General features: G+C 42.8%; 96 protein-coding genes and 1 other RNA gene (2 of these 97 running past the window's edge). 36 read left to right on the forward strand and 61 right to left on the reverse strand.

Features of this window, described 5'->3' with window-relative positions:
• The 3 genes from ligA to smc form a co-directional block, all read right to left on the reverse strand.
• Positions 1-546 carry the 5' portion of an NAD-dependent DNA ligase LigA gene (gene ligA, locus J8L84_RS12445; protein WP_211070974.1) on the reverse strand. The gene continues 1488 nt to the left of window position 1, outside the view, so the window shows 546 of its 2034 coding nt (coding positions 1-546); it begins with the start codon at positions 544-546; its stop codon lies off the left edge, out of view.
• A gap of 191 nt (positions 547-737) precedes the next feature.
• The gene (gene zipA, locus J8L84_RS12450; protein ID WP_211070975.1) at positions 738-2357 is read right to left on the reverse strand and encodes a cell division protein ZipA; all 1620 of its coding nucleotides are present in this window, start codon (positions 2355-2357) and stop codon (positions 738-740) included.
• Between the two features lie 19 nt (positions 2358-2376).
• A complete protein-coding gene (smc, locus tag J8L84_RS12455) occupies positions 2377-5844 on the reverse strand; it encodes a chromosome segregation protein SMC (protein ID WP_211070976.1) in 3468 nt (1155 codons plus the stop codon).
• Between the two features lie 284 nt (positions 5845-6128).
• Here smc and cysZ point away from each other — a divergent pair, with 284 nt between their 5' ends.
• The gene (gene cysZ / locus J8L84_RS12460; protein WP_211071101.1) at positions 6129-6878 is read left to right on the forward strand and encodes a sulfate transporter CysZ; all 750 of its coding nucleotides are present in this window, start codon (positions 6129-6131) and stop codon (positions 6876-6878) included.
• A 4-nt stretch (positions 6879-6882) separates the two neighbouring features.
• Here the strand turns inward: cysZ and J8L84_RS12465 are convergent, their stop codons facing one another.
• Positions 6883-8631, reverse strand: coding sequence for a sel1 repeat family protein (locus J8L84_RS12465; RefSeq protein ID WP_247670752.1), 1749 nt, complete (start codon positions 8629-8631; stop codon positions 6883-6885).
• 13 nt (positions 8632-8644) lie between these two features.
• A complete protein-coding gene (gene nlpI / locus J8L84_RS12470; protein WP_211070977.1) occupies positions 8645-9538 on the reverse strand; it encodes a lipoprotein NlpI in 894 nt (297 codons plus the stop codon).
• Between the two features lie 129 nt (positions 9539-9667).
• Between nlpI and cdd the strand changes: the two genes are divergently transcribed.
• Positions 9668-10075, forward strand: a complete 408-nt coding sequence (gene cdd / locus J8L84_RS12475) for a cytidine deaminase (RefSeq protein WP_057791582.1) — start codon at positions 9668-9670, stop codon at positions 10073-10075.
• A gap of 174 nt (positions 10076-10249) precedes the next feature.
• Here the strand turns inward: cdd and J8L84_RS12480 are convergent, their stop codons facing one another.
• Genes J8L84_RS12480 through J8L84_RS12490 form a run of 3 tightly spaced genes read right to left on the reverse strand, consistent with a single transcriptional unit; the run spans position 10250 to position 12130 of the window.
• Positions 10250-10864 carry a hypothetical protein gene (locus J8L84_RS12480; protein WP_211070978.1) on the reverse strand — a complete coding sequence of 205 codons (615 nt, stop codon included), beginning with the start codon at positions 10862-10864 and terminating at the stop codon, positions 10250-10252.
• A complete protein-coding gene (locus J8L84_RS12485; RefSeq protein ID WP_247670753.1) occupies positions 10861-11427 on the reverse strand; it encodes a sigma-70 family RNA polymerase sigma factor in 567 nt (188 codons plus the stop codon). The genes J8L84_RS12480 and J8L84_RS12485 overlap by 4 nt, the downstream gene beginning before the upstream one ends.
• A gap of 55 nt (positions 11428-11482) precedes the next feature.
• Positions 11483-12130, reverse strand: a complete 648-nt coding sequence (locus J8L84_RS12490; RefSeq protein ID WP_211070979.1) for an energy transducer TonB — start codon at positions 12128-12130, stop codon at positions 11483-11485.
• A gap of 376 nt (positions 12131-12506) precedes the next feature.
• Here J8L84_RS12490 and J8L84_RS12495 point away from each other — a divergent pair, with 376 nt between their 5' ends.
• Both J8L84_RS12495 and J8L84_RS12500 read left to right on the forward strand, forming a co-directional pair.
• Positions 12507-13610 (forward strand): NADH:flavin oxidoreductase, encoded by a 1104-nt coding sequence (locus J8L84_RS12495; protein ID WP_211070980.1) that lies wholly within the window; start codon positions 12507-12509, stop codon positions 13608-13610.
• A 237-nt stretch (positions 13611-13847) separates the two neighbouring features.
• Complete coding sequence (locus J8L84_RS12500) at positions 13848-15041, forward strand: MFS transporter (protein WP_211070981.1); 1194 nt, start codon at positions 13848-13850, stop codon at positions 15039-15041.
• Positions 15042-15132: 91 nt separating this feature from the next.
• On the opposite strand, the gene J8L84_RS12505 is transcribed toward J8L84_RS12500, so the two are convergent.
• The 4 genes from J8L84_RS12505 to J8L84_RS12520 all read right to left on the reverse strand — a co-directional run bounded on the left by J8L84_RS12505 (position 15133) and on the right by J8L84_RS12520 (position 16756).
• Entirely contained in the window at positions 15133-15417 is a 285-nt protein-coding gene (locus tag J8L84_RS12505; protein WP_211070982.1) for a hypothetical protein, read from the reverse strand.
• Positions 15418-15534: 117 nt separating this feature from the next.
• Positions 15535-15831 (reverse strand): hypothetical protein, encoded by a 297-nt coding sequence (locus tag J8L84_RS12510; RefSeq protein ID WP_211070983.1) that lies wholly within the window; start codon positions 15829-15831, stop codon positions 15535-15537.
• 250 nt (positions 15832-16081) lie between these two features.
• Positions 16082-16291, reverse strand: coding sequence for a hypothetical protein (locus tag J8L84_RS12515; protein WP_211070984.1), 210 nt, complete (start codon positions 16289-16291; stop codon positions 16082-16084).
• A gap of 138 nt (positions 16292-16429) precedes the next feature.
• On the reverse strand, positions 16430-16756 hold the full coding sequence (locus J8L84_RS12520) for a YceK/YidQ family lipoprotein (RefSeq protein WP_057791568.1): 327 nt from the start codon (positions 16754-16756) through the stop codon (positions 16430-16432).
• A gap of 278 nt (positions 16757-17034) precedes the next feature.
• Between J8L84_RS12520 and atpD the strand changes: the two genes are divergently transcribed.
• The 9 genes from atpD to J8L84_RS12565 are packed head-to-tail and all read left to right on the forward strand — an operon-like array spanning position 17035 to position 23976.
• Complete coding sequence (gene atpD, locus J8L84_RS12525) at positions 17035-18492, forward strand: F0F1 ATP synthase subunit beta (protein ID WP_211070985.1); 1458 nt, start codon at positions 17035-17037, stop codon at positions 18490-18492.
• Complete coding sequence (locus J8L84_RS12530) at positions 18482-18871, forward strand: F0F1 ATP synthase subunit epsilon (RefSeq protein ID WP_211070986.1); 390 nt, start codon at positions 18482-18484, stop codon at positions 18869-18871. Before atpD ends, J8L84_RS12530 begins: the two co-directional genes overlap by 11 nt.
• A gap of 4 nt (positions 18872-18875) precedes the next feature.
• A complete protein-coding gene (locus tag J8L84_RS12535) occupies positions 18876-19307 on the forward strand; it encodes an AtpZ/AtpI family protein (protein ID WP_211070987.1) in 432 nt (143 codons plus the stop codon).
• A complete protein-coding gene (locus tag J8L84_RS12540) occupies positions 19294-19620 on the forward strand; it encodes an ATP synthase subunit I (RefSeq protein ID WP_211070988.1) in 327 nt (108 codons plus the stop codon). The genes J8L84_RS12535 and J8L84_RS12540 overlap by 14 nt, the downstream gene beginning before the upstream one ends.
• Positions 19610-20320, forward strand: coding sequence for a F0F1 ATP synthase subunit A (locus J8L84_RS12545; protein ID WP_211070989.1), 711 nt, complete (start codon positions 19610-19612; stop codon positions 20318-20320). The genes J8L84_RS12540 and J8L84_RS12545 overlap by 11 nt, the downstream gene beginning before the upstream one ends.
• Positions 20320-20598, forward strand: a complete 279-nt coding sequence (locus J8L84_RS12550; RefSeq protein WP_013783888.1) for a F0F1 ATP synthase subunit C — start codon at positions 20320-20322, stop codon at positions 20596-20598. Before J8L84_RS12545 ends, J8L84_RS12550 begins: the two co-directional genes overlap by 1 nt.
• A 3-nt stretch (positions 20599-20601) precedes the next feature.
• Complete coding sequence (locus tag J8L84_RS12555) at positions 20602-21444, forward strand: F0F1 ATP synthase subunit delta (protein ID WP_211070990.1); 843 nt, start codon at positions 20602-20604, stop codon at positions 21442-21444.
• Between the two features lie 9 nt (positions 21445-21453).
• On the forward strand, positions 21454-23022 hold the full coding sequence (locus J8L84_RS12560; protein WP_211070991.1) for an alternate F1F0 ATPase, F1 subunit alpha: 1569 nt from the start codon (positions 21454-21456) through the stop codon (positions 23020-23022).
• Between the two features lie 57 nt (positions 23023-23079).
• Complete coding sequence (locus tag J8L84_RS12565) at positions 23080-23976, forward strand: F0F1 ATP synthase subunit gamma (protein ID WP_211070992.1); 897 nt, start codon at positions 23080-23082, stop codon at positions 23974-23976.
• Between the two features lie 47 nt (positions 23977-24023).
• Here the strand turns inward: J8L84_RS12565 and J8L84_RS12570 are convergent, their stop codons facing one another.
• The 3 genes from J8L84_RS12570 to J8L84_RS12580 all read right to left on the reverse strand — a co-directional run bounded on the left by J8L84_RS12570 (position 24024) and on the right by J8L84_RS12580 (position 29373).
• Positions 24024-24566, reverse strand: coding sequence for a DinB family protein (locus tag J8L84_RS12570; RefSeq protein WP_211070993.1), 543 nt, complete (start codon positions 24564-24566; stop codon positions 24024-24026).
• Between the two features lie 8 nt (positions 24567-24574).
• The gene (locus J8L84_RS12575; protein ID WP_211070994.1) at positions 24575-26545 is read right to left on the reverse strand and encodes a tetratricopeptide repeat-containing sulfotransferase family protein; all 1971 of its coding nucleotides are present in this window, start codon (positions 26543-26545) and stop codon (positions 24575-24577) included.
• A 119-nt stretch (positions 26546-26664) separates the two neighbouring features.
• Complete coding sequence (locus J8L84_RS12580; RefSeq protein WP_211070995.1) at positions 26665-29373, reverse strand: TonB-dependent receptor; 2709 nt, start codon at positions 29371-29373, stop codon at positions 26665-26667.
• 297 nt (positions 29374-29670) lie between these two features.
• Between J8L84_RS12580 and betT the strand changes: the two genes are divergently transcribed.
• On the forward strand, positions 29671-31641 hold the full coding sequence (gene betT, locus J8L84_RS12585) for a choline BCCT transporter BetT (protein WP_211070996.1): 1971 nt from the start codon (positions 29671-29673) through the stop codon (positions 31639-31641).
• Between the two features lie 34 nt (positions 31642-31675).
• Positions 31676-32155, forward strand: coding sequence for a MarR family transcriptional regulator (locus J8L84_RS12590; protein WP_211070997.1), 480 nt, complete (start codon positions 31676-31678; stop codon positions 32153-32155).
• Positions 32156-32326: 171 nt separating this feature from the next.
• Here J8L84_RS12590 and J8L84_RS12595 read toward each other — a convergent pair whose 3' ends face one another.
• Both J8L84_RS12595 and J8L84_RS12600 read right to left on the reverse strand, forming a co-directional pair.
• A complete protein-coding gene (locus J8L84_RS12595; RefSeq protein WP_211070998.1) occupies positions 32327-32698 on the reverse strand; it encodes an RnfH family protein in 372 nt (123 codons plus the stop codon).
• Positions 32695-33126: a type II toxin-antitoxin system RatA family toxin gene (locus tag J8L84_RS12600; protein ID WP_211070999.1), complete on the reverse strand. Its 432-nt coding sequence runs from the start codon at positions 33124-33126 to the stop codon at positions 32695-32697. The genes J8L84_RS12595 and J8L84_RS12600 overlap by 4 nt, the downstream gene beginning before the upstream one ends.
• 222 nt (positions 33127-33348) lie before the next feature.
• Between J8L84_RS12600 and smpB the strand changes: the two genes are divergently transcribed.
• Positions 33349-33828: an SsrA-binding protein SmpB gene (smpB, locus tag J8L84_RS12605; RefSeq protein ID WP_013783878.1), complete on the forward strand. Its 480-nt coding sequence runs from the start codon at positions 33349-33351 to the stop codon at positions 33826-33828.
• Positions 33829-33854: 26 nt separating this feature from the next.
• On the opposite strand, the gene J8L84_RS12610 is transcribed toward smpB, so the two are convergent.
• Complete coding sequence (locus J8L84_RS12610) at positions 33855-35171, reverse strand: NADH:flavin oxidoreductase/NADH oxidase family protein (RefSeq protein ID WP_247670755.1); 1317 nt, start codon at positions 35169-35171, stop codon at positions 33855-33857.
• A gap of 130 nt (positions 35172-35301) precedes the next feature.
• On the opposite strand from J8L84_RS12610, the gene ssrA reads away from it, so the two are divergent.
• Positions 35302-35659: a transfer-messenger RNA gene (gene ssrA / locus J8L84_RS12615) on the forward strand.
• A 165-nt stretch (positions 35660-35824) separates the two neighbouring features.
• A complete protein-coding gene (locus tag J8L84_RS12620; protein WP_211071000.1) occupies positions 35825-37084 on the forward strand; it encodes an integrase domain-containing protein in 1260 nt (419 codons plus the stop codon).
• Positions 37085-37217: 133 nt separating this feature from the next.
• Here the strand turns inward: J8L84_RS12620 and J8L84_RS12625 are convergent, their stop codons facing one another.
• The 7 genes from J8L84_RS12625 to J8L84_RS12655 all read right to left on the reverse strand — a co-directional run bounded on the left by J8L84_RS12625 (position 37218) and on the right by J8L84_RS12655 (position 44650).
• On the reverse strand, positions 37218-38123 hold the full coding sequence (locus J8L84_RS12625) for a hypothetical protein (RefSeq protein WP_211071001.1): 906 nt from the start codon (positions 38121-38123) through the stop codon (positions 37218-37220).
• Positions 38124-38213: 90 nt separating this feature from the next.
• Positions 38214-39974: a UvrD-helicase domain-containing protein gene (locus tag J8L84_RS12630; protein WP_211071002.1), complete on the reverse strand. Its 1761-nt coding sequence runs from the start codon at positions 39972-39974 to the stop codon at positions 38214-38216.
• Entirely contained in the window at positions 39974-41914 is a 1941-nt protein-coding gene (locus J8L84_RS12635) for an AAA family ATPase (protein ID WP_211071003.1), read from the reverse strand. The genes J8L84_RS12630 and J8L84_RS12635 overlap by 1 nt, the downstream gene beginning before the upstream one ends.
• 233 nt (positions 41915-42147) lie before the next feature.
• Positions 42148-42714 carry a recombinase family protein gene (locus J8L84_RS12640; RefSeq protein ID WP_211071103.1) on the reverse strand — a complete coding sequence of 189 codons (567 nt, stop codon included), beginning with the start codon at positions 42712-42714 and terminating at the stop codon, positions 42148-42150.
• A 164-nt stretch (positions 42715-42878) separates the two neighbouring features.
• On the reverse strand, positions 42879-43979 hold the full coding sequence (locus tag J8L84_RS12645; RefSeq protein WP_247670756.1) for a site-specific integrase: 1101 nt from the start codon (positions 43977-43979) through the stop codon (positions 42879-42881).
• A complete protein-coding gene (locus tag J8L84_RS12650) occupies positions 43969-44457 on the reverse strand; it encodes a helix-turn-helix domain-containing protein (protein ID WP_211071005.1) in 489 nt (162 codons plus the stop codon). Before J8L84_RS12650 ends, J8L84_RS12645 begins: the two co-directional genes overlap by 11 nt.
• Positions 44450-44650 (reverse strand): AlpA family transcriptional regulator, encoded by a 201-nt coding sequence (locus J8L84_RS12655; protein WP_101564428.1) that lies wholly within the window; start codon positions 44648-44650, stop codon positions 44450-44452. The genes J8L84_RS12650 and J8L84_RS12655 overlap by 8 nt, the downstream gene beginning before the upstream one ends.
• Before the next feature lie 258 nt (positions 44651-44908).
• Here J8L84_RS12655 and J8L84_RS12660 point away from each other — a divergent pair, with 258 nt between their 5' ends.
• The gene (locus J8L84_RS12660; protein WP_211071006.1) at positions 44909-45418 is read left to right on the forward strand and encodes a hypothetical protein; all 510 of its coding nucleotides are present in this window, start codon (positions 44909-44911) and stop codon (positions 45416-45418) included.
• Between the two features lie 69 nt (positions 45419-45487).
• On the opposite strand, the gene J8L84_RS12665 is transcribed toward J8L84_RS12660, so the two are convergent.
• Positions 45488-46387 (reverse strand): hypothetical protein, encoded by a 900-nt coding sequence (locus J8L84_RS12665; protein WP_211071007.1) that lies wholly within the window; start codon positions 46385-46387, stop codon positions 45488-45490.
• A 626-nt stretch (positions 46388-47013) separates the two neighbouring features.
• Between J8L84_RS12665 and J8L84_RS12670 the strand changes: the two genes are divergently transcribed.
• Positions 47014-48207 (forward strand): MFS transporter, encoded by a 1194-nt coding sequence (locus J8L84_RS12670; RefSeq protein WP_211071008.1) that lies wholly within the window; start codon positions 47014-47016, stop codon positions 48205-48207.
• Between the two features lie 67 nt (positions 48208-48274).
• Here J8L84_RS12670 and J8L84_RS12675 read toward each other — a convergent pair whose 3' ends face one another.
• The 5 genes from J8L84_RS12675 to betB form a co-directional block, all read right to left on the reverse strand.
• Positions 48275-50590: a CehA/McbA family metallohydrolase gene (locus J8L84_RS12675; RefSeq protein ID WP_211071009.1), complete on the reverse strand. Its 2316-nt coding sequence runs from the start codon at positions 50588-50590 to the stop codon at positions 48275-48277.
• A gap of 170 nt (positions 50591-50760) precedes the next feature.
• Positions 50761-53124 (reverse strand): TonB-dependent receptor, encoded by a 2364-nt coding sequence (locus J8L84_RS12680; RefSeq protein WP_211071010.1) that lies wholly within the window; start codon positions 53122-53124, stop codon positions 50761-50763.
• 71 nt (positions 53125-53195) lie between these two features.
• A complete protein-coding gene (locus J8L84_RS12685) occupies positions 53196-54413 on the reverse strand; it encodes a BCCT family transporter (RefSeq protein ID WP_211071011.1) in 1218 nt (405 codons plus the stop codon).
• A gap of 102 nt (positions 54414-54515) precedes the next feature.
• Positions 54516-56186: a choline dehydrogenase gene (betA, locus tag J8L84_RS12690; RefSeq protein WP_211071012.1), complete on the reverse strand. Its 1671-nt coding sequence runs from the start codon at positions 56184-56186 to the stop codon at positions 54516-54518.
• A complete protein-coding gene (betB, locus tag J8L84_RS12695) occupies positions 56186-57649 on the reverse strand; it encodes a betaine-aldehyde dehydrogenase (protein ID WP_211071013.1) in 1464 nt (487 codons plus the stop codon). The genes betA and betB overlap by 1 nt, the downstream gene beginning before the upstream one ends.
• An 831-nt stretch (positions 57650-58480) precedes the next feature.
• Between betB and J8L84_RS12700 the strand changes: the two genes are divergently transcribed.
• Positions 58481-59854, forward strand: a complete 1374-nt coding sequence (locus J8L84_RS12700) for a hypothetical protein (RefSeq protein ID WP_211071014.1) — start codon at positions 58481-58483, stop codon at positions 59852-59854.
• A gap of 14 nt (positions 59855-59868) precedes the next feature.
• Here the strand turns inward: J8L84_RS12700 and J8L84_RS12705 are convergent, their stop codons facing one another.
• From J8L84_RS12705 to J8L84_RS12725, 5 genes are all read right to left on the reverse strand, one after another.
• Positions 59869-60156, reverse strand: coding sequence for a DUF3325 family protein (locus tag J8L84_RS12705; RefSeq protein WP_211071015.1), 288 nt, complete (start codon positions 60154-60156; stop codon positions 59869-59871).
• Positions 60156-61832: a PepSY-associated TM helix domain-containing protein gene (locus J8L84_RS12710; RefSeq protein ID WP_211071016.1), complete on the reverse strand. Its 1677-nt coding sequence runs from the start codon at positions 61830-61832 to the stop codon at positions 60156-60158. The genes J8L84_RS12705 and J8L84_RS12710 overlap by 1 nt, the downstream gene beginning before the upstream one ends.
• Positions 61829-62110 (reverse strand): hypothetical protein, encoded by a 282-nt coding sequence (locus tag J8L84_RS12715; protein WP_211071017.1) that lies wholly within the window; start codon positions 62108-62110, stop codon positions 61829-61831. Before J8L84_RS12715 ends, J8L84_RS12710 begins: the two co-directional genes overlap by 4 nt.
• A gap of 35 nt (positions 62111-62145) precedes the next feature.
• On the reverse strand, positions 62146-64605 hold the full coding sequence (locus tag J8L84_RS12720; protein ID WP_211071018.1) for a TonB-dependent receptor: 2460 nt from the start codon (positions 64603-64605) through the stop codon (positions 62146-62148).
• Between the two features lie 113 nt (positions 64606-64718).
• The gene (locus J8L84_RS12725; RefSeq protein ID WP_211071019.1) at positions 64719-65678 is read right to left on the reverse strand and encodes a LysR family transcriptional regulator; all 960 of its coding nucleotides are present in this window, start codon (positions 65676-65678) and stop codon (positions 64719-64721) included.
• Positions 65679-65911: 233 nt separating this feature from the next.
• Between J8L84_RS12725 and J8L84_RS12730 the strand changes: the two genes are divergently transcribed.
• The 4 genes from J8L84_RS12730 (at position 65912) to J8L84_RS12745 (ending at position 70572) form a co-directional block, all read left to right on the forward strand.
• On the forward strand, positions 65912-66757 hold the full coding sequence (locus J8L84_RS12730) for a DUF4437 domain-containing protein (protein ID WP_211071020.1): 846 nt from the start codon (positions 65912-65914) through the stop codon (positions 66755-66757).
• Positions 66758-66961: 204 nt separating this feature from the next.
• Entirely contained in the window at positions 66962-68020 is a 1059-nt protein-coding gene (locus tag J8L84_RS12735) for a hypothetical protein (RefSeq protein WP_211071021.1), read from the forward strand.
• Positions 68021-68029: 9 nt separating this feature from the next.
• Complete coding sequence (locus tag J8L84_RS12740; RefSeq protein ID WP_211071022.1) at positions 68030-68515, forward strand: YfiR family protein; 486 nt, start codon at positions 68030-68032, stop codon at positions 68513-68515.
• Positions 68512-70572: an EAL domain-containing protein gene (locus J8L84_RS12745; protein ID WP_211071023.1), complete on the forward strand. Its 2061-nt coding sequence runs from the start codon at positions 68512-68514 to the stop codon at positions 70570-70572. The genes J8L84_RS12740 and J8L84_RS12745 overlap by 4 nt, the downstream gene beginning before the upstream one ends.
• Here the strand turns inward: J8L84_RS12745 and J8L84_RS12750 are convergent.
• Both J8L84_RS12750 and J8L84_RS12755 read right to left on the reverse strand, forming a co-directional pair.
• A complete protein-coding gene (locus J8L84_RS12750; RefSeq protein WP_211071024.1) occupies positions 70569-71387 on the reverse strand; it encodes a DUF3307 domain-containing protein in 819 nt (272 codons plus the stop codon). The two genes, J8L84_RS12745 and J8L84_RS12750, sit on opposite strands and share 4 nt — an antisense overlap.
• 2 nt (positions 71388-71389) lie before the next feature.
• Positions 71390-72028: a hypothetical protein gene (locus J8L84_RS12755; RefSeq protein ID WP_211071025.1), complete on the reverse strand. Its 639-nt coding sequence runs from the start codon at positions 72026-72028 to the stop codon at positions 71390-71392.
• Between the two features lie 473 nt (positions 72029-72501).
• On the opposite strand from J8L84_RS12755, the gene J8L84_RS12760 reads away from it, so the two are divergent.
• Both J8L84_RS12760 and J8L84_RS12765 read left to right on the forward strand, forming a co-directional pair.
• Entirely contained in the window at positions 72502-73038 is a 537-nt protein-coding gene (locus tag J8L84_RS12760; protein ID WP_211071026.1) for a TetR/AcrR family transcriptional regulator, read from the forward strand.
• Between the two features lie 12 nt (positions 73039-73050).
• Positions 73051-74097 carry an alcohol dehydrogenase family protein gene (locus J8L84_RS12765; protein WP_211071027.1) on the forward strand — a complete coding sequence of 349 codons (1047 nt, stop codon included), beginning with the start codon at positions 73051-73053 and terminating at the stop codon, positions 74095-74097.
• Here the strand turns inward: J8L84_RS12765 and J8L84_RS20675 are convergent.
• Positions 74094-75584, reverse strand: coding sequence for a sensor domain-containing diguanylate cyclase (locus J8L84_RS20675; protein ID WP_211071028.1), 1491 nt, complete (start codon positions 75582-75584; stop codon positions 74094-74096). The two genes, J8L84_RS12765 and J8L84_RS20675, sit on opposite strands and share 4 nt — an antisense overlap.
• Positions 75585-75781: 197 nt before the next feature.
• Here J8L84_RS20675 and J8L84_RS12775 point away from each other — a divergent pair, with 197 nt between their 5' ends.
• Positions 75782-76360 carry an exopolysaccharide biosynthesis protein gene (locus J8L84_RS12775; protein ID WP_211071029.1) on the forward strand — a complete coding sequence of 193 codons (579 nt, stop codon included), beginning with the start codon at positions 75782-75784 and terminating at the stop codon, positions 76358-76360.
• 55 nt (positions 76361-76415) lie between these two features.
• Here the strand turns inward: J8L84_RS12775 and J8L84_RS12780 are convergent, their stop codons facing one another.
• From J8L84_RS12780 to J8L84_RS12815, 8 genes are read right to left on the reverse strand one after another with little or no spacing between them, the layout of a single operon-like run.
• Positions 76416-77204: a sterol desaturase family protein gene (locus J8L84_RS12780; RefSeq protein ID WP_211071030.1), complete on the reverse strand. Its 789-nt coding sequence runs from the start codon at positions 77202-77204 to the stop codon at positions 76416-76418.
• Entirely contained in the window at positions 77204-77863 is a 660-nt protein-coding gene (locus tag J8L84_RS12785; RefSeq protein ID WP_211071031.1) for a CDP-alcohol phosphatidyltransferase family protein, read from the reverse strand. The genes J8L84_RS12780 and J8L84_RS12785 overlap by 1 nt, the downstream gene beginning before the upstream one ends.
• A complete protein-coding gene (locus tag J8L84_RS12790; protein WP_211071032.1) occupies positions 77857-78492 on the reverse strand; it encodes an ATP-binding cassette domain-containing protein in 636 nt (211 codons plus the stop codon). Before J8L84_RS12790 ends, J8L84_RS12785 begins: the two co-directional genes overlap by 7 nt.
• On the reverse strand, positions 78489-80363 hold the full coding sequence (locus J8L84_RS12795; RefSeq protein WP_247670758.1) for an ABC transporter permease subunit: 1875 nt from the start codon (positions 80361-80363) through the stop codon (positions 78489-78491). Before J8L84_RS12795 ends, J8L84_RS12790 begins: the two co-directional genes overlap by 4 nt.
• The gene (locus J8L84_RS12800; RefSeq protein WP_247670759.1) at positions 80363-81787 is read right to left on the reverse strand and encodes an ABC transporter substrate-binding protein; all 1425 of its coding nucleotides are present in this window, start codon (positions 81785-81787) and stop codon (positions 80363-80365) included. The genes J8L84_RS12795 and J8L84_RS12800 overlap by 1 nt, the downstream gene beginning before the upstream one ends.
• Positions 81774-82703 carry a DUF547 domain-containing protein gene (locus J8L84_RS12805; protein WP_247670760.1) on the reverse strand — a complete coding sequence of 310 codons (930 nt, stop codon included), beginning with the start codon at positions 82701-82703 and terminating at the stop codon, positions 81774-81776. The genes J8L84_RS12800 and J8L84_RS12805 overlap by 14 nt, the downstream gene beginning before the upstream one ends.
• A 16-nt stretch (positions 82704-82719) precedes the next feature.
• On the reverse strand, positions 82720-84873 hold the full coding sequence (locus J8L84_RS12810; protein WP_211071033.1) for a bifunctional TVP38/TMEM64 family protein/FAD-dependent oxidoreductase: 2154 nt from the start codon (positions 84871-84873) through the stop codon (positions 82720-82722).
• Positions 84874-84893: 20 nt separating this feature from the next.
• Complete coding sequence (locus J8L84_RS12815) at positions 84894-87257, reverse strand: TonB-dependent receptor (RefSeq protein ID WP_211071034.1); 2364 nt, start codon at positions 87255-87257, stop codon at positions 84894-84896.
• A gap of 176 nt (positions 87258-87433) precedes the next feature.
• On the opposite strand from J8L84_RS12815, the gene J8L84_RS12820 reads away from it, so the two are divergent.
• A complete protein-coding gene (locus J8L84_RS12820; protein ID WP_211071035.1) occupies positions 87434-87850 on the forward strand; it encodes a DoxX family membrane protein in 417 nt (138 codons plus the stop codon).
• A 78-nt stretch (positions 87851-87928) separates the two neighbouring features.
• Here J8L84_RS12820 and J8L84_RS12825 read toward each other — a convergent pair whose 3' ends face one another.
• Positions 87929-88396, reverse strand: coding sequence for an EVE domain-containing protein (locus J8L84_RS12825; RefSeq protein WP_211071036.1), 468 nt, complete (start codon positions 88394-88396; stop codon positions 87929-87931).
• A gap of 241 nt (positions 88397-88637) precedes the next feature.
• Between J8L84_RS12825 and J8L84_RS12830 the strand changes: the two genes are divergently transcribed.
• A complete protein-coding gene (locus J8L84_RS12830; RefSeq protein ID WP_211071037.1) occupies positions 88638-90932 on the forward strand; it encodes a YgiQ family radical SAM protein in 2295 nt (764 codons plus the stop codon).
• Between the two features lie 34 nt (positions 90933-90966).
• Here the strand turns inward: J8L84_RS12830 and J8L84_RS12835 are convergent, their stop codons facing one another.
• The 7 genes from J8L84_RS12835 to ahpC form a co-directional block, all read right to left on the reverse strand.
• Entirely contained in the window at positions 90967-91470 is a 504-nt protein-coding gene (locus J8L84_RS12835) for a cupin domain-containing protein (protein ID WP_211071038.1), read from the reverse strand.
• On the reverse strand, positions 91467-92564 hold the full coding sequence (locus tag J8L84_RS12840) for an SMP-30/gluconolactonase/LRE family protein (protein ID WP_211071039.1): 1098 nt from the start codon (positions 92562-92564) through the stop codon (positions 91467-91469). Before J8L84_RS12840 ends, J8L84_RS12835 begins: the two co-directional genes overlap by 4 nt.
• A 382-nt stretch (positions 92565-92946) precedes the next feature.
• Positions 92947-94485 carry a PepSY-associated TM helix domain-containing protein gene (locus J8L84_RS12845; protein WP_247670761.1) on the reverse strand — a complete coding sequence of 513 codons (1539 nt, stop codon included), beginning with the start codon at positions 94483-94485 and terminating at the stop codon, positions 92947-92949.
• A 9-nt stretch (positions 94486-94494) separates the two neighbouring features.
• Entirely contained in the window at positions 94495-95034 is a 540-nt protein-coding gene (locus J8L84_RS12850; RefSeq protein ID WP_247670762.1) for a hypothetical protein, read from the reverse strand.
• Positions 95035-95046: 12 nt separating this feature from the next.
• Entirely contained in the window at positions 95047-97179 is a 2133-nt protein-coding gene (locus J8L84_RS12855) for a TonB-dependent siderophore receptor (RefSeq protein WP_211071040.1), read from the reverse strand.
• Positions 97180-97345: 166 nt separating this feature from the next.
• Positions 97346-98935 carry an alkyl hydroperoxide reductase subunit F gene (gene ahpF / locus J8L84_RS12860; RefSeq protein WP_211071041.1) on the reverse strand — a complete coding sequence of 530 codons (1590 nt, stop codon included), beginning with the start codon at positions 98933-98935 and terminating at the stop codon, positions 97346-97348.
• A 149-nt stretch (positions 98936-99084) separates the two neighbouring features.
• Positions 99085-99648 carry an alkyl hydroperoxide reductase subunit C gene (gene ahpC, locus J8L84_RS12865; protein ID WP_211071042.1) on the reverse strand — a complete coding sequence of 188 codons (564 nt, stop codon included), beginning with the start codon at positions 99646-99648 and terminating at the stop codon, positions 99085-99087.
• A gap of 342 nt (positions 99649-99990) precedes the next feature.
• Between ahpC and J8L84_RS12870 the strand changes: the two genes are divergently transcribed.
• Both J8L84_RS12870 and J8L84_RS12875 read left to right on the forward strand, forming a co-directional pair.
• Entirely contained in the window at positions 99991-101307 is a 1317-nt protein-coding gene (locus tag J8L84_RS12870; protein WP_211071043.1) for a DUF2252 family protein, read from the forward strand.
• Between the two features lie 284 nt (positions 101308-101591).
• A complete protein-coding gene (locus J8L84_RS12875; protein ID WP_211071044.1) occupies positions 101592-104159 on the forward strand; it encodes an ExeM/NucH family extracellular endonuclease in 2568 nt (855 codons plus the stop codon).
• A 175-nt stretch (positions 104160-104334) separates the two neighbouring features.
• On the opposite strand, the gene J8L84_RS12880 is transcribed toward J8L84_RS12875, so the two are convergent.
• Both J8L84_RS12880 and J8L84_RS12885 read right to left on the reverse strand, forming a co-directional pair.
• The gene (locus tag J8L84_RS12880; RefSeq protein WP_211071045.1) at positions 104335-106023 is read right to left on the reverse strand and encodes a response regulator; all 1689 of its coding nucleotides are present in this window, start codon (positions 106021-106023) and stop codon (positions 104335-104337) included.
• A gap of 199 nt (positions 106024-106222) precedes the next feature.
• Complete coding sequence (locus J8L84_RS12885) at positions 106223-106894, reverse strand: 2OG-Fe(II) oxygenase (RefSeq protein WP_211071046.1); 672 nt, start codon at positions 106892-106894, stop codon at positions 106223-106225.
• Between the two features lie 254 nt (positions 106895-107148).
• Between J8L84_RS12885 and J8L84_RS12890 the strand changes: the two genes are divergently transcribed.
• The 4 genes from J8L84_RS12890 to J8L84_RS12905 all read left to right on the forward strand — a co-directional run bounded on the left by J8L84_RS12890 (position 107149) and on the right by J8L84_RS12905 (position 111579).
• On the forward strand, positions 107149-108705 hold the full coding sequence (locus J8L84_RS12890; protein ID WP_057791465.1) for a bifunctional GNAT family N-acetyltransferase/carbon-nitrogen hydrolase family protein: 1557 nt from the start codon (positions 107149-107151) through the stop codon (positions 108703-108705).
• 136 nt (positions 108706-108841) lie between these two features.
• A complete protein-coding gene (locus tag J8L84_RS12895) occupies positions 108842-109666 on the forward strand; it encodes a hypothetical protein (protein WP_211071047.1) in 825 nt (274 codons plus the stop codon).
• Positions 109667-109852: 186 nt separating this feature from the next.
• Entirely contained in the window at positions 109853-110668 is an 816-nt protein-coding gene (locus J8L84_RS12900) for an alpha/beta hydrolase (RefSeq protein WP_211071048.1), read from the forward strand.
• 38 nt (positions 110669-110706) lie between these two features.
• Positions 110707-111579, forward strand: coding sequence for a GGDEF domain-containing protein (locus J8L84_RS12905; RefSeq protein ID WP_211071049.1), 873 nt, complete (start codon positions 110707-110709; stop codon positions 111577-111579).
• Between the two features lie 111 nt (positions 111580-111690).
• Here the strand turns inward: J8L84_RS12905 and J8L84_RS12910 are convergent, their stop codons facing one another.
• From J8L84_RS12910 to truB, 4 genes are all read right to left on the reverse strand, one after another.
• Entirely contained in the window at positions 111691-112797 is a 1107-nt protein-coding gene (locus tag J8L84_RS12910) for a M48 family metallopeptidase (protein ID WP_211071050.1), read from the reverse strand.
• Between the two features lie 4 nt (positions 112798-112801).
• Positions 112802-114007 carry a YjgN family protein gene (locus J8L84_RS12915; RefSeq protein WP_211071051.1) on the reverse strand — a complete coding sequence of 402 codons (1206 nt, stop codon included), beginning with the start codon at positions 114005-114007 and terminating at the stop codon, positions 112802-112804.
• A 139-nt stretch (positions 114008-114146) separates the two neighbouring features.
• Positions 114147-114416: a 30S ribosomal protein S15 gene (rpsO, locus tag J8L84_RS12920; RefSeq protein ID WP_013783816.1), complete on the reverse strand. Its 270-nt coding sequence runs from the start codon at positions 114414-114416 to the stop codon at positions 114147-114149.
• 103 nt (positions 114417-114519) lie between these two features.
• A protein-coding gene (truB, locus tag J8L84_RS12925; RefSeq protein WP_211071052.1) for a tRNA pseudouridine(55) synthase TruB crosses the window boundary here: on the reverse strand, positions 114520-115343 show its 3' portion. It continues 151 nt past the right edge of the window; only the last 824 of its 975 coding nucleotides appear in the window; its start codon lies off the right edge, out of view; its stop codon occupies positions 114520-114522.

The raw sequence follows: 115343 nt of genomic DNA on the forward strand, positions 1-115343 counted from the left end.
CTTAGGCATAAATACTTCGCCGCGAACTTCCAATCGAGACGGGTAGTTTTCGCCGCGTAATGTAAGGGGAACGTTAGCAATGGTGCGAACATTAGTCGTAATGTTCTCGCCAACTTGGCCATCCCCTCGCGTAGCTGCACGTACCATTTCGCCATTTTCATAAAGAATACTAACTGCTAACCCATCAAGCTTTGGTTCGCAGCTAAAGCTAAGCGCTTTATTATCTTTCAGGCGATCGTAAATTCGTTTTTCAAACGCCAATAGCGACACATCATCAAATGCGTTATCAAGAGACAACATAGGCACTTCATGGGTAACCTGTTCGAAGGCTGAAAGCGCAGCGCCCCCCACTTTTTGACTGGGCGAACTCACACTTTGCAATTCAGGGAATTGCTTTTCAATGCTAATGAGTTCCTGCATATCTCTATCATATTGTGCATCGGGCACCGTTGGGGCATCGAGTACATAGTATTGATAGTTGTATTCATTTATTTGCCCACGAAGTGATTCGGCGCGGGCTTTAGCTTGTTCTAACGTGTCAGACATGATGATACTTGCGTGTAATTTTTTAAAAGAAATGGCTGTTATGTTCTGCTAACTAAAACAGAAGCAGCACCCTCACTCAATGTTAATTGAGTGGATGTACTTAACTACAAATAATTGCCCTAATGGTAGCATGAGATAACAAAAAAGGGCCGCTAAAAAGTCAGGCCCTTTCTGCTATGTATAGAAAATGACTACTGACGGGTAATTATACGTTTGCGTTCAAACTCACGTATTTTTTCCATGTATTGCTGTAAACCTTGTTTGGTTAGCACGCTACGACGACCATCTAGCACTTGACCACCAAATTCATCTGCCAGCTTACGTGCGGCGTTATGCATCATGTTGAACACTTGATGCGGGTCGCCTTCAATGGGCAGGATCATAAACAAAGAAACACCCTGAGTGTTAAAGGTTTCAAGGTTATCAATATCGAAAATTCCAGGCTTAAACATATTGGCTAAGCTGAATAACACTGGGCCTTTACCATTTGAATTCACATGACGGTGGAAAATATCCTGGTCGCCAAACTTAAAGCCAAGGGTAAGTAGCATAGGCAACAGGGCAGCACCCGCTATTGGGTCGTCTTCGGGCGCTTTCACATTGAGTACAAGTACTTCTTGCTCAATTTGCTCAGAAGCGCCTTCATTTTGAGTGCGGCTGTCAGAAGCAGTCGCGTTTTGCATACTATTTTCTTGGCTGCCTGTATTCGCACTTTCTACGCCTTCTGAATTGGCTGCACTATCATCAAAATCGATACGCATTTGATCATCGCCAAATTTAGGCTCTTGGCGCTTGCGAGAAATAGGTTTGCTGCGCTTTCCTTTCATAAATCGCTTAGCTTGTTGACCTAGGCCGCTGGCACTAACGACTTCAGCACCTTCGCTTACCCGATGTTCAGCGTCTTTACGGCCTGTCTCTGCAGTATTCCCCGACACTGATTGCGTTGCCGGTGAATCTAAACTGAAATCATCGATTTCTGGTGAGTTGTGTTCAGGTGCTGATTCACTATTACCTGCATCATAAGACACTGGTGTATTATCAACAGCGCTATAACTTGCATAGGGCTGGTTGGTAGTGCTAGCGGCAGCTTCACTAGCAGATTCATCCTCACCTTCACGTAATAGAAACCCTGGAGGTTCTGGAAATGAGTCTGAACTGAAACCACCGTCCTCATTTGCAGGGGCTGAACTGCTTTGAAGATGCGGCTTTGGATTAGACACAACCGAACCATAAAGCTTAGGTTTATCGACCACCTTTTCTTTCGGTGCATTTGTGTCACAAGCGGAATCTTCAGAACTCGTTTTTGAACCATTAGCACTTGTGGCAGCACTTGAACCAGAGTTTGAAGTACTAGCTTCTTTCTGTGCAGATGTCGCTAGGTGATCACTGGTATCGTTTTCAGGCGACAGTTTATCCGATACATCACTAACATCGCTCTCATCAACATAGCTGTCATCGCTGCCATAAAAGCTTTTTGCTTTAGAGGCACTTGCCGCTGTGTGATTGGCATCGCTATGTCCATTGCTACTTGCGTCACTTGGGTTTTGCTCATCGCTTGCATCGAAATCATTTTGTGAATTTTCTTGTGCATTGCCAGAGCTCACCACGCGAACTTGGCCAATACCTAATTCATCAAAACCTTCTGATTGCGAACCTTCTTCCTCGCCCGTATCTGCCCACTGCCTAGGTTCAACCCGAGGTTTACTGTTCGGTTTTGTGTTTTTGCGAATTTTCCAAATACCGTGTGCAAGCACTGCAATTATAAAGCAGGTACCTGCAAACAATAGTGATAGACGTAATTCATCTTCCATTTAGCTTCGTCGCCCTTTGTTATGCTTCTGCGAAAGCCATTGCTTCATCAACATCAACCGCTACCATCCTAGACACACCAGGTTCTGCCATGGTAACACCGGTTAAATGACTTGCCATTTCCATCGCAATCTTATTGTGGGTGATATAAATAAACTGCACCGTTTGCGACATTTCTGAAACCAAGTTACAAAAACGCCCAACGTTAGCATCATCCAATGGTGCATCCACTTCATCCAGCAAACAAAAGGGTGCTGGATTAAGCCTAAATATCGCAAATACCAATGATAAAGCGGTTAACGCTTTTTCTCCACCGCTTAAAAGGTGAATTGTACTATTTTTCTTACCAGGAGGGCGTGCCATGATGGTCACCCCGGTTTCCAGTAAGTCATCGTCGGTTAAGGCTAAATAGGCTGAGCCTCCCCCGAACACTTTGGGAAACAGGGCTTTCAAATCTTGGTTCACTTGCTCAAATGTAGTAGAAAAACGGGTACGGGTTTCTTTATCTATTTTACGTATCGCGCTTTGTAATGTTTCTAACGCATCGGTTAAATCATTATATTGAGTATCAAGGTGTAACTTTCGTTCCGATTGGGTTTCGTATTCTTCTACCGCGGCCAGGTTCACCGCCCCTAAGCGTGACAAACTCCCTTGGGTGCTTTCAAGCTCTTTCTGCCACTTTGATTCTTCAGCCTCGTCAGGCAGTGTTTCAAGAATAGATTTAAGCGACAGCTTGCTGTCTTCTAGCTGCTCCAAAATAGCGGTAGCACGCACTTTAAACCCTTCAATCTCGATATTTAGCTTTTCGATATTGCTGGTGCGCTCTTGAATGTCTTTAGCCAACGCCTGTTGGCCTTTTTCTGACTCACGCAACAATTGTTCTATTTCATCATGCTTAGATTGGTACTCAGAACGCTTATTTTCGAGCTCACTTTTTTGGGTAAGCAATTCTTGTAGTTGAACTTTTTGAACTGCTTGTGGCGCCGACAAGTCGTTAAGCTCTTTGCTTAGCGTATCTCGTCTAGATTGATAATCGGTTAGCTGCTTTTGGTTACGCGTTACCTGTTGCGTGTATAAATTTTGATGACTTTCCAATTGCTGTACTTTCAATGCCATCTCATGAGCCTGATGTGTTAACGATTCTACCTTACTGCGAAGTTGCGCCACCTTATTATCAAATTTTTCTCGGTTGCTTTGTGCTTCGCTAACCCGCTCTTCGTATTCTGAGAGCTGTGCTTCATGTATTTCAAGCTGACTAGACAATGTTATAAGCTGCGCTTCTTCTTTATCTAACATGACGTTTTGCTTGCTTAATTCGTCTTTAAGTTTTGCATTCCGTGCCGCTAATTGTTCGTTTTGCATTACCAAAACAGACATGGCATTAGTATGTTGAAGTAGGGTATTTTTAAGGTTTTCATAAGTGAGTTTGGCATTGTCACTTTGCTCAGCATTACGGCTAACCAGCGTGTTAGCTTCATCCACTTTTGCTTGAGCTAATGTTATATCGTTTTCAATGCGGTTAAGAGTTTCACTTAATTCAGCCAGTTTTGATGCTCTATGCAACACGCTGTTCTCAACTTCACCGCCCCTCACTACCCAATCTTTGGCACACCAAAGCCCTTCTTGAGAAAGTAAGGTTTGTCCTTCTGCAAGGGTATTAACACTACCCAGTGCATCAGCATTGGTTTCACATAATAGGATATGATTGAACGCTTCTGGTACCCGTTCATTTGGCAAGGCGGCGGCCAGGGTGTTGGGTTGCTTTACATCAGTGAAAGCGGATTGCGCAAACACTCGCCCGCCCATGGGCAAAAACGTTATCTGATTAACTAATTCGTTTACTTCAAGGGAACCGGCAATATAAGGTTGATGCCAATAGCGCAATACGGTTTCCACACAGTCATTTAAATGTTCTGGCACGGTTAGCTGCTGCCACAACAACTGTAAGTCGCTATGCACATCTGTATTGCTGGTAGCAGCGTCATCTTGCAGTGCAGATAGTGCTGCAATGGTAGATTGCAATGATTGTCGTTCGCCATCTAGCTGTCTATGCATTGACTCTGCTTGTGCTAAGGCTTGCTGATTGCTAGCTAGGGCTTCCTTAGTGCCGTTGTACTGTTCCAATGCCTCGCTAACCTGAACTTCGGCTTCGTCAATTTGCGCGGCCAATATCGCAATACGTTCGCTAATATCATCGGTATCAAGCTGACTAAGCTCATCATTCAGTTCACTAATACGCTGCGTAGTACGAAGTTGCATGTTCATTGTCGACTGAATCTGACTGTGGCAGGTTTGTACTTCTTGCTTTAAGCGATGATAGATTTGTTCGTGCTCACGGCTTTGTGCACTGAAATCCCGGCGCTCTTGCTCGGCAATTTCAAACATGTCTTTGGCTTGCGCCAAGGCTTCATCATTTAATTCTTGCTGGGGCAACAAGGCACCTAAACCTGTTTTAGATGTAGCTAACGCTTGGTTAGCTTCATCTAACCCCGTAACCAACAAGTTCGTTTGTTCGTTTAACGTGGCTAGTTCGGCCTCAATTTGCTGTTTGCGCTGCTGACTATGTAATTCGTTTTGTTCAATGCGGGTAATGGCGTTACTGGTGGTAAAAAGCTGCTGCTGTACGTCGTCGGCGGCTTGTTTATTTTGCGCCAGTTGCTCTTTGTAGGTGAGCATGCCCGCTTCGTCGCCATGTTGTCGAGACACTAATGCATCAAGTGCTTGCTGATGACCTTGTAGCGCCTGCTGCAAATTTTCAGTTTGTTCGTTATTTTTCAAAAAGCGGATACCCGCTAACTGCCCTTTGAGTTCACGGACTTTTTCGCGCAATGCTCTATAGCGTGTAGCCGCCGCAGCTTGTCGCTGAAGCTTTTCAAGTTGTTGGCCAAGCTCATCTCGCACATCATTTAACCGCTCTAGGTTATCTTGCGTGTGGCGTATACGGTTTTCGGTTTCTCGCCTTCTTTCTTTGTATTTAGAAATACCGGCCGCTTCTTCAATGAAAACACGCAGCTCTTGCGGCTTAGATTCTATTAGCCGAGAAATCATGCCTTGTTCAATGATGGCATAAGAGCGAGGCCCTAATCCTGTGCCTAAAAACAGATCGGTTACATCACGGCGACGACACTTAGTGCCATTTAGAAAGTAAGTAGATTGGGCATCGCGGGTGACTAATCGTCTTACCGATAATTCGCTGTAGGTAGCATATTCACCGCCAATTCGCCCTGCACTGTTATCAAAAAACAACTCAACACTGCACTGCCCCACAGGTTTACGTGCACTAGAGCCGTTAAAAATAACGTCTGTCATGGCATCGCCACGTAAATTCTTAGCAGAACTTTCCCCTAACACCCATCGTACGGCATCGATTACATTCGACTTTCCGCACCCATTTGGGCCGACGACAGCAGTCATTTCACTAGGAAAAGGAATTGTGGTTGGGTCTACAAAGGACTTAAAGCCCGCTAACTTGATCTTTTTTAAGCGCACAACACTACCTTACGCACTATAGCTACGTAACAAGAGGCGCCCCGTTGATATGGGTTAAACGTTATAAAAGAAATATTTAGCGTATTGGCTAAGTGCATTAGGAAGCACATTTTTATGGTTTTTATTATGTTTGGACTTTACCAAATCTAACAGCTTGTAACAATTACCATTTCGTTTGCGTTAGAGTGTTACGTATAATGTGTAAGTAACTATGTTCCAGTAACTATGTGTAAGTAACATGTTTCAGTAAAACCGCCTTAGTAAAACCGAGCAATGGAGTAATGATGAGTTCGCGAAGTGGTGTACATTATTTTTTTGAAGGGTTTTCATTAATCAAGACTAAGGGCCTAAAACGTTTTGTTTTTGTTCCCTTGGCTATCAATATCCTGCTTTTTTCCGCCGCATTTTATTTTCTATTTGGCCAAATAGAATACGGCATAAGCTATGTCATCAACTTAGTGCCTGAATGGCTGGGTTGGGTTAAAACGGCAGTGAATTTCTTTTTATGGCCATTAGCAGTATTAAGTGTACTGCTTATATTTGCCCTTATATTCGGCACACTCGCAAACTGGATTGCTGCGCCTTTTAACGGTGTATTATCAGAAAAAGTCGAGCGGCACTTAACAGGGCAAGCCATGGGCGACGATGGATTGCTCGACTTGGTAAAAGACATTCCTCGCACCTTGGGCCGAGAATTCACCAAACTCTTTTGGTATATCCCTCGCGCTATAGGCTTCTTAATACTGTTTATATTTGTGCCTGTGTTCGGGCAAATTCTATGGTTCTTGTTTTCTGCCTGGATGATGGCCATTCAATACTGCGATTACCCTTACGATAATCACAAAATTGACTTTAAGCGCATGCAAAATCACCTGTCACAACATAAAGGCAAATCGATGTCCTTTGGCGTGATGGTGAATATCTTTTCACTTATTCCCGTGGTGAATTTTATTGTTATGCCAGTCGCCATTTGTGGCGCTACATCTATGTGGGTAAGTGAATTACGTGATGAGGCATTAAGAAAACGAGTGTAATGTTCTACTCTTCGGTATCGTTATTACTGCCTGTATTTGTGGTAGCAGCATCTGCTGCTGCCTCACCCGCATTCATTTCACCACTCGCCTTGTGGCTTTCGTAGGCCGCAAGCCATTGCCCTGCTTCTTCTGGCTGTCCGTTTTTATGAAATGCTTGGAACAAATTCATTGAAATGGGTCGCTGCGCTGCCGGATTCGCTAATTGCTCTTGCCACAACGACAAATACAAATCAGGTATTACACCACTATCATGGTGCTCCATAAACGTGATCACACGGCTAGGCTTGTAGCTGGTTACGTTTATCGCACCACAAGTTTTAGCCGTACCTACCCGCAAAGGTAAAAACTCTTCTTTGGCTGTTGTTTCCCAGCGATTTACCGTATTTTGAGGATGATAAGCAATGGCACCGTCCATAGTAAGATTAGGAGGAGCAAACGTGTTTAACCCTTCGCTGGAGCAGAAACGCCTCGCGGCATTACGTGACAGCGCGTATTCATCAATAAAACCTGAGAAGTGCGCCAGTTCGTGCACCATCACTGAGTAAGCATCGCTTATATCTAAGTACATCACCCCATTTTGAACATTGGCTTTGCCTTGCTCTGATACCACAATGGCGTGGGTAACATCACGCGCTTTAACAATGGGAGCGAGCGGCTTTACGTTGCAGGCAAGATTACCTTGCCCTTTAAAATTAGCGTTACAGTCGAGCACGTTATTTTCAAGCCATATAGGCGGCGCAATACATAATGGAAGTTCGCTTAGCCGCTCATCATTCTTATAGTCTTTGTATAACTTATCCGCTCGAGCAATCGTCGCTAACGACGTGGCCACAAGTTGTATTCGCTGATGGCACATTGTATTTGATTGCCATGTATATCGAGGCACATTAGAAGGTGTTGTTGGACTGTATCGCTGGATAACAGATGCCATTTGCTGCGCTAGTTTATGGCCTTCTTTGGCCGCACGCTGAATAAACCCCTTTGCATCTTCGCGATTATTTTCATCCCACAGCAACCTGCCATACTTAAATGCACTTTGCATATCTTGCATGGCCGTTTTTTGGAGCCAAGGTTTGGCTAATTCTGGTTGAGCGTGTAATAGATACCAATCGGCGAGTGCCGCTTGTGCTGGCATATAACCTTGTTCAGCCGCTCTTATTAGCCATTTTTCTCGTTTTTCAGGGTTCTCAGTGGCCATGGCGAAAGCCAGCTGAGCTTCAGCAACGTTACCCAGAGCTGCTAAACGAACGAGCCGGTCGGAAGCGGCCTCTTCACCAAGTAGCTGGTACAAAGCCCATGCAGCGTCAGCGTTATTAATTGAAGCTAGCTGCTCAAGCCAATATTGGGCGTTGTTTTTACTTGCTAGCATAATAAGAAGGCGTTGCGCTTCTTCGCTAGCATTATCGCTGCCCTGACTTGTACCAGACTGTTCATGGTTTTGCGCCGCAAGCCACAGCAGCGCGTAAACACTTTGCTTTAATGGAGGTGGGCAATTTGCAGAAGTACTAGACGTTAAATCAGTGCTTGCTGTATCAGAGGCAGCTATATCAGAGCCAGTTGAATCAGAAAAAGATTGTTCGGGGGTTAATGACTCGGGCAAATCAGGCTCATTAGAGCGAGGTTCGGCTGTAAGAAGTTGCTTATCGTAAGCCTGTATTGCCGATGTAGCATTACGCACTAACTGCTGAGTGTAACGGCCGCTGTCGCCCGCAATCAGCAAAAGCGCTATTATCGCTAGTGTTAATCCACGCATTGTTTAGGCGCTGTTACTCTTGAGCGTCTGACGAACTTTGACGAAGACGGTTAAGTTCCATACGTGCATAACGATGTTCAACATAATCGAAGACGTTAGTGCTTAGCGCCAACTTAAAGTAATTCGAAGCAATACCATTATTACCATCTTGGCTATGGTACTTGCCTAAATAAAAGTACGCTTCACACAGTCTATCGGTTAATGCTTTTTGGCTTTTTACGCCATCAAGTAGCGAATTAAGTACAGCATTTTCATCGACCACCCCTAAGAACAAATCGGTAAGTGTGGTTGCCCAATGTTCGTTGTTCAATTCTGGGCGAATAGCCGCTAAATAAGCCTGACCTTCTTCTGGCGACAAATCATAATGTGCGAAATAAGCCCACAATGCGCGAAACGGGTCAGAATTGTCTTTCTGTAGAAATAAGCCTAAATCTTCAACAGCCAGCTCAGCTCTACCGCCGTAATACAAGGCAATGCCGCGATTTAAAAAAGCGAAATCGTATTCAGGGTTAATTTCTAGCGTAGAATCGAAAGAATCGTAGGCTTGAATAAAGTCACTTTGCTGAATGTAGTGAATGCCCATTGAATTATAGGCTTCTGCAAAATCGGGCTTAAGGTTAATGGCCTGACTGTAGTCAAACTGCGCTAGCCCACCTAAGCCAACGCTGTCGTATAGCATTCCGCGCTGTAGGTGAAGCTCTGCTTTGTCTTCGTCAGACAAGGCACTGCTACCCAAAATTTGATTGTAACGGGCAATAGCCATTTCAGAGCGAGGATTAACTGGCGCAGGCTCTGCTAACAGTAAATTACCCATTTGTGGTTGGCGAGAAACTTCTGGAGTTTGTGCACAACCGCCTAAAATACCAACAGATATGAAAAAAAAGATGAGACTAACGTTTCGACGCATGGTAAAAAAGCATTCTTAAGTAAGAAAAAACATCCCGCGTTACAGATGCGTAAGCGGCTTTATATGCCGCCAACCTTCTCGCATTTAGTATAAAAAGTAAAGTTATAAGTCGGGAGAATGTAGGTAGTTATGGATAATAAAAAGATAAAAAAACTAATAGAACAAGCACAAGAAGTTCAACAACACTCGCACTCACCTTATTCTAATTTCAAAGTGGGAGCAGCTGTACTTACTGAGTCAGGTGATATTTTTGCAGGCTGCAACGTAGAAAGTGCCGCTTACCCGCTTAGTCAATGCGCTGAAGCTAGCGCCATTGGAAATATGGTTAGTCACGGCCACAAGCGCATTCATTCTATTGTGGTGGCGAGTCAGAACGACGAGTTTTGCTTTCCTTGCGGAGGCTGTCGACAAAAAATTGCAGAGTTTGCACCGGATGACACCCCTGTGGTGATGGTCACTAAATCTGGTGAAACCCACGAAACCACCATTGGTGAATTACTGCCTAATGCGTTTAGAGCGCATGATTTAGGTAAGTAATAGGTAAATAGCTACGCTCAAACATAGTGTCTTACGCGGTTATTCTTAGTTATAACACCGCGTAAGGCTTACGCTTTTCACCCGTTTTAATACTAGGTTTCTATCCCCACCGTTTTTGTGATGCCTTGCTTGTTTAACGTTTAACCCGAGCACGTTTGTAATTACTCGGTCTTATCAGCACATTTTCGGCGCCGCAGAACGAGTAATATTCAAGATCAATCCATTTTGATTAAACGCTAATGCGACTTGGTCGCCAATTTCAATACCAGTGGCAATACGCTGATGGGCTCTCATGCTCGCGACAAGATTGTCAGACAAGGTTATTTGCTTTGACGAGCAATCTACTAACGTCCATTGGTTATCGATGTTCGTCAGTGTCGCTACGCTTGTTCTTACGGCATTCAATGTGACTACCTGTTGTTCATAAGCTCTGCTGTAAGCCTTATATTTTTTGCTGTAATCGTTAATATCTATATCGGCTATTTCATCGCTAAAACCGTGTACTTCAAGTGCCACATCTATAGTGTCAATATTTGCTGTATTACTTACTTGGCTTTTAAAGTCGTAAATGCCGACCAATACCACCAATACAAATGCCGCCGCGCCAAATGCAAACCAATCTTTATGCCAACCCCTTACGCGTTGCCAAAAGCGCTCCCCTCTTACAAAACGTAAATACTCATGGTGTTTGGCATTACCTATCACATTACGTTTAATGCGACTTGGCACCTTACGTTGATGCTTACTGTGCTGATATGCCTGACGGAACTGTTCATTTTCGTCGTTCATGATTGTGACTCCAATGCTTTTCTAAGCTTTTCCCTTGCATAACGAAGACGTGTTTTAACTGTCTCATGAGGGACACAACAAATCGTGCTTATCTCGTGCACGGTGAACCCTTCTTGCTGCAAGGAAAATGCTTCTTTTTGCTCGAAAGGTAACCGCTTTAATAGTTGGTGAAAGTCTGGAATGTCATCTAACGGTGCGCTATCAGACACCAAGTTTTCAACTTGATTACAATGGCTATTTTGTTGATGTTGTTTTCTAAGTTCGTCTAGCAGGGTGTTCCGCCCAAGGGTAAAAAGCCAGCCCAAGAATTTTCCTTCTTGGCGATACAAGTGCTTTTTTTCTATTACCTTTAGCCAGGTCTTTTGGGTTATATCGGCTGCCATATCGGCATCACTCAACACCAACAGATAGTAATACAGTGCATTGCTATGTTGATCGTATAAACGAGATAAGACTTTAGGTTCCCCAGTACGCGCATATCGTTCCATTAAGCTTTCATCGCTTAAGGGAGCACTAAACCAATCTTTTACTGATATCAGCAGCCCTGCTCTGGCATAACTCATACGCGTACTCCCTTAATTACCTTTAAGAACAAACAAAACTAATTAAAACGTATTATTACCGTGCGGATTCAAAACGAAAATCTAATACAACAAACATATCATGCTGAGCCACTGGCACACCATTTTCTATTTTTGGTTTATATTTCCATTTAGACAGGGCTCGACGGGCTGCACGGTCGAACACACGCTTGGGCTCGGAACCAATGATATGAATATCTTGTACCGTCCCATTTGACGCTACAGTAAAACCTAACTTAACCCACCCTTCTGTACCATTTCGCATCGCCTCTTGGGGAAAGGTTGGATCTACCCGAAATTGCGGAGAAGCTTGCATATCCTTTTTCCCACTTTGAAAATTGGGATTTATATTCACCGTATTGGTTGTAAATTGAGGGGTAAACTTAAACGTTGTATCGGTATCATTGGGCGTAGGATCCGCTTTAGGTATTTCCATAGGCGGTTGTGCTACAGGCTTCTCCATGGGTTTTATAGGCGTACGTACAATCACTTTAGGATCGTCTAAGGTTAGTACTACTGGCCCAACCGTCTGGTATTCAGTAACTTTGCTCCCCACCTGATTATTCTCAATCAACTTAGCCATAACGGCGAACAAACCAAAGGTGATAAGTATACTCATTGCTATATAAATAAGTGGCTTAACGCTAAAAGGTCGAAATACATCATGTTGTGTAAAAGCGTTCATATTGCTCTCCTGTTTTCTTAAATAACGAAACAAGATGGCAATAGGGGTGATTTATTTTTCTACTAAATCAAAACCGCATGCAGACAACCACTGGTATGACCATTCAAATTGATAAATTGACTCCTCTTCATCTGCTAATACTATATTCAGTCTCGCAAACTGGTGAAATCTTAGATCTTTACGCTTGTATTGAAGAGCTTGTATCGAAAAGGCCGTGTAAAGAGCCCTTGTAAAGCGCCCTTTTTAAGAGATACGAAAACGATTAAGCGGCTTACTGAGGTTTCCCAGATAAATTTTGTTGCGTTGAGTGTTCGTTTAAAAACCCTATCGTGTTTTTAAGTACATTCCTGCGTACAACTATGGAATATAACTGCCCATGACCACCAAGACTCAAGCGTTATTTGCCCCTTTCAAACACAAAGGGCTATCGGTAGACAACAGAATTGTAATGGCACCGATGACACGTGAATTCTCTCCTGAAGGTGTACCAACTTCAGATGTTGCTGATTACTATCGCCGCCGCGCTGAAGGTGGAACAGGATTAATCATCACAGAAGGCACCACGGTGAACGATCCGGTAGCGAATATGAGCCATCGTATTCCTGTATTTCATGGCGACAAAGCACTAACAGGCTGGGAAGAAACAGTAAAAGCGGTACACAGTGTTGGTGGTAAAATTATGCCTCAGCTTTGGCACGTTGGAATGGCTCGAGTTGCTGAAAAAGCCCCTTTCCCTGAACTACCTAGTGCAGGCCCTTCAGGCTTGTTCAAGCCAGGTAAGCAAGGCGCAGAGCCAATGACTCAGCAACATATTGAATCGGTAATCAACGCTTTCGCAACTGCTGCGGCAGATGCTAAACGTATTGGCTTTGATGGTATCGAAATACATGGCGCACATGGCTATTTGATTGACCAGTTTTTCTGGAGTGGCACTAATGTGCGCACCGATGAATGGGGTGGCAGCATGGCAAACCGTGGTCGCTTTGCGGTAGAAATTATTAAAGCTATCCGCGCAGCTACGTCACCTGACTTCCCCATTGTGCTTCGTTATTCACAATGGAAACAACAAGATTACACAGCACGTCTGGCTGAAACACCGCAATTACTTGAAGAGTTTTTAGCGCCGCTTAGCGATGCAGGTGTAGACATTTTCCATTGTTCGCAGCGCCGATATTGGGAAAATGAATTTGAAGGGGAAGATTTAAACCTTGCTGGCTGGACTAAAAAACTTACCGGCAAGCCAACCATTACCGTAGGCTCTGTGGGTCTTAACGATGATTTCTTCGGTGCGTTTACTGGTAAAGGTTCAAACACCCGTGCTATCGATGATTTGATTGAACGTTTAGAAAAAGGTGAGTTTGATTTGGTGGCTGTAGGCCGAGCCCTACTACAAGATTCAAACTGGGCTAATAAAATTAAGCACAATCAACTTGATGAGCTAGAAGAATTTTCAGGAAAGGCCCTCGCTTCGCTTACATAAGCAGTTACGGAAGCAGTGACATAAGCGCTTACATCAGCGCTTATGTAACCTTTTGCATAAATTCTCAATAACTAGCGTGCTCGCTTACTTGGTTGCTACTATCCATGAGATTGCTTAACTGGTAATACAATGGCTAACGCCCGCAGTGGCTAATACTTACAGTGGCTAACACCTACATAAGATACATAAGAATAGTACTTTCACCATTGACCGTTCAATTAAGCAGTAATCTTCACTATGACACAACCAATGCCGTCTAATAAGTTAGCTAAAAATACACTGCTATTAGCCGCAGCTGCCATTGGATTTGCGCAAACCGTTCTGTTCGCTATTTTAGCGCCACTGGGTCGAGAAATTGGCCTAATAGAAGTGCAAATTGGCGCCATTATATCTTGTTCTTCTCTTACGTTATTTTTAATAAGCCCTTTGTGGGGGCGTGCTAGCGATCGTTGGGGTAGACGAAAAGTCCTGTTGATTGGATTGTTTGGTTATTCTGCGGGTACTTTAGTCTTCGCTGGCGTATTCCAAGCTGCACTATTAGGCTTTCTAGCCCCTTTAGCCGCGCTGGGTTTGCTTATCATCACCCGGGTGGGTAATGCCACGGTAATGGCTGCCGTATCGCCGTCGGCAAGTGCTTATATGGCTGACATCACCACAGTAGAAGAGCGTGTAAAAGGTATGGGCGCTTTAGGCGCTGCCACCAATATTGGCTCAATTTTGGGGCCTGCCATTGGTGGGATGTTGGCCAGTATAAGTTTACTTACGCCTCTTTATTTTTCTGTGGGGGTGACCGTTGCTGTTGCGGTATTAGCCATGTTTTCTTTGCCGGTATTGCCTAGGCCTACACATACTTCAACACCCAAAAAGTTGAAGTACACCGACCCTAGAATATTTCCTTTAATAGTTGCAGGCGTATTGTTGTTTATGGGCTTTGCCATCGTTCAGCAAACCATAGCCTTTCGGTTTCAAGACACCTTCGCGCTAAACAGTACCGACACGGCTAAAATTGTGGGATTTAGTTTGATGATTTCTGCGGCATCAGCTTTGCTGGTTCAAATGCTGCTTATTCCTCGATTAAAGCTACGGCCTTTCACGTTACTGCGGCTTTCAATGCCCATCATGATGGTAGCGTTTGCTATTTTAGCTTCGGGTGACACTAAATTTCAGTTTATGTCAGCCATGTGCGTATTGGGTTTAGGATTAGGAATAGCGGGCCCAGGGTTTATGGCTGGGGTATCGGTGGCGGTATCATCAGATGAACAAGGGGCGGTAGCAGGCATCGCTGGCGCTTGTCCGCCTTTGGGGTTTGCGGTAGGCCCGCTTTTAGGCTCATACCTTTACGCTATAGATGCCTCACTGCCCTACTGGTTTTCATTCAGTTGTTATTTGTTGGTGTTCTTCTTCACGCTAAAATTTAAAACACGTCATTAGAATAGGCTATGGCGTTACGTGGGCTTTCTACTTAAGCCATTCAACTAGGGTCTGTCAAAGAGACAGGTTCACCCAAATTGCTAAACATGCGCTATTTTGTAACTACAATGCCTTCAGCTTCTGTCACCGTTTTTGCATCGGCGCGCTCTATCACTTTAAGTAGCGTAGTTTGAATGGTTTCATCGGTTCTTGCGTCAGTCTTGCTAGCAAATTTCTGTTCTTGTGGAGCAGCGCCTTCTTCAGCGATAAATCCCATCACCACTTCGTTTGCGCATTCTGGCGTTTCGCCATAATACGTTAACGTAATTTGTGGGTAGCCTTGAAATCCTTTCTTTACCCTTTTGGCAATGCGTTTTGTCGACTTATCTAAATTCATAATAGCTCTGGTAGGTAATTGTTCTAATGCCTAGAGCATTGCATGTAACCTGAGCAATGTCGCAGGTTATTTACTTATAAAGACTTAATTAACGGTAGTTAGCGAAAACATTGGCTGCTAAAAATGGGTTATTACAAAGAAGAATGCCGATATAACGACGGCTAGCCCCACTAACGCACACCAAGCGCCACTGTGCTGGTTATTATTTCGTGCTATGTTTAGCGCGCCAAAATTTCCGTCTTCAATATCTGAGTGCCATAGATTAACTTGCTTAGGGTATGCACCAAGGGTTACGGCTTTGCAAATAGGCCATCCTACCCAATAGCAAACGGTCCAAAAAAACAATTCAATAATTAGGTAACCAACTGCTTTAAAGAGGCCTTTGGCTACTTCCCCTACAATAACTTCTTCCATCGTTTATTGTCCCTGCTTCATGTAAAACTGACCAAGCCGCTGATAGATGCTTTGGGGTAATTTATAAACTTAATGGCAGAATAGACAATAAATGAGGTACAAACAAAGACCAAGGTGTAACCGAATATGTTAAGTAGTATTACCGTCACAATATAGACTTTGAAAATAAACTCAGAGGTGAGCGCTTCAAATATGGCGTAGGCTAAAACCTGCTGCTACGCCCTAAGGAATAGATTTAGTAAATCAAAAATTATATTTCTGACGTTTTCACATCGTTTTTTAGTACCAGTACGATTAGAAATATAATTGCTAACGGCGGCACGAGTGCAGCGATGAAAGCTATGATAGAGGTAAGAATGGGCGACAGGGTTTTTCGCTTCCCTAAATAATAGCCAACAGTAGCCATCAGTACAGCAAAGACAATAATAACTTGCCCAAACAATGTTGCATTAATATTCATAGCAAAAAATCCTTCGTTTCATCTTCGATAAGATAACCACCTTAGCGAAGGCGATGGTCATCATACAATCGCCCTTACGCAAAGTTGCTAATTTTCACACAAACTGTTGAATTATAATAAATTTAGTTAAAGTGTAAATTAGTTAACTTTAATACTGCCTTTGTCTATCTGTTGTACTGCGGTGTATGGAATAACAATAGTGTCTGCCACAATAGAAAACGCCGCATCAATAACAAAGAAAGGGACTTTCCCAACCGTAGAACCGATATTTTCCCGGCGGCTTGGTTCACCGTTTAACAAACATACATTATATGAGAACCCACTGTATACACGAGGAATTTCTTCGCAGTAGCTTTTCTTACCTTGATGTTCAATTTGAACATGGTTGTTGTCAGGGGAAATTGTTTTCACAGTGGCACAAGAGCAACACGCTAAAGATAGGATGGCGAGAGACAAAATTTTCATATACTACTAATTCCATTTATTAAGTGAGCATTGTCAAACTAATGTTGATTACATCAGCGGTCTATTAGCCAACAATACCATTACCCGACTACAATTTAAAACAACGGCATGAGTCATGTTCATCTTCTTATGCTGTCACTGCATGAAGTTCATATCCAAATCCAAAGTAGATCAATATTTAAACGGCCCGTGTTTAAATTAAATTTTCAAAAGTTTGATAAAGGTCAAATTGTTTAATAAGTAAACGGCGTATTCTATTGGTGTAAAAGCATCTTTTAATGAGCGAGCACCAAGTGACACATTCACGGAAAGAACAAATAGATGCGATGCATGATGGCGTTATTGTAGCGGTAAGGGGGAGTATTGTTGATATTCGTTTTACTAATCAACTCCCAGATATCCACACGATCATTTACGCTAATGACGGTAAGATAACGTTAGAAGTGGTTTCTCAACTCTCAGCAGAAAAAGTGCGTACTATTGCGCTAACTCCTACCCAGGGTTTAGCTCGCGGTATGATTGTAAAAAGCTCACAAGGCCCTTTAAAGGTGCCTGTTGGCCCTTCAATACTCACCAGAATGTTCAATGTGTTTGGTGAAGCCATAGACGGAAAACCTTTTACCGACGATGCAGAGCTTCGTAGTGTCCATCAATCCCCTCCTCCCCTTGTTAGTATTTCCAGCCAGCTACAGATATTTGAAACTGGCATCAAAATCGTTGATGTTCTGTGTCCGCTTGAGCGAGGCGGAAAAGCAGGCTTGTTTGGTGGCGCTGGCGTGGGCAAGACCGTTTTGCTCACCGAAATGATTCACAACATGGTAAGCCACCAACAAGGCGTGAGTATATTTTGCGGTATTGGCGAACGCTGCAGAGAAGGAGAAGAGCTATATCGCGAGATGAAACAGGCCGGAGTATTAGACAACATGGTCATGTTATTCGGACAAATGAATGAACCTCCTGGAAGTCGCTTTAGAATAGGTCATAGTGCGTTAACCATGGCTGAGTACTTTCGTGATGACGAAAAGAAAGATGTGCTGTTGCTTATCGACAATATTTTTCGCTTTATTCAAGCAGGATCTGAAGTGTCTGGCCTAATGGGACAAATGCCATCGCGAATGGGTTACCAACCGACATTAGGTACTGAATTATCTAGTTTAGAAGAACGTATCGCCAATACACAAAGCGGTGCCATTACGTCTATTCAAGCGGTCTATGTGCCTGCTGATGATTTTACTGACCCAGCAGCGGTGCATACTTTTTCTCACCTATCAGCCACCTTAGTATTGTCACGCAAACGCGCGAGTGAAGGCTTTTACCCGGCGGTCGATCCGTTGCAGTCTAGTTCAAAACTAGCTACACCTAATGTGGTTGGTGATAGACATTATCAAGTAGCACAACAGGTTCGTCATATTCTTGCCCAGTACAACGAATTAAAAGACATCATTGCCATGTTGGGCTTAGAACAGTTATCTAAAAAAGACCGTAATGTTGTGGCAAGGGCTCGTCGTTTAGAACGCTTCTTTACCCAACCATTTTTCACTACCGAGCAGTTTACTGGCATGCAAGGTAAGTTCGTTAGCATCGAGCAAGCATTAGAAGGCTGCGAACGTATTTTAAGCGGCGAGTTTGATGAGTATCCCGAAAGCGCCTTGTACATGATTGGCGATATTAATGACGCCATTAGCGGTCAAAAAGTACCTAAAAAAGCAGAGGATGAGGCACATCATGCAGGTTAATATTCTATTACCCAATCAGATATTTGCCCAGATGTCAGGCATCAGCAGTCTTATCATTGAAACTCCTTCTGGAAGCTTCGGCATTCTTCCACAACGTTTAGATTGCATCACTCCCTTGCTGCCTGGAATTTTAACTTATCAATGTAGTAACCAAGAGCCGCAATTTATTGCTATTGATCAAGGGGTGTTAGTGAAAACGGGGGAGCAAGTATCTATATCCGTTAGAAGAGCGATAAGTGGGCAATCTCTTGAAACTTTGCAACAAGCGGTTACCCAAGAATTTACTAATCTGGATGAGGAGCAACAAGCCCTGCGGGCTGTGTTAGCTAAGTTGGAATCTGGATTTCTTAAACAATTTTCGTCACTGTCTAAGCAGTAGCTTCATGGATAAACCACCCATTAATGCTAAAAACAATAGGCCTCCACGCAAGCAAAGCATGTCTCATCAAGTAGATAAGAAAGTGGCATTAAAGTTACATGCTAAGTGCCATAAACACCCAGGCGTCTGGTTTGGATTAGGATTAATGGGGGTTGTGGGCTGGTCTGTGGCACTTCCCACACTTTTGGGTATTGCATTCGGCGTATGGCTTGACGCTAGTATTAATGATTCTCGCTCTTATACCCTTATTTTTTTATTGGCGGGGTTAACGTTGGGCTGTTTTATTGCGTGGAATTGGGTGAGTAAGGAGTATGCAGCAATGCATAGCCTCTCTGTTCAGACTACTTCCACCACTAAGAGCAACGCTGAGCCAAAGGCGAAAAAACTAAAGAAAACGGATAAAAATAAGGAGCTACCTAGTAATGACACTCACTGAAAATGTTAATTTAACCTCGCTTATCTTCCCTTTTCTAATAGGCGCAGTACTAGGTTGCTGTTTTTTCTATGCCCTGTGGTTTACCGTGAAAAAAGGCATTAATGCCACGCACCCAGCACTATGGTTTTTAGGCAGTATCTTAGTTCGTATGGGTACGGCGATAACTGTTTTTTACTGGGTTGGTAATAATGATATTTGGCACCTTACAGCCTGCTTGGTTGGCTTTGTGATAGGAAGAATCCTAGTGACTAAAGTCATTAACAAAGCCAATCCTACCGACGCAGAAAAAGGAGCACTCCATCATGCACCTTAGTCCCGATGAAATTGTTTATTGGCAGTATGGTGCTATTAAGATAAGCGCTACGCTTGTTTTTACTTGGGCCATTATGGCGTTACTGGTGGTAAGTGCCTATTTCATCACTCGTAACCTCAATAAAAAAAGTCATCGCTCACGCTGGCAAAACGCCTTGGAAATAATAGTCATTACCATCAATGAACAAATTTCAGATGCGGGCTTAGAAAAACCACGACGCTACATGGGTTTTCTGGGCACGTTGTTTTTATTCATTGCAATGGCAAACCTACTGACTATTTTCCCCGGATTTGAGCCGCCAAGTAGTTCGCTATCCACCACTATTGCATTGGCTTTTTGTGTATTTGTATCTGTGCCTTTTTACGGAATAACAAACAAAGGGGTGAAGCAATATTTGCTTTCTTACGCTGAACCCACGTATTTCATGTTGCCCTTTAATATTGTAGGCGAGCTTTCACGCACCCTGGCCCTTGCCGTGCGGTTGTTTGGCAACATGATGAGTGGCGCTATGATTTTAGCTATTCTACTGGTCATTTCGCCTTTGATATTCCCTGTTGTCATGTCGCTGCTTGGCCTGCTGACCGGTATGGTTCAAGCCTACATCTTTTTTGTTTTAGCATCGGTTTACATTGCCGCTGCCAGCACGGTTAGTGCAAAAGCCTCCCTTACCCTAACGCCACCACAACAAAAGGCAGAATAATGGATAGTCTTACTTTAATCGCAATTTGCTCAATCATTACCGCAGGTCTTACCATAGGTATTGGCGTGCTTGGGCCATCGCTTGCAGAAGGAAAAGCGGTAGCCAGTGCGCTAAACGCGCTGGCCCAGCAGCCCGATGCATCCCCTACCATTACCCGAACCTTATTTGTAGGGCTCGCCATGATTGAGTCAACGGCCATCTATTGTTTTGTAGTCTCAATGATTGTGTTGTTCAGTAACCCATTTTGGAATTATTTCATCGCCCAAAATGGAGGCTAAGCCATGCCTATCGATTGGTTTACTGTTATTGCACAAATAATCAATTTTCTGATTTTAGTGTGGCTACTTAAGCGCTTTTTATACAAGCCTATTCTTGATGGTATTGATGCACGTGAAAATAAAATTTCACGTGTTCTATCTAGTGCTGAAACCAAAAAGAAAAACGCAGAGACTCTTGAAAACCAATACAACGAAAAACTGACGAATATAGATGCTGAACGCTCAGCTATTATTAAACTCGCTAAAGAAGAAGCACAGAAAGCACACATAGCCGCCATGCAAAATGCCAAAGTACAAGCAGATGCATTTGCAATAAAACGTACCGCTGCTTTGAATACTGAAATTCAAACGTTACAAAACGAAGTGATTAATAAAAGCGTGAAAGAAGTGTTTGCCCTTAGCCGTAAGGTAATCAGCGAACTTTCAGATCAACAACTTCAAGACAAAATGTTCGACAAACTTTTATCACACCTTAAAGCCCTTAATGAAGAGCGACACGTTGGGTTAAACCAGGCTATCCAAAATAACCAAGGACATGCGAAGGTACGTAGCATCGCCCCTTTATCGCAAGTACAATGTGAGCGTCTAAAAGCATATTTACAAGGCCTACTAACTGAACAGACTAGCGGCGAAAGCCTGACTATAGCCCTCGACTTAGAGGTAGATCCTCAGTTGATTGCGGGTTTAGCACTTAGCTTTGGTGGTTGGAAACTCAGTTGGAGCGCTAATGAAACGTTAAATGCATTGCAACGTGAGGTAGAAATGTCTCTTGATGTTCAGTACCAAGAGAACGGCACAAGTATGCCCGTCGACAACGAACACCATTCGCTAAGTGCTAGCAGTTAAGGTCATAACATGAACGACTCTACTACCAATGCCTTAAAAAAACGCTATCAATATGTATTTGATCAATTTGAGTATATCCGTGAATCTCATCATCCTGACGTCAGCTTGCAGGAAATGGGCACCATTGAAAGCGTATCAGCTGGCATTGCGATTGTGTCAGGCTTATTCGGTGCTGGCTTTGAAGAATTACTGCTTTTCCCAAACGATATTTACGGTATAGCATTTAATATTGATGAGCATGAGATTGGCGTCATAATGCTAGGCGACTACACCGCGCTGCATGCAGGTGACGAAGTTAAGCGGACTGGCCGCGTAATGGATATAGCAGTGGGTTATGAGCTACTAGGCAGAGTTATCGACCCATTGGGCAATGCGCTAGACGCTAAAGGCAATATTGTTACCCGAGAACGGCTCCCCATTGAACGACCGGCACCAGAAATTATGTCACGTTCCCCTGTCACCGAGCCTCTACAAACAGGGGTAAAAGCGTTGGATGCTTTGTTGCCCATTGGTCGCGGCCAACGAGAGTTAATACTGGGTGACCGTCAGACGGGTAAAACAGCGATAGCTATCGACACTATTTTAAATCAAAAAGACAAAAATGTACTTTGCGTTTATTGCGCCATAGGTCAAAAATCGGCGTCAGTGGCCAAAACCATCACCACATTACAACGCAACAATGCACTGGAATACACAGTAGTTATGGTAACAGAGGGAAATGATCCTCCCGGGCTAGATTACATTGCACCTTATGCCGCAACCAGTATTGCCGAGTATTTTATGCAACAAGGTAAAGATGTTCTTATTGTTTACGATGACTTAACGCAGCATGCTCGCTCTTATCGCGAACTATCATTATTACTTCGCAGACCGCCTGGACGTGAAGCATTTCCAGGAGATATTTTTTATCTGCATTCTCGGCTTTTAGAGCGTGCCACACACCTAAACGCAGCACTAGGTGGCGGCTCACTCACCGCCCTGCCTATTATTGAAACTGAAGAGCAAAATATGTCGGCTTATATACCGACTAATTTAATATCCATTACTGATGGCCAAATATACTTATCGCCGACTTTGTTTTCTCTTGGCGTACTGCCGGCGGTAGATGTAGGGAAGTCAGTGTCTCGCGTTGGCGGCAAAGCACAAAGACCCGCTTTTAGGAAAGTCGCTGGTGCCCTAAAGCTAGCGTATGCCCAATTTGAAGAACTAGAAACCTTTGCACGGTTTGGTGCACGACTAGACTCCGATAGCCTTTTAGCCATAGAGCATGGATTACGCATTCGAGCGTGCATGAAACAAGCGGAATCCCATCCCTTTTCAGTAGCCGCGCAAATTGCCATTTTACTCGCCCTTACCAAAGGGCTTCTGGATACCATTGCGCTTGCGTTAATTGATAGCGCGCAAGCTTCAATCATAGAGGGGCTTGGTACATTAGCCCCAGCATTGCATGAAAAATTAGCATCAGCACAGCCATTGTCCGATGAAGAGAGCGACACTGTGCTGACCATGATAAAGACACAACTGGCTAGTGTGGAACCGACACCCGTTACTAAAACGTTTTCTGGCGAGGAGCGCTAACGTGACAGAGCTAATATGTATAGCTGTATATGAGAGAGATAATGTGAGAGAGCTAACGTGGGAGAGCTGAGCAGCGGTCTACAGCGTAAAATTAATAGTGCCACAGACTTAAAATCGGTGGTGAGGACAATGAAAGCAATGGCAGCAGCCAATATTAGCCAGTATGAAATGGCGGTTTCAGCACTCGATGACTATTACAAAACTGTACAGCTCGGGTTAGTGGCTTATTTTCGTCATAATCACGCAAATATCAAAGCCGTAAACTATGCGACAGCGAACAAAACCACGTCTTTAGGGAAAGTTGGGTTCATCGCCATTGGTTCCGATCAGGGACTAGTAGGTAAATTCAACGACGCGTTGGTTTCCCATCTGTTAAACAGGATGAATGCGCTGCCAGGTGAAAAACGAGTGTGGCCCATTGGTGAACGTATTCAGACTCACTTAAGTAGTTTGAATATACCTATAGAGCAGCCATTTGCGCTCCCTAATTCAATTAATGCAGTATCAGGGTTGGTCACTTCATTGCTGCAAGAAATAGAAGCACTACTGCAATCAAATGAATTATCTGCACTACACATTGTGTTTAACCGCAGTTTACCCAATGCAAAGTATGAAGCATATAGTCAGAAGGTATTGCCGCTTGATAACGAATGGCAACAAAAGCTAATAGTAACGCCTTGGCCTTCCCGTTGCTTACCTCAATTGCTCACTGATTCAAAGAAAACGTTTAGTGCGTTAATTGGCGAGTATTTATTTACTACCTTTTATAGGGCATGTACTGAATCATTGGCCAGTGAAAACGCAAGTAGATTAACTGCCATGCAACGTGCTGAAAAAAATATAGAAGAAATTCAAACCGAGCTTTCCCGACAATTTCACCGTCAAAGGCAGCAAGGCATTGATGAAGAGCTTTCCGACTTGGTAAGTGGATTTGAAGCCCTGTCTGAAAATTGAAGAGAGGACAATTTTGGAGAACGAAAATGAGTTTTTTGTTTAACAACTTAGGTGTTCTTAATCTCAGGGATTATCTCCAGTAAATCGGTAGCCCCAACATCTACTCCACGCTGAGAAAGTAATGTAGTAATTTGTCCGCGGTGATGTGTTTGATGGTTAAATAAGTGCAGTATAAGTTGACCGAAGTTTTTCGTATGCGGCACGCCCGCAGTATCGTGAAATGACAAGTCAGTGGTAAGCACTTCACTTGATAAGGCATTAGCGAAGGCCAAAATAGCCTCATCCACTTTCACTCTTTGCTCGCGTAGTAACGCTATATCGTCAAAAAGGGTTTCATCTAGCTTTTTAGGAAGCGGCATTGCTATTACGCTGTCTAACTCGCTGAACCTATCAGGATGCTGTGCAAATCGTTGAAGCCAGATAATATCGGCAACCAATATGTGGTTAAGCGTGCCTAATATAGATCCAAAAAAAGCGCCCACATCTTCACTCAATTCAGCGGGGCTTAATTGCAATGCCGCTGAATATACAGACTCATTCATCCACTGATTGTATTGAGCCATCAATGTGAAGCTATTTTTCAAAGACATAACGTTTCCTAAGACATGTCGCTTCGTTTAGTTAATGCTAGCTTAAGTTCATCTAAGTAACTTTCAAAAGGCTTCCACTGCTGCATGCCAGTTTTGTAAATAGGCTGGCGTACTTGTTCTGAACTGGGGGTTTTAATTACCCTTTTGGTTTCATAGAACGATAAACAAGCCGGTTCAAATGGCAGACCGCAATAATCAAGTATGCGCTGCACTTGCCCTTCTAAATCATCAAGCACATCTTCGTGCTGAACGGTTAGAATATGATCGGGCAATACAGAATGCCAGTGGGCCATTAATTTTTCATAAGCACAATAATAACGGCCAATATCGTCTAAGGAATAGCTAAACTCTTGCCCTTCCCCGAATAACTGCTTAAAGCCACTAAAGCAGCAATCCATGGGGTCGCGCCTAGCATCGATAATTTTTGCGTTTGGCAAAATGCGCTTTATAAGCCCAATATGCACAAAATTATTCGGCATTTTATCAATAAAAAATGGGGCAGACTGACGATAAGCTTGGGTTTGCGCCATGTATTTTTCGCCAAGGGCAATACACGCTTCATCAGATAAATCGGCAAGATTGTACGGATACGCTTTCTTCTGATTACTTAAGCTAGAAGCAATGCCTAAAATATCATGTAGCTCCATGGTGCCATCTACCATAGAGTGAGACGCCAAAATTTGCTCTAATAAGGTGGAACCCGCGCGTGGCAAGCCAACAATAAAAATAGGATCGGGCGCATCGCAGCCGCTGAACTCACTCATTAACTCTGCATCGCAAGCCGATGCTTGGGCTTCAAGTGCCGCTTCTGTGCGAGCAATATCAAAGCGATGCGTGCGCTTTTTCAAGATGTTGCCTTTGTTATAATATTCAAATGCTTTGGGGGCCTGCTTGGCATCTTCAAAGCCTTTGCCTAACGCAAAGCAAAGGTGAATTCTGTCGTCTAGCTTTGTGGTTTCAAGCGCTTCTTGCTGTTGCATTTCCGTCAAAGCGTTATCATCAAAACGATAAGTTTTCGTATTAGCCAAGCTCCAGTACGCGTCGCCAAAATCAGGCGCAAACACAGCGGCTTTTTCGTAAGAAGCAATTGCCTCTTTCACATCGCCTTTGGCCTTTAACGCATGGCCTAGCGCAACCCACAGTGCGGGGCGATCTTGCTTATCGGCAAGTAAACTATGATAAATACCAATGGCCTCTTCTAACTCAGCAACACCCACTAGCGCATGGGCTAAGCTTACTTTTATGGAAAAGCTTTCTGGCTGTTGTACTAAGCGCGCTCGTGCCACTTTAGCCGCCTGCGGGAATTTGCCCAGTTTTGCCAGTAACCCTTGGTAAGCCGCTTGGGCTTTATCGTTGTCAGGATAAAGCGCTACACAACTTTCTAATAAAAACTCGGCATCATGATATACCTTTAACTGCACGCCTAATTCTGCCAATAGCATCATGGCTTCAGGGTGATGTTTGTTTTTGGCTAAGAACTGACGGCATACCTGTTCTGCTTTATGCAGTTGGCCTTCGTGCATAAGATCGTGTGCGCCAAGTAATGGTTTGGGCAGACTTTGCAGGAAACTAATGTGTTGTTGTGCGAGTGCCAAAGCTTGAGGTTGATTGTCTCGCTTGTATACGGCCTCTAACTGCTGCCATGCGGCAACAAGTGCGGGGTTGAAACGTGTAGCTTGATAAAAAGCATTCGCAGCATCGCTATGGGCAGCATCGCGTGCATAACAATAGCCCAATTCTTGAAAGCCTCTGCCGTAATCAGGAAATATTTCGACAAGCTGCAACAATGTACTTATTGCGCTTTTAATTTCTCCGGCAAGTCTATAGGCCACGGCCTTTACATACATGGCTTCGCGGGTAGCGTCTTCGCTGGGTTTAGCATTCAGAAACTGCTTACTTTGCGCAATAACATACTGATGATTAGACTGCATCAAACTTTGTTTTAGTGCAGTAAGAGTTTGTTGTTCTTGTGAATTCATAAATACAGCATGCCTAAAAACATAAAAAAACGGCATCCCCTAAGGCATGCCGTTTTAGGTAGGTGTAACATATTACATGAAGTTCAAATTACACCAAAGTCAGATTACACAACTTGTGTTTAGTAGTAATCGTAAGAAAAGCGCACGCCAATTGTACGTGGGCGATTCGTTACTACCTTAGGTGTAAACTGCTGAGTATCAATATTTAATATCGCGCTTTCATCAAACACGTTATCGATATAAAGCTCGGCTTTCCAAATGTCGTTAGTTACACCAACGGCCAAGTTAGCTAGCATGTAAGACTCTTGTACGTAACGGCCACCTTCGAAGGTATTGCCATTTGAATCAGCGTAGGTTACCCCTTCGTAAACGTCTGCATGCTTCTCAATTTTAAGGCCAGAACCTGTGCCGTAAATTAGTTGCGTTGCATCTTCCATTACGTAAGCGTCCATTACCATGCCCGCATAACGGTCACCCGTGTAGCTTACAGAGCCGTTCACATAACCACGCTTGTCGCCTTCTAATTCGAAGAAGTAACGGGCGTTAATGTTACCAGAGAAACCTGCAGAATAAGGAAGCTCAGAGCCTACACCTGCTGCAATACCTTCTAATTCAGAATTTACGCTAGTTAATTCAGTATTTAGTAAACTGAATGCGGCGTTAATCACTAAATCGTCTGTGGCTAACCAAGTTATGTCAGCATCTAAACCTTGAATCTCTGCATCACCCACGTTGTCGGTAAATACTAAGAAAGAGATGTTAGTTGGGTCGAAACGTGACGTTTGTAGATCGGTAATTTCAGAGTAATACGCCGTAGCGTTTACACGTAGTATGCCGTCTAAGAAGTCACCCTTCACACCTAGCTCGTAGTTATCGAGGGTATCTGTGGTTGAGTACACAGGAATACGGAAGTTTTCAAATGCGCCACTTTGGTTTTTCGCCAAACCACCACCAACACGGTTGGTTACCGGCGGACGGAAACCTTCAGAGTAGTTAGCAAACAATAATAAATCGTCGTTTACCTTCCAATCTAGTGAGAACTTGAAGATAGTATCGTCAACGGTAAGTACACCATCGCTACCTAACAAATCCGTTTCTAGCTGGCCACTAGCAATAGCAGCATTTACTGCATCAGGGTCTAGACCAACAGCGGCTAACTCATCTGGGTCAAGTGAACCAAATGCTTGAACACGGCGTGTTACGTCAACAGTAGAAGTTGAACCTGTGTACTTATCGTCAATTTGATACCAGCGGGCGCCTACACTAGCGGTGAGTGAATCGGTAATGTCGTATTCAAACTGACCAAATACCGCAATTTGCTCAACGGTATGGGTAATATCGTTAATAAAGCTTATTTCTGATGGGAACGGACCACCGTCGCTATTAATACCATCAGTACCTACTAGGGTTCTTTGTAGGTTATTAAAGCCAAATCGCGTTAGTTCGCCGTCAGTATTGGCAATTTTGAACTGCCCGACTGTGGCCACTTCTTGATCGTCATAGAACAAACCAGCGGTTACACGCCAAGGCGTATCCATGGTTGTAACAAAACGAAGCTCGTGTGTAGAACGGGTTGTAGTTGTGTCTTCTCTAAAGTACTTGGTAGGATCTAAGCAGCGCTGATCTTCAGCTTCAACACCAGATTCATAGTGGTTACATACATAGTACGCTGCAAAAGCACCACCATTTGTGTACCCCGTGTAATCGGCTAAGGTATCGATTTCACGATCTAAATAACCACCAGTGTAAACAAGATCTAGTTTTTCTAAACGACCTTCTAGTGTCCACGTTGTTAAGCCAAACTCATCTTTGTTTTCTTCTTGTTGAAAACGAAGCGCAGAACTTTCGCCCTCAAGCGTAGGGTCGTATGCAAATACACCTTCAGTATCTAACGATTGTTGAGTATGTTGAACCAACAAATCCCAGTCATCGTTAAATTCATAAAGCAAACCGAAACGTGCACCCGTGTAGATTGCATCATTGAAGTCTTCTTCAACAAGCGCATCATTTTGTGGGGATACAACAGAGGCTTCTTCGTTAGAGTTAACGCCTGGGCTAGTCACGCGGTTTTGATCCATAGCAACTGGATCAGCAAGTACGCCGCCAGAGATACGGTCGATAACTACCGCACTTCCAATGTAACCACCTTCGCCGGGAACGTTCATTACGTTATCTATCCAGCCGCCTTGCTTATCGTTGTAAGCCGCAACGCGGAAACCTAACTTGTCGGTCAGTGGCAAATTAAAGTAAGCCGTTACCGAGTTACTCATTTCACCGCCTTTGGTGAAACCAATGTTAGTATCAAAACCAGCACCAAAACTGTTTAGGTCGGGTTTATTCGTGATCAAACGAATTGTACCTGCCTGAGAGCTTGCACCAAACAACGTACCTTGTGGCCCAGGAAGCACTTCAACACGCGCAACGTCAGTAGCGTACACGTCTAAGTTACGACCAGCCATTGATACAGGCTGCTCATCCACATAGAAAGCAACAGAGGGTTGTAGTGCTTGAACAGAAGATAACATGATGTTTGATTGGGTAGTTGCCGCGCCACGAATATAAATTTCGTTTTGGCCTGGGCCTGTACCCTGAAAGACTACGTTAGGTAAGAATTCAACATAGTCTTGAAAATTATCGATGCCTAAATTTTCGAGTGCTTTACCATTAAGTGCAGTAACGGCGACAGGAACGTCTTGGATAGATTCGGCGCGTTTAGTGGCTGTAACTTCTATAGTTTCAAGTTTCGCTGGCGCTTCAGATTCTTGAGCGAGCAACGGTGTAGATGCCAATGCAGCAACAATTGCACAGCTAAGCTGAGTTTTACGCATAATGTGTGTTTTCCCTGTTATGTGATTTTTTATTCTTTGAACTGAGTTTATTTACAATACTGTTCAAAGATATCATTTATATTAACCCACAAACGGTGATTAATTTCTACTCTAACGATTATTTAATCACTTATACTTTAGTTTCCCCCCGTTTAATAACGTGAAATTATAGAAACACCAATCAATTAAAGAATCAGCTCTAATAATTACAATCAAAGTTTATAAAAGTTGTTCCATGCTGTATATTTCGACGTAACAACTCTAAGTCGACAGATAAGAGAAAGGACTGATACTAGCGTGAGCGAAACTGAGAACACATCACCCTTAAATAAACCCGTGTTTTACACGTCTTCCATAATTATAGCTTGCCTGCTCATTTTTGCAGCAGCCTTGCCTGAAACCGCCGATTCACTTTTCAAAACTATTCAAGACGTCATAGTGACGAATGGCAGTTGGTTCTACGTACTGACGGTTGCAATTGTTTTGTTGTTTGTGGTTTATCTTGGCATGTCTCGCTATGGCGAGATTAAGCTGGGCCCCGACCATGCCGTACCTGAATTTAAGTTCACTACTTGGTTATCTATGCTGTTTGCTGCAGGTATGGGTATTGGACTTATGTTTTTCGGGGTAGCCGAACCGTTAATGCATTTTCTTGCACCGCCAACTGCACAAGCTGAAAGTATTGATGCAGTGCGAGAAGCCATGAAAACCACCTTTTTCCATTGGGGTGTCCATGCATGGGCAATTTATGCTGTTGTGGCTTTGATATTGGCCTATTTTTCATATCGTCAAAACTTACCGCTAACACTACGTTCTGCACTGTACCCGTTGATTGGTGATAGGATTTACGGTTGGCCTGGTCACGTTGTGGACATCTTTGCCGTCACCTCTACCGTGTTTGGTGTTTCAACGTCACTCGGGCTAGGTGCATCACAAGTTAATGCAGGCTTTAACTATTTATTTGGCTTACCTTCAAATACCACCGTTCAAATATTAATAATGGCTGGCGTAATTGGCCTAGCGGTTATTTCGGTTGCGACTGGGTTAGATAAAGGTATTCGTATTTTGTCTGAAACCAACATGGTTTTAGCCATCTTGCTGCTTCTTATTGTTCTAGTATTGGGGCCAACCGTATTCTTACTTCAAGCCTACATGCAAAATACGGGGGCTTACCTATCTGACTTAGTTAGAAATACCTTCAACTTATTCGCCTATGACAAAACCGATTGGATTGGTGGCTGGACCATCTTCTATTGGGGCTGGTGGTTAGCGTGGGCACCTTTCGTAGGTTTATTCATTGCACGTATATCATACGGCCGTAGCATTCGTGAGTTCATCATGGGTGTATTACTTATCCCCTCTGCGTTTACGCTTTTCTGGATGACCGTATTCGGTAATGGCGCCATCGACCAAGTGTTAGTGCATGGTAAGGATATATTAGCCACCATGGTTAACGAGGATAGTGCTGTCGCCCTATTCGTGTTCTTAGAGCAATTCCCGTTCTCGTCGATATTAAGCTTTATTGCCGTAATAATGGTCATCGTGTTTTTTGTTACATCTTGTGATTCCGGTGCTATGGTTGTAGACATGCTGTGTTCGCACGGTAGAAACGACACACCATTGTGGCAACGAATTTACTGGGCCGTTGGTGTAGGTGTGGTAAGTGCGGTTCTGCTTTATGCTGGTGGTTTGGGGGCACTTCAAACCATGACTATTGCTTCGGCGCTGCCCTTCGCAATAGTGCTGCTTGTCGCCATTGCGGGCTTACTAAAAGCACTACGAGTTGAAGCGTACAAGCGAGAAAGCTTACAAGTGCTTGCAGGTACACCGCAGCACAACGATGGCGATAAGAACTGGAAAGACCGATTAGAAAATATTGTGACTTTCCCAGATGAGAATGCCGTTAGACGCTATATGCAAAAAATTGTTAAGCCTGCTATGTCGGAAGTAGGTAAAGAGTTCGAAACTCAGCAATTTGAAATTTTGATTGATGAAACCGATGAATCACTTATGTTAACGGTAACCATGGGTAGCGACCCTGATTTTGTATACGCAGTGTACCCATCAGCCACTCATCAACCAGAATTTGGCCCAAGTGAGCTACAAGAGGTAGACGAAGGCGAGAAGCCCACGTACTATCGCGCAGAAGTTCATTTAAGTGAAGGTGGTCAAAACTACGACATTATGGGATGGTCGAAAATCTCAGTCATTAATGACGTAATTGATCAGTTTCAAAAGCATCAACACTTTATCCATTTGCTTAAGTAGCTTGGGTTAGGGTTGCAGATTTATTAGGAATAAAATGCGAAAAGAAGAAGAATTGTTGGTTGCACTACGGCGCGTGATCCGCGCCGTAGATTTACGCAGCAAACAGTTGAGCAAGCATGTTGGGCTAACAGGCCCACAACTGTTAGTAATGCAAAATATTCAGGAGAAGCCTGGAATTATGGTGCGAGAAATCGCTGAAAACATAAATCTAAGCCCTGCCACCATTACTAATATTCTTGATCGCCTTGAAGGCAGAGATTTAGCAACCCGTATCCGAAGTACGCAAGATAAGCGTAAAGTAGGCGTTTTCCTTACTGAAAAAGGAAAAGTGGCAGTCATTGATGCCCCTCGCCCACTGCAAGAGCACTTCGTAGAGCGCTTTTCGCAACTAAAAGAGTGGGAACAAAGCCAAATGGTGGCTACCGTTCAGCGAATTGCAAGCATGATGGATGCAGAAGATATTGATGCTTCACCGTTCCTTGAGCTTGGTAGTATTTCGGAAAAACCTAACTAATGTAGTGAATACTGTTTGCGTAAATTGTCTTAAGCACTGCTTACGACAAAACGAAACTAGAAAATAAAACAGCCAGCTTATGCTGGCTGTTTTTTTGTACTTATAAAAATTTTGTAGCGAGAGCGCGAAGCATCAATTTGATGGGCGTTAAGCTAGGTTTGAACCAAGGTTTTAGACAGATTGCTTACCTGTTTGTTTGTCAGCAGCTTTCAATGGGTTTACCCGGCCACCAGTAACTTTATCGGCGCGGCCTTCTTCTTTGGCTTTCTCGGCACGGCGTTTTCTTATTTCTTTCGGGTCGGCAATAAGCGGGCGGTATATTTCGATTCGGTCGCCATCTTTTACAGTATCACGTAACTTAACTACTCTGCTCCATATGCCTACCTTGGTACTAGATAAATCAATATCCGGGTATTCGTTAAGCAGATTTGACGCTTGAATTACCTCTTCTACGGTTGCGCCTTCTTTTATCGCCACATCAACCAAAGATTGCTTAGTAGGAAGTGCATAAGCCACTTCAATATTCATTAAGCCTTCACTCACGCGTAAACACTCCTAGCACGTTCAGTAAATGCAACAACCATATTCGCTGCCAAATTATTGAAAATTTTGCCAAACGCCATTTCTACTAACTTGTTGGTAAATTCAAACTCGAGGTTTAGCTCTATTTTACAAGCTTCCTCGGATAACGCAGAAAATGTCCATCCGCCGGTTAAATAGCGAAACGGCCCATCGACAAGCTGCATGTCAATACGCTTGCCAGGTTCAAGTTCATTATGAGTAGTGAACCATTGTTTAATACCTGCTTTTGCTACTAGTAATGAGGCTTTCATATTTTCGTCAGATGCTTCTAAAACCTTGCTGTCTCGACAACCTGGAAGAAACTGCGGATAGGCCGCAACATCGTTTACCAAGTCGAACATAGCCTGGGCGCTGTGTGCTACCAATGCACTGCGTTGTATACTCGCCATGTACTTCACTATATAAATATCGAAAGGCGCATTATACCATAGAAAAAATACCACAGAAAAAACCCTTCTCTCATCTTCGCTTTTTCCGTTTCGCCCCCACATCTTTCTGTAAGGTAACAATACCCTCACACTATTGAGTGAACGCTAAATGTTAGTAAATGAACTAATAAATATTGTGATGGGTATACAGACATTCATACAGCAATCAGTATAATAGCGAGCATGAAAAAGAATAAAGCCAACAAAAACACCACAGGTACTATCGCGCAAAACAAAAAGGCGCGTCACGACTATTTCCTAGAGGACAAATTTGAAGCCGGTATTCAGCTTCAAGGCTGGGAAATTAAAAGTATTCGCTCAGGTAAAGTTAACATTTCCGATTGCTATGTGATTATTCAAAATGCCGAAGCGTATTTGGTAGGTTGTCGCATTAGCCCGTTAAACCAAGCATCTACTCACGTTGTGTGTGAACCCGAACGTGCGCGTAAATTATTATTGAAAAAACGCGAGCTAGACCGATTAATGGGCGCAAGAGACCGGCAAGGTTACTCTATTGTGGCCACTGCCATGTATTGGAAGAAATGCTGGGTTAAGTTAGAAATCAATCTTGCCAAAGGTAAGCATGAACGAGACAAACGAGACTCATTGAAAGATCAAGACTGGCAGCGTCAGAAAGAAAGAATGATGAAACACAGCGTTTAACGCTGTGTTTTATTTTGAGCTGCACGTTATTTGTTGAGCTGGTCTTCCTTAACATGACTAGGGCTAACGGTTTTACCACTGCTACCTGTCTGATTGGTAAGCTGTACACTGCCGTTTTTAGCATTAACGTCACGCTTGGTCATTGATTTGCGGTGCATCATATCAAGTACCAAACTCCACAATGGCGATGGCGAACGTAAGGTTGTTAAGTTGTTCCCTAAACGCCTTAGCTGACGGCGAACCATGGCCATATTTGCCAAGCTGGCTAACGATTTATCTTTCCACGTACAATGCGGAATAACACCCGAATAACGCCATTCTTGCTGCCACTTTTTGGCTAAATCAGGCGTAATAGCCAAAGCACTGGCTAACCCCACCAATGAACAACCTTGCTGAATTACTTTTTCGGCAACTTCAGCTCGCTTAATACCGCCCGTTGTCATTAACGGAATATCGGTTTTAGTTTCAAGCGTGTGCGCAAATTCAAGGAAATACGCTTCACGTGCAAGGGTAGTATCGTCTCGAGTTTGCCCTTGCATAGCAGGCGCTTCGTAGCTTCCGCCGGATAATTCCACTACATCCACTCTTAACGCTTCTAACCGACGGACCACTTCACAGGCATCATCAAAACTAAACCCATTTCGCTGAAAGTCAGCAGAATTAAGTTTAACCATAACAATAAAGCCACTTGGGCATACTGCGCGTATTTGGCTAACAATATTAATCAGTAAACGGGCACGATTAATAATGGAACCGCCCCACTCGTCTTGTCGCTGATTAGTAAGCGGCGATAAAAACTGAGTAAGTAAATAACCGTGCGCTGCATGAATTTCCACGCCATCAAACCCCGCTTTTTGGGCTTGCACTGCGGTTTCAACAAAGCGTTTGCAGACATCGTGAATGTCTTGGCAGGTCATTTCTTTTGGAACGGCAAACAATTTCGAGTGCTTACCCATATCAAGCGGCACGGCTGAAGGCGCAATTGCTTTGCCTTGCATGGCTTTAAATACCTGACGACCAGGATGGTTAATTTGCATCACCGCCAGCGCGCCATTTGATTTGATAATTTTAGACCAGCGCTCGAAAGGTTCTAAGGGAGAATCTTTGTCTAGCACAACGCCGCCCGGGCCCGTCATCGATTCACGATCGACCATAACGTTACCCGTAATGACCATGCCCAAGTTGCCATGCGCCCAATATCGATAAAGGGTATACAGCGCACTGCCAGGTAGACTGCCAGCACTCGACATGTTCTCTTCCATCGCTGCTTTTACAAGGCGATTACGTACCACTACCCCGCAAGGTAAGGTATAAGGCGTATAAATTATTGAGTCAGATGACATTAGCACTTCAAATGTAATTTTAAGCCGGTACACTTTAATGCTTATTGACGATAAATGCATCTTTTGAAAGCAAAATATAAAGAAATCATTTAACCGCAAGCTAGTTATGTTATACTGCGCTTTCACACTCGGGGCTGATTAGGATTCGACAGGATCTTGGAAGCCGGAGGTGCATGCAGAGGTGCGGCTGGCCTCTTAAAAAAGCCGCATACAAATAGTCGCAAACGACGAAAACTACGCACTAGCCGCTTAATAACCGGTATAGGCCCTTCCACCACAGCTTTGTTTGCTAGCGTGGATTCGGAAGGTCATCCAAGCAAACTAGCGAGGGAAACTCTCCTGAGGTTGAACCGCGAAATAGTATCGGGACAGCTACCAAGAACCCTGTTTGTCGGGGTCTAAAGTAGTTAAAGAAAAGACAAACTAAGCATGTAGTACCAAAGGTAGACATTTTCTGGACGCGGGTTCAAATCCCGCCAGCTCCACCAATTCAATAAATTAAGACGTCCTATGACGTCTTTTTTTATGCCTACAGCAACGAAAAATCAATAACTTAGCGTATTACAACGTTCATTGGCGTCCTCTAGCTTCTTTGATCTTTAGGTACACCATTGGGTACACTACGCAAACTATGTGAAATTGGTGTACCCATTATGGCAAAAGTTACTACACGGCTATCTGATAAAGAAATCAAATCTGCAAAGCCAAGCGAAAAAGAATATAACCTGTTTGATGGTGATGGCCTGCGACTTCGTATTAAGCCAAATGGTTCTAAAAATTGGATATTCAATTACTACAGACCTACCAGCCGTAAAAGAGCTAATCTCAGTCTAGGTAAGTATCCTGACCTATCACTAGCGAATGCTCGTAAAGCGACACTCGAAGCAAACGAGTTACTTGCCCAAGGCATTGACCCTCAAGAAGAGAGAAAACGTCAGCAGCAGGAATATAAGTCTGTCCACCAGCATACATTCAGTAACGTAGCTAAAGAATGGTTTGAAATTAAGAAGGACGATATTACACCTGACTACGCGGTTGATATCTGGCGCTCTTTAGAGCTACACATATTCCCTTCAATATCGAAAGTTCCGGTAAGTGCTATTACTGCCCCACAAATTATCGACTTACTTAAGCCAATTGAGGCGAAAGGAAGTTTAGAAACAGTAAAACGCTTATCACAGCGCCTAAATGAAATAATGAATTTCGCTACAAACTGTGGGTTTATTCAAGCTAACCCACTTGTAGGAATTAAAGCCGCGTTTAAAAAGCCGAAAAAGGAAAATATGGCTGCATTAAAGCCAGCAGAACTACCAGAGCTTATGGGAGCTATCGCAAATGCTAGTATCAAGCGAACCACACGCTGTCTGCTTGAGTGGCAACTGCACACAATGACAAGGCCGAGCGAAGCATCTGGTGCTATGTGGAAAGAGATTGATATGGAAAGTAAGGTTTGGACAATTCCGTTGGAACGAATGAAAAAACGCAGAGAGCAGCGTATTCCACTTACTGACCAAATGCTGGCTATTCTTGAAGTAATGAAACCAATCAGCGGACATCGAGAGTTTGTATTCCCTTCTGACCGAGACCCGAAAAAGCCATGTAATAGCCAAACAGCAAACATGGCCCTGAAACGAATGGGCTTCGCTGGCCGACTAGTTAGCCACGGCCTTCGTTCATTAGCGAGCACTACGCTAAATGAACAAGGTTTTGACCGCGATTTAATTGAAGCAGCACTTGCACACGTAGATGATAACCAAGTACGGAGTGCTTATAACAGAACTGACTATTTAGAACGACGCCGCCCTATGATGAATTGGTGGAGTGAGCATATTCTTGAAGCTGCGACGGGCTGTTTTTCGGTTACTAGTGTTAAGCAGTTACAAATAGTTAGTTTAAATCAGATTACTAAATAACTCCGATAAATGACTAATCAGACAAAATATGGGCTGAGCTGGTTACCTTAAAACTAGATAGAATTTTTTTACATTTCGTATGAAACGTACTTTCTGAGCTACAAGATAGTAACGATAATATTTGTGCTTTTCTTTAATACGAGAGGTATTCACAATCAATGGCATCAAGAAGCGCAATTCGTTTTTTCACATCGTCAATCTCAAGGTAGAGGTCATTTACTTCATCAGAGACATAAGTGACCTTTCGATCATTTAACAAAGCTTGAATATAACTTGGCAATAGACCTTGATCTAAATCCAATGGCTCAACTGATTTCATGAGTTCACAATGTTCCCCATTTGCTTTTTCGCTCATCAGATAAAGAAGTATCTCCTTCCTAATGTATCGTTCATCTATGAAATCTAATCTATCCCCATAGAAAACTTTTAATGCCTTTGAGTCGCCTCTTATTTCCGTCGTATATATATTGAGGCGACGAGTTTCTTCTTTAATAATATCAAAAATTTGTGAAGTGATTTTTGAGACAACTCTGCCCGTGAACCTTCTAATTTGATCAGTATTGGGTACCAAGTCGAAATCCCCAAGAGAAGAGAGGTTCAGATTTAAATGTTTGTCCAAAAAAGATAAGTATTCCTTTTTCTCCTTTTCAATATTTGGAACACTTGATAATGAGAATCTATCATAGCGGTGTGTTTTGTAAAATTTTGCTAAAAGGGCAAGAAACTCTCTACTTTGTTTTTGTATATTCATCTTCCGCTGTGCAGATACTCTATTAACTAATTCAAGAGTATTGTGAGTAATTAAGCTTTTTTCGAGAGCTTCTATGTCAGAGGAACCTTTGTGTTCGATTAGAATAACTGCAATTTTAGCCAACCTTTCTATTCCGATCGCGAGGCTATATAAAACTTCAAATGTATCGACAGGATGTTGAAAGGATTCTAATTCCTCCAACGCCCTAATTGCATTGTAGATAAACGTACCTGAAGTATCGATTTCACGATTCAACGCAAAATTTTTCCACCATTCCTCTGGTGTCATAATATTTCCTTTTATAATTAATAGTTTTCTATTGAATCCTATTTTAACTGAAAAACCATCTACAACGCTTCTCGACAAAACCAAAAGAATTTAAATAATTGTAAACCCTTTTGATCTCAATTGAGTCGTTTCTATAGCTGTTAAAGTTTTGACTACCCAAATCAACAAATGTCTTGGTCTCGAAGAGGCAACATAAGCAAATCTTGCTGCTTCACTATCTGGTTCTTTCAACCAACTCTTCCAATTTGAATCATTTCCACCACTTGCAGAAGATATAACGATAGTTGCATCATGTGTCTCACCTTTTGCCCCATGAATAGTAGTACTCTTAAACACCGAAAGGTTAGCTTTTTTTGCTCCTAAAGTACTGCTAACGGTATTCTGCTTCGAACCTGTAGGCGAAGATAAATTAACCTTATCTAAAGGCGCCATTACACACCTGATGCTGTCAGTACAAAAATGTTGCTCGGGTAATGAACGTACCAGCATTTTTATATTTTTTGTCCATTCTGGCCATTTTGAGTCTAGGTTTTGCGCACCATTAGCAACTAAATAGTCTAACGCATCATGTAAAAATTTACGCCATTGTAAATTTGACTCAATAAATTCTGGGCAATTAAAACTGTTTGGTTTATACACTTCCTTTTTTAAGTGATACCTCAGAAACTCAGAAAAATACTTCAAAGACTGTTTTAATTTATTAAAATCTGAAGGTTCAAAAAGCAGAACTGAAAGTGCTAATTTTTCCAAGTGTTTTGGTTCAGTAATAGACGATTGAAATTTACGAATCAATGAATGACCTCGAGACACCAAAACACTATTACTGTAATCGGCGCACTTATCGGATAGTATCTCAGTTACTTCTGTTGGGCAGTTTTGATATTGCACTACCAAACACCTAGGATCAAACCAAGAAACGTTCCCAGTTATAGATTTACGCCCTGTGAGTTGGGAACAAAGGTCTATAATGTTCTGACAGCTTCTAAAATTCCGAGTCAGTTGTAACTGTAAAAACTTGTTTTCCTGAACAAAGTGTTTGACCTTGATGGGATCAACATCACGAAAACTATATATTGCTTGATGGAGATCGCCTATGAAGTGTAACTTGACACCTAAATCTGATAATTTTTTCAAGATAAATAATTGCTCGTCAGACAAATCCTGACATTCATCAATTATTATTATTGGATAGCGTTTTGCTAGCAGCTCAACATATTCACTGCAATCTTCGTCCGATAATGCTTGCACAGCAAGACCTTGGATATCTCTATACGTCGCAAAGCCGCCGCTCAGCAGCTTCTTTTTTGCCTCGAGTAGGTCGTTAAACTCCCAATCTTTGAGTTTTGCAGACTTCAGCTTTCTATCTCTTAAGCTTGAACCTGTATTAAAAACAAGACTTTCATTTATAGAATCAAAGCCATAGTGATGGGCTAGAATTTTACCCTGTCCCGCGATGCCATACTTAGTTTTGAACCATAAAGCGGCATCAGGTTCAATAATACGAAGTGAGGCATCTCTATTTTCCCCCCTATAGCCCGTAAGCTCAGTAGATAAGGGAGACACTAAATTTTTGAAAATAAAGCTATCAAATGTCCCTATAAAGTGCGGGTATTGAATACCTCTTTTTTGCAAGTACTTAATAACCCTATTTGTTAGCTCGTTAGTTGCACTATTTGAAAAAGACAGTGCAGCAATTCCACCAGGAAATTTTACCCAGGAATCTATTTCCTTAGCCACCTTTGCAGCTACGACCTCAGTTTTACCACTTCCAGGGCAAGCTTCGAGAAAAACGTGTTCGTCGATGTTTGAGTCTATATAGGCAAGTTGTTCAAGAGTAAACTCTGTCGCCATTAGTCATCCTTTTCTGTATCAATAGACGCAGCCCAAAGTATCGCTTCTTTTATGTAATTCGGAACAATAAATGGTGTATTTTTGTTTTGAATTTCTCGTGTGAGAACTTGTGCGAACATTCCTTTTCCAATATTCTCATCGTCTATGCGCTTGAGTATTTTATGAGCTGCAATAGCAGTTTCTTCGGGTCCAATTTCATTCCAATCTAATTTCGACAACTTTGTAAACTCGGTGATTATATCACTAGTCCCTCTCTCAGGCTTAGGCCACAATTCCGCAATAATTTTAGACATTAATGCCGCATTATTTCCCTCCAGTGCTAAATCATATTCTAGCGTTTTGTAAGTAGATACAAATAGTCGCGAATTCGAAGACTCAGCAATTGAGTCAACTAACTTTATAGCATGATTTTTTCCAGACATTACATTTCCTTCATGTGGAATGAAGTCCTCCTCCACATCAATTTTTTTATCAGGATTTTGAGGATCTGGATATTGCTCTATCTTTTTCTTAGGAGGATCAAGGTCGGTTATACCAGCGCACCGGACCGGAATATTTCTATAAGGGACATTTTCTTTGTCGCCTTCGCTGAAGATATTGCAATATAACTGCATAAAGTGTTTAAAATATATTCCGTTGAGGTTAACGACAGTGATGCCAAGGTCTTCAAGTTTTCGTTTTCCTTCCTCTTGTTCTTTAAGAACTATTTCAGCCAAGGCTGGTATCAGCATTTGTTCGGCGATCCCTTCGACCATAATTACCCCACTAGCGAATAAGAGATTTGATTTCGTTGCATCTAACCACCGGTTAATAAACTGAGTACTAGCTTCACTGAGGCCGCAACTTCTTAATGGTGTAGCTATTGGAGCAGGAGATTTCGAAATGTGAACTATAGATTCAAGATCTACAGAAGACGCTAAAACAGTTGAATGGGTCGTCAAGATGACTTGAACGTTTTTGTTTTCTTCTGCCACTTCTTTGAGGTAATTCAACAGCCTAATTTGTAACTGAGGATGAAGATGCGCCTCGGGTTCTTCAATCAATAGAAGTTTAAAAAGCGGCTGTTCCTCACCTTCATCATCGAGTGTAAGTTCAGCTAAAATAGAAGCAATATAAAGCAAGTTATTATATCCCAGACTATTCTGACTAAGCTCTCTAAAGAGTTCTTCATCGGCTGCGTTTGACTGTGGGAAAAAAAGCAAGGTCAAGCTTTCTACTATTCTAGTGAAGTCGCTTTCTGCAAATTGAATTTTAGTCATTTGACCAAAATAGTGGCCAATCGCTTTTGTTAAGTTTTCATTGATAAGCTTACCAGCATCTTTGATCCCTAAATTTCCATCATCCGCTAAAGACTCGTTAAAATCTCTAACTTTGAGTTCAAGAGGGTGAGCTTTATCTTCCTTTTTACACTCTTTTAACTTTTTACGGTTTAGTGCTTTTAAAAGTTTAGATAGCCGTGATTGGCGACCATTGGAAAGTTTTGCCTCAGCATCCCTTAAAGGTGGTAAATAGATACACTGAACCAGATCTAATAGTTCTGGATCAAATTGAGAGCTTTTTGAAATCCCTCCCCAAAGAACTTTCTTAAATCGGCCCCTAATTTCCTTATTTTCAGCCTCAAGGCTTAAAAGAGCCGTTTTTGATGTTCCTACCCATGGGAGTAACGCCACTTTATCCGATGCGTCCATTCCATCAAATTCAGCCCTAATAGTGAGCGAAGCAGCTTGAGTTCGAGTACTAAAAGGGTTGTGAAAGTCATCACTGGATAAGCTGTAACGGCCAGATTCAGAATCTTGGAAAAGCTGCCTTATAGAACTGATTATCGCCGTCTTACCGGCACCGTTCTCACCAACGATTACAGTCAAACCACCAGCTAACTCGAGATTGAATGTCTTATCAAAGCAACGAAAACCTTCCACTTTTAGATTACTTATATACATGTATATCCTTATATTTTTGTATCTTATTATTGTAACTTTTTTATTTATTAAAGAAACTCAATAAATTATTTCCGTTAACTATACTCAATTTTACTACAGCTGCTGCCTTTTCCAGTTTTGATAAAATCTCATATTTAGCGCTACTAGCGGTATTCTATTTGTAACAAGGTGATGCCGAATCTGAAAACTACCAAATTTGCAGTGTTGAATTGGTTCACCAAAATACTTGCTTTCTATGCGTTCCAGTGCCTTTTAACTGTTGCGATTCCAATCCCCAAATTTTGGGCTACTTTTGATTGAGACTTACCCTCTGATTTTTGAGCTTGAACGGCTGCAGTTGTTTTAGTTGCTTTGGGTCTTCCTAATTTTTTACCTTGCGATTTAGCTCTCTCGAGCCCTTCTCTTGTCCTCTCTCTAATCCTATTACGCTCAAACTCTGCAAATGCCGAGAACATTTGAAGCATAAGCTTACCTTCTGCACTAGAAAGATCAGCGACTGGCAAATCTAGGCACACCACCTTTATTCCTTTATCAGTGAGTAAATTAATTGTACTTTGCACATCAATGTTGTCTCGACCTAAACGGTCTAATTTCAAAACCACCAGCATATCGCCCTTTTCCATCTTGTGGTTGATGAGCATCTTAAACTTTTCTCGCTTAATAGCTTCAACCGAACCTGAAACCGTTTCGCTAACTATCCGTGAATCGATGACTTCATATCCTTTTTGACGGATGGCTATTACTTGGTTTTCTGTCGTTTGCTCTGTGGTAGAAACTCGACAATAAGCAAATATACGCATTATTCGATTAACTTCCTTTTTGGTATCATTTATTGAGGTATCATATACTATTGGTATCATTATTAAAATGCCCTGTTTTTATGATACCTACGAGGACATAAAAAAGCTGGTATCAACATACGAATGTTTATTGATACCAGCTAAGACTAAGTTACTTAGGAGGTTTATAGATTTCCTTCTTTTTGCTGGAATTGCAGGAAAAGCTTAATTTGTTGCTCCATATCGGGGGAAACATTTTCTGCTGGCTTAGAAAGCTTCCGAAGCAGTTCAGCTTGTTTATAGTCAGGAACATCTCCATAGCTATAAAAACTTGTTAGTACGCTCTCATGCCCTAGATTCTGACTCCACGCTTTAAACTCTTCTGGTGTCTGACAAAGCTTTTCGCCTAATCGCACCAAAGTATTTCGAAAACTGTGTGGATTGAAATAGGGTAACCCAGCCAGGGCGAATGCTTGCGCAAATATTTTACGAATCGGATTAGCATTGCTCCAATGCTCTTCAAGTAATCCTACCGCTTCAAATTGCTGATTAGCATCATGAGCCAGCTTTGTTTTTGGAAACAACGGCGAATTCTGTTTGTATCCTAATTCAGTCACTAGGTAATCAATCCAGTCAGCTAGTATTTTATGTGGCAACTCTCCTACTGGGAAAAAATAAGTAGTGAATGTTTTACTAAATTTCGTATTCACGTCTCTAGCATCCTGATAAAAGCTATGGTCAGCGAGGTCAATATGCTTAACTTTTGCAGAGGCAACTGCTCCGTCTCGCGCACCAGTCAGAATAACAAATGCTATTAAAGCTCTGTCTCGCATTTCAATTGAAGTCGAACAAGGCATCCCTTCTAGGGTTTTAACGATTTGTTCAATTGTCGCCACACTCCTTTTACGCTTTGCATTTCCAATCCGAGTGTCTTTTTCCGATAAATTGAAATATTCGATGTCACTATAGTTAACTTTTGCGCGATATCCTTTTTGAGTAGCTAAGTATTGGAAAAACGCTTTTAGGTGACGGGTCGCTGTAAGCACAGTTGCCTTACTCAGTTTTTCACCAGTTGCTAGAGACTTTTTGCTAAGAAGATTCTTCTTAAAAGCAATCGCATGCTTCGCCCTAAATTTCCTAAAGTCTAAATACCCTGTGCAATCTTCAAAGCGATTTATAGATTTGAGAGCACCATCAACCGTCGAGTCATCTAAGCGCTTAGCTTCCTTCAAAAACTTTGTATATTCATAGATAATTCGGGCATTATTTGTACTATTATTTTTCATCACTAGAAACCTCGCTGAAAGGACAATTTAAGAGCTTTTGTCCTCTTAGGACTATGTGTTTTTCTGCTATCGGTAATTTACCCTTCAGATCTTTCCAAATATCATTGACGTCGCGCCAAGAAACATACTTATTCATTCGAGTGTTACACTCTTCGCAAGCCCCCGTCATGTGCGCCATTCCTGCTGGTTTCGCGATAAAGATCACTGAATCTAGTATGGGCTTCATTGGCTGCTTGCAACGAAAACAGCACATTTCATGAACCTCACATTCAAACATTGTTGCTTTGCGCTTCTGCTTTAAATAGACCTTCAAATCTGCCCCATTTATTAAGAGAGGACGATTAGCGTCAATGACTGGTAAGCCAACTCGAATCCAATTGCGTACTGTTTTAAAGTGAACGCCTAACGTTTCGCTGACATCAGCAACGGTATAGTTTCGATTGCTTTTGATACGGTTTGCTGTGAATCGTCTAGTCATGGCTACTCACCTTTGATTCAGCAACACGAGCATCAAGCCAATGCGCTATATCGGTGTGTAACCAACCTACAGCTCTCTCTCCTAAAGAAATGGAAAGCGGAAAGCTGCCTTTATTCATACGTAGATAGATAGTACTGCGCGATAGACCAGTCACCTCAATGACTTCTGGTAACCGCATGATCTTATGAGACATAGTAAGTCCTCTTGGTCTGTTATTGAACGACCGAGAGATTAAGATGAAAAGCTTGTGGAAAGGCTCATATGAGCCAAGCAAAAACTCATATGAGTTTTTGTTGAAAATTGATAGGTTCAATATATTTTTGGGAAAATAGTTTTGCCCAACTTAAAGACGGGAGGTTCAGCTTCTATAGATTGCCTAAAAATTCGTTGCAATATGCCACCGGTTAAATAATAATCAATTAGTGAGCAATTATTGTACAGGGAGTGTAAAATGATTTTTATTAAATTTGCGAGTCTATTGGTGCTATTGACCTTTTTCTCAGGTTGCGCACAGTTAGGTGGAACCTATTTTAAAAAGTCCTACATTTCAATTAAGGACGCAAACGATGAGACTGTAGGAACAATACTTGTTTGGGAGGCTGATACTTCTGCAGCAATTCTTTTCGAAAGTGGTCGAGCTTGCATGCAGACTGCGCTTGCAGTCAAAACCACTGAAATGGAAGCAAAAGCAAAGATCTCGGACGCTCTACTCAATTTATCTCAAACCGCTGCCACTGTAGCATCTTCACAACAAGCAGCAAATGAACCTTTGGCTGATGTAACTGGTTCGATAAAAGAAGCGGCCAGACTATTAACTACGACGACAGAAAGAACAGCTTTCTTAAATATAGGCATGTTCTATTTGTGCCAGATTGCAGCTAATAACTCACTGACTCAAGATCAAGCAGAGCAACTAGCTAGCAGCTTGATAGAATCAGCAGCTTCAATGAATTCTAATTAAGATCTTATCGGTAACTAATCAATTATGACTCATATCTGGCCAACAGATATGAGTCATACAAACAAAACTCTAAATATCTTCAACTTCACGCAATATTTTTCGCACTGTGTTATCGCATAGTGAGAGACCTGCCTGATCCAACATTGTACACAAAGCGGTTGTATTTCCCTTTTTTGCAAGGTCAAATCCATGTTGCTTGAAAAACATACTAATGAGTTTTAAGTAACTTCTTTTTTCTGGCGGGTGAATCGGCTTTTCTTCACTAACGTCTGATGCAGAAGGGCTACTTATTTGCGAAATAAAACGCTGAAGCTCCGTAGTTTTCAGAACAAGTTGATACGAATGTCTATCAAGCGAAATGGAGCTATTATTTTCGATATCGTTAAAAGGGCTAATCAATTCTGCTACTTGCTCAATTTCATTAATGCTTAAGTTATCAAACACTGTAAGCGGGTCATCAAACTGACTTTGGCTCGTTAAGCCTTTCGATTTTAATAAGCTTTCTAGCCTAGCCTCTTTTGATATTTGTGACTCTTCTGACTTTGTTACTGGGAGGGAATCCAACAGTTTATAGATGCAGCCCTCGTGCTTTACATAGAAGCCACTAAGTTCAGAGAGTACAGGGCTATCTCCTTCAACCTCTCGTTGATAGAGTTTTCTCAATTCGAACAGTTCTTCGCCAATCATTGCTAAGTCATAAAGACCGTTAAAGATATGGACCTTCTCATCAACTTCGTTAGCCTGGACTGACCCAAATCGTTCTTCACTGTTTGTCAGCTCAAGCTCTGGCGCTAAATCAACTTTCTTAGCATATGCCTGATTCGTTAAGCGGATTGATATAGTCAAATGGCCTTCCAGCGATAGTTCGTATATGTCAGCGACTGAAACTGTCTCTTCTAACGTCGCTGACAAGTAATCGGCAGAGTCATATATAGACAGATATTGCTTTAATTTTAATAGCTTATTCATTAATTAGTTTTCTCAGACTTGAAGTTCAACAGCTGCCTTTTAGACAAAATTAGTTAATATCCTAGGCAACTACTCATGACATCTTTTGCGGGGCCGATCTATAAATTATCTCTTTTTGGCACTGCTCACATTATAAAAAGCTAAGAAAATTTGGTTTAGACAAAACAGATAGGTACACACGTGGGTACACAGGATAAAATCAAACAGTAAAATTAATCATATATACAATTACATACAAACCAGTTTCAACTTACGCCAGCCCACCAATTCGCTTTAAGCCCCTTTTAGGGGCTTTTTGCATTTATGGGCGAACAAGAAGTAAGCCTGTTTGGATATCTCAGCACTTGACCGATAAAACTCGGCTATCTATGGCGCTAGCAATAGAAACATGAAGCGTTAATAACGTATAATGCTTAAATAATAAAAAAATCACTATTCAATGTTGCTGCCTGTTTTCGTTTTGTTAATTAGGCCTACATTGATTCAAAACACCCCTACTACACCAAGTTGCTATATCAAATGTTAGCGTTAACGCGTTAATTGCTTTCTATCGCACAAGTTCTCACAACGTATTTGTTATTGATGGCGCCCCTATCAGCGGTAGCTGTTAAAATTTTAAGGTATTTATGTCTGCATCACCTTCAAACCGAAGCACTGTAATTTGGCCTATGTTAGTGATGGCCCTTGGCACGTTTGTGTTAGGGCTCACCGAGTTTTCATCTATGTCGATGTTGCCTCTTATCGCTGAAAGTTTCGATGTTACGCCATCTATGGCCGGCAATGTAATAAGCGGCTATGCCATTGGTGTAGTCATTGGCGCGCCTTCGTTTATGTTGCTCACCAATAAAACCAACCGTCGCACTGCATTAATTATCTTTGCAGCAATGATGTGTATAGCTAATGGCTTAAGTGCTATCGCTTCAAGCTTGCCAGAGTTGGTGTTTTATCGCGTATTGTCTGGGTTACCCCACGGCGCTTATTTCGGCACCGCGTTGTTAATTGCCGCTAGTATGGCGCCTACTGGAAAACGCGCCAGCTATATGTCGATGGTATTTGCTGGCTTAACTATTGCCACAATCGTTGGTGTGCCTATGGCTACCCTGATTGGGCAGAATATGAGTTGGCGCGTGTGTATGGCTATAGTGGCGGCGCTTGCGCTCATCACCATTGCGCTTATTTATCTGTTCGTACCTAGTAGCCCGGTGACTACTCCAACGAACTTACGAGAGGAGTTTGGCGTACTTAAAAATAAATTGGTATGGTCAATTTCAGGCATTATATTTGTGGGTTTTGGTGGCGTTTTTTGTATTTATACCTACCTTGCCGATACCATATTAAACGTGACTAACTCACCAGAAGTCACTATTTCGGTAGCCATGATGATGTTCGGCATTGGTACCACTATCGGTAACTGGTTTATTAGTAAACTTGCTGACAAATCCCCTCTTCGCACCACAGGTATAGCATTACTATGTAGTGTTGGCGTAGCTATTATGTATGTATTTGCGGCGAGCAATATTTGGTGGCTATACCTTACCGTATTCCTACTAGGCGCAAGCGTTGGCTTAGCCGCTGTTATTCAGTCGATGTTGTTAGATGTTTCACCCACGGGACATGCAATGATAGGCGCCCTAGTGCAGTGCGCGTTTAATACGGCAAATGCCATTGGCCCTATGTTAGGCGGTGCTATGTTGGCATCTGGCGCTAGTTTCAACGAAACCGGCTACGCATCGGCTATGCTGTTCTTTGGTGGTTTTATCATGTGGGCACTTAGTTATTTACAACTGCGTAATCGCAATCTCAGCCTCGCTACTAGTTAAGAAGCAGTTTAAAAGTAAGGAGCAGAGTACATTTATTCTTATTAATGTACTCTGACCCCATTTTTAACTAAAACTGGCTCTCATCAACCAACTCAAGCCAAATAGGGTTGGTGTAGGCTTTACGGCCTTCAATATCTTCTACAACCAACGCTACCCATCCAGAGACTTGTGGTACTTCAAAACTAACCGAACCTTTATCTCCTGTCAGCGCTTTATCTTCAAGTACTACGCTGTTCGCGGCACTTTGCCTTTTGGTAGCAGTTGCAGTGTTATCGCTACCAATTAACTGCACAGATTTAAGCCCATTTACCGCCACCAAATCGAAATTGATCGTTTGTGCTTGTGCCTTTGCAAGCTTTAAGGTATCGCCAAACATCACATTTTCAGGGTAAATAATAGGGCCAAAAGATACGTAAGAATGACCGTCTTTTGCTGCTTGTGAGAAGGCTTTAGCTGTCGGTTTACTTCCTGTATAAACGAATAGTCTATTCAATCCACTGGTTTGGTTTAATACATCGTGGGTGTCTGAACCTGCAGTAAAGTAGTACGGTAATCCTTCACTCCACAACTGGTGCGCCTTGTTAATGGTTGGGGCGTTAGGCACCACTGCATTTAACTCGAATAAATCAATGCTAGGATTAAATCCCCCTGGCGCTGTGCCTTTATCTAAACTGCTTAAATAGCCATAAGGTATGTAGGGGTGATTTGAGGCAATAACAGTAGCACCCATGCGCCGAACATCTTCAATAATACTTTGTATATCATCTACGCCAGGATCAACCGTTAATTGCGCCCCACTATTAATAGGAAACGCATTGAAATGCCCCCAAGACGGCGACACTTCAATAGACGGTATAAAGGGTATATTGCGCTTATCGGCCAGTGTTTGAATGGTGTCGTTGTTTTTAGTGGAATCATGATCGCTAACAAACAGCACGTTTAAACCAGCTGCTAACTGAGAGCGAACCAAGTTTTTCGGGTTCGTTGACCCTTCTAACACATCGGCATGATGATGCAGGTCGCCCGCGTACCAACCGTGCTTCGTGGGATAGGTTTTTACATCAATAGCGCTTGCTACGGTTGTTGTTTTATTTGCATCAACACTTGCCGCTATCATGGTATTTTGGGCATTAAAATCCGCACCATGTGAAACGCTTAATTCGTATTCCCCCGGTGCCAAACCAAATACGGCGTTGCCGATATTATCAAGGTCAGTAAAAAAGGTTCGCGCCCCCAAATATTCGATAAGTGGTTGGTTACCCTGCTCTATCGTAATTTTTGCATCTATGGGCTGCTGACTTTTTGCATCGGTAATATCAAGGCTTATTTTGCCGGGTGCGCGAAGCGCATCGAATGAAAGTGTTTGGGTCGCATTCTCTTCAACTGTTATCAGGCGCGTTTTACTGTCTGAATGTTGTTTGCCTGTAGCGTACACTTCGTAGTCTCCTACCGGCAGTGTGAATGCCACATTTTTGCCATCACCCATCGCCCACATGTAAGGCACACCATTCTGCGATACGACAATAGCGGCTTGTTCTACGTCTTGCCCTTCCTGGGTACTTATATGCGCTTGAATTGTGCCGTTTTTTAGCCCTTTACGTTTTATTTCAGCGCTAACAACGGGCGCTAAGTCACCCCGTGGCAACACCTGATAATCACCCGAGAATGTCATACTTTTTGAAGGGCTAAGTATATGTGCCGCGTATAAATCACGTGACTGATTTTTAGTTTCTCGCATATAAGGTGCGTGCAGTGCAATCGCCCATTCTTCGTCGTAACCTACAAAACGGTCTGATAACCATTTATTTTCTAATGGTTTATCGATGGTGTGATTTCGAGGAACAGCGAATTTGTATCCGGAATCTGGCCATAATGTGTAGCCCGAAAGCGCTTCTATATCGCTATCACCTTTATTAGTCATGGTGGTTTCAACATGAATAAGGTCTGAACCCTCAGAAAGGCGGTATGTGGTACTTATTTCTGCGTCACCAAAGTCTCTTTTAATGTTAACTACCGCTTCTTCAGCCGTGTCTTTGAGAATATCAATTTTGGTGTAGGTGTTGGGCCAGCTAGACCAGTTATTTGGAATGAAATCGGCAAAAGCAACGCGGTCGTTACTCAAAGTGCCATCAGCTTTCACATTAGCAATATCAACTATACAGCCTCTTGCTACCCCCCACGGCGGCGCTGAGTCTACTGCTATAGCAAATGCCAATTTATCGTTTTGAATGGTTAAATCTTGATTGGAAATAGCATTTCCATGTGGAATTGCTGTTTTGCCTTTTGTGATACTAACCGAGGCATGACTCGCATGAGATACAAGACTGCCCGATACCAGTAATGAGATACCCAATAATGCAGGGCTAAGCGTCGAAAACTTCATAGAAACACCTTATGTGGCAATAACAAGTCGCTTTAGTGAATTGAGTAAGTAGAAAAATAATAGATCTGAAGAGCGAAAGTATGTGGTAGCAATTGAAAAAAAGCCGCAACCAGAAATTCTGATTGCGGCTTTATCTATTGTATTACATAGCTCTAATTACGCAGTGCTAATTACATAGCAACGCGAACGTTGAAAGAAGCGATGCGAGGTGCACCAATCCATCCAGCGTTTGCAGCAATAGAACCAAGGTAGTCTTCGTCGAACACATTGTTTACCGTAAAGCTTAGCTCTACGCTATCAATGCCGCCGCCAATATCGTAAGCCGTTTTACCTAGATATAGGTCACTAACAATGTAAGAGTCAGTTTCTTGTGTATTAGCTTGGTCTAAGAAACGCTCACCTACATATTTTGTGCTAAAGCCAGCGTAGAAATCACCTTTAGTGTAGTCAAAGCTAACCACAGCCATATCTTCTGGCGAGCCTATTACGGTGTTACCGCTAACGCCTTCGTCAGTGTAAGTTGAATCGTTTTTGGTATAAGAAACATATATGCCTAGTGAATCAGTGATGTTGTAATCAACTGATGCTTCTATACCATCAGATTCAATACCACCGTCATTGATGTAGCCGCCTGCCGCAGATTCTAAGAAATCGATACCATTTACATCTTCGTTGCTAACAAAGGTAATGCGGTTTTCAAATTCAATAGTGTAATACGTTAAGCTAGCATTAAACCCTAGTGTTGAATAACGCAAACCGAAATCGATATTGTCTGCGGTTTCTGGCTCTACCGTACTGATATCAGTATCGTCACGCTCTAATACAGCATCTTTAACCGCTGCAAAGTTCTCTGCGTACCCACCGAAAAGCTCTAAACCGTCAACCGGTAAAGGTGCAACGAAACCAGCTGAAATCAGTACATCAGAATCAGATGATATGTTTAAGTTATTTTCAGGCGTAAATTGATCTTCTTTAGACACATCAACATTAAATTGCTTTGCCCCTAAACGAAGCTTAGCAAACCCTGCATCAAGTTCGTTTTCAACATAATACATAAGCGTTTCAACCGGGAATTCTCGGTCGTACTGAACCCAATAAGGAGTGTTTTCATAGCGAGAACTCGTTGAAGCATCAATGGTCTTGTGCCAATCGCGGTATTCGTCACGCTGATAATCTTCGTACCAGAAACCACCGCGAACTACGTTGTCCATATCGGCAATAGTTGTATGCCAAACAAAATCACCGTTTATGCCATAACGCTTCTTATTGTAATGTGTGTGGCGATTAGAGCTTACTGCAATAGCACCTTGTTCATAGCAATTTGGATCAACTTCAGCACCGCCACCACCATAAGGTGAACTGATTGAGCTTACACAGCCATCAACCGGTGATAACGCTTCACCAGCGCTGTTCACAAAGTAGATAAGGCCTAAAGTATCGCCGCCATTTACGGTGCTTGAGGTGTTTAATTCAGAGTTTGCATTACCTGCACCGTCATCAGTTACATCAGCAATATAGTATGGGTTCCACTTACCCGTACCTTCATTTTCGTGATAATAAACGTTAGTGCTAAAATCGATGCTTCCCACTGAGAAATCGGCTTTTAGATAGGTGAAGAAGTTCTCGCGCTCGGTAACCCATCCTCCACGATAAACCTGATCTTGATATGGAATGCCAGACCAACTTTCCGTTAATCCATCCCAATCGGGGTTTTGAGCATACTGCGCTAAACCATAAACACGCTGATAAGTGTATTCTTGTGCATCGTCGTAACTCACATAGCCAGTAAGGTCTACTTCACCTACTGTGCTAATGATTTTACCTTCTAAATGGTCACGAGTATTGGTGATTGACCCATCCATGTAATCATCATTTTGCTGTGTAGATAATGAAAGCCATGCAAACGTATCTGGTGCAATCTCGCCTGTATCATAACGAACATAAATTTTACTGGCGTTGTATTCTGCAAACGTTGTACTTACTGTTAATTGCTCGTCCAACGCAGGCATGATGGTTGTGAAATCCATCGTACCGCCTAGCGCTTCATTCGAACGAGAACTAATATCAGCGGTACCCTGAGAAACTTCCGTACTACGTAAGTTTTCGGTATCAATATATCGGCTGGCTTTCGTACCACCACCGTAGTTCGAGTTACCGTTGGCAATACCATCAACAGTCATACCGATTTGTTGTGAATCTAAGTTCACTTGGAAACCACGGATTGAAATTGTTGTAGACCACTCATCAGAGCCAAATGGGTCGCCTTCAGTAACCAGTACCCCAGGCAAGTTATCGATGAGAGCTAATGCGCTAGTCATCGGGGTCTGTTGTTTTTTCATTTCTGTTGAAATGGCACTGTTTGCGTAAGAAACATTACGTCCAGTCACCAATATTGATTCAACTACTTTTTCTTTTTCTTCTTCAGCTGCTTGCGCTTCCGCTTCTTGAGCTAACGCATGCATTGATGTTAATGACATCCCTGCAAGTACTGATAAAGCAATGAAACTACGCTTTTTTGGCATATAAGTGTTCATAAAACTCCCGTTAAGTGTGTTTTGTTCTATTAAGTGTTTTAAATGTAAAGTAATGTTTTTGTTCAAGACGTTTACTGCCCTGAATCTATTTTTGTGAAATCAATTTTGTTGTCTTTCGGTGAACTATCGATATTTTTTACTGTTCTTGGCTTACGGTACAGCATGAAAATTGCGCAGCTGAAGAACAGACCAATAACTAGTGCACCAACCCACTGAATCTGTAGGAACTCTAATTTGAAAAGCAGGGTAAGTAACGACAGTATGATTACGTTAAACCCAATGTACTTAAGCTTCCCGAACCGTTTGACAGTCAAATTCAAATTGTCGGTATACAAACGAATAAGCGAATCTAGGGAGTTAATAACGAACACTATCCCCACAAAGGCCATCGCAAAATTTTTCAACCCTGTGGTTGGAATGCCTGCCTCGTGGTACTGATAAATAACGCTAAACCAGACAGCAATCGGTATAGAAGGAAATACCAGCATTGCGCCTAGCACTTGATAGGTTTTCAACCCTCCTACAAAGCGAGAGGTAAATTGCCCAATCATGATGCTCCACGCAAACCACCAAAATAAGTAAAATTCATGGTAATCATTTAGCGGCAATACAAAATTTTCTATGTTTCCAAAATAACTGCCTATTAGTTCCAAATTGTGGGTAAATGCGGCAATTTGGCTATCGCTTCCTAGAAAGGCGCCTGCCCACATAAAGCCAATTAGTGCGATGAACAACCAAGTGGTAGAAATACTCAACAATCGTACGTATTTGATGTCAGTACTTGAGTAAACTGCAAAGCAGATAGCAGCAAATACGATTAAATAGAAAATGGGAATTATTGATTCACCATCCCCTAAAGCAGGTAAATACCATGGCAGGTTTGATAAAAGCAAAAACGCGGTGAATGCACAGGTACCAATAATGACAACGTTATTGATAAACTTCACCAGAGGTATTTCGAAAAACTTAACCTTAGGCTCTACTACGCAAAAATAAAAACACGTAAGAAAATAAAAGCCCCAAATAAGGAAGCCCCAATAGCCAAACTCAATGGCAATAGGGTTGGTAAAGGCATATTCAGGATTCGCTGTTACGTTTTCGTAGCCCCCGAACTCAGTGAGCGGAAACATGATTAAGCCAACATCTAAGCCCGAGGTAAATAGAATGGCGATAAAGGTGAAAAGTCTAACCGGTGTTACACCGATACACTTCACATTTCCCCATTTAGCGAGAATAACCGCAATGGCTAGTAGGGTAAAAATGATCCCAGCATTAAGCCATAAGGTCATTACTTGCTCCCCAAAACAATCGATAATACTTCATCTTTTTTCCTGTTGTTATATTTCCATACGTGCCAAAAATGCCTTTTTGGCACGTGTAAGCGGCTCAGGTTAAATCGTTGAATTACGCTGAACCGTTTCCCAATTAGTTGATATAGCAACGTTAACCTGTGAATGCGTTACTGCTGGCTTGCCCAATATCAAATCGGCCGCTTTTTCAGCCACCATAATAGTGGGCGCGTTCAAGTTACCGTTTGGTACTGTTGGGAAAATTGAAGAATCCACTACCCGTAGGCTTTCAATACCATGCACTTGCGTATTAGAGTTCACAACTGCCATGGCATCTTCACCCATTTTGCATGAGCACGACGGATGATAGGCGCTTTCTACTGCTTGGCGCACAAATGCATCAATTTCTTCGTCAGTTTGAATATGCTTACCAGGTTGAATTTCATCTTCTCGGTAATCGTCAAACGCACTTTGTTCAATAATTTCACGGGTCAAGCGCACGCAGGCACGAAAGCCTTCAATGTCATCTTGATGCTGCAAGTAATTGAACTGAATTTTGGGTGCGTCGGTAGGGTTAGCCGTTTTAATGGTTACGGCACCGCGGCTTTTAGGCTTGTTGTGACCAACATGCACCTGAAAACCATGACCATCAAAGGCACTGCGCCCATCGTAACGCATAGCTGCTGGTAAGAAGTGATATTGAATATCAGGCCATTCAACGCCCGGCTTCGAACGAATAAATGCACAAGACTCAAAGTGATTGGTAGCCCCTAGCCCCTTGCGAGTAAACATCCAACGCGCACCAATTAAGCCTTTTGAAATCAGCCCTAATTTGCCATTTAGCGTAATAGGCTGTTTGCACTTGTATTGGAAGTAGAACTCTAAATGGTCTTGTAGATTCTGCCCTACCCCCGGCAAGTGATGCTTAACTTCAACGCCAGCGGCTTTAAGGGTGTCGCTGTCGCCAATGCCCGAAAGTTGTAGAAGATGTGGCGAGCCAATAGAGCCTGCACTAAGCACCACTTCTTTATTCGCTTTTGCAGTAATACGTTTACCGTTTACGCTGTACTGCACACCCACAGCTTTTTTGCCATCAAGTAGGACTTTTTCGGCCAACGCACCGGTCACTAATGTTAAGTTTTTGCGGGATTTGACTGGATCTAAATATTCACGACTGGTCGAACTGCGCACGCCGTCTTTCACGGTCATGTGCATAGGCCCAAAGCCTTCTTGCTGAGCAGCGTTATAGTCTGCCGTTTCTGCGTAGCCGGCTTCCTGTCCCGCCTTTATAAAAGCGGTGTATAAAGGATTGGCCATTTCATTGCCATTATTAACCCCTAACGGGCCCTTTCCACCACGGTATTCATCTTTACCTAAATAGAAAGACTCGGCTTTTTGGAAATAGGGTAAACAAGCTTGGTAGTTCCAGCCTTGTGCGCCGTGTTCTTCCCACTCATCGAAATCTTTTGCATGGCCGCGAACGTATACCATGCCGTTTATAGATGAAGAACCACCCAATACCTTACCTCGAGGGCAATGCATTTTACGGTTATCAAGAAACGGCTCTTCTTCAGTGTGGAATTGCCATGCGTATTTATCGCTATTCATCGGAATCGACAATGCTGTTGGCATTTTAATAAAAATGCTTTTATCACTGCCGCCGGTTTCTAACAAAAGCACGTTGTTGTTCGCGTCTTCTGATAGTCGGTTAGCCAACACACAACCTGCAGAGCCAGCACCCACTATGATGTAATCATATGCTTGCTTACTCATTAAAATGGGCTCTCTATGTCGGTCATGCCTACATAAACTGACTTCGTTTGTGTGTAGTGATCTAGCGTTTCTATCCCGTTTTCACGACCAATACCCGATTGCTTATAGCCGCCAACTGGCATTTCTGCCGGTGAATTACCATAGCTATTTATCCAACAAATACCCGCTTGTAGCTTATGAATAACACGATGTGCGCGTTTAATATCTTTGGTAAATACGCCAGCAGCCAAACCTAAGTGAGTATTGTTAGCACGGTTAATCACATCGGCTTCATCTTCAAACACCAACACGCTCATTACCGGGCCAAAGATTTCCTCTTTAACTATCGTCATGTCATCGGTGCAATCGGTAAAAATGGTAGGAGCCACAAAGTAGCCGTTTGGCGCAGACTCAGGGCTTAAGGTTGTACCACCGGTTAACACGGTCGCGCCTTCTTCTACACCTTTGTTGATGTAGCTCATCACCAGGTCTTGATGATTCTTAGAAATAAGCGCGCCTAAATTCACATTCGGATCGAGCGGGTCGCCTGCAACAATATTTTCTTCTGTGCGAGCTTTAAGTTCGTCGATAAACCCTTGGTATACGGACTTGTGTACGTACACTCTTGTACAGTTGGTGCAAACTTCACCTTGGGTATAAAAGTTACCCAGCATAGCAGCGCTGACCGCTTGCGATACGTCGGCGTCTTCAAACACCAACAATGGCGATTTACCGCCAAGTTCCATAGTCACGTCTTTTAACGAACCTGCTGCGCTAGCCACAACCTTTTTGCCTGTAACGACTTCGCCAGTGAAAGACACTTTTTCGATATCAGGGTTTTGGGTTAACCATTGGCCTACTTCTGCTGCACCTTGTACAACGTTAAACACGCCTGCTGGTACGCCCGCTTCGAAGAAAATTTCAGCCAGTTTAATGGCACCTAATGGTGTTTCTTCTGAAGGTTTGAAAATTAATGCGTTGCCAGCCGCTAGTGCAGGGCCTGATTTCCAGCACGCAATTTGTAATGGGTAGTTCCATGCGCCAATACCTGCGCAAATACCAAGTGGCTCTTTTCGTGTGTAGTAGAAGTCTTCGCCTACCATCTGCTGTTGGCCTACTTGCGTAGGAGCCAGGCCAGCAAAGTACTCAATGACATCAGCACCGGTTACAACATCAACACACTCAGCTTCTTGCCAAGGCTTACCGGTATCTAGCACTTCAATTTTAGCCAGATCATCGTTACGTTCGCGTAGTAACGCTACTGCTTTTAGTAAAATACGACTGCGTTCAATCGGTGCCATAGCAGACCAAGTAGCAAAGCCTTCTTTTGCACTTGCTATTGCCGCCTGTTGAACAGCTTCATCAGCCACTTCAACGTGATAAATAACATCGTCGGTAGCGGGGTTTTTAACCGCAAATGTTTCGCCGCTTTTATTAGCAATGAATTGGCCATGAATAAAATTTTGATAAACCGGGGTTGTCACATTAAAACCTATTTTGATAACTGTCAGCAGATTAGAACTCGCTAACATTGTTCAAATTTACTTCGTCAGGCGTGCTTACTGCTTTACGCAGGCCTGAGCGCTCGAATAACACACATACCGTTTAATTAACGTCTTGAATCCGTTAATTGTTTTTAAAACGTTTACAGATAGCGTTTTCACCGCAGTCTACAAATACGTTGAAACCCTCATATAACTGCCAATCGAAGCTTTAATCATCGAAACTTTAATTCAAGTAGCGGTTCTATTCAGTATTGAAGACTAGAGAAGACATTCAACTCTATCTAAGTAATGTGTATTTTTTATTAATTGATCGTTCAATAAAAATAAATACTAAGGGAATAACACTAATAATTCAACGTTGACAAAGACTGAATTTGTTTAAAATTGATTTGAGCTAAATCTAAGGCGCTTTATTTTATCCGAAACGGAGGGTTTAAAATGTGTACACTTTGCTTTTTTATTAGCCGAATTCTTTCTATTTAGTTTTATTTGTGTACAGTTTTTAGGGGTGGTTGTAACAGTCAGTTAGAACATTCGCTTTTTAGAATTACTGATTAGATAGAACACGAACAATTTCTTACACTAAGCACTAATCTATGAATCGTTCATAAAACAACCAAAAAGATTTGTAGAAATCAGTGTTTATTGCTTAAGTAGATAGACAGAATTATTTGCCATGAATGGTTTCAAAGTATAATAGCGCCCTATAAGTGCGATATAATTCGTAGTATTGTTCGTAACAAAACCAAATTAGTGCATACTTTCGTAAGAAGCGGTAACACTGTGATGAATAAGGCGAAAATTACCTAAGTGCACAAGATTAAACTCACACAAGATGAAAACCTGTCTTTAAGAGTCGATTATCAGCTACAACCGAGTGATCATCAGCGTCTTGACCTGTTTTTTTCACTGCCTGATGAAATGGGTATTAGCTCGAAGACCCTCACCGAAGAACAGTATTTTCACCACAGTATCCAAAACCACAGTGCTTATCATTCCGATCAACTCCATGTTCCCTTGGTGCGTAGTCGTTTTATTAGTCAGAAAAAGGGCGAGCAAAGTGACTACCGCTTAAATCTAAACTTGTACTCGTATCAAATCCGTACTGCACTCGACACCGATGTAAAGCAAACGCTAAAGATTAAAGACAGCAAATCGTTTTACCCACAAGCCATTGTGCTAGCAGAGCAAACTTCAGATCTACTAAAAAAGCTTAGGCGCTACACCCCTTCTGATGAAAAGTTACGGGCGTATTTTGAGAATGCTGATAATTATTTGAGTTGGCAGGTAGAGCAGTCGTTTTTAAAGTTGCTGTCCTCTGCCCCGAAAAGTAGCGATTATTCCAGTGAACGGAAGTTTCTTTTCGACTTTTGTAGACGAGAAAATCAGTACCGCGCAGATAACCAATATAACTCGCAGATTACGTTAGACGATCCAAATCGCATTACTAACAAAATGCGACTATTACAGCGTTTAATTGAATACGGCGTAGTATTTCAAAAGAAAACGAAAAGCCTCAATACCTATTTGAACCGGTTAGTTAAGGGTACGGTAACGGCGGTAATTATGGCTGCGGTAATGGTGTTGGTGCTAAACGCGCGTACCAACTTTACTGAAGTGACAGTGGCCTTCGTGGGAATTCTTGGTGTTATTTACGGGCTAAGAGAAATCTTTAAAGAAGACATTACTCGGGTAATTTGGCGGCGTATTCAAAAAGGTCTGCCGAAGTGGAAGATTATTTATAGCCACAGTGTAAATAAAAGTAGAATTGCCACTCAAACTATTTGGCTTGAATACATTCGTAATAAAGATTTACCTAAGCAGGTTGATAAGTTGTACCAAACCCGTAGGCAGCAAAATAAACAAGCTGCACAGTTGCTTCACTTTCGTAGTGATACCCGCGTAAATGCGAAAAGCTTCTTACCTGGCTACGACGACATACAACAACGTATCTATTTTAATCTCACCCCCTTCATACGCTTTCTGAAAAAAGGCGAAGGTAGGCTGTATTCATTAGAGAACAACAAAATAACTAAGCAGGCGGTTGAACGACGCTATCAAATCAATGTGGTACTAATGCATACCAACAAACAAAAGCAGCAGCAAGTTCAGCGATTTAAAATAACCTTAAACCGCTCTACTATTATTAATATTGAAGCACTAGAAATCCGCGAGAGTGATTAGCCATTGCAATACTATCAAGGACTTTTCTGATTAATTAGTACCGCGACTAACAATATGGCTACGGCGATTAAAGCAAACCACCACACCAGTGATATTGCCAGCGGTTCGGGCGTGTTTACTATTTCAACAAAAGAAAGCATCATCAATAGCCACCCACCAATACGCATGCTGTTTTGGACATAACGTTTTCGACTGCGACTAAATTGACGGCCAAACAACGACCCCACTCGCTTGAAATGCTTATTGCTTCCTAATGCGAGCAAACCAATACCGACTATAATTAATACGGTGACTGCCAGCATTACCGCTTACTCTCTGTATTATTTTGAATCTCATTTGTGCAAGTTTCACTGCTTAATCGAGACAGATAAGAAGGTGTCCTTTTATAATCTAAGCGCCCTCTTAACCAATAAGCTAAGGCAATAAACCCAACGCTACATATACCGAACATAAGCATAAAACTCAGGTATATTGTATCTACTGCATTAAATGCATGCGTTGTTCTCTCATAAAAGAGCCACACGCTTCCCCCCGCTAACACTAGATAACTTATTGCGGCTGCGCATGCTTGTTCATACCATGCATATTTTATTGGCCTGACAGCAGCGTGAATTGCACTGCATAGCCAGGTAATAAAAAACGTATTAATTTCGAAGCCTGAACGATTAGTTACCTCTGTGGGTATTATTCTGTTAGCTAATAAAAAAGCCGACGTGGCAATCGCGAGCCCCATTATTGCTACCACATTACCTTTTTCCATAATCTGTAGGGATATGGGGAGCTTGCTCGGGTTTTTACCTATCGCTGGAGTAGTACGGATATCAACAGCTTTAAGATAGTTAATACGGCGCTGGTTAGTCCAAATCACTAACCCAGTTGCAATAAGTACACAACTTAATACACCTAAACTAAATAGTAGCCAGCGCAAACCAATAGTGGCGAAGTTAGCTTGATGTAAACCATACATTATTCGCCTAATCGTGGCGGGCGCACTTTCATCGGCATAACCTTCAAGGGGTGCTGCGGTATAACTCGAATAAACCAAACGCTCAGCGCGATTCGAAACAGTTAGGCTTTTAGTACGTTCTACTATAAGTCGGCTATTTTCCCTCAATGGAGATTCTATAGTTATGCGCTTAATCGCATTGGGTTCTTGCCACTTAATTTTTAAGTCGGCCAAAATGGCAGAATAGAGAATGTCTTTTTTCAGACCGCGTTTATTTATTGTCTGTGTACTTTCACTAAGTTCTGGCAACGATGGAATAATGGCTTTATTAACGCCCCGCTCGCCCTTTTCAAAATGCATATTGGCAGAAAACGGCATGTACATAATGGCGTAAATCATAATAGCGCTGATACAAATCATTAAGCAGAAAGGCAGCGTGACGATGCCTATTAATGCATGAAAATCAGTTGTCCACTTTGTTACCTTACCCTTTCTTAGAGTGAAGAAATCTTTGAAAAAACGTCTGTGGGTATATATTCCGGTAAAAAGTGCAAGCAGCATGGCCATAGCAGCAACCCCTGCAATATAACGCCCACCGTAGCCTCTTAGCTGCAAGGTGTAGTGAAAGTTTCTGAAAAACAAGCCACCTTTGGTGTCTGTGGTTGTCTCTATGGGTATGGCATCTTTATTAAAATTTACTAAATGGCGCGTTTTGCCTTCTCTCCACTGAACATACCAATGATGATCTCGCTGTGTGGGTAAATAAACCCGCCATGAAGTGGCATTTGTTGCGTGCGTTTCTAGGTAGTCTATAGACTTCTCAACTTGGTAGCGCTGGCCTTGTGTATAAACTTGGTTTTGTTGCTGTTCATCTATCACGATAGCCTGTCGCTCTGGCATCATCCAGTAGGTTATTTCTGGCGTGAAATAGCTAAGGGTTCCCGTCACAAAAATAGTAAACAGCAACCACCCGGTTATTAAGCCTAAGTATGTGTGAAGCCATATCATCGATTTTCTAAATGTTGTTTTCACAGTACGTCAACCAAGGGTAAAAATAACACTGCCACTGCAATCAATAAGATTAAGAAAATTAACCATTTTGCAATATTGGAAATCGCGAAGCTGGCAATGAAAAAAGCAAAAAATACGATATAGCTCAGCATGCTAGCGGATAACACTGCTACGCCGTCATTTATATATAGTAAGTTTACCAACCCGTAGGTTAAATAAATTGATGAGAGTGCGGATAGCACATAGCCGCCAATAATGGCGGCTATGCTACGCAGTATAATGTCTACGTTTTTAGTCAAACTTTGTATTACCTGTCTTACTGTGAATGCTTTTGTTAAAAGCGGTAAGCTACAGATAACTTGGCATTTCTTTCCTCACCCGGAAGTCCACCAAGGTACATGGCACTGCTGTAGTAATCGGTATTATCAAGGTTTTTGATGTTTAGCTGAATGTCCCAGTCATTTGATACGTAGCTAATAGCTGCATCCCACACGGTATATGAGTCTACGAAGGCATAGTCAATACCGAAAGACGAGGCAGAAATAGTACGCTCATCTTCATAAGACACCCCTACGCTGAATTTTACTGGTGCAGGCAATGCACTAAACACATGACTATAGGTTAACCATGCACTCGCGGTTTTTTCCGCTATACCTTTGGTTTGCTCTTCGTCTGTACTGCTTGCAAAATCACCAGGCTCAGTGACAGGTTCTTGGTACGTTGCATTAGTATTTAATGCCCATTGTTCATTAATATCGAAGTTAATATCAATTTCAACACCGGTAGTACGCTCTTGTTCATCGTAATAAAACTCAGGAACATCAATGTTATATGCCGGATCGTCAATGTTATCTTCATACAGTGGGTTAGTGTATTGCAGGTTGGTTCTTGCGGTATCAAACACTACGATTGAACCAAGCAACTGCTCAGACAAAGCAGTAAAACGCAGTCCTAAATCCCATGAAATCGATTCTGAATCAGGTCGGTTATTTTCTTCACTCAACGACCCCAATACACTGTATGCAGTTCTACCCTTTGAATGGTTGATAAAGGTAGAGACATTGGGGGTTACTTTATAGGTTAAGCCTACATTATAAGTAAAACCATCATCATCAGCATCGTACTCAGGGTTGCCGTCGCTGAATTGGTTCAAGTAGGTTTGTTTAACTGCTCCGTAAGCTCCACCAAAACGCCCCGTAAAGTATTCGTTGAAGTACAATACTTCTTGGAAACTCACGCCCCAGCTTGATACTTCTTTTTCATACTTGCTGCGTAAAGATGGGTTGTAATCATCGAATGTGCCAGTAGGCCAATTTGGATTACGAATATCTAAAATGTAAGGCACTGCATCACTTCGCGTATCATCAGCGTCCCAGATAGACCACTGTGCATATGACATTTCATGATCTTCATAGTTAGCGCTAAATAAGTGTTCACCCTCAACACCGCCAGCTGACCATGTATTCGTTACATCAATAAAGTATTGCCACACTTCTTCATCGGCAACAATATTACGGTACTCCTGCCTGCGAGCAGCAAACGGATACAGAACATCATCAATAACCAATGGTGCACGAGGCGCTAAGTTAATGATGTCTGTACGCTCTGTATAAACATAGTTGTATGCACTGGTTTGACGAATATAATCTGTTTCATAGGTGCGATATTGAAGTTGTTGTGTCAGTGTCCAATTATCAGCGAAGTTCAGATCTTGACGCACCTTAACACGGAACTCTTTGCCTTCATTAGGTTCTGACAACGGTGAAATAAGGCTAGTATCGCCTAAATCATATGGCTGAACACCATCAGTAGATGTTAACGATGCTGCTAGCTCGGCTATTTGATCATCGGTTAGTTGTAAACCACCGCTGTTGGTATCATCATTAACTAGATCTTGCGCAGTAATGCTGCCCGCCTCTGCGTCTAATAACGTTAAGTCGATAAGGCGGACAGGATGACCGATAGAATCAATTTGAATAGCATCATCAATATACGCCGCCGAAACTAAAAACCTGTTATCAGCAGAATGGTCATATCGTAACGAAGTATACAACTCACTACGTTCATCGCTAAGACCACGGTAACCGTCAGATTGTTCATGATTAGCTACAACTCGATAGGCTAACGAGTCATTTATCGCGTTCGTTGCGTCAAACATTAATGAGTAACTGTCCCAGCTACCTACCGATGCTTTTATCTCATATTGCTCTTCAAATTCTGGCTTTTTCTCAATAAGGTTGATAATACCGCCAGCTTCACCCATTCCATAAAGACCCGTTGCCGGCCCCTTTAACACTTCAATACTTTCTACATTAGTCATTGAACGAGTTGGGTTATAGCTATTCCCTAAATCAGCACCCGCATAAATTCCATCGTAGGTATAATTCACACCTAAACCACGTATGGCAAGGTTATCACCTACCCCATAATTGTTACCGTCTTGGGTCAAGCCACTAATATTACGAATGCTTTCCTGCAGCGTGTCAACGCCTTGCTCTCGTAATAATGTTCCATCAACCACAACTACAGCAGCAGGAGTTTCCATGAGGCTCATGTTTGACTTTGTTGCCGTACCCGATTCAAGAATTAATCTGTTGTGACGACCGTAAACGGTAATAACATCTAAATTTTCGTCTTGAACTTTTTGTTCTTTTTGTGTTTCTTTGCTAGCTTGAGCAAGTGGTATTGTATCTTCCGACTGCACTGCTTGTGCTGAAATTGCAGTGGTATAAAAAAGAGAGAAAATCGCAGTCGCTGCGCCAACTTTAGAGGTGTGTGTGAAGTTTATGTGCATTATGTGTCCGATGTTTAGTTGCAAATGATAACCAATCTCATTATCAGCCGCGCATGGTAATTAAACACCTTTTTTATTTCAACTATATTTACATAAAATCCTTATTTGATGCTTTATTCATCTAACGGCCACTCTTCTTTACTTATCATGTTGTTATCAAGAAGTACGTTTCTTATTTGATTGATTTTCACTTTCAGTTCATCGCGAATGAGCCGTATAGCTGGGGTAATAAGCTGCCTGCTAGGCAATACCAGCCACATTTCCGTAAGGGGTATGTGATAAACTGGCATGATCCGCTGAAGTCGCCCAGCAAGTAAATCTTCTGCAATATCGATAACAGATTTTTTCGCTATTCCCACGCCATCCACACACCATCGGCGCACGATGTCGCCGTCATTCACTGCGCGGTTGCTTTTCACTTTCACTTTGAATTTCTCTGTACCTTCCCCTTTATAGAGATCCCAACCGTCGTGGGTTAGCTCGTATAATTTGTAAAGCAATGCATTATGATTGGCTAATTCTTCAGGAGTGGTAGGCTCGCCATGGTTTTCTATATAACTGGGAGATGCGCAGATAAAGTGTGGAATATTACAAATTTTGAACCCATACATATTAAGTTCTTGCACTGCGCTTTTCGTCATGGCTCTTAAAGCAACATCTACCCCGTCGCGATAGAAGTCGACTCGGCTGTCACTTACCTGCAACCTTAGCGACAAGTCTTCATGCTCATTCATAATATCGTTCAGCAAAACCCGCATTAGATTACGGCCCATCTCGGAAGACATGGCCATTTTCACTTCGCCATTAATGTCTTGCTGCTTTTCACTGATACGCATAACACCTTGTTGCAACAAATCTACCGCTTGCTGACATAAGGGCAGAAAACGCTCCCCTTCCGGGGATAACCGAATTTTGCGGGTGGTTCGCACAAATAGCTGAGTGCCTAACTGTTGCTCTAGGCGCTTTAGCGCAACGCTTGCGGCAGAAGAACTAATGTCTAGTTGATTAGCCGCAGCAGTAATTGAATGCAATTCTGCCACCTTGAGCAATACTTGCAGGTCTTCTGTCTTCATAACATCTTCTTTTTCAATTGCTAGCGCGTGAGTTAATGTGACTAACGCTGCGTAAGTTCGAGGGTATAAACGTTAATCAGATCCGCTTTATTACAGCTAAAAGCGAGACAATAGATTTAATTACCTTATTTATTATCCACGTTTTAGCGAAAGTGTATTTGCTATTTGCCCATTTTTCCACTGTCTGTAAGCTCATAAAATACGCCCAAGCAATCAAGTTAAAGGGTTAAAAAATGAAATTCACAATTAAAGCAACAACGCTCGCACTTGCTTTTTCAAGCGCCATAGTACTTTCTACATCGTTGGTGGGCACAGCAGCGTTTGCAGCCCAGACAGCATCTAAGGTGGTGGCGGCAACCGATATTGAGTGGGGTTACCTAAACCCGCTTCGCGGCGATAAAAGCCCAGGTGCAGCAGATCTTTGGGGCGATCGTACTAAAGATACGGCAACCGGTATGCTGGTACGTTTTAATAAAGGCTTTGAGTCTCCACCGCACATTCACAACATTACCTATCGCGGTATTGTGATTGAAGGTGCTATGCACAATGACGACCCAAGCGCTGACAAAATGTGGATGCCAGCTGGTTCTTTTTGGACTCAACCTGCTGGTGAAAATCACACCACCGCAGCTAACGACAGCGCAAACTTAATTTACTTAGAAATAGATTCTGGCCCTTACCTAGTGCAGCCATCTAGTGAGCATTTCGACAACGGCGAACGTCCACTAAACCTGCATAAAGATAACATAGTGTGGTTAGACGATGGTCAGCTGCCTAACATAAGTGTACCAGGTGTTTCATCAACGTACTTGTGGGGCAACACCGCCGATATCAACGGCTCAATGGTTAAGTTACCGGCTGGCTTTAAAGGTACTATTGGCACACAAGCCAGCGAATTTCGCGCTGTAGTTATAGCGGGTGACGTTGAATATCAATCTGTGGAGGTTACTTCACCGGTATCGTTAAGTGCGGGAAGCTACGTAGAATCTACTGGTACTTTTAACCATCAACTCGTGAATAAAAGTAAGCAAGAGACGACTATTTATATTCGCACCAATAGTGCATATCGTGTTTTCTAGCAGCCTTAAAGCTCGCTCTTTAAACGCGATAAATAGGTGAAAAATAGGTGAAAAATCATCATTTTATTTTAATTTATTCTTTTCTAATCAATTGGTTGAATAAGCTGCAATAGTGGTTGACGAGTATATAAGAAGTTTGTAATAGTATAACAATACTTTATACTTTATTTTTACTTTCCTCTTGGCCAATCTCGGAGCGCACTAATGAGAGAGTTTCTGAGAATAGCCAGCGTTAGCTTAGTTTCTTTTACACCCGCAGCCCTAGCACAAAGTACGCCTTCAGAATTCGCAGAATTAAGTTTCCAAGCCTTGCTTGATATCGATATAAACGAAAGTGACAGTGAACAATCTTCGCCTAATAAGTGGAGTTTCGCTGTACAACTAAAAGCCGCAGAGTTTGATGGTTATAAAGTCAATGATAGCGACGTGAGCCTTGATGATGTGTTGTTCTCTTTTGGACAAGAAACGCGCACTTCAAGTAACTTCCCTGTTGTGCCGACGATTATCAAGCAACACGCTAAAATTATTCAACTAGGTTACCAAGTAAATGAACGCCTAAAGCTCGGTATTCAAGTTCCTTTTATTCATCAAGAAACTGACCATATTAGTGTGGTACCAGGTTACGATCATTTCGTTATTTCATCTTCAGGCTTGGGCGATATTGCGCTTTCAGCAAGTTACGCGTTAGAAGACAACAGTGAGTTTAGTTGGTGGGTTACCGCAGGGCTTAGCCTGCCAACCGGCTCAATTGATGAGCAAGGCGATACGCCTAGAGAACCGGGTGATCAACAACTCCCCTACACCATGCAATTAGGCTCAGGAACCTACGATTTTCCTATCGAAGTAAGCTATCAAAATAAAGGGGAACACGCGTTTACCGTTACCCTATCAGCCATGCTTCGAACAGGTACTAACGATAGAAACTATCGCTTAGGCAACAACTATAAACTCAGTGGTAAATACAACTTCCCACTTTCTCAAAGTACGGCATTGTTCACTGGTGCAGCATTTGGCCATTCAGAATCTATTCACGGACAGGACGATGAAATTACCACAGGTGGCAATTACTCGTACCCTGCCAGTATTACTAACCCTGATTTATACGGCGGAGAAAAAGTGAGTGTGTTTGGGGGCGTTTCGTTTGTTCCTATTGATTGGTTAAAAGTGGTCGCCGATGTCAGTAAGCCTGTATATCAAAACCTAAATGGCCCTCAACCCCAAGAATTGTGGCGCGCAGGCCTTCAATTCTCCGTGTTGTATTAAACGTTGTACATGCGTTCATTATTCATTGCTGTCGCTCTGACTTTAGCCGTTAGTCACTCGGCTTATGCCGACTTAAAAAAACTAGACAAAGTTAAAGCGGCTTACATGTTTAACTTCACAAAGTTTATGACATGGAGCAGTATGAATACTGATCCAGTCAATTTTTGTGTACAGAATGATGAAGCATTTCAGCAGTTTTTAACCCAGTTAGTTGAAAGCCGCCCCACAAGCAGCGGTGCGTCCATTCGCATCGTTATGTTAGACGGAAAACAAAGCTGCACCTTTGCCTATCTCATCGAAAATGATGACAGCCTAGTAAACCTTGCCACTTCAACCATCATTATCAGTGATTTACCCAATCTTATTGAACGCCCAGCGGTATTTACATTTTATGAAGAAAACAATCGGTTAAGGTTTGAAATTGATTTAGCAGAGGCTGAACGTCTTGAGTTAACGATTAGCTCGGAATTGTTGAAGGTAGCGAAAATAAAATGATATTTCGTTCTACGTCTTTTTTTACCAAACAATTGCTTGCCGTCCTCTCGGTTAACTTCTTATCTCTGTGTCTGGTTGCGGGTTTGCTTTATTCAAATTTCGTCGATGATCACAAAACTAACTTAGTGAATGTGCTTAGCAGCCAATCTACATTGTTGGCATCGGCTAGCCGCTCATCGGTACTTTTTAATGATGCTCAGTCTACCCAGGATTTACTGTTTGCGGCATCGCAGTTACAAGCTACATTAACTGCCAAAGTTTACGATGCGGACTTTAACCTATTCGCCGAATACGCCAGAGACGGTGTCTTAGACCTCACCTCCCCTAGGCAGCTTCCTCTAGGGGAAACATTTAAGGACGATGCGCTTTATTTTCTAGAGCCTATCGTTTTTGATAAAGAAATTATTGGTTACCTCTTGCTATCTGCCAGTACGTACTCGCTAGATACACAACAGCATCAAGCAATGATGGTGGTAATAGGCGTATTGTTGTTAAGTATGCTGCTTTCATACTTGCTTAATTTTCGTTTACAGAAACTCTTTACCAGCCCCATCAACAAACTGATCTCACTGATTAGAAAAGTAGCCACATCCCGTGAATATCACACTCGTCTGCCAGAAGTACGTAACGACGAATTAGGCGAGTTATTTTCTGGCGTTAACGATATTTTGGCAACCGTTGAAAATCACCAAGAGCAGCTAAAGGCTCACAATACTGAACTTGAAAGTTTGGTAGAACTTCGAACTCGCCAGCTTTATCAACGTGCCAATTATGATGCGCTAACGCACTTACCCAATCGCCACCTTTTTGTAGATCAGTTGGAGCTTGCGGTAAGCAAAGCCAATAAATATAGCAGCCCACTGGCCGTCATGTTCCTAGATTTAGATCGCTTTAAACTTATTAACGACAGTTTGGGCCACGATATTGGCGATAAAGTGCTTATTGAAGTTTCAAAGAAGCTGACTGAAATCGTGATGCAACGAGACAGTGTGTCTAGATGGGGTGGCGATGAATTTGTGGTTATGGTTGAAGAAACTCACTCTAAAGATGATTTAGCGTACCTTGCTAAGGAAATCATCACCAGTTTGAGTGAACCCATGCAATTGGAAGGGCATCAACTTCACATTTCTACCAGTATTGGTATTGCGATATATGAAACAGAGAGTGAAAACGGCATAACGTTGTTAAAGCATGCCGATACCAGCATGTACCATGCTAAAGAAAACGGGCCTGGTCAGTTCTGCTTTTTTAACAACGGCATGTTAGAAAATTCACTGAATCGACTGTCTGTGGAAGGGCAATTACGACAAGCGTTAAAACTTGAAGATGCTTTTCATATGGTTTATCAGCCTCAAATTTGTGCCTACACAGGCTGTGTTCAAGGCATGGAAGCATTAATACGTTGGCAAGATAGTGAAGGTAACTATATTCCTCCTTCAGACTTTATTCCTATTGCTGAGGAAGCTGGCATTATCAATTCTCTCAGTATATGGATATTAAACCGGGTAAGTACTCAGATGCATCAATGGCGGGAGCAAGGTGTTCCTTTAGTGCCTGTTGCGATTAACTTGCCGGCTTGTTTTATTACTCAATTAGATTGCGCCGAGCAAATTGCGGATATTATGGCGTCTAATCAAATACCCCCTGAGCTTATTGAAGTTGAGCTCACTGAAAACACGTTTATAAGTTCTACGGAATTTGCATTAACGTCACTGAAAAAGTTAAAAAAATTAGGCTTTAAAGTCTCTATTGATGACTTTGGTACTGGCTATTCTTGCCTAAGTTACATTTCCACCTTGCCTATTGATAAATTGAAAATTGATGGCAGTTTTGTGCAGAAACTCGGGAAGTCTAAATCTAACGATGGCATTGTGAGCGCAATTGTCATGTTGGCCAAAGGGCTTAACCTATCCACGGTGGGCGAGTGTGTGGAAACAGAAGACCAACTTGTGCGACTGCGTGAAATGGGCTGCGATGTGATACAAGGCTATTACTACCACCCTCCTCTACAGGTTGATGCGGCAGCCACATTGATGTTAGAAACTATCGAAAGCTAAAGTTTTCCAATAAACCATCTAACGGTAAGCCCTACCGCTAGCGTAATTACCACACTCGTCAATGTACCCAGCAATACATATTCCGTTAGCTTCTTATCTTCGCTTTTCGTCAAATCACCAAACCGAAAAATTGATTTAGCGGCAAGTAGAAAGCCTATTGCTGCAAATTGATTAATCAGTACAAAAGTTAAAATAAGCAAACGCTCTAAATAACCAATTCGCTGCCCAGCCATAGCAAGCGTATTTTGTATGGGAAGCTGTACTAACGTGCTGGCTGTTTTTGGTTTAGCATGCTCATCAAGCTCTTTACTCCATGGCGACAGGAGTTGTTTTATAAAAATAGACGTTGGTTTTAGAATAATTAAGTACGCCAAGAGTATGGTCAGATGCTGATGGTTAATCAGTAAAATTTGCTTAAACAGTGCCTCGACCTGAGCAGTAAGCAGCGCCCATAAAATAACGATAACGCCAATGTGTGCCGCTTGATCGATTGCAAATGCTAAGGTTGTGCTTCCTGCGTAAGACTTTATTGCATCTATAATAAAATGGCTTATTAATATCCCGCCAGCCACCATTAAAAGTGCGGTAAAGTCGATATCTGCCATACACGACTCTTTTGTAGTAAGTACCATTATGGCCGACATCGCGAGTAAGGCAATAAGAGCTAATAACCCATGCAATAAAGCGTGAAGGTATAATGCAGGGGATTGAAGATGTTTAGTGTTTCGGCTTTCCACCCAGTGAGTTGGCTGAAAATAGAAGTCTCCGAGTAAATGGGCAACCAATAGCCCTATTACCATGCTAAGTTGCTCCATGCTTACTGCTCCGTTTCCACTTCTGTTGCCATATAATCTAAATAATCACTGACGAGATGATATTGACTGGCGTTTAAAATACGAGTGATATTGCTGCGGTTTTTCCCCAGCGTATTCGCTATATTCTCATGACCTTTATCTTCTGCCTTAATATAGGCCAGTAAGGTTTCTGACTGTGTTTGCGTTAAGGAAGTAATATGGCTATCAACAAAGGCAGTCATCAAGCTTGCGTGTTTATTGAAAGCTTCATTGTCGCTAGAAAAGGCAAGATATTGTGACTTCAAACTATCAAGCGTCCTACCCGAACGAACGAAGGCATCACCATTTCCGGTTTTCACTTTCCCATCAGTAAAACTCACTTTACCAACACCTACGCTAATACGTATATCTGTAGTGGGCGTGCAGGCTTTTAATGCTAACCGGATGCAAATGGCCACCAGCATGGCACTTTTAGACTCTGGAATAACAACCTGAAAAGCATCTCCACGAAAGACGTCGTATTGTCCGCTGTAAATTGCCGATTGTTCTTTCAGTTCATTGGTTAGCACCTCTAACACATGAGCTAAATCGGTATTAGTTAACTGCTGGGAGTTTGCGATATCACCGGTTATTACCGCCTGCCGCTTGTTCGTATTATCCATACTTTCCCTTTATTTACTCTTTGGGGTAGCAGCTGATTTTGGTTAATAATCAAAAACTCATACCTAGCTTGCACCCACTTTTATGTTATCTGCATCATAGCCGCAATTTAGATTGCCTGTATTTTTATACAGATGCAATATAACTTCGGCGGTTAATTTCAACGGTTTGGAAGTTACCGTAATGAAGCACTTTCATTAAAGTTACTATAAATAATCACATTTCGCAAAGTTACCATAAATAGTCACATTAAAAAATATAACTACAAACGCTCACAGGTCTGGTTTAGTCAAAAGCGTTAGCAACAAAAATTAGCGTTACCCATGACATAAAAAAGTCTCAATATAAGTAGGTTACTCACAAATCTTATAACACAACTTGCAAAGGTAGAATGATTACTCTACCCTTCACCTCATCGAAGTAGAACAAGTATTCTACCCACTTCCTAGACGTTGACCTGAAATTGGAGAGCAAGATGACGCCCGATGAGCGAAGAAATGACATTGCTGCACGGTTAGAAAGCGCTTTTAGCGTTTATGGCTTCACCCAGCCTAATGTCGCCTCCCTAAAAGAACAAACAGGTACCACGCTAAAAACGTTATACAAATATTTTCCTTCTAAGGAAGATATGATCATTGGGGCACTTACCCATCGCCACCAGCGGTATTTATCATTTCTAGCAGCAGACTGCCCAGACGATATGAAAGCAGCGGTAAAGCATGTTTTTTCACGTTTGGCCTTGTGGTTAGCGCAATACGCCCCTAACGGGTGTATGTCACTACAAGCCTTATCTAGCTACCCGAACTACGCGCAGGTAACCACAGCCGTAAATACGCATAAAGCTGACGTACGCCAATGGCTTTTTGACTTAACCCTAAGCGAACCACTGTCTAATTCACTTTTCATTATGCATGAAGGGATGTCAGCTGCGTGGCCAACCATGGGTGAACAAGCGCTAGTTACAACACAAGCTATGTTAGATCAAACACTAATTAAACACGGTTTGTCTTAAAGGAGACGATTTATGTCACAACTTCCCTCACACATGAAAGGGGTAGTGCTTACCCATCATGGCGACCTTGATGCCCTAAGTATTCGTCACAATCTCCCTCTGCCTATTCCAGCTGCCACTGATGTTGTTATTAAGGTGGCCGCCGCAGGTGTCAATAATACAGACCTAAATACCCGCAAAGGCTGGTATTCAAAAGGCGATAACGACGCAGAAGATGCATCTTGGTCTGGCACACCGCTAGCGCTTCCCCTAATTCAAGGCGCAGATGTATGCGGCTATATTGTAGCTGTAGGCAGTGAGGTCAGCACTTCACGCATTGGTGAGCGAGTCATTATTGAACCCTGTTTGACCGAAGCGAATGGTGTTAAATTAGCTGCACCTTGGTATTTTGGGTCAGAGTGTGATGGTGGGTTTGCTCAATATACAAAAGTAGCTGCAAAACATGCCTACACCATCAACACAACCATGACCGATGCCGAACTTGCTTCATTTCCATGTTCATATTCTACCGCTGAAAACATGCTGCACCGCGCTAATGTAGTGGCTGGAGACAGAGTACTCGTTACTGGCGCGTCTGGTGGCGTTGGTTCTGCTGCAGTGCAACTAGCAAAAGCAAGAGGCGCTTTTGTAGTCGCCATTACCAGTGAATCGAAACAAGAAGAGTTGAAAGCGGTAGGGGCCGACGATACGCTAACGCGCGACTGTAATTGGGTAGCGTATGCGAAAGATAAGCCCTTTGATGTTGTTATCGATTTAGTGGCCGGCCCAAGATGGCCAGAACTGCTTGATATGATGCGCCCCTTTGGTCGCTACGCAGTATCGGGCGCCATTGCTGGGCATAGCGTAACCTTAGATGTTAGAACCCTATACTTAAAAGATTTACAATTGCTGGGCTGTACTGTGATTTGTGAAGAAGTATTTGGCAACGTAGTGAAGCGTATTGAAGCAGGCGACATTGCCCCGCTTGTCTCTAAAACTTATCCCATTGAAGATATTAAACAAGCGCAAACAGACTTCGAGCAGAAAGCACATATTGGAAAATTGGTGCTTACGCTTTAACGCAGTGCAGCTTCATGGGTTTCCCATATATCAACGCGATTACGCCCTAACGATTTAGCCAAATAAAGTGCAGCATCTGCTCGCTGTATCAATTCGTTAGGGCTCACTGGGTGACTAAATGCCATAGTAGAAGCACCTAAACTTATGGTCAGTCTACTGTTGTAGCTAGATTGCTTGAATACAATGGATGCTTGCTCAATATTGCTGCGAATACGCTCGGCCACTTTTAACGCTGAGCTCATGTCAGTGAAGGGCATAATGACCGCAAACTCTTCACCACCATATCTTGCCACCACGTCATCATTACCAATACAGGTTTTCTTTAATATTTCCGCCACCTGAATTAATACGTTATCGCCCGCTACGTGACCATAGCAGTCGTTGTAAATTTTGAAGTGGTCGACATCAATCAATAATAAACTTAGGGGTGTTTTACTTTGAACACTTCTTTGAATATCGCTTTGCAAGGTATCGTCAAACAGCCTTCTGTTTGCTATCCCTGTTAAGCCATCAATATTGGCAAGTTTTGCTAATTTAAGGTTGGCTTCTATAAGCTGCTGTTTTGCTTGGTGCAGTGCTCGTTCGTTATGGGCGTTTTGTAATGTATTAGCCAACATTTGGGCTATACGCTGTAAATACTTAATATCATAATCACGCCACGTGTAAGGGCTACCCGTGATATCACAGCCGATAAAGCCGAAAATGCCTTTATCTAATTCAATCGCGGCACAAAGAATCGAACAAATGCGCTCTCGCTCAAATTCCTCTTTTTCTCCCGTCGCCTCTTTCGGTAAATAGGCCACATTATTCACCTTAAAAAGGCCATCTTGCTTAATCTTTCTATTAAGATAAGGCATGGATTCCATCGGTAGCGCTTGCAGATCGTTTTTATAAGGCGTTACTCCTGCAGCAACCCATTCGTGGGTGTTACAGGCAAATTTTGTGTCATCATAAAATTCAAATAAATAGCAACGATCAAGGTCGCAGAACTCACCGAATGCGCCCAAAATATTTTCTATAAGGCTATCAATTTTGTCACTGGTAGTATTAATCAGTTGCGAAGAAAGTGTTGAAAGTAAGCCATTAAAGGCAATGTGTTTACCCACAGGTGAAGACTCTTCAGGTGCGATGAACAAATTATTTTGAACCGCCTTCGCGTTAATCACCACTAAGGTGACGCCGTCAACGGTAATAACAGCACTTTCTATAAAAAACTGAATTCCTCTTTCATAAGATTGTATGCGAACCCACTGGCAAAGGTGCAGTGTTTCCTCTGCAATGGCAAAAGGGTGATAGCTGCCTGACAACTCATCTTTTGTAATAGGATCGAAAAAACGTAGGCTGTCTAAGAACGCATCAGATACACATGACTCACCGAATTGACGTGCAAATGCAGTGCTGACATCAAACTTTGTTTCTCCAAGGCGTTTGAATAATAAACACGTAGGAAGTTGACGCAACAATGCTATGCCTTCATTTGGCTTCACATATACCCCTTATAGAAGTTAAATAATTAGCTTTTACTTTAGTACATATTAATAAAACGCGCTTTTCAGCAAATAGATTTAACGTTAAGAATTTTTGCAGTAATCCATTACATGGTACTTACGTAATAAGTTACAGCAGCTATGTTTCACCATAGTTTCTTTCATTAAGATGCGAGGTAACTTATGGATGGGTTGATATGAATGAGTCAATAAGTGGGCTTTTGGACAAGTTAATTGATGAAGACGGAGGCGAAAAGCAAAGCGCAGGAGATATTATTGCTCGCTTTGAAGACAGAGGTTTTGGCCCACTGCTGCTCATACCTTCGTTAATTGCCCTACTGCCTACCGGTGCTATTCCCGGCGTGCCCTCACTATGCGGTATAACCCTCTTTCTAATTTGCATACAAGTCGCATTGGGCAGAAGTGCACCTTGGCTACCAAATAAAATTACCAAACAGGAAATTAAACAAGACAAGCTAGAAAATGCTGTAGATAGAGCAAAACCTTACGTTAAAAAAACCGAAAAGCTGTTAAAACCACGCTTAGCAGTACTATCAAAAGCGCCATGGAAAAATATAGTAGCGGGTTATTGTGCTATAGCATCGCTTTGTATGATCCCTCTTGAGGTTGTGCCTTTCGCAGTAGCACTCCCTGCATTTGCACTAACATTAACAGCTATAGGCATGACCAACCGAGATGGTGTTTTTATTGGCTTAGGAATGATAATTCAGCTAGGTACCGTGTACCTAACACTCAAAGTCTCTGGCATAGTCTAACGAGACTGGCATAGAGTGAGGATGGCATAGGCTAGTGAGCATTGCCACGTAGCGTTTAGCGATTAAATGGCATTTTCAATAAAGCTATTATGCCTGCATTATCGTTGGTTGCTGGGTAATCTTTTTGGCCTATAGCAATATCTTCATCACGCATGGTTGCACGGCTTTTAAAACTACCAAATAGCTTGTCCCACCAAGACACACTGAAGCCAAAGTTAGTATTAGATTCTTCTTTACGCTGGCTGTGGTGAATGCGATGCAACCGCTGGGTAATAATAAGCATCCCAATTCTGTCATCCCACTTCTGTGGCAGTCGAATATTTGCATGGTTAAACAGGGCAAACCCATTCAAACCCACTTCGAAAATAACTATCGCAACAGCAGGTACCCCAAAAGCGACAACCACCACCGCTTTAATGAATAAGCTCAATATAATTTCGATAGGGTGAAAGCGAAGCCCTGTGGTGGTATCTACGTGGCTGTCAGCGTGATGCATTTTATGAATACGCCATAAAAGAGGAATTTTATGAAATAGCCGATGCTGCCAATAAATCACCATATCTAACAGCAATACACTAAAAGCGACCACAACCCAGTGGCTCATATTTAGGCTGTTGAATAACCCCACATTAGTATTATCAGCCCACAAGGCCACACCTACTAAGCTGGCAGGCAACACTACTCTTGAACACAGCGCACCTAATACCACCATACTCAGATTGCCTTTCCACCGGCTGGCGCGCCCCAATACCGATTGCCTCGCTGGCAGCCATGCTTCCAGCAGAGCCATTATCGCGAATATGCCTAAAAATAGACTAACTCGAATAAGTGCAGTGTTATCCACTATGACTTCTCTTTTTCTTTGTTACTACAGTAGTCATCAATGCCTTCTACGGCTTTAAGGGTGGTAAAACCACTGTAAACTCGGGTTATGATGGTAATGCCACATGCTACTGCGAAAACATAAGCCAACACCGGAAAATATGCCGGCCATGTACAAAATGCTAAAAACAAGAGTATGGTTTCGGTGCCTTCGGTGAGCCCCTGCATATAATAAAAACTCTTATTCTTGAACTGTGGTTTTTCTATATTAAATTTTTCTGCGGCGACGGCGAAGGCCAAAAAGCTACTGCCCGTTCCTACAAACGCGGCCATTAGCACTAACGCAGGTACGCCCCATTCACTAGGGTTTGCAATTCCAAAAGCTAACGGTACTGCCGCGTAAAATAGAAAGTCTAAACAAATATCTAAAAAGCCACCTGCACTACTGCTACTTTGCTGAAAGCGAGCAAGTTCGCCATCTATACCGTCGAATACTCGGTTCGCTACGATACAAATGAACGCCAATACCCACCACCCATTAATAATGGCAGGAACCGCCAACATACCAATAACAAAACCAGCCAAGGTAACTTGATTCGGGGTAACGCAGGCTTTGCTAAGCGCCACTATCATGGGCCTTAACAGCGGCTTTATATAAGGCGTAACTTTAGCATCTAACATGTTTCTATCTCTATTAAGTGCCCTTGGGCAGCTTCTACGTCTTCATTGTCGTGCGTAACTAACAAAGTAGGTAGCCCACGAGCTTTAAGCTGCCCGAATACCCAGGTTCGCATTTGAGTTTTGGTGGTAGCATCTAATTTACTAAATGGTTCATCGAGTAACACCACACTTGGTGCCGCAGCCAAAGTTCGTAACAACGCGATACGCGCCTGTTGCCCGCCTGATAAGGTCTGTACGGGTCTGTGTTGTAAATCGTTAAGCCCCACTTCGACTAACATTTCACTAACCCGTTGCTCGCGCTGCGTTTTATTAAGCGCACTAGAAGGCAATGCAAACGCAATATTTTGCCCAACAGTCATATGTTCAAAAAGCAAAGGATCTTGATATAGCACGCCTACCCCACGTTTATGAGCTGGCATGTCATTAATGCACTTATCATTAATGTATATACTTCCTGTCATGGAAAAAGGCGCAGTTAACTGCCCGGCAATCGCGTTCAATAAGGTCGATTTGCCAGAGCCGCTTGGCCCCATGATAGACAGCACTTCGCCAGGGTTGATTACTTCATCGAGTGAAAGCAAGGTATCTGTGTATCGAAACAAACTCACCTTATCTAACTTCAAGGTCATAATTTCGATTTCCTTGTTTGCAGAAGCGTATAGCGCCCCATCGGGTTAAAACAAATTGTGGGTAGCCACCACGCCAATATAAAGCCTAGTAAGGGCATAAGCGTTTGTACTATCACGTACACCGCTGTTAACCTAGCACTGCTGCCCGATGCCGCTGCCACCGCTTCTGTAGTAACGGTAGCAATACGCCCACCAGTACTTAGTAAGGTAGGCAAATATTGGCTAAAACTAATGGCAAGCCCTAACGCAAAAGCCACCAGCATGGGGGCAAACAATAAGGGTAGTTTTATTTTTACAAACACCTGCCATGGCGTTTTCCCCATGCCGTAGGCAACTTGAATATATCTAGGGTCAAACTTACGATAAGCCACCGCTAACGAAATAAACACATAAGGCAAAACATACACAAGGTGGCTAATAAACAAATGAAACCACACCGCCTCGTTAAAATAAGCTAGTTGAAACCACACTAAGCCATATAAAAACGCCACCCCTGGCACTAGCAGAGGTAAGAACAAAGTGAGTGACAGCAATGCCCCTGCCCACCCGTTAAAGTAAGACGAGGGTTTGCTTTTATCTCTGCTTTGCCCATTGCCCCCGTTTAAAGACTCTGCTTCTAATGCCAACGTAGCCACAATTACCGAAAAACCACTCACTATCACAGCAAGCAACACGGTATTGTTGAATGGGTCGGCCAGCGCAGCAAGCGTGGTTTTCCAATGCAGCAAAGTTAGCCCTTCTGGTAAAAAAGCAGGAAATTGCCAAAAGGTGGCAAAAGACCAGAGTAATGTACTGATAATAATCGAGAGTATTAGCAGCGTATAAATGGCCACTATGGCGTAGGCGACTATAGTGCTAAGAGTTTGCCCTGTATGCCGATGCCCATTTGTATAGAAGCGAACTTGTGCATGCTTCGCTACTTTTTCACCCACTATCCATACGCTAATAGCCACTAAAGTTACAGCGACTTGAAGCAATGCAGCCGCCGATGCCTGAAAGCGCATCGACAAATCTACATGATTAAACCATTGCACTACCGCCACGGCTAACGTGGGCGGGTTATTGGGGCCTAACAATAAAGGAATTTCCACATTCGCCGTAGCATAAGCTAACACTGCCAATATAGGTAAACGTACTTGGGGATACACGATGGGGAAAATGGTTTTAAAGAACACGGTTACCGGCGAGTACCCTAGCGCCGTCGCACTATTAAAATAACCGTCTAACTTACGTTTAACGTGTGGCTGCGACATCACACTTACTGCCATTAAAAACACAAAAGGCAGTTCTTTAAGTGCCAACGCAATAATAATAGATATACCGTAACTGTCGTACGGAAATGCCCACATCGGCGGCAATAGTGTGCTGGCGCCATCTACATTTGTTGCTTCACTTATCCCTATACTACTTAGTATGTTACTCACATTTGTAACAATGCTCGAAAAGAAGCCTGAAGGTGAAAGTACAAACAACAGCGCAATGGCCGCAGCCGCATGGGGCAAGACTAATAGCGGACTTAACCAAGTTTGTAGCTTGTTTAAATAGGATGAACGATAAAACACCGCCAAGAGCAAAAAGGCACTCGCAACGGAAATCATGGTGGCTAATAAGCCGGAGGAAACCGATAACAATGCCATTTTACCCATGCCATCTATCGCAAATAGCTGAGCAAAAACACTGAAGGTAAAATGATGAGCATCCAGTGCCGGAAAATAACCAAAGGCAGGTAACACCACGCCAATTAGCCCCGCCAATACCGGCAGGCTTAACAGCAAAATAAGTAACACCCGTACAATCACCGTTATACGTTGAAAAAGCGTCATGCTGCGAAGCCATTGAGTTCGTGAAAGCACAGACATTAGAACCGACATCAGAAACGCTCACCATAGCGTGCAAACCACGCTTGTCGTATCGCATCTGTCCAACTGCTATGAGGTTCAGCGAAAAGTGGTACTGTCTTTTCTTTGTTAAGTGCAGAAGCATGGTGTGATATGGGTTTAAACAACGCTTTGTCGTGGGCAGCTAGCATGGAAAAATCAAGTACTGAATCGTCACCCCATACCGCCAACTGCTGCTTTTTTGCTTGTGCTTGAGGAGATAATAAAAAATCCACCACTTGCTTAGCCGCTGCAACATTTTCGGTGTTATAGGTAATGCCGATAAAATGCACGTTCGCTAAGCTGCCATCTTGCATCGCGTAAGTGCGAATGCTTTTAGGTAAGTCAAATCGGTTTACTGCACTGGGTATTTCGGCGGCGGTAAACGAAAATGCCAACAATAATTCGCTGGTTCCCATTAAACGCTGGAGTTGCGAAGCTTGGCGTACCATATAGTCCCCCTCTTTATACATCAGAGGGTGCAACGCATCTAAATATTCAAAAAGCGCGGGGATGATTTTCGTTAATGCGTTGTCAGTTACCGGCTTATACAGCAAGTCTTGATGATCTTGATTTAACGCTATGGCCGCATACTTTAAAAAACTGATGCCTAAATAATCGTTGGGTAATGGGTAAGTAAATCGACCCGGGTATTGATTGGCAAAGGCAAGTAATTCATGAATATTGAGCGGAGGATTTTCTACAAACTGATTATTATAATAAAATACCATAGATGCCTTGCCCCACGGTGCTTCTTGCCCGTCGGTAGCAATACCAAAATCGGTGATCATAGCAGGGTTACGAGCCGGGTTCGTGAGGGCAAAATTAGGAATGCTATTAGCCCAGTCTTTCAATAATAAATCGTGGCGTTTCATGGCAGCAAAATTTTCGCCATTAATCCAAATTAAGTTAACGCTACCTTGGTTGTTGTTACCCGCCGCTTTTTCAGCGAGTACCCGAGATACCGCATCGCTGGTATCGGCTAGTTTCACATGGTTCAAGGTAATATTATATTGGTCGCTTACTTGCTGGCCTACCCACTGAATATATCCATTCACTTGGGCACTGCCGCCCCACGCATGAAACTGCACGGTAGGCGAATCGCCTAGCTTTTGATTAGAAGCTGGCGATTGATTTTGAAGCTGGCCTTTTAGTCGAGTGCTTGTTTGAACTTCAGGGTTTATTTGACCTAGCGATTGTGCAGCCTCCGATCCATAAGCTAACGCCGTTGCAAGCATGGCGACGGCTATTGCGGTAAATACGGTTTTTAAGAGGCCTGTCACTTGAACTGCTACATGAATAACTGATTGTACATTTACAGTCGATCTTGGTTTTACAGTTGGGGTAGTAAACAGGCACAGTGGCGTTAGACGAAACAAACTGCCTAACGCCGCTAACATTAAATTACTCTTGGTCATTCAATGCCCAGTTGTAATCCAAAAACTCAATTTCGCTATTACCAGACTTAATCGCTTTTATGTCATCGTTATCAAGTGACTTACCATCGTTGGATGATAATGCACTGCCATAATGAGCAAGAAACCCATTGAGGCTTGATGAATCACGCCATTTCATTTCGAAGTCGTCTTTATACCAACTGAAAATTTTCGAAATGTGTAGCGTATTCCCATCGTAATAGTTGCGGCTATTGTCAGATAAGAAACGAACGGTTTGCTGTTCTAATTGTTCATCTAACTTATCGCCCACATAGGCTTCTTCACGTAATGCAGGGCAACCAATACTCGCGCAGTTTACCGCAAAGTGAATACGAGGTTCGTTATACACACCCTTTTCACGAATGAGCCCGTGCTCTATATCATCAAGGCTGCGTTTTTTACCCAATAACACAGCAAACTCTTGTTTCCATGGTGACGAAAAGAAACCCCCAATGTCACGAATAGAGGTTAAATCAGGGTAGCGAGTTAATATTAAATCGATGGTATACGCATTGTACGCATTAATTAAAAACGCTAACTGCGTGTTTTGATCCCACTGTTCAAACGTATCTTGTGACACTGCTGATAAGCTTTTTAGATAAGCAGTGAGTTCAGTTTGAGACGATTTAAAGCCCGCATAAACAACTTGTGTGCTCGTGCCTTTAGAGCTTATACCTTGCAAGTCCGCCTCTCCATCCCCCCTGCCTTTATCAACAGGGTTAATAGGCACAACGTATTTAGCTAGCATTGCTGAAAAGGGTTGGTGTAGAGAAGCTTCAGCGTGAGCTACCACTGGCATAACCAGTAGTAACGCACCCATTGCATATGAAGCTAACCTTGACGCTAAGGTTGACTCTAGCGCTGTTTTTTTGAGCTTTATCGCATTAATAGGAAACATAATATTTACTCGCTTATTAACCACGACGCCACGTGTGGAATTTTTCCACATAGCTTAGTAACTTTTCTGGTTTATTCGCACGCTTCCAAGTACCTGCGGTGTTTTTAGCCCCTTCAGCCCACGTTGGGTACGCGTGAATAGTGCCGAGTAACTTGTTTAAGCCCAAATCGTGCTTCATGGCTAATACAAATTCTGCTAATAAATCACCAGCGTGTTCAGAAACAATGGTTACCCCTAAAATTTTATCCTTGCCCGGCGGAGTAAGTACTTTAATGAAACCTTTAATTGCGCTCTCAGCAATGGCTCTATCAAGCTCTTCAAACTCGTAGCGAGTTACTTCAACGTCAATACCCTGCTCTGCTGCATCGTTTTCATTAAGGCCTACCCGTGCCACTTCGGGGTCGATAAAGGTCGTCCATGGGATAACACGGTAATCTACTTTGAATTTTTTGAAGGTACCAAACAAGGCATTTACCGCGGCATACCATGCATGGTGTGCAGCAACGTGAGTAAACTGATACGGCCCTACTACATCGCCCGCCGCAAAGATGTTCGGCATTAAGGTTTGTAGGTATTCATCGGTTTCGATAGTGCGATCAAACTGAATGCCTAACTCTTTTAAACCAAAGCCGTCAAGACGTGCTTTACGCCCTACCGCCACGATGACTTCATCATATTCAATCGCGCTTTCATTGCCGTCTTTGGCGACTACAAGGGTTTTAACGCCACCTTTATTTTCAAAACGAAGGGCGTCATGGCTAGTTAATACGTTCACGCCACTATCGCGAAGTACGGCTTCTGAAAATTCAGCGACTTCTTTATCTTCTCGGCCCATAAGGTGCGGTGCACGTTCAACTTGGGTTACTTCACTGCCTAAGCGTGCGAAGGCTTGTGCTAGTTCACACCCAATTGGGCCGCCACCTAATACAATCATGCGTTTAGGGGTTTCATCTAACTCAGCAAAACGGCTCCACAAAGTATCAGATGTTACATAGCCGCTCTCTTCAATACCCGGCAACGGTGGTACAAATGGGCTTGCACCTGTCGCCACAACAATGCTTTTGGTGGTTAGGGTTTGCATGCCGCCGTCGTTTTGCTTAATTTCTACCGTCCAAGGGTCGATAATTTTTGCGTAGCCTTTTACCACATCTACCCCTAAACCTGTGTAACGCTCTACACTGTCTACCGGCGCAATAGTAGCAATAACATTATGTACACGCTGCATCACTGTTTTAAAAGACATAGTAGGTTCAACACCGTGCAAACCGTAATTTTCAGCGTTACGCATCTGGTTAGCTACTTTGGCAGTTTTGATGAGAGCTTTACTTGGTACGCAACCATAGTTCAAACAGTCACCGCCCATTTCACCGGCTTCCACAAGCGTTACTTTTGCTTTTACCGCTGCAGCGATATAACTGGTGACTAAGCCACCCGCGCCAGCACCAATAACAATAAGGTTTCTGTCAAATTTAGCGGGTTTTTTATAGCCTTTGTAAACGCGGCGGCGTTCAACAAATGCCACAATGGCTTTGGCAATCCACGGGAATATACCGAGTAATACAAACGATAAAATAAGCCCCGGCGATACAATGCCCGACAAGCTGTCTATTTGCGCAAGCTGTGTACCCGCATTCACGTAAACCACGGTGCCAGCCAACATACCGACTTGGCTTACCCAGTAGAATGTCCATGTTTTAATTGATGTTAAACCCATTAATAGGTTTATTAGAAAAAACGGGAAGACGGGCACTAAGCGTAATGTGAACAAGTAGAACGCGCCTTGTTTTTCAACACCTTCATCAATCTTTTTAAGCTTTTCTCCAAAACGCTTTCTTACCGTATCGCGCAGAATAAAGCGTGCCACTAAAAAGGCTACGGTAGCCCCTACGCTTGAAGCAAAAGACACAATAATAAAGCCTTGCACCAGCCCAAATAAAGCACCTGCGGCTAAGGTAAGAATGGCCGCACCAGGCAACGACAAAGCCGTTACTGCCACATAAATCGCGAAGAACACACCAATACTCACAAGTGGGTTTTCTTCAATTTGTTGTGTGAAGGTATCTAATGACCCTTTCAACCCTTCAAGGGTAAGATAGGTATTTAGATCAAAGTAAAAAAAGCCAATAACGGCAGCCACCAATACGGCGACAAGTGCAATTTTCTTGAACATGTTTTATTCCTTAATTGCGCTTAAAACGCGTATTGCATAGTGAATTGAACGTGGCGAGGCGTGTTCGGCATAGCCAAGGTAGCGCCAAAGTAGCCTCCCTCAAACACAGGCTGCCAATTCTCTTCATCGGTAATATTAATAACATCAATACGTAGGCGCATATCATCACTAACTTGATAATCGGCATTTACATCAATGTTGATTTGGTCTCGAATAAATACGGTTTGTAGAAAGTCGAGTGGGAACGACTTAGTGTATAAGGCCGAGGCACCAACTTGTAAATCATCGGTAAGTTGCCAGCCAGCATTAATTGACACTATTTGCGATGGAATACCCTGCACTAACGAGTCAGACGGAGCAAACGCTGCAAAAGACGGCGACCCTACACCATTACCTTCAATAATATCTGGTCGGCTATCGTCAAAAGCATCGGCGATTTGCGCGGTATCTTGGAAAGAGGCCGAATCATCAAAACGTGCATCTAAATAACTGTATGCCGCATTTACCCATACATCTTGCCCTTGGTAGAAAACTTGTAGCTCAGCGCCTTTGGTTTTCACGCCACTGTTACTACCATCACGGTTACGAAGGCTACGTGTCTGATCAAACACCGATACCTCACCATACCAATGACTATCAGGAGAATACTTGAGCCCTACTTCATAAAGGGTATTTTCAGTGGCAAAGTTTAGCGGGTTGATTTCGTTTGCACTGGTAAGTGTGGTGCCACCAGCCATGCTATTTGACGTGGCATCATTTTCTGACCACGCCACATAAGCATTAAGTGATTTTGTCAGCTTGTACACCGCACTTAGTTGTACACTTTCAAGTATATCGTTATAAGTGTCAGAAGCCACAACGACACCTTCAGGAGCAAGCGGATCTCGCGCTTCTACATCGTAATAGTCAAATCTAACACCGGCAATGGTTGAAAACGATTCTGTCCATTGAGAGCGCTGCTGAAACGCTAAGCCAGTTTGTAGGGTGGTTGAATCGGTAGTGTCAGATAGATTGTAATCCCCTGCACCATCGCCATCTACATCGTACTGTCCACCAGGTGAAACAAAAATACCGGGGCGAAGCTCAACCAAGCGGGCTTTCTGTGCATCGGTTAACGGAATTACGCGATTACTTAACGGACCAGTTAAATCTACTGGACTGTCAGCTTCAGTCGTAAACTGGCTGTAACCTAAAACATCGTTGTAACGCAGCGCTAAACCGAATGTGGTAGTTTGCTTATCATTCCAAACCACATCTAATTCAGTGCGATTCTCGAACGCATCGGCACCATCTACAATCTCTACAAAACTATTTTGTGCAATCTCTTCACGGGTAAGGTGCTGATAGTACGTCATGTTTCGTAATACAAGGCTGTCTGAAAACTGATGAGATAAGTTGCTTCGAAGAACGGTAGACTCAGCGCCATTAATATCATCAGGATGGGTATAAACTTGGCTGCGGGGAATAACCACTTCACCGGTAGGCGAAATAATAGCGCCAGCACCAGGTACGTTACTACCATTCGCTTGTACACCTTGGCCTGTTATATAAAGGTTGTTATCAATCAGGTTTTGCGTGGGGCGATTAATACCTGCAATATCGGGGTACTCGGCATCATAATATTCTGCGCTTATATCCCAGGTTGTAGCATTACTCGGTGTGTATCTATATGCAATGAACAGGTTTTTGCTTTCACGCTCTGCAAAATCAAAGAAGCTATCGTGATCTAACCATTCAGCGCTTACTCGAATACCGCTTTTGCCTTCTTCAATGGCAGTACCATAATCAAGCTGCGCTGAATATTGATCCCAGCGACCTGCTCTTAATGTGATATTGCCTTCGGTTCCTGCTGTTGGGGCGGTTTTGGTTTGCAGATTCACAAAGCCGCCATTTCGCTGTGTACTACCGAAAAGTACCGGCGATGGACCTTTCACCACATCTAATTGTTCAACACTGTTGAAAGAAACCGGTAAACCAAAACCGTTGTTACCCGACTGACGGCGAATTCCATCTTGAAATAGCTCCCCCAACTGGCCACGAATACTAGGCAAGCTAGGCGTACCAAAACCGCTAGATGCATAGGCGTTCGGCGCGGCTTTAACAATATCATGTAAGGTATTGATGTTTAGCGCATCCATAGCTTCAGCCGATAAAGACGTTACTGCTCGTGGCGTATCGGCTGCCGACATCCCAGCGCCAAATAAACCACTTAGCGTATTGTCGCCAGGGTTTAACGGGTTTAGCGCTTGCTGATTTCCAGTAACCTCAACGACTTCTATGTCATTTGCATCGATGGTATCAAGCGTGTCAGCTTGCTGAGCTTGCAGCCCTTGGCTTACAGATAGAGCCAGTGCACTGATGGCAAGCCCAATATTATTTTTCATTCGTATTTTTACCTTACAAGATTGCTTACTCGACAAGACCGACACCCGGCTAAAAATATTTCATAAGCATATTTATTTTTTTTCTATGAAAGTTTTTGAAATTTAATATGAAAGTTTTTGAAATTTAATATGAAAACGCCCGTTCTTTATCGCTACACAAATAAATAGGAGTTACAATGCAATCTCAACAAACCACTGATATTTCTAATCGCCTCAGTTGGTCTCTACTCGCCCTTCGTGTTTCTGTTTTCATTGTTATGTTCGTATGGACATTAGACAAATTCGTAAACCCAGCGCACAGCATGAAAATCTTTCAACATTTTTATTCAATTGGTGGCGTACCAGAGACGGCCGTGTACATTTTAGGTGCATTTCAGTTGGCATTGGTCCTTGCTTTCGTTGTCGGTATAGCAAAGCGTTACACCTACGGTTTAATTTTCTTGCTTCACGGCGGATCTACGTTGTCGGCTTTCGCACAATACTTTGATGCCTTCAATAACTTGTTATTTTTCGCTGCATGGCCAATGTGGGCGGCATGTTTTGCGCTTTATATACTTCGCGACGCAGATACACGTTTTGCTTTAGGTAAGTAAACCCTATTAGCACAACTATTCGCATGGTTGTAAAGCAGCTGTACAAAGTAAATAAATATTTACTTATATATAGCAGGTTTAGTTCGTTTTGGCAGTAGCATAAAGTTGCTGCCATTCTGTTTCTTCCACTGGCATTATTGATAACCTACCGCCCTTTTTCACCAACCCTATTTCTGTAATAGTAGGCATTGCCTTAATGACTGATAACGGCAATACGCTTTCAAACTTTTCTACAAACTTTACATCTACGCGAAACCATCGCGGGTTTTCTGGCGTCGATTTAGGATCATAGTAGTTAGACTCGGGATTAAACTGGGTTTCATCTGGGTAACCTGCTTTTACCACTTCTGCAACGCCTGCAATACCAACTGTTTTGCAACTTGAATGATAGATAAACACGTTATCACCAATAGCGACCTTATCCCGCAAAAAGTTCCTTGCTTGATAGTTACGTACCCCATCCCAAGGCTCAGTTTGCTCAGGCCGTGTTTTTAAATCATCAATGCCGAATGCATCGGGTTCTGTCTTAAATAACCAGTAAGCCATACATTTTCTCTTTATTATCCTAATTGATATAGCAAAGCAGTATAACAAAGGCGGGGAATTTAACGACAGCGCTATACCTAGGTTGCTGTGTACTGGTATAATACGCATTCGGTCTGCAATGTTTGTATTCGCTTTAAGCGATTTATGTGCGCTTTAGGCAGTTTTGTATTTGCCATAAGCAATATGAACTATGATGTACTGACCTACTTAATTCTTTTTTTCTCTGCTATATGTGAACCTTATGCAAGCCACCATTAAGGCCGATCGCGGTCTATTTTCCTACCCTAAATATTGGCCGCACTGCCTTGGTACTGCGCCGTTTCTTCCCATGTCTAAAGAGGAAATGGATGCCCTAGGATGGGACAGCTGTGACGTAATCTTAGTGACTGGTGATGCGTATGTTGATCATCCTAGCTTTGGTATGGCGGTGATTGGCCGTGTACTTGAAGCGCATGGTTTTCGGGTTGGTATTATTTCTCAACCTGATTGGACGAGCAAAGATGCATTCATGACCCTTGGTAAACCGAATCTTTATTTCGGTGTTACTGCGGGCAACATGGATTCAATGATCAACCGCTACACAGCAGACAAAAAGCTTCGCCACGACGATGCTTATACACCAGGTAATGTGGGCGGTAAGCGCCCAGACCGTGCGGTTACCGTATACGCACAACGTTGCCGTGAAGCCTTTAAAGGCACGCCTGTTATTGCCGGCGGTATTGAAGCTAGCTTACGCCGTATTGCACATTACGATTATTGGAGCGAAAAGGTACGTCGTTCAGTATTGTTCGACTCAAAAGCCGATATGTTATTTTTCGGCAACGCCGAGCGCCCATTGGTTGAAGTCACCCACCGTTTAGCGGCCGGTGAAACTATTAGCGAAATGCGCGATATTCGCGGCACCGCTATCATTGTGAAAGAGGCGTTACCTGAGTGGCAAGGGGTTGACTCAACCTCGTTAGATCGCCCTGGCAAAATCGAGCCTATCTCAAGCCCTTATCAAATGGAGCCTGAGTGTGACTCGCAAGATAAAGATAAAGCAAACAGCGAAGCGCCAGAAGCTGCGCCAATCGTGATACAACCCCCCACGCGCCGCAAGCCTTGGGAAAATGTATACGTGAAGCTGCCGGCTTACGAAACGGTAAAAGACAACAAAGTCTTGTATGCCCATACGTCACGTATTTTGCACCAAGAAACCAACCCTGGCTGTGCTCGTGCATTAATGCAGCGCCATGGCGACCGTCATATTTGGATAAACCCACCCGCCATGCCTTTGGAAACAGAGGAAATGGATGCGGTATTCGACCTTCCGTATCAGCGTGTGCCTCACCCTGTGTATGGCGATGCCACTATACCCGCTTACGATATGATTAAGTTCAGTATCAACATTATGCGCGGGTGTTACGGTGGTTGTACCTTCTGTTCTATTACAGAACACGAAGGCCGAATTATTCAAAGCCGCTCTGAAGACTCGATTATTCGTGAAATTGAAGAAATTCGCGATACCGTACCTGGATTTACCGGTGTTATTTCAGACTTGGGTGGCCCTACCGCAAACATGTATCGTTTGCGCTGTAAGAGCCCGAAAGCCGAGGCTACCTGTCGTCGCCCGTCTTGTGTATATCCAAGTATTTGCGCGCACATGGACACCGATCATAAACCGACTATTGATTTGTATCGTCGTGCTCGTGAATTGCCCGGCGTGAAGAAAATTCTTATTGCTTCGGGTGTACGCTACGATTTGGCAGTTGAAGATCCTGAGTACGTAAAAGAATTAGCCTTGCACCACGTTGGCGGCTATTTGAAAATAGCACCTGAGCATACCGAAGACGGCCCACTATCGAAAATGATGAAGCCAGGTATGGGCAGCTATTACCGTTTCAAAGAGTTATTCGACAAATATTCGCAAGAAGCAGGCAAAAAACAGTACCTTATTCCGTACTTTATTGCCTCGCACCCAGGCACCACAGACGACGATATGTTGAACTTAGCGATTTGGCTGAAAGAGAATAAGTTTAAGCTTGATCAAGTGCAGAACTTCTATCCTTCACCAATGGCAACAGCGACGACTATGTACCACACCGAAGTAAACTCACTTCGTAAGGTAACAAAAGACAGTGAAGACGTGCCTTCCGCTAAAGGTGAAATACACAGGCGTCTGCACAAAGCTATGCTTCGATATCACGACCCCAAAAACTTCGCGCAAATTCGTGAAGCCCTTAAACGTATGGGTCGCGAAGACTTAATAGGCCGGGGTGCACAGCATTTAGTGCCACCAGAAACCGCGGATGAGAAACGTAAAAAAGCGGCGAAAGGTAGAAATGGGGAACGTGCGTTAACCAAACACACCGGTTTACCGCCAAGTTTCCAACGCAAAGGTCGTGGTAAAAATAATGCCGCTGGTGCTTCTACTGAGAATAGAGGCGGAAAAAATGCCGGTCGCGATAACGCCACTTCTAACAGAAGTGGCGGCAGAAACAGCGGACAAAACTCGCCTAGTTCACAGCGAAGAGGGAAACCAACAGCAAAACGCTAGTTTCCCCTATCGCTAAATACTAACGATTTGTTACTTATTTCTTGTAGGCACTTTTTGTAGGCACAGCAACACCTTTGCTGTGCCACTTAAATACCACAAAGATTAAGTCTACTTCTCCGGTATTTTTTACTCCGTGTTCATCCCAAGGGGCGGCGTACAACATATCCCCCGTGTTTGCCTTAAACACTTCACCTTCTACGCTCCATTCCCCACTGCCCTGTGTCACTAATAGAAACTCTTCGTCACTATGTTCGTGAGGTGGGTGTATTTCTACGCCAGGTTTAATCACTGCCATCCCCGCCAATGATTGGCTTGTGCCAAAGGTTTCATCATTGTGGTAACTATAAAATATCCAGCCTTCGCCCTCATCAATGGCTGCATTAGCCTGTGGGATAACCTGTGTTTTGAAACTGTTTTCAGAGATTACTTTGTCGGTGTCATTCTTCTTGACCACAAGAGTATCTGCCGCAAGCGCAGCAGAAACACTGCCTAAAATACATAAAATAACAGATAGCACTACAGGTAAATTACGCTTCATTCATCATCTCCCTTTGGTAAATTTGCTTTTTTAATTACCGCCACATGAGGGGCAGTCAAACTGCTAATGTATAGCATATCCGTCGTTTCTAACACCCCTGTTGTAAGCGGATAATGTCCCGTTGGGTCTTGTAAATCACTCGTCACATTACCTTGTTCGTTAACTTTTATTACATGGCCGTAGGCTTTTGCTTTAGGGCGCAGTGAAACAGGCAGTCGTTGTACCACTTTACGTAAAAAGGGAGCGTTGGATAAATCGTCTAACGAGGCGGAACGAGGTGAAGCAAACCCTACCCAGTAACCGCCGTCTGGCGCTGTGGCAATATTATCGGGAAAGCCAGGTAAGTTATCGATGAACACATCCACCAAACCTGATTTAGGCCCAGAAATGAAGTAACGTAACACGCGGTAGCTGCCTGTTTCGTTCACTAATACAGACTGCTGGTTTTGGCTGATGGCAACCCCATTAGCAAAAATTAACCCGTCCATTAATACCCTAGTGACTCGGGTATCTGGATTGTACGCTAGCAATCGGCCATGACCCTTATGCTCTAAAATCTCTAAGAAGCTGCCGCTTAAGGTGCCGCCATAGGCTTTAGCACTAAATTTAGTGGTGGCGTCAGAAAAATATATCATGCCATTTTCTGCCACATCTACGTCATCAGCATACACAATGGCCGTTCCATCAACGCTGTCTGTTAACAAGGTGATATCGCCCGAGGGTGAAACTGAAAGTAAGCCTAGATAGGCATCTGCCACAATAAGGTTATCATTGGCATCGTACTCCAAGCCTAGTGGTCGGCCGCCAGTGTTTACCCAAGGTGTAAAGTGCGTAGCGTTAGGGGCTAACAGTAAAATGGCACCAGAATGCGTTGCAGTAGCAATAGTGCCATCACTTCGCAGTGCAAAATCCTCGGGCCCGAATTCGTTGCCAAGGGAAAGGCTATCAGAACGGGATAGTGAATCGTTAGTAAGGTGAACGCCGCTGTAACCGCTATCTTCTGGAGCTTCCCAAGCTACAGGTTCAACCGGCACGGGCCAAAGCAGTAAATATCCCATCACTGACAATAAAGCGATGATTAGTATAATTCGCATGCGCTACCTTTTGTAATTCCATCTAAATGTAGAACCGTAGCAATAGCATGTTCTTACTCTAGGGTTAAATTCAGATTGGTGATTATTCAATATGTTTAAACGCTATAGGTAGATAAACCATGACAACACAATGCCCACTAAGTAGGTGAATAAACCTTTATCAAAAGGGTAAGTGATTAGGTTAAGAGGAAAGTAAAAATGAGGACGGAGATAACTTTGAAGGTTTAGATGAAGGCTGAGATGCTGATTAAGCTGAAGGTTTAGGTAAAAAACAAAAGTTAGACACAAAAAACGCGTCTTTCACTTAGTTATATAAACTAAATAAAAGACGCGCTGTATTCGTTCACACGACAAACCTATTAATGTTTATCGGATAGTGCTTTTAAGCCATAGGCGATTGAGGCGCATGAGATTTTGACGTGCTCTGGTGAGTATCTTCATCGCTATTAGTTTCGTTACCACTATGACCATTTGGGGTTGCTGCCTGATTTTCTTTTCGAAAATTCAACAATAGAGTTTCACGCTTAAGCAAAGTGTTACCTCGAAAAATACTCCACACCACATATATCAGCATGGGTATGTTTAATTGCAACGATGCCACCGATAGTGCATGTTCCCCGTTCACAGCGCTATAAATAAATAAAAGCAATAACACACTGATACCTGAAATTATCAGCCACACTGGTTTGGTAAGTCTTTTGACGGCGACCGTAAGCGCTACGTTTAAAACCATTATTCCCCAGAATACTGCAATTAACGAACCCGCGAAGAACATGTCTGCTATTGCCGTGAATGCTAATGCACTCACACTGCCCCACACCGTGCAATACCATAACCGTGTGGCCAGCACAGGATGGGCTTTTTTAGATAACCATACTTCCATTCCCGATACGCACAACATGGTTAGCATAATACCCAAAACAAAATACAGCACTTTACTTGGTATCCCTGCAAAATCGCCAAAGTGAAGGCGGTAGACCGCCCACAACAATTGCTTACCCCATACGCCATCATCGTAACCGGCAGTACCTAAATAATTACCTGCAGTATCAAATCGGTATGCTTCACCGTAAATCAGTCGTCCCGGAACTTGCGCATAAATTTCGATGAATTGTTCTGGCTTGTTCACCTCGTGAACAGTCACAAATATAAGCGGGTTTTCTGGCGCTATGGTTTTCATTTGCGCGATGGCTTTGCCTATTTCAGGTTTGCCCTCTTGCGCTTCAATGACAGGATCGGGCGTAAATACTTGGTTTATTACCGCTTCCCTGTCGCCACCATAATTTAGTTGTGCCACAAGAACCAGTACAATTCCGGCTAACCCAAAGTACGTTCCCGTCACGCCAATAATCAAATGAAAGGGCGCTGCCCAAAGGCCAAAGCGATTATGTAAATCAATTTGGCTTTGTTGATAATTCCCACCGCGGCGTAACTTAAACGCGTCTCGCGCCAAACGTTTATGCGCTATAATCCCCGTAACAATAAGCGTGCAAATAACCGCACCTAAAGCACTCACAAGAATCATGCCCCAGCTTTTGGGAAGGTTGAGGTATAAATGCAAGTCCACCAACATTTCAGTGAAAAGTACGCTTTCTCTTTCTAGCAAATTCCCCTGTTCATCTGCGAAATATGCTGCATGGTCGTTTTCAACCACTAACCGAGGTATACCTGATGTAGGGAGTACCACAAATAGGTGATCGGTTTCCTCTGGATGTTGAGCTAAAAAGCTGTCCATCGCCTTTTCTACTGCCCCATCATCTAGGGTTTCAAATTCTGGAATATGCGGTTGTTCCCAGCGTTCAAATTCCAAATGGAACACGGCAATAGTGCCTGACAGGCACACTAAAAAAAGGAGTACACTTAAAAATACACCTATCCAACTGTGTGCATTCAGCGCTGATTGTTTTGTTGCTTTATTCATTTTGCTCTCCTAAATCGGCACTGCGTAAAGAACGGCAGTACTGATTGCTGCAACGAGAATGTATGTAATTATTGCGATAACTTTACGCTTAGTGGCTAAATAATGATAAGCGGCAAGCCCCCAGAGAATAGGAAGCAACACAATACTTGATGCTAATTTTCCAGCGGTATCAAAAGGCAGCAACGTGCATATCCCTAGCGCTAGCGTCACATTTATCACTAACAGCAAAACCAACACCACACATGCATGACCTAAATTTCGCATGCTTGATTGCAGTGAAAAGTGCAGTATTTTCGGTTGCGGTATATTTCTAGGCACAGGCAATGTCGATTGGTTTTTACCAATAAAAGGCCACACAAGAATACCGGGTAAACACAATGCATATAAAACCCCAAACTCCCATCCACTGGCATAAGACCATATCAGTGCAGATAGAAGCCAGATAACTACGCCTATATAAAGCACCAAAGACTTTTGGCGACGCCAACTTTCATAAACGGCCGCCATAGAGGCAATCGATAGGCTACCTGCTGTCAATAACATCAACATATTTCAAACCTTTTAAAATGAGTAAGTAACACTAGCATTCACCGTTCTGCGCAAGCCTGGGAAACAGTCACCTCTGAATAAACAAGATGTAAGGTATTCTTTGTCTGTTAGATTACGTACGTTAAGCTGAACGTTGAGGTTGTCTGAAAACTGATAGGCCGCCATTAGGTCTGCCAGAGCATAACTAGGTGTTTCATAACGTAGGGCTGCATTTTCTGATACAGATTTCCCTACATAACGAACTCCGCCACCAAGCGTGACATCGGCAAGAATTTCAGGCGTCCAACTTAACCATAGTGAGGCATTACTGTCTGGCTGTGCAGAGAGGTCGAAGCCATTTGGATCCTCAGCATCCATGATAGAAGCTGCAAATTGTGCTGATACTTGCCCCCATTGCACACGTCCCTCCAATTCTACGCCATCTATCTTAGTTATACCTTGTTGCTGACTTGCATCAGTTGGCAGACTATTCGGGTTAGGAAGATTAGAAATTTCGATATTGTAATATGACAACGTCATATAGCCTGGCAATTCGGAAAATGCATATTTCACCCCAGCTTCGAACTGACGCCCTTCTTCTGGCTTAAGCTGATTATCGTTATCATCTAGCCCAACGACAGTTTCAAACGACTCAGCGTAGCTCAAGTAAGGTGAAATGCCATTATCGAAACGATACAAGACGCCCGCAGAGTATGAAGTTTGAGAGTCATTTTGCTCGGAAGCACCATTATCGTTATCCACCCTGTCGTGGCGAAGGCCTAGCGTAACGCGCCACTGGTTGTAACTGATGTGGTCTGAAAGATAAAAGCCCGTATCTGTAACATTTTGCTCTGGGCTATCGTTATAAATGGCATCGAAAATAGCTTGTTCGGGTGCCCCAGTGTAGATGGGGTTAGCTAAATCTAATATATAACGGAAGTCGCCCTGAAGTACGCCACCGCCTGCGTAGTATGCGGAGTTCGCATCAGTATCAACATTCTGATATTGAATACCACCCAATATTTCATGTTCAAACATTCCGGTTTCAACGAGTTTATTTAGGCGAATATCGACCGCATGTTGATTAAAAGTATTATCAGCTTGATAAAAGGTGCGGGCAACATAAGTATCAGTGGGTGCTACCGGTGCCCCAATAAACGCATTTAGATAGCGTGAGCCGCCAGTAAATGTTGGCCAGGCTTGGTGGTAATCTGCCTCACCATCGCGCCATAATGCCGTAAAAGACATAGACGTGGTATCGTTGAAGATATGCTCCCCTAATAATGTTACCTGATTAGACTCAGTTTCAAATTTGTTGAAACCTGGCTCACCCGCATAGACGTCTTGGTCAGGTAGATAACTGCCATCAGCCAAGGGCAAGAGTGTTCCTTCAACCGGAATAAACTGCGCCGCCGTGTCACTGTCTGTGTTTTGGAACAAGCCAATCAAGGTCAATGTCGTATTGTCAGAAGGGAGAAAAGACACTGAAGGCATGAATACTTGGGTGTCGTCATTAACATGGTCGACTTGGGTGTTCGCGTCTCGATATACACCAACGAATCTGCCCAACCATTTTTCGTCTTCGCTAAGAGTAGCGTTTAAGTCAACGCTCACTTGTGCTCTATCAAACGAGCCATAACTACCCACTATTTCGCTTCCCTTTCCGAGTGTAGGTGTTTTAGATACATAATTTACAATGCCGCCTGGTGAACCTTGCCCATAAAGTACAGACGCTGGACCTTTGAGTAGTTCAACCTGCTCCATGGTGTATATCTCGGCGCGGGTCGAGTTATAGTTGCCAAAGAGTTCTTGAATAGAGTCCCTATAACGAGGAATACTTAATCCACGCGATGATATAGAATCTACCCGAGTGGCAAATCCGTAGGATTCCCCTGTGACGCCCGCCATGTAGGTCGCTGACTGAGAAAGGTTTAGCACACCTTTGAGTTTGAGATCCATCTCAGATTCAATAGAAATAGTTCTCGCTAAATCTACAATTGGCGTATTTGTTTTTGTTGCACCAAATGGGCTACGTTTACTGACAATTTCAACTTTTTCTATATCACTTTCAGCGATATCTGAACTTTGTTGTGCAAATACAAATTGAGGGAAAACAGTATGTGAAAGCGCCACTAGTGTGGCTAAGGTAATGGGTGAGTGCTTCATTAATTATTATGCTTATTAGTAGAGTCGCGTTTATATTTGCCGATAATTTACCAAAATAACAACAATAATGAAAATAAAAACTATTCCTATTTGCATGATTTTAACGCTACGATCAAAAAAGCTGACGATTTACGTCAGCTTTTTTATTTGTGGCGTTTTAAAAGCGCTAAGCCGCTTGTGTTTCTTCTTCCATTTCAATAACTTCATGGCTTAGCAAGTATTCAAATGCTGCTAGTGATGCTTTTGCGCCCTCACCCATTGAAATAACAATCTGCTTATATGGCACCGTTGTTACGTCGCCCGCCGCGAAGATGCCTGGCGCTGATGTATTGCATTTCGTATCAATCACAATTTCGCCGTACTTACTCATGTCTACTACACCTTCCATGAATTGGCTATTTGGTACTAAACCAATTTGTACGAACACGCCCGATAGTGGAAGCGAGTGTAATTCGTTAGTATTGCGATCTTGATACTCAATAGCATTAACTTTACCGTTTTCGGCGGTAATCTGATGAGTAGCAGCATTTCGAATAATCGTGATATTTTCACGCTTTTCAGCTTGGTCAATCAGTACTTGGTCAGCTTTAAGTTGTGGCATGAATTCAAATACCGTTACCGATTTCACAATACCCGCCAAATCAAGCGCCGCTTCTATACCCGAGTTACCACCACCAATAACTGCAACGTCTTTACCTTTAAAGAAAGGACCATCACAGTGTGGGCAGTACGCCACGCCATTACCTACGTTTTCTTTCTCACCTGGGACACCAAGTTCTCTCCAACGTGCGCCAGTGGCTACAACGATTGAACGAGTGCGAATTTGTTCGCCAGACGATAATGTAATGGTTTTAACATTACCCTGTTCTACAGAATCTACACGAACATGCTCTTTAAGCGTGATATCGTAATCGTTCATGTGCTCCATTAAATTACCTACAAGCTCAGGGCCGGTAGTTTTAGATACTGAGATAAGGTTCTCAATACCCATAGTATCTTTCACCTGACCACCGAAACGATCGGCAACCACAGTCACTTTTAAGCCTTTACGTGCGCTGTATATCGCTGATGCCACACCCGCTGGACCACCACCAATTACGGTAACGTCTTGTAACGGTAACGACTCACCCTTGTTCGCCTCTTTTAGCGAAGGGTCACGTTCGATAAGTTTGTCGATAAGCACCGATGCATCTACCTTACCGTTAGCAAACAGCTCGCCATTAAGGTAAACACTTGGAACACCTTGAATGTCACGCTCTGCTACTACATTTTGATACAAACCACCGTCAATCATTTCAGACGTAATGTTTGGATTAAGTAGCGCAAATTGGTTAAGCGCCTGAACTACTTCTGGGCAGTTGTGGCAGCTTAAGCTAATAAATACTTCGAAGTTAAGTTCTTCTTTAACGCCTTTAACAATCGCTTTTACGCTGTCATCAATTTTAAGCTCGGTACCTGATGCGTGAAGCATACCTAAGATAAGCGAGTTAAATTCATGACCGCCAGGGATACCAGAAAAGCGAATGCCTGTGTCTTCACCATCAGCTTCTAATAAAAAGCTGATAGAGCTGCGTAGTACACCATTGGTGTCACGCTCTTCAAGGCTTAATTTGTCACTTACACCAGCAATGTCGGACAGAAACGACACAAGCTCTTCACGCTTGCTGTGTTCACCGGTCTGTACGACGAAGGTTACGTTTTTCTGCATTGACTCAGCATAGCCTTTCAACGCTTGTAAAATTTCTTTAGTTAACACGGTAGTCTGCCTTATTTTCGACACGCCGATCCCCGCCAACCATTTTTCAGGCTAACAACATAAGCAGGAATTGGAAATTAATTAGATAGGGAGCGGAGACCCACTCCCATTACTTACTTATAAATTACTTATAAGTGCTAAGCAGTTGCTTAGATTTTGCCTACTAGGTCAAGAGAAGGTGCTAGTGTAGCTTCGCCTTCTTTCCATTTAGCTGGGCAAACTTCACCTGGGTGAGAAGCAACGTACTGAGCAGCTTTGATTTTACGAACTAGGTCGTCTGCATCACGGCCGATACCTTCAGAAGTAATTTCCATCGCTTGAACGATGCCTTCTGGGTCAACAACAAATGTTGCACGGTCAGCAAGACCCATAGTTTCACGCATACAATCGAAGTTGCGAGTGATTTCACCAGTAGGGTCGCCAATCATTGCAAACTTGATTTTGTTGATAGTGTCAGACGAATCATGCCACGCTTTGTGAGTGAAGTGAGTGTCAGTAGATACTGAGAATACTTCTACGCCACGAGACTGAAGCTCTTCGTACTTATCAGCAATGTCGCCAAGTTCAGTTGGGCATACAAATGTGAAATCTGCTGGATAGAAAACAAATACTGCCCACTTACCGCTGATATCTTCGCTGCTTACTTCGATGAACTCGCCGTCTTTAAATGCATTTGCTTTGAACGGTTTGATAGCAGTGTTAATTAATGCCATGTTTACTTTCTCCATTTAGTGAGTGTTGTTTTATACTTACGACTCTTAGTCTGTAAATACAAACAGTACGAAAATTTACAAAGCCCATTTTGTTACCAGCACATTGCTGTTGTGCAAAATCGACTTCGTTGAAACTGGTGATAAGAATAGCGCGCTTTTTTTAAAAAAACTAATTGGTATTTTTGAATGTTTCAATCAAATTTACCAATCAATAATATAAATTAATCGCAAAAATCCCGAACAAGCGAAATTTCTCACATTCCACCTCCCCACGCAAGCCTCGCATTCAAAAACCAATAAAGGTAATGTTAACGCCATCATTGTTACAACGGCATGGCAGTTATGGATCGCGCGAAATTTCTTAATCAAGAAATTGCTAGAATTGATGGCATCCCACCTTCTCCCCACTTAGCTAAACATTTGAAAATGGCTCAAAGCCCCTTCGTGTTTTACCGCGGTAGCGCACAACTATTTTATGCCGATTTAGCCAATCACCATCTAGTAGTGCCAGAGGCATGCTTTTCGATGTCACTAACCAGTGTAATGGGTGATTGCCACACGTCTAATTTTGGGTTTCTTACTGAGGAAGGCTCTCACGGTGACACCGTTATTTTTACGCCAAACGATTTTGATGATGCCTGTGTAGGTTATGCACATTGGGATATTCTTCGTTACCTTACTTCTCTGTCTCTTGTAGAAGCCCATTGCAAAGGTATTTCTGAAGGCCGCTTTTTAATAGATGTGCCAGACCCGTTAAAATCTGTGGTAGACACCCACCAGGTTAACCATGCTCAATCTCTGTTTATTCAAGAGTACGTGGCTACGTGCCAGCGGGTTACTGAAAATTCGATGGTTATTAATGAAGCTATGGAACAAGAGCCTGATGGCAAATTGAAAAAATGCTATAACAAAGCATTAGAGCGCTCTTCTTGCGGAGAAAAGTTTGAATCTAAAAGTGCGCTAGCTAAAGCGGTTCATTTAACCCAAGACGGCCTTAAATTTAAACACATCACCGATAAGTACACGCCATTGAGCCCAGTGGAACATCAAGAGGTGTTAAAGGCATTCGCACCTTATATGGATGATGATATCGTCGATATCACCAGCAGAGAAAATGCCGGCACAGGTTCGGTAAATATGCGCCGCTTTTACTTTTTAGTTGGCCCAAAAAAACCGCATAACGCTGAAAGCTTTCGTTACTGCCACATTGTTGAGGTCAAGCAACAACGCAAAGCCGCTCCCTTATTCTATTTCGACAATGTGTGCCCAGTGAATCAATTAAACCCTGCTCACTTAACCGCCCGCAGTCAACGACGAATGCAGCGCCGTCCAGACTTATTGTTAGATGAGGTTATTTGGGACAACGCTCACTGGTTAATTCGCTCACGCCACCACGCAAAAGTAGGATTAGACCCTCATGATATTGGTATGGGAAATAAAGCGCGAAATGGCGACTTTGGTTACTTCGCTAAACTGTGCGGGTACACCCTCGCCTTAGCGCATTGCCGTGGTGACAGACGAAGTACGCGTTTTGCAAAAAGCGCTGTAAAAGCGTTAAACCACCACACTAATAGTGCACTAATCACGAGTGCTAACCATTATGCAAAGCAAGTTATCGATGATCACAGTTGGTTTTGCGATACGCTAAAAAATACTTAATACGGAAGTTTATTGTCTTGTGACAACGCGAGCGCATTGAAAACTTTTTAGTCGTTGTAGGGTTATTTATAGATGCCGAAATGCCTTTTATGACGAGCTAATGTCATAAATAACCTTATTTAAATGATTTAACCCATTGATTATAATTACTTAATTAAAAATAAACTTGAATAACGTTAAGTCATTCCTGCGTTGACATTATAGTTATAGGCTAGGTCTAGCAATAACAAAGAGGGTCTGCTTTGACAGACCTAATAATAAAAGACCTAAGAGGGAAACAACCAGTGAAAACTTCATTGTCACTAATAACAGCAGGTATTCTTACTGCATTTTCGGCCAATGCCAGCGACTTAGTTATCAGCGGTGTTGTTGATGCGTCACTTACCGGTGGCCTTCCAAAAGCTGTTGAGCTTTACGTTGTAAACGATATTGCCGACTTATCAGTATACGGGCTTGGCTCAGCCAACAATGGCGGCGGTACTGATGGCGTAGAATTTACTTTCCCAGCAGATAGCGCCTCAGCGGGTAGCTATATTTATGTCGCATCTGAAATTGATGGTTTTACTGAATTTTTCGGTTATGCACCAGATTACGATACTTCGGCCATGGGTATTAATGGCGATGATGCGGTAGAGCTTTTCGAAAACGAAGCCGTTGTTGATACTTTCGGTGACATTGATGTTGATGGTAATGGCACAGCGTGGGAATACCTAGACGGCTGGGCTTACCGAAAAGATGGTTCAGTCGCCAATGGCGGTACTTTCTCGTCTGACAACTGGACTTACAGTGGCGTTGACGCATTAGACGATGCTGCGACCAATGCTGCCGCAACTACGCCCTTCCCTGAAGGTACTTTTAGTACTGAAGGCGGCGGTGATGATGAAGTTCCACCAGAAGAGCCAGTAATCGAGCTAGGCGTTTGTGCTGATGCAGCAACGCTTATTAGCACCATTCAAGGTAGTGGCGATGCGTCAGAAGAAGTAGGCAACGGGCATATCGTTGAAGCCATTGTTACTGGCATGGGTGCGGGCGGTTTCTTCCTACAAGAAGAAACGGCTGATAGCGATGGTGATGATGCTACTTCTGAAGGTATTTTCGTTAGCGGTAGTACTACCATTGCGGTAGGTAACGTTGCTCGCCTATACGGTGAAGTAGTTGAAAATTACGGCATGACTACGCTAAACCTGGACAGCGATGTAACTGCCCTAGATTGTGGCGCAAGCGATGACGTTCTGATGACGACTATCGATATGCCTTTCGATTATTCTCTTGAGCCGTTTGAAGGCATGTTAGCTTCTGTTGTTGACGCTACGGTAACGAGCACAAACGATTTATGGCGTTACGGTGAAATTCAAGTAAGTGACGGCGTCAAACGCCAGCCTAGCGACGTTGCAGCACCACTTTCAGATGCATACGTTGAAGCAGTTGCCGCTTCAGAAGCTAGCTTACTTAAAATTGAAGATAACAGCAGCTCTAGTTACCCAGACGCTATTAACTACTTCCCTACCTTTAGCTACGCAAATGCTATTCGTATTGGTGATACTGTGTCTGCCAGCGGCCCGCTAAACTATAGCTTCGGTGCGTTTAGAATTAATCCTACCGATGTGATCACAGTAACCTCTACTCGCGAAGCGAACCCAGTAGTAACTGAAGGTAATTTATCAATTGCTACCTTCAACGTTTTGAACTACTTCAATGGCGAAGTAGATGCAAACGGCGATGTAACCTACGATTTCGATTTAAACCGTGGCGCAGAAGACGAAACTGAATTCGCTTTACAAGAAGCGCGTATCGTTGAAGCCATTGTAGGCTTAAACGCTGACGTGGTTGGCCTAATGGAAATTGAAAACGACGGCTTTGGCGATGACAGTGCTATTGTTAGCTTAGTTGCTGCGGTAAACGCTGAGCTTGCTGATACTGAACAGTACTCGTTTATCAGCACTGCTGATAGCACAGCAATTGGTACTGATGCTATTACTGTTGGTTTGTTATACCGCGCTGCTATTGTAACGCCTGAAGGTGATGCACAAGTAGTAGACATGCCAATTCAGCAAATTGATGAAGATAGCGTGGCACAAATGCGTCCTTCTTTAATTCAATCTTTTGCCCATGTTGAAAGTGGAAAAACATTTGCAGTTGCTGTTAACCACTTTAAATCGAAAGGTTCACAGTGTGGTGAAGATATTGCTGAAGACGTAAGCGAAACTGATGCTATTCAAGGTAGCTGTAACGCGCTTCGTGTTTCTGCTGCTATTACCCTTGGTGAAGCACTAAGCGATGATAGCTTACCAGAGCGTATTCTAGTATTAGGTGATTTGAACTCATACAGTGCTGAAGATCCTGTTGCTGTTCTTACCGACTACACAGCAGAAACTCAAGGCTACACGGTAATGACCGCAGCTAACACAGGTATGGATGACGGTGCCTCTGTAGAAGTAACGGCCAACTATGGTTACGTTAACCTTGCAGAAGAGTTTGATGCTGAAGGTTACTCTTACTGGTTTTATGGTACAGAGCAAGTAGGTAGCTTAGACCATGTACTTGCAAGTGAAACCATGCTTGCTGATGCGGTAGACGGTGCACATTGGAGCATTAACTCTCCTGAAGTTTACCAATTCCAGTACGACCAAGCGCTTTCTTACTACCCTGATGAAGACGGCTATGCATTTACTGATGTAGGTCCATTCCGCAGCTCAGATCACGACCCGTTCATTGCAACCTTCAACTTAGAAGCAGAATTACCTGATGAAGCTGATCCTATTGAAGATGACAACGATTCAGGCGGCTCTATGGGTTTCATCTTAGCATTAATGGCTGGTGTTCTAACCTTTCGCCGCCGTTCAGCTAAGTAAATTCATCAAACGTAACCACCACAAATAAACGCTGGCGGTTTATAAATTAAAAAAGGGGATGGTTTAAAAACCATCCCCTTTTTATATGTACTTTGTATCTGCTCTGTATCCGTGTATTGCCCTATTGACGCATGGCTTAATTTACGCAGGCAGATTTATTGCCCGCTTTATTCATTTATGGTGTAGGGTGACCAAGAACGCCTAAGGCTTCTTTGTCCTGTGGTGCTTCTACCTCGAGCCCCAACTTATCGATATACTGATCGCGCTTTTCCGCTTGTGAAGATGATAACTTTTCATTGGTTAACATACGTGCTGCCAGTGTGACCACTTCCAACTGCTCATCATTTAATGGCTGAGTACTGTGCAGTTGAAGCAACACCTTCATTAAACTCAATGCAATTTGTTTGTCTTTAGGCGAAATAGTAAGTGCTTGTCGCAAGTTATTGTAAGCAGGCTGCAACCGGTTCTCTTTATAGTGCACCGTAGCCATGTTCTTCAATTCTTTAGTCGTGAACTGTATCTCAGTGCGTTCAATAGACTCTTGTTTGAGATATTCATCGACGACTTGGGAAGAAAAGGTATCACCCTCAATTTGCGTTTTAAGCTTTTCTAAAATACTGATGCACTGCTCACGCATGCCTAGCTCATGAAAGGCTTTCATTTTGTCTAGGTTATCTTCCATCGATTGCCCAGTAGTATGCACTGAACTGGCGTTCATGATTTCTTCAGCCGACTTCTTTTGATTTCGAAGGCACAACATACGCGCTTTAATAACATCAATTTGATCGCCAAGTTGGGTTTGCACCCCTTTTTGCTGACTGATCTCTTCTAAATCACTTTGCGCCCGTTGTATGTATCTATCGCCTTCCCCAGCACCAAGGCTAGTGGCTAAATCGATGGTAGATCGAATTACATTTAAAGAAAGCTCAGGTGAGTCATGAATAGAATTTTTGGCAAACTTCGCCATATTTTGAACTGCAGACAACTGACCTACTTTGTCGTGGTTAAGCCTAGCCAAATCCCACAATCGTTTATTACGTTCAATATTACGAGGTGCTAACTTACTCGCTTGTTTCATTTGCTCGTAAGCCAACTCGAACTGCTCTTTTTCAATAAAGTACTGTGCTAGCAAGTCGTAGGTTAAAAACCGAGTGTCTGGACGTAGTAATAAATCTTCAACCAAGAGTTGAGCTTCTTCTAGCTCATCCTGACGCAATAACGAACGGGCTAAACCAATATGCACCCACGCATGATCCATGGTTTGCAGTAGTTCACGGTAATAATTTTCAGACGTTTCATAGTCACGCAGTTGCAGCAAACATTCGCCAATAAGGCGCCTAATTCTGGGGTGATAGTCGGATAGTGATACGTCTTTTAATTGGCGCTCTGCATAGTACATCGCAGTAGAATAGTCGCCAACCTTCATGCAATGCAGCATTTTATGAAGCTTATAGCGTATCTGGAGTAAGTAATTTAAACGAGACTCAATACTGCTAGGCTTTAATGGTTTCACCCAGAAATCGTCAGGCTGCAACTCAACAATACAATTAACCAATTCTGGCGACGTTTCAGCACTTAGAAAGATAACCGTGGTGGTGTCATTGATATGATTTAAGTGCTTAAGCTCTTCGAATAAATGAAAACCGTCTTTATCGTGACTCACATTGAATGCAAGCAGCACAAAGTCAAAACGCTTTTCTTCACACAAACGAATAGCGTGAAAGGCATTAAATGCACTCACTACATGTTTGATACCAATAGCATGCAACGCAGAGGCTACTACATCGTGCACTAAACCCTGGTTGTCGATAACCAGAACGCGCAAATCCTCTTTTGAGGTGGGGGCAGGAATTTTTTCCAACATTCAACCAATCACTTTTCTTCTTATCCCTAAGACTTACCGTAGTTACCACATCTGTTAAATGGAGGGTTTAACTATCTACGATATTATAAGCCAATAACCTACTGTTGGGGTTTAACAGTAACTGCATCACTTGGGAATTATACTTTTGACTTATAGTCTTGATACTAGCATTAGAAGCAAGGGTTTAGCCATAGGTGAATTACTTTGGTGGATCAATATTTTCATTAATACTGGTATTCAACCTAAACCACCCCGCAACTGAATGTCGTTCACGTTTTGCGGTGAGTACCTCATGTGGAAACACCTCACTCAGAAAAATGGCGATAGTGCCCTTTTCAGGTAATACCTTCACACCAATGTTATCTTGTTCATTAGCATATAATACTAACTCGCCACCATCGGTCGCTTGCCAATCATCATTCAAATAGGTCACCACCGACAACATTCGATTACTTTGGCCTTTGAAAGCATCGTAGTGACGTTTGTAAAAATTACCCGGCGCGTAACAGGCAAAGTGGCTCTCGAACGAAAATAACCCCATGAACAAATGGCGATTAATATAGAGCCTTAACGCTTCACACCATTCTAGCCACAACTGCCCTTCTGACGACGAGCCGTCTATCCAACATATCTCATCGCTTCTCACTTTTTCATGGTGTTGAAATTGTTGAGCCCGACCAATGCCCGCGCGCCGATATGCTTGCTTAGACAATGTATCTTGGCAGGCGACCAATGCATCTATAACAAACTCTGGTACGCCTAATGGCCTAATACTAAAGCCCTTTTCGTGTAAATCGCTGACGATATTAGTGAAATAATTTTCATCAAAAACATAAAGGGGTGAAGGTAAATCTAACGAGAAACGTTCCATGCTTGATTCTGGCTCTGCGCAGCAGTAGCGCGAGTAAACGGATGCGGGTTTATACGCTTAAGTGACTAGTGCAGCAAGCAATAAATGAACAGTTTACGAACAATATTAAAAGACCTAATCACCCTAGTTGTAACACATTGGTTTTAATAGGAATAAAACTTGCTTTAAAAACGTGTTCACACAAAAATTAATACCGTTAGCCCCACGGAAATAATTATGCTCAAATATGAAAAACAACCACCGGTGGTAAAGGCATGAGTCAGGATCAAACAGTCATTGAAGAAACCGAACATCATTTAGCGCTGCGTAATTTGCGCCTAGATGATTACAACGACGTAAAAGCGTTAATGGATAACGTGTATGCAAACGTTGGAGGTGCTTGGCCTTATAACAACTTTAAGGCACAAGTCACCACATTCCCAGAAGGTCAAATTTGTATTGAAGACAAAGGCAAGGTGGTGGCCTTTGCTATCTCGGTTATAGTGGATTACGACCAATTCGGTGACAAACACAGTTACGATGAAATTACTGGCGATGCTTATCTTACTACTCACGATCCAAACGGGGATGTGTTGTACGGCGTTGAAGTTATTGTCTGCCCCGACTATCGAGGGCTGAGACTAGGCCGGCGTTTGTACGAGGCACGTAAAGAGCTTTGCAGGAACTTGAACCTGAAGTCAATTATGGCTGGCGGGCGTATTCCTACTTATAAAAATTACGCAAAAGAACTGTCGCCCTATGAATACATTGAACAGGTTAAATCTAAAGACATTTACGATCCTATTCTTACTTTTCAGCTATCGAATGGTTTTGAAGTAAAACAGGTACTCAGTGCCTATTTGCCTGAGGACGAAGCTTCGAAAGGCTATGCCACGCTACTGCAATGGCACAATATTTATTATGAGCCTAATAATCCATCGCTTATCACTGGCCGTAAGTCGAGCGCCCGTATCGGTTGCATTCAATGGCAAATGCGTTACTTCAATAATGTGGAAGAACTTCTTCAGCAAGTTGAATATTTTGTGGACGCGTTGTCGGATTATTCCTGCGATGTGGCATTGTTTCCTGAATTTTTTAACGCACCGTTAATGGGGCTAAGCCCGTCTGATACTTCAATTGATGCAATATGGCACTTAGCCACCTATACCGATGAAATTCTAACTTCTATTTCGCATCTTGCCGTGTCGTACAATATCACTATTATCGCCGGCTCCATGCCTGTGGTAGAAGAAGATGAGCTATACAATGTTAGCTATATTTGTAAGCGCGATGGCACCATAGAAAGTCAATACAAACTACACCTTACTCCTCACGAAAAGAAAGATTGGATAATGAAAGGCGGTAATAGCCTTAAAGTATTTGATACAGATTTCGGCAAAATTGGGGTACTGATATGTTACGACGTAGAATTCCCTGAACTTGCAAGGTTGCTGTCTGAGCAAGAAATGCAGATTCTATTTGTTCCTTTTTGGACAGATACCAAGAACGGCTATTTACGGGTTAGACGTTGTGCCCAAGCTCGCGCTATTGAAAATGAATGTTATGTGGCTATAGCAGGCAGTGTAGGTAACTTACCTAAAGTAGACAATGTTGATATTCAATACGGTCAAACTGCAGTGTTTTCACCTAGCGACTTTGCATTCCCCCACGATGCCATTGTGTCAGAAACCACGCCAAATACGGAAATGACGCTGATCGTAGACCTAGACTTAGATAAGCTGACTAAACTTCAAAATGAAGGTTCTGTTAGGAATTATCTAGATCGTCGTCGCGATTTGTATCGTGTAGAATGGTTTGACAGCGATACGTAATCGCCATTGGTATTTATAATTAATTCAATATAATATCGATGTTATTATGCGCTAACAATGATATTTCGGTTACTGCGCCTACATCTAAGTAGGTAGCAGTTAACCCAATGCTTTAACAAGAGAAAATAGAGAACTTATGGCAAATAATTCGAATAATGATGATTTTCCAACTATTCGTTTAGATGATGAAGATCGTCGCGATTATCAAAAAAAGCGTCAGCCTACGCCAACCAAAGCGCCTTCGAATTCCTCATCGCCTACCAGCCCCTCTCCCAAAACCCCAGAAAAAAGCAGTGGTGGCGGTAATGGCCTCTGGGTATTCCTTATCGCACTTATTGCTCTTGGTGCCTGTGGCGGATGTTACTACCTGTACACATTGGTAGAACAACAAAAAGTAGTCGCTTCTCAAGCTGAAAAACGCATTCTTGAATTAGAGAAAAAGCTTTCTGCTACTGGTGAAGAAATGGGTGAGTCTACCGTTGCTTTGCAGGTTAAAGTAAATGAACTGGCCAGTAAGACCAATGATTTGTGGGAACAGATGGACAAACTCTGGGCTTCAGCGTGGCGCCGCAATCAAAAAGAAATTGCTGACTTAGGTGATAGAGTGGGTAACGTTCAAACTGCGCTTCAGGGCAACATTAAGAAGGTTGCCGATGATATGACTAGCCAGCAGAGCCAAGTTGGCTCAGTGAAAAATCAATTGGCTTCTTTGGCTGATGAAATTCTAGCCTTGAATGTTCAACTAGAACAAGTTTCTGGTGATAAACGCAGCAGCGAGCAACAAGTACGCAACTTGTCTGACAAATTATCGGTGTTAGAGCAGCGTAACAGCTCCCTTTCTGGGCGTATTACCAGCCTTGAAAATGAGTTAAGAGAGATAGCCACTAAAGTAGTTTCGCGAAGCACAACGAGTTCTACAAACTCTGCACCATCGTCTGCAGTGAGCGTATCTGAAGGCTAATCTTAGCCTCAAATTTGAATGTATTTTTAAAGGAGCCTATCGGCTCCTTTTTTTGCGCTGATGTTATTAACCATAAGTAGCATATATTCTGTACCCCTTCGATGCTATAAACATTAAATAAGTGGAAAGCCTTGTGTGTTGCTATTTTGAGGCTATTTTTTACTCAAGTAAGAACAGGCTACAACTATGATTTTTCAATCCAGTGCTAATCATATTATCGACAACAATAACGTAAACATTATTGGTTCAGGCACAAAAACTCTTATGCTTGCACATGGATTTGGTTGTGACCAAAACATGTGGAAGTACCTTACCCCCTATCTTGAGCAGAAATACAAAATCGTGCTGTTTGACTATGTGGGCTGCGGAAAATCTAATGTTAGTGCTTTTGATAAATCTCGGTATGAAGAATTAGAAGGGTATGCACAAGATGTTATCGATATTTGTGAAGCGCTTGAGTTAACTGAGGTCACGTTTATTGGCCATTCAGTAAGCGGTATTATTGGTTATCTCGCTTCAGTTATCGCCCCGCAATATTTTTCAAATTTTGTGTTGGTATGCCCCTCTCCTTGTTTCCTGAATTTACCACCAGACTATTTTGGCGGTTTCGAAAAAGAAGACTTGGAAGAGCTTATTAACTTAATGGACAAAAACTATATCGGCTGGGCGAGTTACCTTGCGCCATTAGTGATGGGCGGAGAAAACGACCCCACTTTAGTAAAAGAACTGGAAAGCAGCTTTTGTTCTACCGACCCTAAGTATGCGAAACCTTTTGCAAAGGCCACCTTCTTTTCCGATTATAGAAATATCCTTCCTACAATTTCTTTTCCCTCTCTTATTCTGCAAAGTCGCAGCGACTCATTAGCAGCAGTCGAAGTGGGGAAATATATGCATAAAAAAACACCTTTGTCATCGCTTGAAGTGATTGACGCTCACGGCCATTGTTTGCATATGACAAACCCCGTCACTATTGCAGAAAAAATAGCGCAGTTTGTCTCTTGAATGAGGAACTGCTCGACCTCTTTCCAAGTTTACTTTTAGTGTCGAATTTACGATCCGGAAGCATCGATTACTGCAATAAAGATGCCTTGGAATTTCTCGGCTCTTCACGAGAAGAGGTGGCGGGAAGCAACGTTTCCAGTATTATTTCGCGGGCGAGTTTAATTTTTTTTGAAAGCTATGTAAGACCGTCATTACTCGCGACGGGTAGATTTTCAGAACTTCAAATGACGTTAGTCACTGCGCAGCAAGAACGGTTACCTGTACTGGCAAATGTTACACTGCATGGCGAACAACTCTACTGGTCTATGCATTCAGCTAAAAGCCGCGATAAGCTTTATCAAGAGCTCATAGAAGTAAGAGACAGCTTGGAATTAAAAACCGACGAGCTCACACTACTTTCCCGACTCGACCCGCTTACAAACTTACTTAATCGTCGTGCTGCCTCGGCGGATATTCGTAAGCTACTCGATCAGGTAAATCGAAAATTCGTTCCTGTGTCTTTCTTACTCATTGATATTGATTTCTTTAAAAACATTAACGATAACCACGGTCATGATGTAGGCGACGAGGTTATTGGATTACTATCAAAAACATTAAAATCTGCCACGCGAAAAACTGATGTTGTTGCCCGCTGGGGCGGCGAAGAATTTCTGATAGTGCTATATAACTCAACCCAAGACAATGCCCGACTCTATTGTAAGTATTTGCATGAAAGGATTGCAGAGTTACGTTATTCGCGAGCAGATAGAATTACGGTGAGTATTGGCGTGACGCAAATACCCATGCCGCAACATGACACAGTTTTGCAAGTTGAAACATTAATTAAAGAAGCCGATGACGCGCTTTACCAGGCGAAAGACGACGGCCGAAATCGCACTATCTTCCACACAGACAAACACGCCAAAATCTAGGCGATAACACTCGCTAGCCCCTTATAACTGTAGGCATTAACACTAGGCATTCTACTAGGTATAAACACTAAGTATTCCACTCGGCATTACCACTAGAACGACCAATACCAATCAATCATTATAGGCTGCGCTTTCAGCATTCTCTATACGTGCTTTTGTTGATGGATGAGATTGAAACCAACTATTTTCAGCGCCCTGCTGGTCAGTTTCCAGCGATAATTTACGCATTACTTCTGCAAAGTCAGCGGGATCTCGATGCATTAATTTTAATTTTGAAATAGCAAAGTTGTCAGCCTGCCATTCATGCTTTTGCGAGTATTGATTTTGTACAACACTAGAACCTATACCCATAAAAGACTCAATTGCGCCGCTTAAATCACCGAAAAAGTAACTTATCGCCAAGGTGGCAAATAAAGACTCGGCCACCATTTGCATGGAATGGTTTTGCGCCACATGGCCTATTTCGTGTAACAATATGGCATCAAGTAATGCTTGGTTACCATCTACCAGTGTAACCAAATCATCGGTAAACACTATGGTACCGTCGGGTAACGCAAAAGCATTGGGACCAATGAGCTCGGAATCTCTGAAATGTACCCGTATATTATTCTCAAAACCGGGTTCGCTAACTTGCTCTACAACGGCGTTAAACCCCATCATTAACTGCTCACGTTGCAAATTGGGTAGCGTACTAGGCTCCAGCATAGAATAATCTAGTGCACTTAACGTATGCTGTGAAGCTAGGGTTTTAATGGAGTCAGGTATTTGGTCAGCAAATTTAACGGCCGCCCACGGCATACCTTGTACAAAAATAACGTAGAGTAAAAGTGGTACTAATAAAACACTCGCAACTAACCAAGGCTTTTTCGTTTCCATTTGAGAGATACGACTACCTGCCCCACCATCTAACCACTGATTTAACAGTGGTGATGGCGCACAAACCAGTAAACGGTCGTTAGGTAGGGTAATTTCTCGTGGCAAGTTGCCCAGTTTTGACTTCGCATTAACTTCAGATTGCTGAAACCTTAACGGTTCAGCGCTTTCACCACTGACCAAACTCGTATTAACGACAGTATAACTTTCGTCTATTCCTAGGCCGCTGTCAGAAACACACTGATCCTCGTTTTTGAAACGAATGACCAGTATATTATCTTCAATACTCGCGGTAATAGGTGTAACCGATGAACCTTCTGATTGATATAACTGCCCATCTATCATTAAGCTAGCCTAACGCGACATCAACATCGAACAACGTAGCCGCTTCTTCAGCTGTCGCGCCCACAGAACCGGTATTAATGGACGTAACGCTATCAATACCTGATAACACAGTGACCTCAGTGGCATTAGCAAAGAAATGAGCACTGCGAATTTTCGCCCAGGGAATAGCAAACCCTAAGGAAAGAACAATAGCAATAACGTTGGTGGTTCTAAGCCATATCAGCGGCATTACACCCACATTAGAACTAAACTGCGCCACGTTTGGTATTTCACTATTTTCATAAATATGATTGCGAATTAGGGCGGTATAAAAGCTGGATGAAATAGCAAAAGCAATAAGATACATGCCGATCAGAGCGAGCATCAATAAAGGTGCGCCGTTTTCTAATGTTTCAATAAGGCTACTAAAGCCAAAACCCATTAGACTAGCACCAACGATAAACACTGCCGCGACTATACCCACAGCGCCAAGTGACGCAAGATAGTAAGATCCCGTGCTCAGTTTCGTAGTAAAACTACTGTCACCGAAAGCAGATTCGTCAACTAGGTATTCGTCTACCTTCTTTAGCGCCCATGGCAACATTAAGTACAAAGTAAATAGGCTAACAATAGGCAAAACTACAAAAACCACGAACGCGCCACCAAAGCCGCCGTTAAATTTAAATCGAACATTTCGATAGCCTGTCATGCGCATACTGAAACGTTGACCTAGCACTATCATAAAGGGCGTGAGTAGCATTAAAGCCAACACCATAACTGCGCCTGCAATAGGATTTACTGCACTTAAAATAAAATAACTAGCAAATAAAAACACCGCAATAATACGGCCTTTTAAAATTTGTAATGGATTTGCTAGATAGGAAAATCGATGACCATCAATTTCAGTATTCCCATAAAAATATCGATTGGTTCTTACTTTTGCCCACGCAGAATAGATACCCAGTGTCACAATGGTGAGCAATAGGTTCACCATCCAAATAGAAAAGAATTCTGACGCTGTACCATGAAAGGAAACCTTACCTTTTCTTAAAACACTTGGGGTAGATACTGTGGAGGACGTTTCTGTGGAAGGGTTTCCTGATGATTCAAACTGAACAATTCGCTCTTCTAACTCTTGCGCCCGTTCTGGGTGCTCGATTTCGTCAATTGTAGCGCGAGCTTGCTTTAATTCTTCTAATGAATACGTTGAGTAATCAATCTGTGATGACATAAATCCCTCTTAATTTTAGTAATTTCCATATGCTTAAAGCATTACCAATGCTAAACATACGCAACATTTACTATGGGGGCAATGTTTTACAGACATAAAAAAAGCACCCTAGGGTGCTTTTTTCATTAAAAACTTAAGCTTATCGACGTAGGCCAAGACGCTTAATTAGGTCAAGATAACGCTCAGCGTTCTTGCCTTTAAGGTAGTCTAGAAGCTTACGACGCTGGCTAACCATACGTAGAAGACCGCGACGTGAGTGGTGGTCTTTCTTATGATCAGCAAAATGGCCTTGAAGCTTGTTGATGTTGTGAGTTAACAACGCAACTTGAACTTCAGGTGAACCAGTATCACCTTCTTTTACGCCATAATCAGCAATGATTGTTGCAGTTTCGTCTTTAGTTAGTGACATAACATTCTCCTAAATTATGTCCGGCCGATCACTAATTCAGCCAGACGGAATGAAGCGCGTATTATAATGACAGCGCGCGAGTTAGCAAGGGAAAGTGTAAACTTTATTGGTTGTACACAACCCGTCTTTTGGGATTCACAAAAATATCGCCATTAGAGCCAGCTTGGTCCTTGGGATCCTGAACGCCTTCGCCTACGCCTAAAAACAAACCTTGTTCGTTTTCACCAAAGTAAACTCGGTAAGGCTGGCCAACTACTAATGCTTCGCTACAGGTACCTTTGACACTTTGACCGTTATCGAAACGATGTTTTTCAGCATCATTAATGCAGACTAAAGGAAGTCTACTGACCGCGGTATCCATAGGTATCATAAAGGCATCAAGTGCAGCAAAGTCGCCCTCAGCAAGCGCTTCTTGAGTAGCAATTAGCGTATCAAGAGAGACCATTTTATCCGTTGGGTAATCGGCCACTTCAGTACGATGCAAGCGTGTGACGTAAGCGCCGCACTCAAGGATTTGACCAATATCGTCTACTAACGAGCGAATATAAGTGCCTTTGCTGCATTTAACGCGCATATCCACTTCAGGAAGCGCAATACGCGTGACTTCAAGTTCAAATATTTCTATATCTCTGGCTTCACGCTCAACCGTTATACCCTGACGAGCATAGTGATAAAGAGGCTTGCCTTGGTGTTTTAGTGCCGAAAACATGGAAGGTACCTGCTTGCTCTTCCCTAGGAATTGCAAACACGTGTTTCGTACCGTATCTTCGTCTACTGTCACCGGCTTTTCTTCAACCACTTCACCATCTGCATCAGAGGTAGTAGTACGAATACCTAAGGTTGCGGTAACTTCATAAGTTTTCTCAGCATCTAGCAAAAACTGAGAAAATTTAGTCGCTTCTCCTAAACATAGAGGTAACATTCCGC

It is taken from the genome of Alteromonas sp. MMG017 (assembly GCF_018100795.1).
Classification (GTDB): domain Bacteria; phylum Pseudomonadota; class Gammaproteobacteria; order Enterobacterales; family Alteromonadaceae; genus Alteromonas.

Excerpts from the sequence above, each read along its gene's own strand:
- zipA (WP_211070975.1), bottom strand. The coding sequence starts at position 2,357 with ATGGAAGATGAATTACGTCTATCACTATTGTTTGCAGGTACCTGCTTT.
- cysZ (WP_211071101.1), top strand. The coding sequence starts at position 6,129 with ATGAGTTCGCGAAGTGGTGTACATTATTTTTTTGAAGGGTTTTCATTA.
- J8L84_RS12465 (WP_247670752.1), bottom strand. The coding sequence starts at position 8,631 with ATGCGTGGATTAACACTAGCGATAATAGCGCTTTTGCTGATTGCGGGC.
- nlpI (WP_211070977.1), bottom strand. The coding sequence starts at position 9,538 with ATGCGTCGAAACGTTAGTCTCATCTTTTTTTTCATATCTGTTGGTATT.
- cdd (WP_057791582.1), top strand. The coding sequence starts at position 9,668 with ATGGATAATAAAAAGATAAAAAAACTAATAGAACAAGCACAAGAAGTT.
- J8L84_RS12480 (WP_211070978.1), bottom strand. The coding sequence starts at position 10,864 with ATGAACGACGAAAATGAACAGTTCCGTCAGGCATATCAGCACAGTAAG.
- J8L84_RS12485 (WP_247670753.1), bottom strand. The coding sequence starts at position 11,427 with ATGAGTTATGCCAGAGCAGGGCTGCTGATATCAGTAAAAGATTGGTTT.
- J8L84_RS12490 (WP_211070979.1), bottom strand. The coding sequence starts at position 12,130 with ATGAACGCTTTTACACAACATGATGTATTTCGACCTTTTAGCGTTAAG.
- J8L84_RS12495 (WP_211070980.1), top strand. The coding sequence starts at position 12,507 with ATGACCACCAAGACTCAAGCGTTATTTGCCCCTTTCAAACACAAAGGG.
- J8L84_RS12500 (WP_211070981.1), top strand. The coding sequence starts at position 13,848 with ATGACACAACCAATGCCGTCTAATAAGTTAGCTAAAAATACACTGCTA.
- J8L84_RS12505 (WP_211070982.1), bottom strand. The coding sequence starts at position 15,417 with ATGAATTTAGATAAGTCGACAAAACGCATTGCCAAAAGGGTAAAGAAA.
- J8L84_RS12510 (WP_211070983.1), bottom strand. The coding sequence starts at position 15,831 with ATGGAAGAAGTTATTGTAGGGGAAGTAGCCAAAGGCCTCTTTAAAGCA.
- J8L84_RS12515 (WP_211070984.1), bottom strand. The coding sequence starts at position 16,291 with ATGAATATTAATGCAACATTGTTTGGGCAAGTTATTATTGTCTTTGCT.
- J8L84_RS12520 (WP_057791568.1), bottom strand. The coding sequence starts at position 16,756 with ATGAAAATTTTGTCTCTCGCCATCCTATCTTTAGCGTGTTGCTCTTGT.
- atpD (WP_211070985.1), top strand. The coding sequence starts at position 17,035 with ATGAGCGAGCACCAAGTGACACATTCACGGAAAGAACAAATAGATGCG.
- J8L84_RS12530 (WP_211070986.1), top strand. The coding sequence starts at position 18,482 with ATGCAGGTTAATATTCTATTACCCAATCAGATATTTGCCCAGATGTCA.
- J8L84_RS12535 (WP_211070987.1), top strand. The coding sequence starts at position 18,876 with ATGGATAAACCACCCATTAATGCTAAAAACAATAGGCCTCCACGCAAG.
- J8L84_RS12540 (WP_211070988.1), top strand. The coding sequence starts at position 19,294 with ATGACACTCACTGAAAATGTTAATTTAACCTCGCTTATCTTCCCTTTT.
- J8L84_RS12545 (WP_211070989.1), top strand. The coding sequence starts at position 19,610 with ATGCACCTTAGTCCCGATGAAATTGTTTATTGGCAGTATGGTGCTATT.
- J8L84_RS12550 (WP_013783888.1), top strand. The coding sequence starts at position 20,320 with ATGGATAGTCTTACTTTAATCGCAATTTGCTCAATCATTACCGCAGGT.
- J8L84_RS12555 (WP_211070990.1), top strand. The coding sequence starts at position 20,602 with ATGCCTATCGATTGGTTTACTGTTATTGCACAAATAATCAATTTTCTG.
- J8L84_RS12560 (WP_211070991.1), top strand. The coding sequence starts at position 21,454 with ATGAACGACTCTACTACCAATGCCTTAAAAAAACGCTATCAATATGTA.
- J8L84_RS12570 (WP_211070993.1), bottom strand. The coding sequence starts at position 24,566 with ATGTCTTTGAAAAATAGCTTCACATTGATGGCTCAATACAATCAGTGG.
- J8L84_RS12575 (WP_211070994.1), bottom strand. The coding sequence starts at position 26,545 with ATGAATTCACAAGAACAACAAACTCTTACTGCACTAAAACAAAGTTTG.
- J8L84_RS12580 (WP_211070995.1), bottom strand. The coding sequence starts at position 29,373 with ATGCGTAAAACTCAGCTTAGCTGTGCAATTGTTGCTGCATTGGCATCT.
- J8L84_RS12590 (WP_211070997.1), top strand. The coding sequence starts at position 31,676 with ATGCGAAAAGAAGAAGAATTGTTGGTTGCACTACGGCGCGTGATCCGC.
- J8L84_RS12600 (WP_211070999.1), bottom strand. The coding sequence starts at position 33,126 with ATGGCGAGTATACAACGCAGTGCATTGGTAGCACACAGCGCCCAGGCT.
- smpB (WP_013783878.1), top strand. The coding sequence starts at position 33,349 with ATGAAAAAGAATAAAGCCAACAAAAACACCACAGGTACTATCGCGCAA.
- J8L84_RS12610 (WP_247670755.1), bottom strand. The coding sequence starts at position 35,171 with ATGTCATCTGACTCAATAATTTATACGCCTTATACCTTACCTTGCGGG.
- J8L84_RS12620 (WP_211071000.1), top strand. The coding sequence starts at position 35,825 with ATGGCAAAAGTTACTACACGGCTATCTGATAAAGAAATCAAATCTGCA.
- J8L84_RS12625 (WP_211071001.1), bottom strand. The coding sequence starts at position 38,123 with ATGACACCAGAGGAATGGTGGAAAAATTTTGCGTTGAATCGTGAAATC.
- J8L84_RS12630 (WP_211071002.1), bottom strand. The coding sequence starts at position 39,974 with ATGGCGACAGAGTTTACTCTTGAACAACTTGCCTATATAGACTCAAAC.
- J8L84_RS12635 (WP_211071003.1), bottom strand. The coding sequence starts at position 41,914 with ATGTATATAAGTAATCTAAAAGTGGAAGGTTTTCGTTGCTTTGATAAG.
- J8L84_RS12640 (WP_211071103.1), bottom strand. The coding sequence starts at position 42,714 with ATGCGTATATTTGCTTATTGTCGAGTTTCTACCACAGAGCAAACGACA.
- J8L84_RS12645 (WP_247670756.1), bottom strand. The coding sequence starts at position 43,979 with ATGAAAAATAATAGTACAAATAATGCCCGAATTATCTATGAATATACA.
- J8L84_RS12650 (WP_211071005.1), bottom strand. The coding sequence starts at position 44,457 with ATGACTAGACGATTCACAGCAAACCGTATCAAAAGCAATCGAAACTAT.
- J8L84_RS12655 (WP_101564428.1), bottom strand. The coding sequence starts at position 44,650 with ATGTCTCATAAGATCATGCGGTTACCAGAAGTCATTGAGGTGACTGGT.
- J8L84_RS12660 (WP_211071006.1), top strand. The coding sequence starts at position 44,909 with ATGATTTTTATTAAATTTGCGAGTCTATTGGTGCTATTGACCTTTTTC.
- J8L84_RS12665 (WP_211071007.1), bottom strand. The coding sequence starts at position 46,387 with ATGAATAAGCTATTAAAATTAAAGCAATATCTGTCTATATATGACTCT.
- J8L84_RS12670 (WP_211071008.1), top strand. The coding sequence starts at position 47,014 with ATGTCTGCATCACCTTCAAACCGAAGCACTGTAATTTGGCCTATGTTA.
- J8L84_RS12675 (WP_211071009.1), bottom strand. The coding sequence starts at position 50,590 with ATGAAGTTTTCGACGCTTAGCCCTGCATTATTGGGTATCTCATTACTG.
- J8L84_RS12680 (WP_211071010.1), bottom strand. The coding sequence starts at position 53,124 with ATGAACACTTATATGCCAAAAAAGCGTAGTTTCATTGCTTTATCAGTA.
- J8L84_RS12685 (WP_211071011.1), bottom strand. The coding sequence starts at position 54,413 with ATGACCTTATGGCTTAATGCTGGGATCATTTTTACCCTACTAGCCATT.
- betA (WP_211071012.1), bottom strand. The coding sequence starts at position 56,186 with ATGAGTAAGCAAGCATATGATTACATCATAGTGGGTGCTGGCTCTGCA.
- J8L84_RS12705 (WP_211071015.1), bottom strand. The coding sequence starts at position 60,156 with ATGCTGGCAGTCACCGTATTAATTATAGTCGGTATTGGTTTGCTCGCA.
- J8L84_RS12720 (WP_211071018.1), bottom strand. The coding sequence starts at position 64,605 with ATGCACATAAACTTCACACACACCTCTAAAGTTGGCGCAGCGACTGCG.
- J8L84_RS12725 (WP_211071019.1), bottom strand. The coding sequence starts at position 65,678 with ATGAAGACAGAAGACCTGCAAGTATTGCTCAAGGTGGCAGAATTGCAT.
- J8L84_RS12730 (WP_211071020.1), top strand. The coding sequence starts at position 65,912 with ATGAAATTCACAATTAAAGCAACAACGCTCGCACTTGCTTTTTCAAGC.
- J8L84_RS12735 (WP_211071021.1), top strand. The coding sequence starts at position 66,962 with ATGAGAGAGTTTCTGAGAATAGCCAGCGTTAGCTTAGTTTCTTTTACA.
- J8L84_RS12740 (WP_211071022.1), top strand. The coding sequence starts at position 68,030 with ATGCGTTCATTATTCATTGCTGTCGCTCTGACTTTAGCCGTTAGTCAC.
- J8L84_RS12745 (WP_211071023.1), top strand. The coding sequence starts at position 68,512 with ATGATATTTCGTTCTACGTCTTTTTTTACCAAACAATTGCTTGCCGTC.
- J8L84_RS12750 (WP_211071024.1), bottom strand. The coding sequence starts at position 71,387 with ATGGAGCAACTTAGCATGGTAATAGGGCTATTGGTTGCCCATTTACTC.
- J8L84_RS12755 (WP_211071025.1), bottom strand. The coding sequence starts at position 72,028 with ATGGATAATACGAACAAGCGGCAGGCGGTAATAACCGGTGATATCGCA.
- J8L84_RS12760 (WP_211071026.1), top strand. The coding sequence starts at position 72,502 with ATGACGCCCGATGAGCGAAGAAATGACATTGCTGCACGGTTAGAAAGC.
- J8L84_RS12765 (WP_211071027.1), top strand. The coding sequence starts at position 73,051 with ATGTCACAACTTCCCTCACACATGAAAGGGGTAGTGCTTACCCATCAT.
- J8L84_RS12775 (WP_211071029.1), top strand. The coding sequence starts at position 75,782 with ATGAATGAGTCAATAAGTGGGCTTTTGGACAAGTTAATTGATGAAGAC.
- J8L84_RS12785 (WP_211071031.1), bottom strand. The coding sequence starts at position 77,863 with ATGTTAGATGCTAAAGTTACGCCTTATATAAAGCCGCTGTTAAGGCCC.
- J8L84_RS12790 (WP_211071032.1), bottom strand. The coding sequence starts at position 78,492 with ATGACCTTGAAGTTAGATAAGGTGAGTTTGTTTCGATACACAGATACC.
- J8L84_RS12795 (WP_247670758.1), bottom strand. The coding sequence starts at position 80,363 with ATGTCGGTTCTAATGTCTGTGCTTTCACGAACTCAATGGCTTCGCAGC.
- J8L84_RS12800 (WP_247670759.1), bottom strand. The coding sequence starts at position 81,787 with ATGACCAAGAGTAATTTAATGTTAGCGGCGTTAGGCAGTTTGTTTCGT.
- J8L84_RS12805 (WP_247670760.1), bottom strand. The coding sequence starts at position 82,703 with ATGTTTCCTATTAATGCGATAAAGCTCAAAAAAACAGCGCTAGAGTCA.
- J8L84_RS12810 (WP_211071033.1), bottom strand. The coding sequence starts at position 84,873 with ATGTTCAAGAAAATTGCACTTGTCGCCGTATTGGTGGCTGCCGTTATT.
- J8L84_RS12815 (WP_211071034.1), bottom strand. The coding sequence starts at position 87,257 with ATGAAAAATAATATTGGGCTTGCCATCAGTGCACTGGCTCTATCTGTA.
- J8L84_RS12820 (WP_211071035.1), top strand. The coding sequence starts at position 87,434 with ATGCAATCTCAACAAACCACTGATATTTCTAATCGCCTCAGTTGGTCT.
- J8L84_RS12825 (WP_211071036.1), bottom strand. The coding sequence starts at position 88,396 with ATGGCTTACTGGTTATTTAAGACAGAACCCGATGCATTCGGCATTGAT.
- J8L84_RS12830 (WP_211071037.1), top strand. The coding sequence starts at position 88,638 with ATGCAAGCCACCATTAAGGCCGATCGCGGTCTATTTTCCTACCCTAAA.
- J8L84_RS12835 (WP_211071038.1), bottom strand. The coding sequence starts at position 91,470 with ATGAAGCGTAATTTACCTGTAGTGCTATCTGTTATTTTATGTATTTTA.
- J8L84_RS12840 (WP_211071039.1), bottom strand. The coding sequence starts at position 92,564 with ATGCGAATTATACTAATCATCGCTTTATTGTCAGTGATGGGATATTTA.
- J8L84_RS12845 (WP_247670761.1), bottom strand. The coding sequence starts at position 94,485 with ATGAATAAAGCAACAAAACAATCAGCGCTGAATGCACACAGTTGGATA.
- J8L84_RS12850 (WP_247670762.1), bottom strand. The coding sequence starts at position 95,034 with ATGTTGATGTTATTGACAGCAGGTAGCCTATCGATTGCCTCTATGGCG.
- J8L84_RS12855 (WP_211071040.1), bottom strand. The coding sequence starts at position 97,179 with ATGAAGCACTCACCCATTACCTTAGCCACACTAGTGGCGCTTTCACAT.
- ahpC (WP_211071042.1), bottom strand. The coding sequence starts at position 99,648 with ATGGCATTAATTAACACTGCTATCAAACCGTTCAAAGCAAATGCATTT.
- J8L84_RS12870 (WP_211071043.1), top strand. The coding sequence starts at position 99,991 with ATGGATCGCGCGAAATTTCTTAATCAAGAAATTGCTAGAATTGATGGC.
- J8L84_RS12880 (WP_211071045.1), bottom strand. The coding sequence starts at position 106,023 with ATGTTGGAAAAAATTCCTGCCCCCACCTCAAAAGAGGATTTGCGCGTT.
- J8L84_RS12885 (WP_211071046.1), bottom strand. The coding sequence starts at position 106,894 with ATGGAACGTTTCTCGTTAGATTTACCTTCACCCCTTTATGTTTTTGAT.
- J8L84_RS12890 (WP_057791465.1), top strand. The coding sequence starts at position 107,149 with ATGAGTCAGGATCAAACAGTCATTGAAGAAACCGAACATCATTTAGCG.
- J8L84_RS12895 (WP_211071047.1), top strand. The coding sequence starts at position 108,842 with ATGGCAAATAATTCGAATAATGATGATTTTCCAACTATTCGTTTAGAT.
- J8L84_RS12900 (WP_211071048.1), top strand. The coding sequence starts at position 109,853 with ATGATTTTTCAATCCAGTGCTAATCATATTATCGACAACAATAACGTA.
- J8L84_RS12910 (WP_211071050.1), bottom strand. The coding sequence starts at position 112,797 with ATGATAGATGGGCAGTTATATCAATCAGAAGGTTCATCGGTTACACCT.
- J8L84_RS12915 (WP_211071051.1), bottom strand. The coding sequence starts at position 114,007 with ATGTCATCACAGATTGATTACTCAACGTATTCATTAGAAGAATTAAAG.
- rpsO (WP_013783816.1), bottom strand. The coding sequence starts at position 114,416 with ATGTCACTAACTAAAGACGAAACTGCAACAATCATTGCTGATTATGGC.